The sequence below is a fragment of the Paraburkholderia caribensis genome (assembly GCF_002902945.1).
GTDB classification, from domain to species: Bacteria; Pseudomonadota; Gammaproteobacteria; order Burkholderiales; family Burkholderiaceae; genus Paraburkholderia; species Paraburkholderia caribensis.
Genome location: NZ_CP026101.1, coordinates 1035362 through 1150704, shown reverse-complemented (window position 1 = coordinate 1150704; position 115343 = coordinate 1035362). Strand labels below are relative to the sequence as shown.

Here is a 115343-nt window from a genome sequence, read left to right as displayed (position 1 = left end):
CGACGAACGCCTGCGCCTCGCACAAAAACGCATCCTCGAAACGGTCGAAGAACGTCGGCGTGCACTCGTTGCGAATCCCGCTCGCATCCGCGATTTCGACACGGTTCGCGCGCGGATTGCGCCCGATATACAGCGCCCCCGCCGTCCCGATCACCTCGCTGCCCGTATCGTTGCCGTGCGCCAGCGTGCGCGACGCGTAAAACATCGCCATGCGCCCGCCTTCGAACTCGCAGATCGCCACGCCATTGTCGACGTCGCCGAACTCGCGCAAGCCCTCGTGCAACGCGACCACGCCGCTCGCATACACGCGCGTCGCCTTCGGCATGCCGAGCAGCCAGCGCGCGACATCGATGTCGTGCACCGTGCAGTCGAGAAAGATCCCGCCCGACGTCGGCGCAAAGCGCACGAAAAATCCTTCGGGATCGTTCTGGTCACACGTCTGCGAGCGCACCATGAACGGCCGGCCAATCGCGCCCGCCTCGATTTTCTCGAACGCGCTGCGATAGCTCGGATCGAAACGCCGCATGAAGCCGATCGTCGCCTGCAATTGCGGATGGCGCTGCGCCTCCGCGATCACGCGCTCGCACTCGGCCAGATCGAGCGACAGCGGCTTCTCGCAAAACACATGCTTGCCCGCACGCAACGCATCGATGATCTGCTGCGCGTGCAGCGCCGACGGCGTGACGAGCCACACGGCATCCACCTCGCGGTCTTCGAGCAGCGCGCGATAGTCGTCGTAAAGACGCGGCGCCGGCAGCGCGGCGCGCGCCCACGCACGCTCCTCCTCGACGGGGCTACACGCGGCCACCAGCGCCGCGCCCGGCACGCGATACGCGAGATTCTCCGCATGCCGCTTGCCGAGCCTCCCCAGCCCCACCACACCGATACGCAGCGGGCCGCCCATCACACTGCCTCGTGCAGCTTGACCGCGCGCCCTTCGCGCCACGAACGCGTCGCGGCTTCGGCGAGTTCAAGCGCCTTCAGGCCGTCGGCGACCGTCGTGCGCACCGGCTTGCCTTGCGTGACGGCATCGAAGAAATGCGCGATTTCGAGCGCATACGCAGCACGATAGCGTTCGAGGAAGAAATGCTCGGGCACGTCGCTGGAAACGGCTGTCTTCGAATACGCGGTGACTTCCGTCGGACGCACGTTGCCCGCCTGCAGCATGCCCTCGCTGCCGAGCAGTTCGAAACGCTGGTCGTAACCGTACGCAGCGCGCCGCGACGTGTTGATCTGGCACAAACGCCCGCGCTTCGTGCGGATCGTCACGGCCGCGCAATCGATATCGCCCGCATCGGCGATCGCCGGATCGGTCAGACAACTGCCTGTCGCATGCAGCGTGTCCGCTTCGTCGTCGAGGATCCAGCGGAAAATGTCGAAGTCGTGGATCAGCATGTCCTTGAAGATCCCGCCCGAGTGCTTGATGTACTCGACAGGCGGCGCGCCCGGATCGCGGCTCGTCACGACGAGCATTTCCGGCGTGCCGATCTCGCCCGCATCGATGCGCGCCTTCAGCGCAGCAAAAGTCGGATCGAAGCGCCGCTGAAAGCCGATCATGCACACGACGCCCGCTTTCGCGACGGCATCGGCGCACGCACGCGCGCGTTCCAGCGTCAGATCGACAGGCTTCTCGCAGAACACATGCTTCTTCTGCGCCGCCGATTGCAGGATCAGGTCGGCGTGCGTGTCGGTGCTCGAACAGATCACGGTCGCGCCCACCGACGCATCGCCCATCGCGCCGTCGATATCCGCAACCTGCGCGCCGTATTGCGCCGCGAGCGCCGCCGCTGCATCGCGGTTCACATCGACCACGTACTTGAGCCGCACACCCGGCTGCCGCGCAAGGTTGGACGCATGAATCTTGCCGATGCGCCCTGCGCCGAACACCGCTACGTCGATTGTCTTGCCTGCCACATCAGTCATCGTATCCTCCAGTGTCTGTCGACTCTTCTACGTTCAATTCCAGCTTGTACGCGAGCGCGATGAACAGCGCCTGGCACAGGCAGATCGTGCTGGTCAGCGAGCGGAATGCAAACGCGCTGCCCTCTTTCACATACAGCTGCGTGCTCGCATAACGCGCGAGCGGCGACAGCTGGCTATCCGTAATGACGAGCGTCTTTGCCTGATGATGATGCGCGACGCGCAGGCAATGCTGCGTCTCCTTACCGTACGGCGCGAAGCTGATCGCAATCACGACGTCGCCCTTCTTCACGCTGCGAATCTGCTCGCGATACATCCCGCCGAAACCCGACACGAGATGCACGCGCTTGGGCGTGTGCTGCAACGCGTAGACGATGTAGCTCGCAACCGGAAACGAGCGCCGCACACCGATCACATAAATGTTGTCGGCGTGCTGCAGCATCTTCACGGCGGCGTCGAACTGCGCGTCGTCGAGCGAGCCTTCCAGTTCGTCGAGTCCATCGCGGCATGCCGCCACGAATTCGCGCGCGACGCTGCCTCCCGACAGCCGCCCCGGCTTTTCGTCGATCAGCTTGCGGATGCGCTGCTGATAGCTCTGCGACGACGCGCCCTGCGTCGTGTAAGCCTGACGAAACACGGCCTGGAGATCGGAGAAACCCGAGAAGCCAAAACGCTGCGCGAAGCGCACCACGGCCGACGGATGCACGCCGCAACTCGCCGCGATGTCGCTGGTGCGATCCACCATCACGCTCGATCGATGCTGCTCCAGATAGGTCGCCACGCTCTTCAACTGACGTGGCAACGATTCGTAGTTTTCCGCGATGCGCTGCATCAATTCTTCGACGCTCGGCAACTCTTCTGTGCTGTCTTCCGCCATGGTCTTTACCTCTGTGCTTCCGTGTGCTTTTTTGCAGCGCAAAATCCCGTCCCGCAAGGCTGACAGGGGACGGCAATGCACTGTCCCGACGTTGCGGAGTATAGGCACAACCGAAAGCAAATGGAATGGATTTTCCATTTTTCTTTGACATGAAATTTTCATTGCAAGTCTCGAAAAGTTGGCCTAATCTTGGTCCTGAGCGATGACGCAACTGCGGACGTAACACCGAACCGGCATCACCTCGCAAAGCGTCAGACGCTCCCCTCAAATACGAACAGACAAAGGTGGAGACAATGAGACTTTGCAATGGCAAGGCTTCGTTCAAGGTTCTGGCAGCAGCGCTGACCCTGGCCGCAGGCATCGGCGCCATGACGGCGGCGTCGACGGCGCAGGCCGCTGACGCGAAGTTCGTGCTCATCAGCCACGCGCCGGACTCGGATTCGTGGTGGAACACGATCAAGAATGCGATCAAGCAGGCCGACGAGGATTTCAACGTCGAGACCGACTACCGCAATCCGCCTAACGGCGACCTCGCCGACATGTCGCGCCTGATCGAACAGGCCGCGGCGCGCAACTACGATGGCGTGATCGTCACCATCGCCGACTTCGACGTGCTGAAGAGTTCGCTCGGCAAGGTCACGGGCAAGAAGATCCCGCTCGTCACGATCAATTCCGGCACGGAAGAACAGAGCGCGCAGCTCGGCGCGATCATGCATATCGGCCAGCCCGAATACGTGGCAGGCAAGGCGGCGGGCGAAAAGGCCAAGGCCGCGGGCGTGAAGTCGTTCCTGTGCGTGAACCACTTCGCGACCAACGTGGTGTCGTTCGAACGCTGCCGCGGCTTTGCCGATGCGCTCGGCGTGAACTACAAGACCTCCACCATCGACTCCGGCCAGGACCCGACGGAGATCCAGTCGAAGGTGAGCGCCTATCTGCGCAACCATCCGAACACGGGTGCCGTTCTGACGCTCGGCCCGACGCCCGCCTCGGCGACCATCAAGGCCGTGCAGCAGATGGGCCTCGCGGGCAAGATCTACTTCGCCACGTTCGACTTCTCGGACGACATCGCGAAGGGCATCCAGGACGGCACGATCCAGTTCGCCATCGACCAGCAGCCGTATCTGCAAGGCTATATCGCCGTCGCCGTGCTGGCGATCGTGAAGAAGGAACACACGACCGATCCGACGAAGATCCGGCAGATCCTGCAGGCCAATCCGAAGTTCAAGGAACGTCTGCAAACTTACGGCCTCGAGCCGTCGTATGGGCCGAAGAACATCCGCTCCGGTCCGGGTTTCATCACGAAGGCGAATATCGACAAGGTCATCAAGTACGCGGGCCAGTACCGCTAACGGCCTTTCCTCTAGCCAGCCATACGCGGTACCGGGCGCGCCAGCACAGCGCGACCCCGGCGGCTCTTTGCACGCTTTCCGGTGCAGATGCAGCCGCCATCGTCGGGCGACCCGACCGCGTCGTTTAACGGCTTTCTGCGCCTCTCGCCACTCGCCACTCGCACGAGTGAAACGCGCAGCAAAGCCGACATAGGAGACATCATGGGCGTAGCCGGCAAACACTATCCATCGCATGGTCACGACGCGACGGGCAATGAAGCGCAACCTCCCCAGCCGGCAGCGGCAAGCGACGAGCGCATCAGAAAGGAATCGTTCTTCGGGCATCTGCTGAACCGCCCCGAGTTTGCCGCGATCTCCGGCACGGTGCTCGTATTCCTCGTGTTCGCCCTCACGGCCGGCAGCTCGGGCATGTTCAACCTCGACGGCGTGATGAACTGGTCACAGGTCTCCGCCTATCTCGGCATCCTCGCCGTCGGCGCGTGCCTGCTGATGATCGCGGGCGAGTTCGATCTGTCGATCGGTTCGATGATCGGCTTCGCGGGCATGATGGTCGCAATTCCGTCCGTCTACTTCCACTGGCCGATCTGGGCGTCGATCATTTTCGCGTTCGCCGGATCAATGGCGCTTGGCGCGCTGAACGGCTATCTGGTGATGCGCACGCGCCTGCCGTCGTTCATCGTGACGCTCGCGTTCCTGTTCATCCTGCGCGGCCTGACGCTCGCGCTGTCGATCATGGTCGCGGACCGCACGATCATCTCCGGCGTCGGCGATCTCGCCCAGTCCGATGCCGTGACCAACTTCCTGTTCCATGGCGTGGCGCTGCGTGGACTGTTCACGAGTCTCGCGCACATGGGCATAGGCTCGCTGCTCGAAAACGGCCAGCCGCTCGTGCCGGGCATTCCGAAAGTCGTGCTGTGGTGGTTCGCGCTTGCGGCAATCGGTGCGTTCGTACTGGCGAAGACGCGCTACGGCAACTGGGTCCTCGCTGTCGGCGGCGATGCCAACGCTGCGAAGAACGTCGGCGTGCCCGTGCGCCGCGTGAAGATCTCGCTGTTCGTGCTGACCGCGTTCTGCTCGTGCCTGTTCGCCGTGCTGCAAGTGTGCGACATCGGTTCCGCCGCTGCCGACCGTGGCCTGCAAAAGGAATTCGAGGCGATCATCGCCGCGGTGATTGGCGGCACGCTGTTGACGGGCGGGTATGGATCGGTGGTGGGCGCGTGCTTCGGCGCGCTGATCTTCGGCGTGGTGCAGATCGGCATCACCTATACGAATGTCAGTTCGGACTGGTTCCGCGTGTTCCTCGGCGTGATGCTGCTGATCGCGGTGCTGTTCAACCACTATGTGCGCCGTCGCGTCGCGCAATCGTAATCGGGAGACGACCATGTCCGACACTCTCAGCCAAGACGACGTCATCCTGTCGCTCGAAAACGTCAGCAAGTATTTCGGCAAGGTAATCGCGCTCTCGGGCGTCACGCTGCGCCTGCGGCGCGGCGAAGTGCACTGCCTGCTGGGCGACAACGGCGCGGGCAAATCGACGCTCATCAAGACGCTCGCGGGCGTGCATCAGCCCTCTGCCGGCGACTATCTCGTGGACGGCAAGAAAGTGCTGTTCGAATCGCCGAGCGATGCGCTCGATATGGGCATCGCGACCGTGTACCAGGATCTCGCGCTGGTGCCGCTGCTGTCCGTGGCGCGCAACTTCTTCATGGGACGCGAGCCGCAGAAGAAGCTGTTTGGTCTCGTCAACGTGATGGACCTCGACACGAGCGCGCGCATCGCACGCGACAAGCTCGCCGAAATGGGCATCAACGTGCGCGACCCGCATCAGCCGATCGGCACGATGTCGGGCGGCGAACGGCAGTGTCTCGCGATTGCACGCGCCATTCACTTCGGTGCCCGCGTGCTGATTCTCGACGAACCGACGGCCGCGCTCGGCGTGAAGCAGAGCTTCAACGTGCTGAAGCTGATTCACAAGGCGCGCGCGAAGGGCATCTCCGTGATCTTCATCACGCACAACGTGCATCACGCGTATCCGATCGGCGATTCGTTCACGCTGCTCAACCGGGGCAAGTCGATGGGCACGTACACGAAAGAAACCATTACGAAGGACGAAGTGCTCGACATGATGGCGGGCGGCGCCGAAATGCAGAAGATGATCGGCGAACTCGAAGGCGCGACGATTTGATCATCTGTCGACCAGAGTCGGCGCTTTAGCGCCCTACTCTGGTCCCATGCACAGCCCGGATCTCGCACGCATCTGTGCCAGCACACTCAGGACACACTCATGGCTCTTACCAATCAACCCACGCCCCAGAACGCGAGCCGCTTCGCAGCGGGCCGCAGCCGCGACATCGTCTGTCTGGGCCGGCTCGCCGTCGATCTGTACGCGCAGCAAGTCGGCTCGCGCCTCGAAGACGTCGCGAGCTTCGCGAAGTATCTGGGCGGCTCGTCGGCGAACATCGCGTTCGGCTGCGCGCGGCTCGGCCTGAATGCATCGATGCTCGCGCGTGTCGGCAACGACCACATGGGCCGCTTCCTCACCGAGACGCTGACGAAGGAAGGCTGCGACGTCAGCCATGTGCGCACCGACCACGAACGGCTGACCGCGCTCGTGCTGCTCGGCCTGAAAGACCGCGACACGTTCCCGCTGATTTTCTATCGCGAGAACTGCGCGGACATGGCCGTCGACGAATCAGATTTCGACGAGGCCTACATTGCGTCGTCGAAAGCGCTGCTGATCACGGGCACGCACTTCTCGACAGAACAGGTGAACCGCGCGAGCCGCCGCGCGCTGGACTATGCGCGCAGCAACGACGTGCGCACCGTGCTCGACATCGACTATCGCCCGGTGCTGTGGGGACTCACCGGTAAAGCCGACGGCGAAACGCGCTTCGTCGCGAACGACAGCGTGAGCGCCCACCTTCAAGGCATCCTGCCCCTCTTCGATCTCGTGATCGGCACTGAAGAAGAGTTTCGGATCGCGGGCGGCAAGGACTCGCTGATCGAGTGCCTCAGGGAAGTCCGCAAGGTGACGCCCGCGACGCTCGTCGTGAAGCGCGGGCCGCTCGGCTGCCAGATCTTCGACGGCGACGTGCCCGCTTCCATCGACGATGCGCCGGTTCAAGGCGGCGTCGAAGTCGAAGTGCTGAACGTGCTCGGCGCGGGCGATGCATTCGCTTCCGGCTTCCTGTCGGGCTGGCTGCGCGATGAGCCGCTCGAAGCCTGCGCGCGCGCGGCGAACGCGAGCGGCGCGCTGGTCGTGTCGCGTCACGGCTGCGCACCCGCGATGCCGACGCCCGCCGAACTCGATTACTTCCTGCGCGAAGCGAAAGCGGACCCGGCGCGCATGCGCCGCCCCGATCGCGACGCGACGCTCGCACGCCTGCATCGCGTGACGCCTGCACGCAAGACCTACGACGAAGTGCTCGGTTTCGCCTTCGATCACCGCAACCAGTTCTTCGAACTCGCGCAGCAGACAGGCGCGGACCTGTCGCGCATTTCGAAGCTGAAGAGCCTGTTCGTCGAAGCCGTCGCGCAAACGGAAGCAGCGCTCGGCTTGCAAGGCAAGACCGCGGTGCTGATCGACGACCGTTACGGCCAGGACGCGCTCAACGCGGCGACGGGCCGTGGCTGGTGGATCGGCAGGCCGGTCGAATTGCCGGGCTCCGTGCCGCTCGTCTTCGATCATGGGCGCTCGATCGGCACGACGCTCGCGAGCTGGCCGCGCGAGCACGTGGTGAAGTGCCTCGTCCAGTTTCATCCCGATGAGCCGATCGAACAGCGCATCGAACAGGAAGCGCAACTGCGCGCGCTCTACGATGCCGTGCAGGAATCCGGCCACGAACTGCTGCTCGAAGTGATTCCGCCGAAGAGCTTGCCCGCAGGCCCGGATATCGTCTATCGCGCGTTGAAGCGGCTCTACAACATCGGTATCTATCCGGAATGGTGGAAGCTCGAACCGATGGAAGCATCGCAGTGGCAAGCCGTCGATGCGTTGATCCAGGAACGCGATCCGTACTGCCGCGGCGTCGTGCTGCTCGGCTTGTCGGCCCCGGTCGAGCAGATGATCGAAGGCTTCCGTGCCGCTGCGCAATCGAAGGCCTGCAAGGGCTTCACCGTCGGCCGCACGATCCATTACGAGGCGAGCCAGGCATGGCTCGCGGGCCAGATCGACGACGACGAAGTGATCGCGCGGGTGCGCCGCACGTTCGAAACGCTGATCCGCTCGTGGCGCGAAAGCCGTGGTACAGCGCATGCGGCGGGCTCGCATACCATCCGTCAGGAGCAGGCAGCATGAACCAACGTGCGTTGCATCACGATGTGACGACCTCGTCTGAAACGGCGGCGCAGGTATCGGCGGACGGCACGATCCGTCTGACGGCCGCGCAGGCCGTGGTCCGCTATCTCGCCGCGCAACGCGTCGAAACGGAAGACGGCACGGGCACCGAGCCGCTGTTCGGCGGCGTGTTCGCGATTTTCGGGCACGGCAATGTCGCGGGCCTCGGCGAGGCGCTCTATCAGTATCGAAACGAACTGCCGACTTATCGCGCGCACAACGAACAGGCGATGGCGCACAGCGCGATCGCGTTCGCGAAAGCGCACTTCCGGCGGCGGATGATGGCGGTGACGACCTCGATCGGTCCCGGCGCGACGAACCTCGTCACGGCGGCGGCGCTTGCGCATGTGAACCGCTTGCCCGTGTTGCTGCTGCCCGGCGACGTTTTTGTATCCCGCGCGCCGGACCCGGTGTTGCAGCAGGTCGAAGACTTCCACGACGGCGGCATTTCCGCCAACGACGCGTTCAAGCCCGTGTCGCGCTACTTCGACCGCATCGTGCATCCGGCGCAACTGCTCAACGCCTTGCCGCGCGCGATTCGCGTGCTGACGGATGCCGCGCTGTGCGGTCCCGTCACGCTGGCGATGCCGCAAGACGTGCAGGCCGCCGCGTACGACTACCCGGCCGGTTTCTTCGCGCCGCGCGTGGTGAAGCTGCATGCGCCCGCGCCCGTCGAGCATGAACTCGACGAAGCGCTGGCGATGCTGCGCAACGCGAAGCAGCCGATGATCGTCGCCGGCGGCGGCGTGCTCTATGGCCGTGCGACGGATGCATTGAAAGCGTTCGCGACGCGATACGGCATTCCCGTTGCGGAGACGCAGGCGGGCAAGAGCGCGCTCGCGTGGGACGATCCGTTGAATCTCGGCTCGCTCGGCGTGACGGGATCGCCCGGCGCAAATGACATCGCCCACGACGCCGATTGCGTGCTCGCCGTCGGCACGCGTCTGCAGGACTTCACGACGGGCTCGAATACGCTCTTCACGCAGGCGCAGGTGATCGGCATCAACGCGAATGCGTTCGACGCCATCAAGCATCGCGGCTGCATCGTGCAGGCCGATGCGCGGCTCGCGCTCGATGCGTTGTCGTCGCGCCTGGAAGGCTGGCGGGCGGATGCGGCGTGGACCTCGCGTGCGCAGCAGCGCGCAGGCGAATGGCGCGACATCGTGCAGAAGCTCACGCACGCACCGCAAGACGTGGCAGGCAAGCGCGTCCTTCCCTACGACGCCGACGTGATCGGCGCGGTGCAGCGATCGAGCACGCGCTCCACGACGGACGACATCGTGGTCTGCGCGGCGGGCACGCTGCCCGCCGAACTGCACAAGCTATGGCGCGCCGGACGTCCGGGTGCCTATCACGTCGAGTACGGCTATTCGTGCATGGGCTACGAGATCGCGGGCGGACTCGGCGCCAAGCTTGCGCGGCCCGAGCGCGAAGTGATCGTGATGGTCGGCGACGGCAGCTATCTGATGATGAACAGCGAGATCGCCACCTCCGTGATGCTGGGCGCGAAGCTGATCGTCGTCGTGCTCGACAATCGCGGCTATGGCTGCATCAACCGCTTGCAGCAGGCCTGCGGCGGCGCGCCGTTCAACAACATGTTCGACGACTGCGTGCAAGGCGCGCCTGGTGCGCCGCATATCGACTTCGCGGCGCACGCGCGCGCGATGGGTGCGCAGGCCGAGCACGTTGCGAACGTGCAGGAACTCGAAGCGGCGATGCAGCGCGCTCGCGCTGCGGACCGCACGTACCTGGTCTGCATCGACACCGACGCCGCCCGCACCACGGACGAAGGAGGCTGGTGGTGGGAAGTCGCCGTGCCGGAGGTGTCGCAGCGCGAAGGCGTGCGCAAGGCGCGCGCCGATTACGAAGCGCATATCAGCGCGCGTGGCAAAGACAACGAGTGAGGAAGCGCACATGAGTCAGTTCGAAGTACGCATCGGCATCAATCCGCTGTCGTGGATGAACGACGATCTGCCGTCGCTCGGCGGCGAGACGCCGCTCGACGTCGCGCTCACGGAAGGACGCGAGATCGGTTATCAGGGGTTCGAGCTTGGGAACAAGTTTCCGCGCGAGCCCGAGGCGTTGAAGGCGCTGTTCAAACAGTATGATTTGTCGCTCGTGTCCGGGTGGTATTCGGGGCGGCTCGCGGATTTCAGCCGCAGCATCGAGGACGAGTGCAAGGCCGCCGATTCGCATCTGGAACTGCTCGCGAAGAACGGCGCGACGGTGATGGTCTACGGCGAAGTGCACAACACGATTCAGGGCTCGCCGTTGCCGCTTTATCAAAGGCCGCGCTTTTTCACCGATGTGCAATGGAGCACGTACGCAAGACGCCTGAATGAGTTTGCGCGCTATACGTTGAGCAAGGGCGTGCGCGTCGCGTATCACCATCACATGGGTGCGTATGTCGAAACGCCCGCCGACGTCGACCGTCTGATGGCGTTGACTAGCGACGACGTCGGCCTGCTGTTCGACGCAGGACACATTACGTTTGCGGGCGGCGACGCGCTGGCGGTGCTCAACCGGCATGTCGGCCGTGTGTGTCACGTGCATTGCAAGGACGTGCGCCCTGCCGTGATGAAGCTCGCGCGCAATCGCAACTGGAGCTTTCTCGACGCGGTGATTGCGGGCGCGTTCACGGTGCCCGGCGACGGCGCCGTCGATTTTTCCGCGATCATCGATACGTTGAAGCGTCACGGTTATCGCGGCTGGCTGGTGGTCGAGGCGGAGCAGGACCCGGCCGTCGCGCCGTCGTATGCTTATGCGCAGAAGGGTTATCGCACGCTACGCACGCTCGTCGATGCACCGCTCGATGTCGCACAGGAGGCAGCATGAGTTTGCTCGTGAAGGCGCAGCGCGAAGGCCAGACGATCGCGCGCGTGACGCCCGAATCAGCGGGCTGGAAATATGTTGGCTTCGCCGCTTACCGGATGGAAGCGAACGAGGTCGTGCACGTGCTGGAAGCGTCGCGCGAAGTGTGTATTGTCGTGATGGCGGGTGCCGTCGATATCGAAACGGATGCGCAGACGTGGACGGCGCTTGGCTCGCGTGACAGCGTATTCGAGGACAGCGCGCCTGTGGCGGTTTATTTGCCGCCTGGTGTGCGGGCGACTGTTCGTGCCAATCGGCGCGCGGAGGTGGGTGTGGCCAGTGCGCCTGCCAGGGGCGAGTATCCTGCGCGGCTGATCGAGTCTTCTCAGATGAAGCGGTCCGTGCGCGGTAAGGGCGCGAATACGCGGTATGTTTGCGATATTCTTCCGCAGACTGAGCCTGCTGAGTCGCTGCTGGTTGTCGAGGTGCGCACACCGGGTGGGCATTCGTCCAGCTATCCGCCGCATAAGCACGATACCAACAATATTCCTGCGGAAAGCTTTCTTGAAGAGACTTATTATCATCGGCTTAGTCCGCCGCAAGGGTTTGCGTTTCAACGCGTGTATACCGATGAGCGGGATATCGATGAGTCTCTCGCGGTTGAGGATCACGATGTCGTGATGGTGCCGCGTGGGTATCATCCTGTCGTCGTGCCTTATGGGTATGACTCTTATTATCTTAATGTCATGGCCGGGCCTACACGTACGTGGCATTTCAAGAATGATCCCCGGCATGAGTGGATTGTTGAGCGGGATTCGAAGGGGTGATTTTTTGTCTTTGACTTTTGTCTTTGACTTTTGTCTTTGACTTTTGTCTTTGACTTTTGTCTTTGACCTTTGTCTTTGACCTTTGTCTTTGACCTTTGTCTTTGACTTTTGTCTTTGACACTTGGGCGTGGATTGCTTTGCTTTTGCTGTGCGCTGGCTTCCGCGCTATGCCTTCGTGCTTCATGCGTCAAGGTTTGGTGTTTTAGCCTTTGCGCTGGCATCCGCGATTCGTTAGCTTGCTTCACGCGTCGCCCCTGTGCGGGGCGGCACCTACTTTTCTTTGCCGCCGCAAAGAAAAGTAGGCAAAAGAAAGCGGCTCACACCGCCAGTGCTAGTTCTTGCCTGAGGGCCCCCAAAGGTTCTTACGCTTCACACGGCAATCACGTCATTCGTGTTCATTGCAAGCGCTCTTGCCGTGCGCCTCACCCACTTCACGCACCCGCAGCACAGCATGCCGCGCCAGACAATCCACGGCCGCCCAGGTGGCAAACTGTGTGTAGGCCCTCAGTGCTTCACACGCTTCACTTCGGACCGATAGCACGCGCATACCTCCATGTAGGAGCGCCAGGTTATACGGCGCGACGACCTACACACAGTTTGCCACCTGGGCGGCCCATATCATTCGCTGCCGCTGGCCTTTGTACGGGTGCATGAAGAGGGTGAGGCGATTGTTCGAAGCGCTGGCAACGGGCACCAACCAGGGCCACTGGTGTGTGAAGTGTGGGGACGTTGGGGGCCCGTGGGCAAACGTCAAGAATTGGCGGTGTGAGCCGCTTTCTTTTGCCTACTTTTCTTTGCGGCGGCAAAGAAAAGTAGGTGCCGCCCCGCACAGGGGCGACGCGTGAAGCACGCTAACAATTCGCGGATGCCAGCGCAAAACCCAAAACCGCGGATGCCAGCGCAAACGCAAACCCCAAAGAGCATGAATCACGAAGCCAAACCGCGAATGCCAACACTCACCCCTAGCCACTCATCCACCACATCCGGCCGCGCACGGAACACCTCCATCGCCCCGTCAAACACAACCTCCCCATGCCCCATCACAGCAACACGGCTCGCAACCCGATCAGCGATCACGAGCCGCTGCTCGATCAACAGCATCGCAACACCACGCTCCCGCAACACCATCAAAGCCGCTGCAAGCTGTCCAACGACCTGCCCCGCGAGCCCTTCCGTCGGCTCGTCGATCACGACGAGATCCGGATCGCCCAGCAACGCACGCGCCACCGAAAGCATCTGCTGCTCGCCGCCCGACAACGCACCTGCCTTCGTGCGCGCGCGTTCGCGCAGCACGGGAAAAAGCGTATGCGCGTCGTCCAGCGTGAAGCGCGCGGCGCGTCCGCCGTTACGCGGCTTGAGGCCCAGTTGCAGGTTCTCATGCACCGTCAGTGTCGGAAATACATCGCGCTGTTCAGCCACATAGCCGATTCCGAGCCGCGCGATCTCGAACGCACGCCGCCCCTCCAGCGACTGTCCAGCGAAACGGATCACGCCCTGCGTGCGCACGAACCCCATGATCGCCTTCGCCAGCGTCGAGCGGCCCGAGCCGTTGCGCCCCGCGAGCGCGACGGCTTCGCCCGCTTCGATACGCAGATCCACGCCGTGCAGCACCTGGCTCGCGCCGTACCACGCGCGCAGATCGCGAATTTCCAGCAACGGACTCATCGCCCCCCTCCCCGCTCGGCGTCGCCGATATCGCCCAGGTACGCCGCGCGCACGGCGGGATTGGCGCGAATCGCGTCCGGCGTGCCCGTCGCAATCACCTCGCCTCGCACGAGCACACTGATCCGATCCGCGAGACCGAACACCACGTCCATGTCGTGCTCGACCATCAGCAGCGTGCGGCCCGCCGTCGCCGCGCGGATCAGTTCGACCGCGCGCGCCGCCTCGGCGCGGTTCATGCCCGCCGTCGGTTCGTCGAGCAACAGCGTATGCGCGCCGCTCGCCAGCGCCAGTCCAAGATCGAGCGCGCGTTGGTCCGCATAACTCAGCGTGCCCGCGATCACGTCGCGCCGTTCGCCCAGGCCGACGGCGTCCAGCACCTGCTCGGCGTGCTCGTCACCCTCGCGCGTCGCGGTGTAGCGCTGCCACCAATGCATGCGGTCGCGATTCGCGATCTGCGCGGCACAGCGCAAGTTGTCCAACACGCTGAGCTTCGCGAAGAAACTCGTCGTCTGAAAACTGCGTGCGAGTCCGCGACGGCAGATCGCGGCAGGCGCAAGACGCGTAATGTCCGCGCCATACAGTTCGATGCGGCCCGCGCTCGGCCGCGCCGCGCCCGCGATCAGATTGAAGAGCGTCGATTTGCCCGCACCGTTCGGACCGATCAGCGCGTGACGTTCGTGCGGCTCCACCATCAGATCGACGCCGCGCAGGATGCGCGTTGCGCCAAAGCGCTTGTCGAGACGTCGCACGGCGATGGCAGGAATCATTCGCCCACCTCCGCGCGCGCCCGGGCGTCGTGCTTTCCGTCCATGCGCGCAGCCACGCGCATCGTCAGCCAGCCGATCGCGGCGAGGCACAGCATGGATGCCGCGAGCCATAGGGGAGCGATCGTCGTGAAGAAGCTCGCACGTTCTTCGGTGCCGAAGCGTTGCCCGTACGCCCATTGCACGGCCAGCACGACGGCAAGCGACCACGCGCCTGCGCCCGTCATCCGGCAAGCCAACCACGGCAGAAACGCGCGCCAGCCATCGCGTGACATGCGTGCGGTTTGACGCCGCATCCATCCCGCGATGCCATCGGGTGCGCACACCACCACGACCACGAAGAACAGCCCGAGATACAGCAGCCACGCGCGCGTCGCGCCCGCCACGACGACACTGAAAAACGTCAGCACGACGGCGCCCGCCACCGGCCCGAAAAACGCCCCGCTTCCGCCGATCACCGTCGCGATCAGCACCGAACCCGAGCGCAGCATGCCGACGCTTTCCGTCGATACCAGTTCGACATTGATCAGCCCGAGCGTCCCCGCAATGCCCGCAAAAAACGACGACCACACGACGACCTCATAACGCACGCGGCGCGCAAAACAGCCGATGGCCGCCGCCCGGACCGGGTTGTCGCGTACGGCATTCGCGAGCCGCATGAAAGGCGTGCGCGACAGCAGGCGCATCGCCATCACGGCGAGCGCGCACCACAACGCAATCAGCGCGTAGGCCTCGCGCGCAGGTCCGAACGTCAGGCCCGGCACCGCGACGCCCGTCGTGCGGTCGATCGCGACGCCCGCTTCGCCGCCGAACCAGTCGGGCAAGGTCCACGCAGCAGCCGCGACGAGTTCGCCGATGCCGAGTGTGATCATCGCGAATGCGGTGCCCGCGCGACGCGTCGCAACGAGGCCATACGACGCGCCGAACAGCGCGCCGCCGATGCCGCCCGCCAACGGCAGCAGCGGTAACGGCACGCCGACGCGATTGAACAGATGCGCGGCGATCAATGCGCCGATCCCCGATGAAGCCGCATGCCCGAACGACAGCAGACCCGCGCCGCCGAGCAGCAGGTTGTACGACAGCGCGAACACGATCATCGCGGCCGTCTGCGCGAGCCAGGCGACGAGCCAGCTTTGCGTCGACAGGCACGGCGGGACGACGAGCAGCGCCGCGAGCGCGGCCCACGGCAACGCGGCGCGCCATATCGGCCGGGGCGGCGAGGCGGGTGGCGCATCGTGCGCCTGATTCACGTCACGCATCGTCGTCGCGTTGTCCGAAGAAGCCGCGCGAGCGCACGGCAAGCATCGCGACGAGCAGCAGGTACGGCACGAGCGGTGCAAGCTGCGCGAGCGTCAGCGCGCTCCACGCGGCGGGCAGCGCGTTGCCGAAGTCGCCGAACAGGTCGCCGAACAGGTCGCCGAGCGGAATATTGGTAGCGACCACGAAGGTCTGCACGCAGCCGATCACCAGCGACGCGACGAGCGCACCGCCGAGCGACCCCAGCCCGCCGATCACGACCACGACGAACACGATGGACCCCACCGATTCGGCCATCGCCGGTTCGAGCACGAACAGCGGCGCGCCGATCACGCCCGCCAGCGCGGCGAGCGCCGTGCCCGCCGCGAACACGCCGGTGAAGACGCGCGGCACGTCGTGGCCGAGCGCTTCGACGGCTTGCGGATGCGTGAGCGCCGCGCGCACGATCAGCCCCGCTTTCGACACGCGCAGCACCGCGTACAACACAGCCAGCATCGCCATCGCGACGGCCATCATGAACGCGCGATAGCGCGGCAACGCGACGCCGTACACATCCAGCAGCGGACCATCGAGCGCTGTCGGCACGACGGCGCTCAACGCCTGCAAGCCCCACACGAGCTTGACGCCCTCGCCAATCAGATAGGCCGCGCCGAACGTCAGCAGCAATTCCGCCAGATGCCCATGCGGCCGCACACGCCGCAGCAGCCACCGTTCGAGCGCCGCGCCCATCAGACCGACGACGAGCGGCGCGATGACGAGCGCCCACCAGAAACCCGCGCGTGCCGCCACGGAAAAGCCGACGTACGCGCCGAGCATGTAGAAGCTCGCGTGCGCGAAGTTCAGCACGCCGAGCATGCTGAAAATCAGCGTCAATCCCGCCGACAGCATGAACAGCAGCAAGCCGTAGCTCACGCCGTTCAGCGCATCGATGACGAAGGCCTGCACGCGTCAGCCTGCCGGCGCGTCTTGTGTGACGAGCAGCGGCTCGAGCGCCCCGCGCAGGCTGTCGGGCAATGCGACGGGACGGCGCGTTTCGCGATCCACGTACACGTGCACGAAATGCCCTTGCGCAGCGGGCTCGGCGTCGCCTTCCCTGAAAAGCCCCACTTCGTAGCGCACGCTCGACGTGCCGAGCCGCACGACGCGCACGCCCGCATCGATGCGATCCGGAAAAACGATCGGCGCAAAGTAGTTGCACTGCGTCTCGACAACGAGGCCGATCGTCGTGCCGTGCTCGATATCGAGCACGCCGCTGCGGATCAGATACTCGTTCACGACGGTGTCGAAGTAGCTGTAATAGACGACGTTGTTCACGTGGCCATAGACGTCGTTGTCCATCCAGCGCGTGGCGATGGACAGAAAATGCGGATAGGCCGTACGCGGCGCGGGAGCGGGTCTGTTCATGTCGTGTGCGGTTGGATGAAGGTACGGCGCTTACATCGACTCGATCAGCATCCGCCGATAATCGTCGGCCGTCGCTTCGCGCGGATTCGTCTTGTGGCAATGATCGGCGAGCGCGCCCTTGATGACCTTGTCGAACGCACTGTCGTCGACGCCCATTTGCTTCAGACCCGTCGGCAGTCCGAGGCGCGCGGTCATGTCGTGCAGCGCGGCGGCGAGATCGGCGTGCTCCGGCAGATTCATCACGCGGCGCATGCGCGCATAGCGGCGATTCTCGACCACCGACGGCGCGCTTTCGTTGAAGCGCAGCACGGCAGGCAGCACGACGGCATTCAGCGTGCCGTGATGCAGCGACGTGCGCCCGTTCACCGACACGCCGCCAAGCGGATGCGACAGCGAATGCACGCAGCCCAGTCCCTTCTGGAACGCCATCGCACCCTGCATCGAGGCGCTCATCATATGCAGGCGCGCGTCGCGGTTCTGGCCGTCGCGCGTCGCGAGTTCGATGTTCGCCCAGGCGCGCTCCAGACCGTCGAGCGCGATGCCGTCGGCGGGCGGGTTGAACGACGGCGCGAGAAACGTTTCGATGCAGTGCGCGATCGCGTCCATGCCGGTGGCGGCCGTCAGCGACGGCGGCAGGCCGAGCGTGAGGCCCGGGTCGCAAATAGCCGCCTTCGGCAGCAGATGCCACGAGTGGAAGCCGAGCTTGCGGCCGTCGTTCAGGATCACGATCGCGCCGCGCGCCACTTCGCTGCCCGTGCCTGCCGTGGTCGGAATCGCGATCAGCGGCGCGGCCTTGTCGGTGATCTTCGCGCTGCCGCCTTCGATCGTCGCGTAATCCGTCATCGTGCCCGCATGCGTCGCCATGATCGCCACGCCCTTGGCCAGATCGATCGACGAGCCGCCCCCTATCGCCACCAGCCCGTCGCAGTTTTCCTCACGATAGCGCTGCGCAGCCGCCATCACCATCGCTTCCGTCGGGTTCGAAGGCGTGTCGTCGAAAACGGGCACGCCGGGCAGCTTCAAGGCGTCAATTGCCTGCTGCGCGACGCCCGCCGCCATTACGCCCTTGTCCGTCACCACGAGCGGCCGCCTGATGCCCGAGCGCTCGCACTCCGCCGGCAACTGCGCGAGCGCGTCGTAGCCGAGATGAATGTGCGTCAGATAGTAGATGTAGGCCATGGCGATGCGTCTCCGTTGTTATCGAGGATTCCGTGCTCGCGCCGCCGGAACGGCGAGAGCGCCTGACTGCGACCATCACGGCAAGCGCTACGCGTTGCCGTCTTGCTGCTCCGTCATTGACCCGGCCGCCCGATGAACTCGAATGGCAAGCCGCGTCGGCGCGTCCAGACGCCGGGCGCACGCCGCACGCAACTCAGGCGGCGCACAGTTCGCGGACCTCGGCGACGAAGCGCTCGACCGTTTCGGGCTGCGTGTCCCATGCGCACATCAGGCGGCAGCCGCCCGCGCCGATGAACTCGTAGAACTTCCAGCCGCGCGTGCGCATCGCCTTCGCGACTTGCGGCGGCAATTGCGCGAACACCGCGTTCGATTCCGTCGGGAACATGATGCTCACACCCGGAATGTCCGCGAGGCGCGATTCCATCAGTTGCGCCATCGCGTTGGCGTGGCGCGCGTTGCGCAGCCAGACGTCGTTGTCGAGCAGGCCGAGCCACGGCGCGGAGATGAAGCGCATCTTCGACGCAAGCTGCCCCGCCTGCTTCAGCCGGTAAGCGAAATCATCAGCGAGCGCGCGATCGAAGAACACGACCGCCTCGCCGACGGGCAAGCCGTTCTTCGTGCCGCCGAAGCACAGCACGTCGACGCCCGCGCGCCACGTGATCTCCGACGGATGCACGTCGAGCGCGGCGACGGCGTTCGCAAAGCGCGCGCCGTCCATGTGCACCTTCAGATGACGGCGTTTCGCGATCGCGGCAATCGCGCGGATTTCCTCGACGCTGTACACGGTGCCCACTTCCGTCGATTGCGTGAGCGTCACGACCTTGGGCTTCGGATAGTGGATGTCGGCGCGACGCGTGACGACGGCTTCGATCGCATCGGGCGTGAGCTTGCCGCCGACGCCCGGCGCCGTCAGCAGCTTCGAGCCGTTCGAGAAGAATTCGGGACCGCCGCATTCGTCTGTCTCGATGTGCGCGAGTTCGTGGCAGATCACCGAATGGTAGGACTGGCACAGCGACGCCAACGCCAGCGAGTTCGCCGCCGTGCCGTTGAAGACGAAGAACACCTCGCAGTCTGTCTGGAACAGGTTGCGCAGGCGATCGCAGACTTGCTGCGTCCACGAGTCGTCGCCGTAGGCCGGTTCGTGGCCGCTGTGGTTGGCGGCGATCAGCGCTTCGAGCGCCTCGGGGCAAATGCCGGCGTAGTTGTCCGACGCAAAATGTTGCATGGCAGGCGGCGCACCCGGCGATGAGCGCGCAATGATGACTGGAAAGCGGACATTTTAGTGCGGCGGGTGCTGAATTGGTTTCTGGCGGGTTTGATCCGGCGCGAACGGCCGGCGTGGTGAGGATGGGAGGCCGTGCGGGAGAGTCGGTTGCACGGCCAGTGGAGCGAGTGCGCTGGTGGTTGTCCCGTCGTCGTGGCGCTCGGGGGCGTTGTTCGTCAGCGCCTGTCCAGGCTCGCGGGGCTTTTGCTCAGGCGCGCAATGACGGGCGCAGCGCCGTCACCACGACGAGACCCACGGCTCCCGCGAGCAGCGTGAGCGCGGCCAGCCACAACGCCAGCGTGAACGAACCGGTATGCGCGGCGATGGGCGCGGCGACCAGCGGACCCACGATCTGCCCAAGACCGTAGGCCGCTGTCGCATAGCCCATCAATCCCGCGGCGTTGTCGCCGTGCAGCCGGCGCGCCTCGCGCATCGCGAACAGGGTGATTGCCGTGAACGGCAAGCCAATCAGTGCGCTGCCGAGCGCGAAGCCGGCCGCCGTCGGCGACACGATGCCCGCGAGGATGCCGAGCGCCTGCAACACGTAGCAGCCGGCCAGCAGCGTGCGGTTGTCCCAGTGCGCCGGTAAGCGCGCGCCCACTAGCGCTCCCACGACCAGCGCGCCGCCGAACATCGGCCAGAACAGGTCGGGCCACGGCGAACCCACCGGCAACGCGGCGCGGGCGATCACGGGCAAAAACGTCGCGGTAATGATGTAGCCGAAGCCGGGCACGCCGTAGAGGACGATCAGCCAGAACGCATCCGCGCGGTGCAGATGCACGCGCTGCCGATGCGCATCCGTCTGCACCGCGGCGTTTTTCCGCGTCGATGCCGCTGCGCTTCCCTTTGCCGTCGTTGCCGGCTCGAACGTGCGCCACACGAGCACGGTCAGCACCGCTGACACGAGCCCAAAGCCGATCCAGCCCGCCGATGCGCCATATCCGCCCGCAGCGCTGACCAGCAGGCCCGTCGCCGCGATGCCGAGGCCCGGACCGGTGTAGATCACGCCGCCCCACTCGTTCGCGCCCAGCTCGGCGAGCCGGCGCAAGCCCCATTGCGAGGCGAACACGAAGGTCCACGCGCTGATCGCGCCCGCGATGAAACGTACCACGGCCCAAATCCAGAACTGATGCGTGAGGCCCATCGCGAGCACGAGCAGCACCGTCGACGCGAGGCCCGCCTTCACCACCCGCGCCGCCTCCACGCGCACCGCGACGCAGGCGATCGCGCCGAGGAAGTAGCCCGCGTAATTGAGCGACGCGAGCCAGCCGCCGTGCCGGATATCCAGCTCGCCGCCGTGGAGCATCAGCGGCAACAGCGGCGTAAAGGCAAAGCGGCCGATACCGAGCGCGACGGCAAGCGCCGCCATGCAGGCGAGCGCCGCGCGGCGCGCGGCATCGGGGGAAGCGAGGTTTGGCTGGAGGGTGCGCGTGGTGAGATCGTTCATCGGGGATTGGGGCGGTGGTCGGCTTCTTCCACACCATCGTAGCTTGACCCTTCAATCTCATAAAATGAATAATACGGATAGATTTAATCTCACGGAGAGATTGATGGACCTTGCCGCCCTGACGATCTTTCGCGCCGTCGTGCGCGAAAACGGCGTGACGCGCGCCGCGGCGAAGCTCAATCGCGTGCAATCGAACGTGACCACGCGTATCAAGCAGCTCGAAGAGCAACTTGGCACCGAACTATTCGTTCGCGACGGACGCCGGCTCGTGCTGACGCCCGCGGGCGAGACCCTGCTGCCCTATGCGGAACGGCTGCTCGCGCTCGCCGACGAAGCGCGCCACGCGGTCAAGGACGCCCATCCGAGCGGACGCCTGCGGCTGGGCACGATGGAAAGCGTCGCCGCGACCCGCCTGCCGGGACTGCTCGCGCAGTATCACCAGACGTGGCCCGATGTCGCGCTCGAACTGGAGACAGGGACGACGGGCAAGCTGATCGATCGCGTGCGCGAGTTCGAGGTGGACGCGGCGATCGTCGCGAGGCCGCTCGATCCCGGCTGGATCGGCGAGCTGTTCGAGGTCGTGCCCGTGTTTCGCGAAGAACTGGTGATGGTGTCGCCGCGCGGTCACCCGCCCATCCATCGTGCCAGCGATATTTCGCTTACGACGCTGATCGCGTTCGAGTTGGGCTGCGCGTATCGCGTGCATGTCGAAAAGTGGTACATGGAGCACGGCATCCGGCCCGCGCGGGTGCTGGAACTCGGGTCGTATCACGCCATTGTCGCGTGCGTGGCGGCGGGCGCGGGCGTGGCTTTCGCGCCGCGCTCGGTGCTGGCGCTGCTGCCGGAATCGGACGATATCGCCGTGCATCCGCTCGCGGAGCTCGGGAGCATCGAGACGCTGCTGGTCTGGCGACGCGGCCATTTCTCGTCGGCGTTGAATGCGCTGCGCGGAATGCTGGTCGCGAGCGGAAACCTGCAGGAGGAACGGGGGAACGAGGTGGCTGCCTGAGTGCTTCAGCAGCGAGCGCCTGTTGCGCTTCGACACAATGTCCTTCGTTAATCCGAACGCACAAAATCAAAAAGCCGCGAGTCTCGTCGACTCGCGGCTTTTTTGCTGATGCGAATGCTACGTGGCGCGCAGACTCAAAGCTGCGCTTCGACCCAGCCCTTCACGCCAGCCAGCGCGGCCGGCAGATTGGCCGGCTCGGTGCCACCCGCCTGCGCCATGTCCGGACGGCCGCCGCCCTTGCCGCCGACCTGCTGCGCGACGAAGTTGACCAGTTCGCCTGCCTTGACCTTCTTGCTCGCCTCGGCCGTGACGCCCGCGATCAGGCTAACCTTGCCGCCTTCGACGGACGCCAGCACGATGGCCGCGCTCTTGAGCTTGTCCTTGAGCTTGTCGACGGTTTCACGCAGCGTCTTGACGTCCGCGCCTTCCAGCGTCGCCGCCAGCACCTGCACACCGGCAACTTCGATGGCCTTGCCGGCCAGTTCGTCGCCCTGGCTCGACGCGAGCTTCGACTTCAGCGCGCCGAGTTCCTTTTCCAGCGACTTCACCTGGTCCTGAACCATCGAGATGCGCTGCGTCAGTTCCGACGGCTGCGCCTTCAGCGCCGCGGCGGCCGCGTTGATGCGCGCATCCAGTTCCTGCACATAACGCACTGCGTTGTCGCCCGTGATCGCTTCGACGCGACGAATGCCCGCCGCGACGCCGCCTTCCATCACGATCTTGAAGAAGCCGATGTCACCCGTGCGATGCACGTGCGTGCCGCCGCACAGTTCGCGCGAGAAGCCCAGATCGAGCACGCGCACTTCGTCGCCGTACTTCTCGCCGAACAGCGCCATGGCGCCACCCTTCACCGCTTCGTCGTACGGCATGACCTGCACGATGCCCGGCGCGTTCGCCAGCACTTCGGCATTGACGATGGCCTCGACGCGGCGGATTTCCTCATCCGTCATCGGCGCGTTGTGCGCGAAGTCGAAGCGGGTCTTGTCGGCGTCGACGAGCGAGCCCTTCTGTTGCACGTGGCCGCCGAGCACTTCACGCAGCGCCTTGTGCATCAGGTGGGTAGCCGAGTGGTTGCGGGCCGTGCGCGCACGGCGGATCGCGTCGATTTCCGCCTTCACGACGTCGCCGACCTTCAGCGTGCCCTGCTCCAGCATGCCGTGATGGCCCACGACGTCCGCCTGCACCTTCAGCGTATCAGCGACCGCAAAGCGCACGCTCGCGTTAGCCAGCACGCCCTGGTCGCCGACCTGGCCGCCCGATTCCGCGTAGAACGGCGTATGGTCCAGCACGACGACAGCCTGCTGGCCCTTCGTCACTTCCTTGACGGACGCGCCGTCGACATACAGCGCCGTAACCTTCGCGTCGTCGAAAACGATCTCTTCGTAGCCGTGGAACGTGGTCTTCGCGCCTGTGTATTCGAGGCCCTGGGCCATCTTGAACTTGCCGGCCGCGCGCGCCTGTTCGCGCTGACGGGCCATTGCCTCGTCGAATGCGGGCTCGTCGACCGTCACTCCACGCTCGCGGCATACGTCCGCCGTGAGGTCGAGCGGAAAGCCGTAGGTGTCATGCAGCTTGAACGCCACTTCGCCGTCGAGCGTCTTGCCGCCCTTCGCTTCCAGATCGGCCAGCGCGTTTTCGAGGATCGACATGCCGTGCTCGATGGTCTCGAAGAAGCGCTCTTCTTCCTGACGCAGCACGTCCGTGACGCGCTGTTCCGCGTCTTTCAGTTCGGGATATGCGTCGCCCATCTGCGCGACGAGGTCCGCGACCAGCTTGTGGAAGAACGAACCCTTGCGGCCCAGCTTGTAGCCGTGACGGATCGCGCGGCGCACGATACGGCGCAGCACGTAGCCGCGGCCCTCGTTGCCGGGAATCACGCCGTCGACGATCAGGAACGAGCAGGCGCGGATGTGATCGGCGATCACCTTCAGCGAGTTGTTCGACAGGTCTTCGATACCCGTTTCGCGGCCAGCGGCCTTGATCAGCGCCTGGAACAGATCGATTTCGTAGTTGCTGTGCACGTGCTGCAGCACGGCTGCGATACGCTCGAGGCCCATGCCCGTGTCCACGCACTGCTTGGGCAGCGGGGTCATGTTGCCCTGCGCGTCGCGGCTGAACTGCATGAACACGAGATTCCAGATCTCGATGTAGCGGTCGCCGTCTTCCTCAGGCGATCCCGGCGGGCCACCCCACACTTCGGGACCGTGGTCGTAGAAGATCTCCGAGCACGGGCCGCATGGGCCGACATCGGCCATCTGCCAGAAGTTGTCCGATGCGTACCGCGCGCCCTTGTTGTCGCCGATGCGAATGATCCGCTCGGTCGGCACGCCGACTTCCTTCGCCCAGATGTCGAAGGCTTCGTCGTCTTCCTGGTAGACGGTGACCCAGAGCTTTTCCTTCGGCAGCTGGTAGACGCCCGTCAGCAGTTCCCACGCGTAGTGGATCGCGTCGCGCTTGAAATAGTCGCCAAACGAAAAGTTGCCGAGCATTTCGAAGAACGTGTGGTGACGCGCCGTGTAGCCGACGTTTTCCAGGTCGTTGTGCTTGCCGCCCGCGCGCACGCTGCGCTGCGCCGTCGTGGCCCGCGCGTACGGACGCGATTCGGCGCCGAGAAACACGTCTTTGAACTGCACCATGCCCGAATTGGTGAAGAGCAGCGTCGGGTCGTTGCCCGGCACGAGGCTCGACGAACGGACGATCGTATGGCCCTTCGATTCGAAGAACTTGAGGAATTTCTCGCGGATTTCGGCGGCTTTCATAGCGTGCTTTGGGGACGGTCCTGGCTTGAGCCGACGGCTGCGGAAGACTGACCGGCCGTCGCAATAGATTGTTTCCTGAACGGTCGATTATACGGGATCGGCGCTGTCGCGCGACGCCATGGAGCAGGCTGCACGCGGCTTTGGCCATCCGGCCAGTTTCCCCTCTCGAAAACGCCGGAAACGCGGCCTGTCATTTGTCCTATGCCGTCAGGCTGAGTAGGTCGGGCGCGGCCGATCGCTTAAGATGCACCAGATCGATTCAATCGGGCAGCGCCCGTGTGCCGGGCGCCTCATCACATTGCACATTGGAGACGTAGACAGAACATGGGTGCACTGAGCCATATCCGCGTGCTGGACCTTACCCGCGTGCTTGCCGGTCCGTGGTGCGCGCAGACGCTAGCCGACTTCGGCGCCGACGTGATCAAGGTCGAGCGGCCGGGCGCCGGCGACGACACGCGCCACTGGGGGCCGCCGTACCTGAAAACGCCGGACGGCGCGGACACGCGCGAAGCCGCCTATTACCTCGCGGCGAACCGCAACAAGCGTTCGGTCACCGTCGATATCGCCACGCCCGAAGGGCAGCAGATCGTCCGCGAACTGGCCGCGCAAAGCGATGTCGTGCTGGAGAACTACAAGGTCGGCCAGTTGAAGAAGTACGGGCTCGACTACGAGTCGCTGAAGGCCGTGAAGGCCGACATCGTCTATTGCTCGGTGACGGGCTTCGGGCAGACGGGACCGTATGCGCAGCGCGCGGGTTATGACTTCATCGTGCAGGGCATCGGCGGCTTCATGAGCATCACGGGCGAGCGCGACGGCCAGCCGGGCGGCGGCCCGCAGAAGGCGGGCGTGGCGATCGCGGACCTGATGACGGGCATGTATTCGAGCGTCGCCGTGCTGACGGCGCTCGCGCACCGCGACCGCACGGGCGAAGGCCAGTACATCGACATGGCGCTGCTCGACGTACAGGTCGCGATGCTCGCCAACATGAACTCGAACTTCCTCGCCAGCGGCAAGCCGCCCGCACGCTGGGGGAACGCCCATCCGAACATCGTTCCTTATCAGACGTTCCAGACGAGCGACAGCTGGATCATCGTCGCGGTGGGCAACGACGGGCAGTTCCGCAAGTTCGTCGAAGCGGGCAAGCGCGCGGACCTCGCCGACGACGAGCGCTTTGCCACCAATCCCGAGCGCGTGCGAAATCGCGAGACGCTCGTCCCGATCCTCGCGGAGATGGTCCGTACGCGCAGCAAGCACGAGTGGATCGACGCGCTCGAAGCGGCGGGCGTGCCCTGCGGGCCGATCAACGATCTGGAAGAGGTGTTCGAGAACGAGCAGGTGGTCGCGCGTGGAATGGAGGTTCAATTGCCGCATCCATCGGGCGGCACGGTGAAGCTGGTGCGCAATCCCATCCGCATGAGCGCGACGCCGCCCGTGGCGCAGGCGCATCCGCCGACGCTCGGCGAGCATACGGAAGCGGTCCTGCGCGACGTGCTCGGATACGACGATGCGCGTATCGACGCGCTGCGGGGCCGGTCTGTGATCTGACGTGAGGCCGGAAAGCGGCGTGCTGAGGGTGGCGAGCTTCGATTAAAGGCGCCCGGTTAGCGCGCGCGCCGGTGCGCGACGGCTCCCGCGTGCGGCAACCGGAGCGGGTCGGCGTCCTGCGGCGCGCCGATCCTCCGGCACATCGCCTCCCCGGCGCCTGAATTGCGCCGCGCTCGCGCCGCGCCGCCCGCACCGCCCGGACCGCCCGAGATTCACGCCATCGAAGCCATCGAAGCCAGCCAGCGCTGCCCTTCTTCCCAATCACCGAGGCCGCTGTCGGCGTTGATATGGCCGCGCGGGCCGATGTTCTCCCATCGGCTGCCCCATGCCGTCGCGCAGGCCTGCGAAAACGGCACGCCGCCGTACGGATCGTCGGTGCTCGCGACGACGATCGACGGGAAAGGCAGCGGGTCGATCGGCACGGCGTCGAAGCCGGCCGCGTCGGCGGGAAATCCGGGGCCGGCCGGATCGGGCACTGCGACGAGCAGCGCGCCCGCGACCTTCGCGAGCGCATCGTGTGAAGCATGGCGCGCCGCCCAGAACGCAACCGTCAGGCAGCCCAGGCTGTGCGCGACGAGCAGAACAGGCGCTTTCGCAGCGGCGACGGCAGCGTCGAGCGTATCGCACCACTCACCGCAAACGGGATGATCCCAATCCCGCATCGGCACGCGCGAAAAGTGCGGAAAACGCGCTTCCCAGCGGGTCTGCCAATGCCCAACGCCTGAGTTCATATAACCCGGCAACACGATCACGCTCTGCTGCTCCAACGCCATGCCCGTTCCCCGTTCGTCGTGAGTTGTCGAAGTGCGGCATCGCGCCGCCAGCGCTATTGAATCACACGTCCCACGCCGACGCCGCGCGGATCGGCAGCCGGCTGCGGCGACGTGCCGTCGATACGGATCATCTGCACGTCGCCGTTGAACGTCTGGCCCTGCAGCGTGTAGCCGCGCGTCTTCAACTGCTCGGCCAGCTCGCCGTCGATGGGATGATACGGCTCGAAGTAGATCGTCTTCTGCGGCAGCAACTGATGATGAAAGCGCATCGCAGCGAGCGCATCGGCGGGCGGCATGTTGAAGTCGTACAGGTTCGTCATGACCTGGAAGATCGACGTGAAGATGCGCGAGCCGCCCGGCGTGCCGATCACGAGCGATACCTTGCCGTCCCTGGTCAGAATGGTCGGCGCCATCGACGACAATGGCCGGCGCCCCGGCGCGATCGTGTTGACGTCGCCGCTCGTCACGCCGAACTGGTTGGCCACGCCCGCTTTCAACTCGAAGTCGTCCATCTCGTCGTTCAGCACGAAGCCGGCGCCGTCCACGACCACGCCCGAGCCGAACGGCCCGTTCAGCGTGTACGTGTTCGATACCGCGTTGCCCCACTTGTCGACCACCGAGAAGTGCGTCGTCTGAGCCTTTTCCGGCATCGCGTCGCCGAGACCCGGCTTGACGGGCGCAGCGCCCGGCACTTCGTCGGGCGTGATGTCCTCGACGCGCTTCGCGAGGTAAGCGTCGTCGATCAGTTTGTCGACGGGCACGCGGTACGAATCAGGATCGCCCATGTACTGCTGGCGGTCAGCGAATACGCGGTCCTCGATCTGCGCGACCAGATGAATGTACGGCTCGGAATTGAGCGCCACGCCGTCGAACTGCGGCTTCAGGTCCGCCTTCATCTTCAGCAGTTGGATCAGTCCAATGCCGCCCGAGCTGGGCGGCGGCGCGGTGACGATCTGATAGCCGTTCCAGCTGGCCGTCACCGGCTGTCGCCACACGGCCTTGTACTGCAGCAGGTCCGCCTTCGTCAGGAGACCGTGCCCGTACATCTGCCGGGCGATCAGGTCGGCCGTCTGACCTTCGTAGAATTCACGGCCGCCGTCGGATGCGATCCGCGTCAGCGTCTGCGCGAGCTCGGGCTGGCGGAACACGACGCCCGTCTTCAGGTTCGAAAAATAGGCGTCGAAATTGGTCTTGCCGGCGAACCCCTGCGACGCGAGTTCGCGACGCTTCTGCAACCACGGCTCGACGGGGAAGCCGTCCGTCGCGTACTTGATGGCGGGCGCGAGCACCTGCTTCCATTTGAGCTTGCCAAAGCGCTTCTGCGCTTCCCACATGCCGTCGACCGTTCCCGGCACGGCCACCGCGCGATGTCCGACGAGGCTCATGCCCTTGATCACGTTGCCCTTGTCGTCGAGATACATGTCGCGCGTCGCGCTCTGCGGCGCTTTCTCGCGGTAGTCGAGAAAGTACGGCTTGCCGTCCATGTACAAGGTCATGAACCCGCCGCCGCCGATGTTGCCCGCATCCGGGTACGTGACGGCGAGCGTGAAGGCGATCGCGACGGCTGCATCGACGGCATTGCCGCCTGCCGCGAGCATCTGCTGCGCGGCGTCGGCGGCGTAGCGGTCGGGCGTCGCCACGGCCGCCGCGTCGAGCACGGGCTTCGGCTGGGCCGTCTTCGCGTCGACGGCGGGCGACGCAACCAGGCTCGCGAGCAGCGCGCCCGTCAGGGCGAGCGTCGTGGCGAAGCGGGCAAACGTCCCACGCGGCATGACGCGGCTGGCGCGAGGACAGGAATCGGCGTGGGCGCCCGCATGGGATTCGGCATGCTTATCGGTGTGCAAAACGGCACGCAAGGCGGCGCCGGAAAGCGCGCGAGGCGCGCGCAACATCGCAAGGGACATCCGAGGAACTCCGGGATAGATGGACCTGCCCGCGCGTGCTCAGCGGCATGGGGCGGCCGGCTCGCGGCAAGGACAGGTCGCGTGAAGCGGCGGGACGGGCATCGGCTGCCCGAGCCCACCACAGAATAACGGAAACGCAGCGCCTGCCGAAAAACAGCGCGACGGGCGCAGCCAGCAGCAAAAGCGCCGCTCGTGGCGTGGGGCGAGGCGCAGGCTCGCCGTAAGCGCGACGGCGCGGGCCGGCGTGGGGCGAGGCACAGGCTGGCCGTAAGCGCGACGGCGCAGGCCGGCGTGGGGCATGGCGCGCGACGCATGCTAAGCGTGCGCACCAAACGGCGCCAACGCAATTTACCTCCTGTTACAGCGCCGATTGCACCCCGGAAATGCATCAGTCTGCGCCGTTGCCGGCCGCGCGCCGCACCCGCCAGGCGTAAAGACTGTCGCCGAATGTGTCGTCAGGTAGAATTGACAGACTAACGGACGCATATAGTGTCCAGGACCGACTTTCTCCTTCTCGCATGAACAACGATCGCAAAGACGCCGAGCGCAACGAAGCGCCCGTTTCCAATTTCATCCGCAACATCATCGACGACGACAACCGCTCGGGAAAGTGGGGCCAGCGAGTGGAAACGCGCTTCCCGCCCGAACCGAACGGCTATCTGCACATCGGTCACGCGAAGAGCATCTGCCTGAACTTCGGCATCGCGCAGAGCTACGGCGGCGTCTGTCATCTGCGCTTCGACGACACGAATCCCGAAAAGGAAAGCTTCGAATACGTCGACTCGATCGTCGACGCGGTGAAGTGGCTCGGCTTCGACTGGAACGTCGACGGCAAGGAGCACCTCTATTTCGCGAGCGACTACTACGACAAGCTCTATGAGTTCGCCGAGCTGCTGATCACGCGCGGCAAGGCGTATGTCGATAGTCAAACGGCGGAGGAAATGCGCGCGAACCGCGGCTCGGCGACGGAAGTCGGCACGCCGTCGCCGTTCCGCGAGCGCAGCGTCGAGGAGAACCTCGACCTGTTCCGCCGCATGAAGGCAGGCGAGTTCAAGGAAGGCGAGCACGTGCTGCGCGCGAAGATCGACATGTCGTCGCCGAACTTCAACATGCGCGATCCGGTGATCTACCGCATCCGCTTCGCCCACCATTACCGGACGGGCGACAAGTGGTGCGTGTATCCGATGTACGACTACACGCACTGCATTTCGGACGCGCTCGAAAACATCACGCATTCGCTGTGCACGCTCGAGTTCGAAGACCACCGGCCGCTGTACGACTGGATCCTCGACGAACTCGCCGAGGCCGGCATCTTCACGCGTCCGCTGCCGCAACAGATCGAATTCTCGCGCCTGAACCTGACGTACGCGATCACCAGCAAGCGCAAGCTGCTGCAACTGGTCAACGAAGGCCATGTGGACGGCTGGGACGACCCGCGCATGCCGACCATCGTCGGCGTGCGCCGCCGCGGCTTTACGCCCGACAGCATCAAACTGTTCTGCGAGCGCATCGGCATCACCAAGGTCGATTCCTGGATCGACATGAGCGTGTTCGAAGGCGCACTGCGCGACGATCTCGACGACAAGGCGCCGCGCGCGACCTGTGTGCTCGATCCGCTGAAGCTCATCATCGACAACTATCCCGAAGATCAAACGGAAGCGTGCAGCGCGCCCGTCCATCCGCATCATCCCGATCGCGGCGTGCGCACTTTCCCGTTTTCGCGTGAACTGTGGATCGAGCGCGAAGACTTCGTGGAAAACGCGCCGAAGGGCTATTTCCGCCTGTTCCCGGGCAACAAGGTGCGTCTGAAGTACGGCTATGTCGTGGAATGCACGGGTGCCGACAAGGACGAAAACGGCAATGTGACCGCCGTGCACTGCAATTACTACCCGGACAGCCGCTCCGGCACGGAAGGCGCGAACAACTACAAGGTGAAGGGCACCATTCACTGGATCAGCGCGACCCAGGCCGTGCCTGCCGAGGTGCGCGTCTACGACCGCCTCTTCAAGGAAGCACAGCCCGACGCGGGCGGCCGCGATTTCCTCGAGGCGCTCAATCCGCATTCGAAGCGCATCATGCACGCCTACGTCGAGCCGGGATTGGGCGACGTCGAGCCGGAAGCGCGGTATCAGTTCGAGCGTCACGGCTACTTCGTCGCCGACCGGTATGACACGACGCCGGGCAAACCCGTATTCAACCGGATCGTCAGTCTGCGCGACAGTTGGGGAAAGCCGGCGTAAGCTGATTGTCTGGTTGAGTCACCGCGGCATGCGGCGCATTCGGCGCGCATGCCGCTGTGTCGCGACACGGACATCGCCAGGCGACAGCGCGACGATGCAGCCGGAGTGATTGCTACCGGCTCAGGGGGAACGATGAAGGTTGCAATCAAATATAAGCTGGGGGCGATCGCGGCCGCGGCGCTGGCGTCGCTTACGTCGCTGACGGCGCCCGCGCACGCCGAGGAACTGACGGGCACGCTCAAGAAGGTACACGACGACGGCGTGATCACGCTCGGCGTGCGCGAAGCGTCGATCCCCTTCTCCTATTCCAACGGCGAGCGCACGGTCGGCTATTCGCAATCCATCGCGCTCGCCATCGTCGACGAGATCAGGAAGACGCTCGCGATGCCGAACCTCAAGGTGCGTGAAGTCACGATCACATCGGCGAACCGTTTTCTGATGCTGGTCAACAACCAGATCGATCTGGAATGCGGCTCGACCACGCATACGCGCGAGCGCGAGAATGTCGCCGCGTTTTCGAACAGTTTCTTCCAGTACGCTGTGCGGATGATCGCGCGCAAGAACGCCGGCATCAACGACTTCGCCGACCTCGCCGGCAAGCCCGTGGTCACGACGGCGGGCACGTCGGACGAACGGCTCGTGCGGCAGTTGAACAGCGAGAAGCAGTTGAATATGCGCATTGCGAGCGCAAAGGACCATTCCGACGCCTTTGCAGCCGTGAAGGCGGACCGCGCGGTCGCGTTCGTGATGGACGAACCGATTCTGTACGGTTTTCGCGCCACCGACCCGCGCCCCGACGACTTCGTCGTGACGGGTACGCCGCTCGGCTACGAGACCTATGCGTGCATGTTCCGCAAGGGGGACGCGCCGTTTCGCGAGCTGGTCAACCGTGTCATCGCGAAGATGCAGACCTCGGGCGAGGCGGAGCGCCTCTACAACGTCTGGTTTACACAGCCGATTCCCCCGCATGGGATCAACCTGAACTATCCGCTGTCGGCGGAAATGCGGACCATGTTCGCGCATCCGAACGACAAGGCGCTCGATTGAAAAGCGTGCGTTACGCCGTATCCAGCGTACGGTGCAATTCGGCGAGCGATAGCGTCGTCTGAAAGAGCCGCGTGAGGCTGCGGCTCGCGTAATGCTCGACTTCGTCGGGCGCGGCCCAGCGGAATGCGTCCATCTCGGGAATCATCGTGCCGTCGGAGCGGCGCGGAAACATCGACGTGCACGTGCAGCGCGTGAGATCGAGTTCGTCGGCACGGGCGCGCGCGGCGAACAGATGCAGATCCTTGTCCCGCCGATACACGAACAGGCCGAGATCTGTCAGCCGCGACGCGTCGACGGCGATACCCGTTTCCTCTTCCATCTCGCGCAGCGCCGTCACGTGCGGCGCTTCGCCTTCCTCGCCCTGCCCTTTGGGGATGTCCCAGTGGGTCGTCTCGGTGGCATGCGCGAGCAGCACCCGCCCATCCGGGTCGAGCAGCACGACACCGCAAGAGATCGTGCGCGCGCTCAATGCTTCTTCTGCATCACCCAGTTGCCCGCGCCCTCGCGGCAGAACTGCGGGTTCAGATTCATCGACTGGCCTTTGGCGCTCAACACGACGTGCATCTGTCGGCACGTGCGGTCGCCCGACTTCGACGTCGCATCGGGCGTCAGTTGTGCCTCGATCCGCGTGCTATTGCGCAAACCTTCGTTGTTCCAGGTCGAGGATTCGCCGTCCTGCTTCTTGTCGAGCGCTTCGAACGCGGCCTTTCTGAGCGAGTCGTTGTCGGCCTGCTTCATGTACGCGATCGGCGTGTCGTTCAGGAAGTTCAGATTGGCGGCATGCGCGCCGACTGCGCCGGCGAGCAGCAGCCCGCCCACAGAGAGTTGAAACGCGGCTCGGGTTCGCATCGACATGAAGTTCTCCGCAGAAGTCGGTTCGGGCAAGCGTGGCGCGGCCATGGAGCGGCCCGCGATCTGGACCTCAAAAGCATAGCACGCCGCCTGGGTCCACAGCTTGCGAGACACCCACTTTTGAGATAGCTCTGTCGCGCCACAGGCCCGTCATAAGCCCACTCAGAGGAATTTTAGGACACGTCCCATAGGCGCTAAAGCAGTCGGTCCATAACATGAGTCGAGTCAAATTCACCCGCACTTCAAACGCGTCGCGCGTTGCGACTCTTGCTCATGGACCTCTCGTTCGCTCTCCAGTTTTTCGCCGCCATCCTGATGCTGATCTGCGTAGTTCTTGGCACGATCGTCATGCGTGTCGATCCCGCGCCGATGCCGACCATCGTGCGTATCCACGGCCTGCGCCGCAACCGGTGGCCGTGCGCACTGACGCGAGTGGGCCTCGTGTGCCTGCTCGCGTCGTTCCTGGTGTTGATCGCCGGCTGTTATCTGCTGCTGACGATGTGAGCGCCGGCAGGTGGCCGGGGCGCTTCCGGCTGATATCCGTCCGTCAGCGTCTTAAGGAACGCAACCACATCCTTGATCTCTGATTCATCCAGCGCAGGCTTGTCGCCCGGCTTGCGATCGAACGGCGGATCGCTATTCAGATTCGCCCAATACTTCCTCGGCAAATCGTCGAACTTCTGCACTTTCCCCTTTACGACCGGGTAAAACTTCTCCGGATTCGTATCGCGTTCCGCATAGAAACGGACGACCTCTTCGAGCGAGTGATAAATCCCGTTGTGAAAGAACGTCTTGCGCAGCGCGACGTTGCGCAGCGAAGGCGTACGGAAGATTCCGCAATACTCGTCCCTGCCCTTCAGATCCGTCCTTTCCGGGCCGCACGCGCCCAGATCATAAAAATGCGGATCATGGTTCACGGCCAGCGCGCGATTGCGCGGCACGCCGAGCGCGATCAGACCGAAGTCAGAGAACGCGGGCGCCGAGCCGTCGAGCGCGCGCTGGCTGATGTGGCAGCTCGCGCAGTTGCCCTTGGTCTCGTCGTTGAAGAGCTGCAGGCCGTGCAGTTCGGCCTTCGTCAGTTGCGCCTTGCCCGCGAGGAACGCGTCGTACTTGCTCGTGTACGGGTAGAACAGTTCCGGCGTCTCCTCGAACACTTCGAGCGCCTGCAGCACGGCCTTGAATGTCGCGTCGTCGCTATCGAACACGTGCTCGCCGAACGCGTCGCGGAACTGGTTCGCGTACGGCGCGGCCTTCACGGCCGCCGCCACTTTCTGCGGCGTGCTGCCCATTTCGAACGACGATGTCAGCGGCATGCGCGCCTGATCGCGCGCGCTGTTCACCCTGCCGTCCCACATCAGGCCGCCCGTCGGACCCGCGTCGACGCTCTCGTCGCCCTCGTCGTCCGAGTCGTGATAGTGCTCGGTGAAGGACGGCACCTTCTGAAGATATTTGATGTCGGGCGCGGCGCGCATGCCCTGCTGCCGCATGTCCTGGCCGCCCAGCTGGACGGAGAGCGCGTTCGGCGGCCCGAAGCCGTGCTGCGGACTGTGGCACGACGCGCAAGCGAGCTTGCCCGAGCCCGATAGCGACGGATCGAAGAAGAGCTGCTTGCCGACAGCCGTCATCTTCTTCACGGACTCGTACACCTGGGCACGCGTCTGACCGCCCGCGGGCATCGCTGCCGCGGCATCGGCGGACACCCTTTGCATCCGCGCGCCGCCCGGTGACGGTTGCACCCGTTGTACCGCTTGCACGGCCGCTGCCGCGTGAGCGCCGTCGGCCTGCGCGCTGCCGGCATCGCAGGCCGTCAGCATCATCGCAACCGAAACTCCTAGCGCGCCGAGGCATCCCGCGCGCCACGCCTGTCTTGTCCGAAGCCCCGCCACATCGCGCCACATATCTTTCTTATGCTCGTGTTGATCGACTGCGCGAGGTTATTTCACCGACATGTCGCCTAAATGACATATACCCGACTGCATCTTAAAAACCACAAGCAAACAGGAACCTCGATGTAAGAAATTAATCGTTCTGTCAAAAAGCCTTGCGACACTCTCGCCGCCGGTCCCCAACGCGAGAGAGATAAATGATGAACAAGAAACTGATCTGCGCGACGCCTATCGCGATCGCCGCAGCAATCGGGCTGTATGCATGCGGTGGCAATTCGACTTCGAAGCCGACGTTGTCTTCCGTGAAGAACGTCGTGGTCATCTACGCGGAAAACCGCAGCTTCGACAATCTTTACGGCAACTTCCCGGGCGCCAACGGCCTGCAAAACGTGACGGCGGCGAGCGCGCGCCAGCTCGACCGCGACGGCTCCGTGCTCGCGACGCTGCCGCCCGTCTGGAAGGGCCTTACGGCAGCGGGCGTGACGCCCGTCATCACCCAGGCAATGACGGTCAACCTGCCGAACTCGCCGTTCGCCATCGACGATCCGGCCGGCTTCAACACGCCGCTCAGCGCGACGACGCGCGACCTGTATCACCGCTTCTACGAGAACCAGATGCAGATCCACGGCGGCAAGAACGACATGTTCGCCGCGTGGGCCGATTCGGGCGGTCTCGTGATGGGCCACTACACGGCGAACGCCGACAAGCTGCCGCTCTACAAGCTCGCGCAGCAATTCACGCTGGCCGACAACTTCTTCATGGGCGCGTTCGGCGGATCGTTCCTGAACCACCAGTGGCTGGTCTGCGCGTGTACGCCGTTCTATGCGAACGCCGATACGAGCGTCGCGAAGACGTCGATCTCCGCGGTCCAGCCGGACGGTGTGTCGCTGACTCTCAAGTCGACGTCGGCGGCGTCGGCGCTGACCGACGTGCCGACCTTCGTCAACTCGGGCAACCTCACGCCTGATTTCTACGCCGTCAACACGATGCAGCCGCCCTATCAGCCGAGCGGCAACAAGCCTGCTGCGGGCGGCGACGCGAATCTCGCCGATCCGACGGCCGCAACGACGCTGCCGGCGCAGACGAACCAGCACATCGGCGACCTGCTCAACAACGCGGGCGTGACGTGGGCGTGGTACAGCGGCGCCTGGAGCAACGCGATCTCGGCGGTGCAGAACAACACGGCGAACGTGATCTACGGCGCCAACCTCAGCTCGCCGAACTTCCAGCCGCATCACCAGCCGTTCAACTACTTCGCCGACCTGGCGCCGGGCACCGACAACCGCGCAAAGCACCTGCTCGACGGCGGCCTGAACGGCTCGGAGTTCATCAAGGCGATCGACGCCGGCACGCTCCCGCAAGTCGCGTTCTACAAGCCGCAAGGCAACCTGAACGAGCACCCGGGTTATACGGATGTGGCGCAGGGCGACCAGCACATTGCGGATGTGATCTCGCATCTGCAAAAGAGCCCGCAGTGGAACAACATGGTGGTCGTCATCACGTACGACGAGAACGGCGGCTTCTGGGATCACGTGGCGCCGCCGAAGGGCGACCGCTGGGGCCCGGGCACGCGGATTCCCGCGATCATCGTGTCGCCGTACGCGAAGAAAGGCTTCGTCGATCATACGCAGTACGACACGACGTCGATCCTGCGCTTCATCACGCACCGCTTCAATCTGCCGAACCTGCCGGGCCTGACGGCGCGCGACAGCGCACTCGTCGCGAACGGCGGCCAGCCGATGGGCGACCTGACGAACGCGCTCGATATCAACAGGTAATCACGCAGCTACGCAAGCAGGCGGGCCTGTCGCCCGTCATCGACTCAGCACGGTCAAGCAACAGTCGCGCATTCATCCACGTTCGATGCGCAACGCTTCAGGGCAGCTTCGGCTGCCCTTTTTTATGGGTGTGCGGGCGGTATCGGGGGAAAAGGACGAGGGCCGTGCACAGGCGCCGTTGCTGGCGGACAGGCAGCCTGACTGGATGGCCCCCCCACGAGGAATCGAACCTCGATTTCAGGTTTAGAAGACCCGTGTTCTATCCGTTGAACTATGGGGAGGCGAAACCGGAATTTTAACCTGGCTGGACCTGACCGAAACTGGCCTCAGGCGTCCGGTTAAACACGCCACGCATGCCGTGGCGCTCAAAACAGAAAGGCCCGGCAGCAACGCCGGGCCCGCGATTATAACCGATCGAACCGCGCGATCAGGCCGGCTGCGGATGCGTCATGAACCAGCCCAGAAACACCACGCCCGCGATCACGCAGTACACGCCGAACGACGCAAGACGGCCGCGTCCTTCGAAATAGCGCATCAGGAAACGCACGCTCAGGTACGCGGCGATCGCCGTCAGCACGCCGCCCAGCAGCGCGTCGGCGAGTTGGCCCGGCGCGTGGAAGAGCTTCGGCAGTTCGAGGATGCCCGCCGCGAAGATGGTCGGCGTGCCGAGCAGGAACGAGAACTCGGCGGCCTTTTCAGCTGTCAGGCCCGCGCCGTTGCCCGCGATCATCGTCAGGCCGCTGCGCGAGAAGCCGGGAATCAGCGCGCCGACCTGCGCGAGGCCGACCAGAAACGCCTGCCTGAACGTCAGCTTCTCCGGCGCGCGATGCGCGCGCGCCCGCTGCAGCCGGTCGCCGAGCCACAGCAGGATGCCGTTGACAATCAGCGCGACCGCGACGATGCGCAGATCGTGGAATACGCGTTCCAGGCGCTTCTCGAGCACGAGACCCACCAGACCGGCCGGAATCGTCCCGATGATGAGCGCCCACATCATGTGTCCATCGTCATTGCGGCGGCCCGACAGCGACGCGAAAAAGCCCCCTATGAGGGCAATCCAGCGGGTACGGAAGTACCACAGCAGCGCGAACGCTGTGCCCAGATGCAGCGCGACGAGGAACGGCAGCAGTTGCGGCGCATGCTTGTCGATATGCATGCCGAAGAGAGCGGGAACGAGCAGCGTGTGACCAAGACTGCTCACTGGAAACAGTTCCGTGACGCCCTGCAGCACGCTCAAAAAGATCAAAAACGACAGGCTCACGCGTCGGTCCTTTTGAAAAGTGGGGAGGATGGACAGCTTGCCGGAATATGGAGCCCGGCATCTGAAGGCGGGTCGATTATGCCTGGGCGACCCGGGTGCGCCAAGGACAAAAATTCGCTTTTAACAGAATCTTGCCGCGTCGCAACAAGATCGAAAGGGTGATTACGGGGATGAAAGCAAAAAGGCCCGCCTGGAAGGCGGGCCTGCGTGCGGAGGCTGCGTGGACCGTCGGTACGTGCCGACGATTCAGCGTGGATTCTCGGCGCCCCGTGTCAGCGTGTAAATTTATAAAAGAAATAAATCGTACTGCCCGTGAACATGCCGAACAGTGCCACGCTCATTGCCATTGCGAGATCCATCGCCCCTCCTGAAAACCGAGTGATCGGACCCGGCCGGAGCCGGTCTTCGTACACATTATTGATTGCGCCGACTGTGCGCCAACACCCGCAATTTCCCCAGAAGGGTTTCCCCGTAGCACAAAGCGGCGCAAAATCGGCGTCGCTGCGCTTTTCGCGCCAAAGTCGTGCACGCCCATCCCTTCCTAACCGCTTTCTATCGTCATTGCCATGCCTCAATTCCAGCAACAGGACATCATCGAGATCGCACGCGACGGCGCCTTGCTGCGCGTCGCGCCGCAGGCGGGCGGCCGCCTGCTGTCATGGGACATCGACGGGCAGTCGGTGATCTTCTGGCCCGAGCAGGCGGACTGGAGCCAACCCGCGCGCGTGCGCGGCGGCAATCCGCTGCTGTTTCCGTTTCTCGGCCGCCATTTCGTCGACGGCCAGATCGGCCGGTGGAAGGATGCGCAAGGTACCGTGCGCGATCTGCCCATGCACGGTTTCGCCCGCGACCTGCCGTTCGAGGCCACGGTCGACGAAGCCGCGCGCTCGATCAGCATGACGCTGACCGACAGCGACGCGACGCGCGCCGGCTATCCATTCAGCTTCCGCTTCGAGGCGAAATACACGCTGGTCGACGCGAACACGCTCGACGTCGACTTCATCACGACCAACACGGGCGCGGCGGGCAGCGCACCGCTGCCCTACTACGCGGGCCATCATTTCTACTTCACGCTGCCGCACGCGCAACGCGGCGAGACGGTGCTCGAACTGCCGCGCACGGTGCGCCGCCACCAGTTGCCGGACGGCGCGATCAGCGCAGGCGAAGCGGGCGAGCCGGACTATCGTCTGGACGATCCGGGCATCCTGGACCGCTTCCATTGCCTCGACGGCGCGCCGGATCACCTCGTACGGATGGTCGCGCTCGGCCTGAACCGCAGCATCACCATCGATCTGCAGCGTCCCAACTCGGTACCGTGGTACGCCGTTACGACGTGGACGGAAAAGCCCGAATCGGACTTCTTCTGCGTCGAGCCCTGGCTGGGCCTGCCCGACGCGATCCATAACGGCCTAGGCCTGCGCTGGCTCGAAGCGGGCGACACCGAAACGGCGTCGCTGCGCATCACCATCGGCACGTTGCCCTGAGCGCCGCGCATCGCGTGCGACACGATCGCCGCGCGTCGCATCGCCCGAAAAACGGGTGCTGCATTGCAAAACCGTTAGAATCTGGCGTTTTGCAACTGCCACGTGATCGGGATCGGCGCGCGGCGGCGTCTTGCGAGGTCCAATGTTGACAACAAAAATCAGACGGCTTGTCTGCGCGGCCATGGTCGCGGCACTGGCCGCATGCGGCTCGGCACCCGTGGGGCCGGGATACTATCGCGTCGAACGGGGCGACACGCTGTACAAGATCGCGCGCAGCAATCGCACGTCGGTGCAAAGTCTGTCGCGCTGGAACAATCTGTCGAACCCCGATTCGCTCGAGGTCGGTCAGGTGCTGCGCGTCGCGCCGCCGCCCGGCACGGCGACGGCCAGCACGGGTTCGTCGCGCGGAAGCGCGTCGGGCAGCGCTTCGGCGGGCGGATCGGCAAGCGCTTCGGCGAGCGCTTCGGCTGCGTCGCGCAGCGCGGCCGCGGATACGCCTGCAACGCCCGCGCCGGCGATCTCGCTGATCTGGCCCGCGACGGGCAACGTGGTGCGCGGCTTCGACGGCAACAATTCGAAGGGCATCGATATCGCCAACGCTGCGGGCACGCCCGTGTTCGCGGCGGCGGGCGGCACGGTTGTCTATGCGAGCAACGGCCTGCGCGGCTACGGCAATCTGCTGATCATCAAGCACAACGCCGATTACCTGACCGCGTACGCGCACAATCGGTCGCTGCTCGTGAAGGAAGGCGAGACGGTGCAGCAAGGTCAGAAGATCGCCGAGATGGGCGACTCCGACAACGACCGCGTGATGCTGCACTTCGAGTTGCGTTACGCCGGCCGTTCGATCGATCCGGCGCGCTCGCTGCCGCCGCGCTGACGCGCTGTCGCGCCTCGCGTCACGACGCGACGCGACCCGCGGGAACCCGATGGACCGTGCACGGTTCCATGACAGAGACAGGCGGGCACGCTCCGTGCCACGTCTGTCGACACCGCGTTTATCCGCGCAACGAACACAGAGGACACTCCGATGAAAAACGCCTTTGCGGCAGTCCGTGCGACGGCGGCGAGCCTCGCGATCGCCTCGCTGGCGAGCCTTGCAGGCTGCGCCAGTTCCGGTTCGACGACGCTCACCTATCTGCCCAACGGCGAGACGGGCTTCGCGATCAACTGCAGCGGCAGCGATGCGAGCCAGAACTGGGGCGAATGCTACAAGCGCGCGGGCGAGGCATGTGGCGCCTACGGCTACGACGTGGTCTCGAAGGATGTCGACACGGGCGGCACGGCAGGCGGCACGCTTGGCGGCGTGCTCGGCGCCAACGTGAAGAACCGTTCGATGGTGATTCGCTGCAAGCAGTAGCCAGCAGTCGCGCAACGTCTGATTTTTATCGCGTCCGGACAAAAAAAAGTGCCCGGCACGAGGCCGGGCAAACGGGGGTTCGGCGCATATCGGCAAAGGACCGGTTCACCATGCGCCGAGACGAAATCTAGCAACGCGCTTATACCCACGCAATCGATTAATTGTGCAAATAGTGTGAGTCGGCGCACGGTTTCAAGGCGAACTGAATGGCGCACCCGTCCATTTGCAAACGGAATCAACGCGGCATTTCACATTCAATACCCGTTCGCAGCAATAGCGCGCAGCCGCGAAACCCACGGCTGACGGGCCTTTCGGAAGATCACGAAAGTATTGGGCGTGAATTGATCTGCACTGCGATATTCGTCGGCTTCAGGCATTTTGCTTCGCTTCCAGCAATAGCGGGACTTGGTGCGCCAACGCACCCTTCCGCTGCGATTCCTGCCGTGAATTCTTCAGATTTAACGAATTCGCGGACTTCCGTTTAACGTATTCATATGCACGCGGACACGGCGGATTAAGACGCGTGACGTGAAGGCATTTATCGGCGTATTCGCACCGCTCGCCATTGGCGAGCGAAGTCGCGAGGTGTCGTCTATGGTTTGGTTTATAGTTACGCCCGCCCGTGCCGGCGCACGCCGCCGACACGCCCCACGCACGAACGCCCTGCTGCCCGCTGACACCATGACTTCCCCCGATACCCCACAAAGCCCGCTCTACGAGAAACTGCTCGGCGAGACCGCGAAGATCAACTGGACGGAGCTCGAACGCTTCTTTGCGCGCGGCATGCTGCTGCGCGTCGCGCGCGATCTCGATCTGGTGAGCGTCGCCGAAGCGATCGCCAACGACGATACGACGCAAGTCACGCAATGGCTGTCGGCGGGACTGGTCGAGCGCGTGCAGGCCGAGACGGCTGCCGACTTCGCCGCGCGCGATCCCGAACTGTGGGCCGTCGTCGTATCCCCGTGGGTCTGCGTGCAGGAGCGCGGTTGAACGACTGCGCCGACGATAGCGTCGACCAAAACGCCGCATCAGGCCCGCCGCACACGCACGCGTCCGCCGTGCCCACGCGCTGGCACCGGCGCGTGCTGACGCTCGCGTTCCCCATCGTCCTCGCCAACCTGACGCAGCCGATACTCGGCGCCGTCGACACAGCTGTCGCGGGGCATCTGGACAGCGCGTCGTATCTCGGCGGTGTGGCGCTCGGCGGTCTGTTCTTCAATTTCGTGTTCTGGGGCTTCGGCTTTCTGCGCATGGGCACGACGGGTCTGGTCGCGCAATCGTTCGGCGCGAACGATCAGGCCGGGCTGCGCATGAACATCGTGCGCGCGCTGTTGCTCGCGTTTGCGATCGGCGCCGTCATCCTGGCGATGCAGGTTCCGCTGATCGACTTTGCGCTGCGCGCGATCGGCGGCAGCGAAGACGTGCAGCGGCACGCGCGCGCCTACTGCCACGCGCGTATCTGGGCCGCCCCGCTCGCGCTCGGCAACTATGTCGTACTGGGCTGGCTGCTCGGTACGCAACGCGTACGCGTCGCGCTTGCCACGCAGGTCTTCATCAACACGGCGAACATCGTCGCCGTGTTGCTGTACGTGTATGCATTCGACTGGGGCGTGGCAGGCATCGGCGCCGCCACGGCGACGGCGGATGCGCTTGGCTTCGTGTTCGGCGCCGTGCTGCTCTGGCAGATGCGTCCACGCGGGCTGCCCGCGCTCGAGCGCGCCGCGCTGCTCGATCCCGTCGCTCTCAGGCGCATGGTGACCATCAATCGCGACATCTTCGTGCGGACCATGTGCCTGTTGGGCGCGTTCGGCTGGTTCGCGCATCTGGGCGCGAAGCAAGGCGACGCGACGCTGGCCGCAAACGCGCTGCTCCTCAACTTCCAGACCTTCATGGGCTATGGGCTCGACGGCTTCGCGCATGCGGCTGAAGCGCTCGTCGGCGCGGCCATCGGCGCGCGTAATCGCGACGCGTTCCGCCAGGCCGTCAAGGTGACGCTGCTGTGGTCGGCGCTGGGCGCGCTGGCGTTCTCGCTCGTCTACTGGGCGGCAGGCGCGTGGATCATCGAGCGGCTCACGGATCAGACGGTGGTGCGGGCAGCGGCGCAAGCCTTCCTGCCGTGGACCGTGCTGTCGCCCGTCGTATCCGTGTGGGGCTTTCTACTCGATGGCGTGTTCATCGGCGCGACGCGCACGCGCGATCTGATGACGTCGATGGTCGTGTCGCTCAGCGTGTTTCTCGCGGCTTCGTGGGCGCTCGCCGGCACGCACGGCAATCACGGCCTGTGGGCGGCGCTGATGATCTTCATGGCCGCGCGCGGCCTCACGCTGCTTCGCCTGTTGCCGCGCCTCGCGCGTGATGTCGGGTCTGATCTGTCGGCGAGCCGAGCGTAAGTGCGCGTCGAAGCGTGCGCTTATTTCGGCGCGACGGGCGCGTCGATCATCGAAGGCGGACGGTCGTCGGTTGGCACGCCGTGGTAGTCCGCCGGGTCTTTCGGCGGCGTGTGATGGTGAACGGTCTGATCGTCGGCACACGCCGACAGGGCGAACAGCGAAAATAGCGATGCAGCCAGCAGGAAGCGCTTCATAAACTTTTCGGACGAGGAGTGAGCATCGACGGATGAGGTCGCGGGCCACGAGTCTAACCGCAAAGCGCAATGTGCGCCGCCGAACCTGGATATCCACCGCATTGCGCGATCTTGCAGCGCCTGTTCTACTATGTACGCAGGGTCTTTTCGTCGAAGGAGGCCGCCATGGATGCCGAATCGATCGCAGGTCTGGTTGGACTCGCCATAGGGCTGCTGGTGCTTGTCGTGCTGTCGGTGTTCGAGTCGCGCACCTATCGGCGCGAGCATCATGGCGAAGGCATGATGCATCACTGGCTTGCCGAGCATCACGTCCTGGACAGAATGCGCCGCAGACACTGAAGCCGGATGCGCCGCGGCCGCGGCGCCATCGCTTGCGCAGCCTGAATGTTCGTCCCGCGCGCGCGTCGATAGGCTTTCGACGCGCGAAGCCTTCTTTTGCGTATCCGGATTCCTGGGCACGCCCTCTTTCCCGCACCGTTTCCTTCTGTGCTCCTGTTCCAGGCCCGCCATATATCGGGCACGTGGCTTGCTGATGTGTGAGGCATAGAGCGCGCATTCCGCGCACTCGACACTCCGGCCGCCGGCGCGCTCACGGTCGCTGCCTGTATGCGCCTACGCGGTCGCCAATTGTGGCCCGGCCATATAAGGAGAGATAACATGACCCTCGGAACCATTCTGCTGATCGTGCTGATCCTGCTTTTGATCGGCGCGCTTCCAAGCTGGCCGTACAGCCGCGAATGGGGCTATCGCCCGACCGGGCTGGTCGGCATTGTGCTGGTCGTGGTGATCGTGTTGCTGCTGATGGGCCAGATATAACTTTCGCAATGCGAGGATTTGACTTGCGGACCTCAATGCAGATACAATCGCGGGCTCGCGTCGGAGCGTAGCGCAGCCTGGTAGCGCATCTGATTTGGGATCAGAGGGTCGTAGGTTCGAATCCTATCGCTCCGACCACCAACATGCCGTACAAAAACCCGCGTCACGCCTTCTGGTGTCGCGGGTTTTTGCTTTTGCGCCGCCGATTTCACACGAATATCCGGCGCGCGCCGCCTACACTCCCGAAACACGCGCGCATTCCTCAAAGACGAAAAGCAGCAGAACTCGCCGCGCGCTGTCCACACTTGTCCTGGCAGAACCCACCTGCCGACAGCACAACGGAGACACCGCCATGAACCTGATCCTCTGGCGTCACGCCGAGGCCGAAGACACCGCTTCGACCGATCTTGCCCGTCAGTTGACGTCGCGCGGCCGCAAGCAGGCGCAGGCGTCCGCCAAATGGCTGCGCGCGCGTCTTCCCGACGACGCCGTGATCCTCGCCAGCCCCGCCGCGCGCACCGTGCAGACGGCCGAATCGCTGACGGATCAATACCGCGTCGTACGCGAGCTTGCGCCGGACGCGAGCGTCGAGGCCGTTCTGACGGCCGCTGGCTGGCCCGACGGCATTGCGCCGACGGTCGTGATCGTCGGGCACCAGCCGACCCTCGGCCATGTCGTCGCGCGTCTGCTCGCCGATAGCGGCGCGAGCTGGTCGATCAAGAAATCGGCGATATGGTGGATCGAGAGCCGCTCGCGCGGCAACGGCGATCAGGCCATGTTGCGCGCAGCGATCAGCCCGGATCTCATCTGATCCTCCCCGCATAGCGGGGCCATGTGAAGCAAGGATTGCAGGCGCAGCGAAAGCGTCTGGCTTACGACACGTCATCGAATCGTCACGACGTTGCCACGTGAGCGTCACCCGCCGTTACTACATTGGCGTCGAAGCGAATTTCACATTTTCGACCAGGACGCCACATGCGAGAACTGCCGACGCCCACCCTGCCCTTCGCATCGATCCTCGAGCCGCGTCGTCGCCTGCCGCGCGCGGAAGAAACGGTAACCGCCCAGCATCGTCTGCAAGTGTCGTGGGCGCGCACCGACGAGGAGCTTCGTGAAGCACAGCGTCTGCGTTACCGCGTCTTCGCCGAGGAAATGGGCGCGCGCCTGTCCGGCCCGGCCGGCCTCGACGTGGATGCATTCGATGCTTATTGCGATCACCTGATTGTTCGCGATCTCGACACGCTCAAGGTGGTCGGCACGTATCGCGTGCTGCCGCCGCATCAGGCGGCGCGCATTGGCCGGCTGTATGCCGAGAGTGAGTTCGACGTGTCGCGGCTCACGCACCTGCGCTCCAAGATGGTCGAGGTGGGCCGCTCGTGTGTGCATGCTGACTATCGCAGCGGGTCGGTGATCATGTCGTTGTGGGCCGGGCTTGGGTCTTACATGCAGCAAAATGGGTACGAGACGATGCTCGGGTGTGCGAGCGTCGCGATGGCCGATGGTGGCCACTACGCGGCCAACCTGTATGCGTCGCTGCAGGACGATGCGCTGACCACGCCGGAGTATCGCGCGTTTCCGCATACGCCCCTGCCCGTCGATGAGCTGAAGACTGGCGCGAAGGTCGCGCCGCCGCCGCTTATTAAGGGTTATCTGCGCCTCGGCGCGAAGATTTGTGGTGCGCCGGCGTGGGATCCGGATTTCAATACCGCTGACTATTTGACGTTGTTCCGGCTCTCGGAAATTAATGCGCGGTATGCGCGGCATTTTCTTGGGGATGCGGTGGGGAGGTAGGTGTTTTTGAGTTTGGCGGCGGGGGCGTGCGCCGATTTTGCCTTTTGCGCTGGCATCCGCGTTTTGTTTTCGCGCTTCACGCGTCGTCGTTTTCTGGGTTTTGGCCTTTGCGCTGGCATCCGCGTTTTGTTATCGCGCTTCACGCGTCGCCGTTTTCTGGGTTTTGGCCTTTGCGCTGGCATCCGCGAATCGTTAGCTCGCTTCACGCGTCGCCCCTGTGCGGGGCGGCACCTACTTTTCTTTGCCGCCGCAAAGAAAAGTAGGCAAAAGAAAGCGGCTCACACCGCCAGCCCTTGTTCTTGCCTGAGGGCCCCCAAAGGGTCTTACGCTTCACACGACAACCACGTGACCCACGTTCGTTGCCAACGCTCTTGCGATGCGCCTCACCCGCTTCACTCACCTGCGTTTCAGCACGACCCACCAGACAGTCCACCGCCGCCCAGGTGGCAAACTGTGTGTCGGCCCTCGGTGCTCCACGTGCTTCACTCCAGACCAACAGCGCACGCGTCCCACCCGGTAAGAGCGCTACCCTATACGACGCGACAACCTGCACACAGTTTGCCACCTGGGCGGCATATACCCTTCGCTGCCGCTGGCCCGGGTACGGGTAATTGAAGCGGGTGAGGCGTTGATACGAAGCGTTGGCAACGGGCAGCAACCAGAGCACCGGCGTGTGAAGCGTGGGGACGTTGGGGGCCCGTGGGCAAAGGTCAAGCGCTGGCGGTGTGAGCCGCTTTCTTTTGCCTACTTTTCTTTGCGGCGGCAAAGAAAAGTAGGTGCCGCCCCGCACAGGGGCGACGCCTGAAGCGAGCTAACAATTCGCGGATGCCAGCGAAAGCAAAAGCAAAAGCAAACCGCGGATGCCAGCGAAAAAGGCAAATGCCCAGTGCAAAAAGCAAAAACCAAAAACCAAAAAGCAAAAAAACCTCAATCCTCCGTGTACACCACACGATACGGCATCCGAATCTTCTCCCACTCAGCCGCCTCCTGAATGAGGCTATAGTCCGTCAGCGGATTATTCGCAACCCACGACTGCGGCAACCGCACCTCATACCCGCCATTCGCCTCAGCGACAGTAATCCCGGGCAGCCCGGCATCCGCCCGACGCCGGCAAAACAGCGCCGCGAGCCGCAGACAGAACAACAAATCCCACTCGACATCCCGCGTCTGCGCAAGCTTGCCGAGCTTACCGGCATGACCCACGACGAGCGCCGCAAGCCGCGCCTGATCAGTGCGCGAAAACCCCGGCATGTCCGCATTGCTCGTGATATAAGCCGAATGCTTGTGATACGCACTGTGCGAAATCGACAGCCCGATCTCATGCAGCGCAGCCGCCCACCCAAGGAACATGCGGTTCTCTTCACGCACCTCGGCATCCGGCTCTTCGAGCTGATCATAGAAGCGCACCGCGAGTTCGCCGATACGCGCCGCCTGCTCGCGATCCACGCCATAGCGCCGCATAAAGCCTTCGACCGTAACCGTACGCATGTCCTGATGCTGCGAACGCCCCAGCAGGTCGTACAACACGCCAAGCCGCAACGCGCCGTCCGTCGTATCGACGTATTCGACGCCAAGCTCGTCGAACACCGCAATCATGATCGACAGGCCGCCCGCCAGCACGGGCACACGGTCCGGCTTCAGCGCCACCAGCTTGAGCCGGTTGACGTTCTCCGCCTTGATCAGCGCACGCTTCAAACGCTCGAGGCCGCCGCGCGAAATACCGTGCGTGATGCCCTGATCATTGAAACCGTTAGCCTCCACCAGTTCGGCAAGCGCGCGCGCCGTGCCCGACGAACCGATCCCCTGGTCCCAGCCCTCGGCCCGGTAGTCGGCCGAAATGATCTGGATCTCGCGCGACGCCGCGAGCTCGGCCTGGCGCATCGTGTACTCGTCGACATTGCCCGCCGGGAAGAACTGCCGGCTGTGACTCACGCAGCCGATGTACAGGCTTTCCATTCGAATCGGCGTGTAGTGCGAGCCGATGATGAATTCCGTCGACCCCCCGCCGATATCGACGACTAGCCGCTTGCCCGCGCTCGCCGGAACCGAATGCGCAGCGCCCGCATAGATCAGTCGCGCTTCTTCGCGGCCCGCGATCACTTCGATCGGGAAGCCGAGCGCCGCTTCCGCTTCGCCGAGAAATTCCTGCGCATTCTTCGCGACGCGCAGCGTGTTGGTGGCGACCGCGCGCACATGATCGGGATGGAAATCGCGCAGACGTTCGCCGAAGCGTTTCAGCGCGTCCCAGCCGCGCTCCTGCGAAGCACGGTCGAGCATTTTTTCGCGCGACAGGCCCGCGCCGAGCCGCACGGGTTCGCGCAGCGCGTCGACCTGATAGATCTGGCTGCCCGCTTCGGTTTCCTCGACACGGCCCACGATCAGGCGGAAGCTGTTCGAGCCGAGATCGACGGCGGCAAGGAGTGGCGGAGTATTGACCATCGGGTGTGAGGACCTCGTGCGCGAGGGGAAAGCACCCATGCGGGGAGCCTTTGCTGGCGCGCTGTTCGAAAGCGCCATTTTAAGCGTACTCGTCATTACGCTGTCACCTCCACCATTGTCGAGCGATATCGTCACACATGGGTGCGTCATATTTACGACACGACGCGGCAAAAGCGTAAAATCATCACAAAAGCCATTTCATGCAACTGTCATCATACTGTGAGAATTTCCGAGCGTCCTTTCGAGTCAACTCCCGACATTTCATTCTCACCGCCGATGTCCAACCGCTACCCTCTTCTGAACCGCGAGCTGGGCATTCTGGGGTTCAACGAACGCGTGCTCGCGCAGGCCGCTGACCCTGCTGTACCGCTCCTCGAACGCTTGCGTTTCATCTGCATCACCAGCAGCAATCTCGATGAATTCTTCGAAGTCCGCATGGCCGGTCTTCAGGAACAGATGCGCGACAACCCGGGCGCGCTGTCGCCCGACGGCATGTCGTTGCAGCATTGCTACGACCTCGTTGTCGAGCGCGCGCAGAAGCTCGTGCATCGACAGTACACGATGCTGCAGGACACCGTGCTGCCCGCACTGGAAGACGAAGGCATCTATTTTCACGGCACGGAAGCCTGGAACGAAGCGCAGACGCAATGGGCGCGCGAGTACTTCCTCGATGAGCTGCTGCCCGTTCTGACGCCGATCGGCCTCGACCCCGCGCATCCGTTTCCGCGTGTGCTGAACAAGAGCCTGAACTTCGTCGTCGAACTGGAAGGCAAAGATGCATTCGGCCGTCAGGCCGTGATGGGCATCGTGCAGGCGCCGCGCGCGCTGCCGCGCCTCGTGCGCATGCCGCAAGAACTGTCCGGCTATCCGCATGGCTTCGTGCTGCTCAGTTCGCTGCTGCAACGGTTTGTCGGCGAGCTGTTCCCCAATCTCGCCGTACGCAGCTGCAACCAGTTCCGCATCACGCGCAACAGCGAGCTGTTCGTCGACGAAGACGAAATCACCAACCTGCGCGTCGCGCTGCAGGGCGAACTGCCCGCGCGGCATCTCGGCAATGCGGTGCGGCTCGAGATGTCGGCGGGAACGCCCCCGCATCTGATGCAGCGCCTGCTCGACGAAAGCGGCTTGTCGCAGAAGGACTGCTACTTCGTCGATGGCCCGGTGAACCTCGTGCGGCTGATGCAGTTGCCCGAGATGGTCGACCGGCCCGATCTGAAGTTCGTCCCGCATATTCCCACGACGCCGCCGCAGATCGCCAACAGCGCGAGCCTGTTCGACGTGATCGATCAGGGCGACGTGCTGCTGCATCATCCGTACGAGAGTTTCCAGCCGGTGCTCGAACTCTTGCTGCAGGCCGCGAAGGACCCGAATGTCGTTGCGATCAAGCAGACCATTTATCGCACGGGCACCGATTCGCCGCTGATGGACGCGCTGATGCAGGCCGCCCGCAATGGCAAGGAAGTGACGGTCGTCGTGGAGTTGCTTGCGCGCTTCGACGAAGAGACGAACATCAACTGGGCGTCGCAACTGGAAGCCGTCGGCGCGCATGTCGTGTACGGCGTGGTCGGCCACAAGTGCCACGCGAAGATGATGCTGATCGTGCGCCGCGTGTCGGAAGGCGGCAAGTCGATCCTGAAGCGCTACGCGCACTTAGGCACGGGCAACTATCATCCGCGCACTGCGCGCCTTTATACCGACTTCGGCCTGATGACGGCCGATCAGAAGATCTGCGAAGACGTGCACCACGTGTTCCAGCAATTGACGGGCATCGGCGGCGAGTTGCCGTTGCACGAGTTGTGGCAGTCGCCGTTCTCGCTGCATCCGCGGCTCGTCGAGTCGATTCGCGCTGAAGCCGAGCATGCGCGCGCGGGCAAGCGCGCGCGGATCGTCGCGAAGATGAACGCGCTGCTGGAGCCGACCGTTATTGCGGAACTGTACGAGGCATCGCAGGCGGGCGTGAAGATCGATCTGATCGTACGCGGTGTGTGCGCATTGCAGCCCGGCGTCGAAGGGCTGTCGGAGAACATTACCGTGCGCTCGATCGTCGGGCGGTTCCTCGAGCATCACCGTATCTTCTATTTCCATGACGACGGCCGCGAGCAGGTTTATCTGTCGAGCGCCGACTGGATGGATCGGAATTTCTTCCGCCGCGTCGAAGTCGCGTTTCCGATCAATAACCGGCGGTTGAAGCGCCGCGTGATTGCGGAAGGGCTGTCGGCGTTTCTCGGCGACAACCAGGCCGCCTGGTTGATGCAGAGCGATGGGCACTATCGGCGACGCAGGCCGGGGAAATCGTCGCGCAACGCGCAGATGAGCTTGCTGACGAAGTTCTGCTCCTAAGTTCCCCTCTTCCGAATACAGACACCCCAGATGTCGGTGACGACGCTGGGGTGTTTTCTTTGGACCTTCTGCTGCGTTCTGTCAATAAATCAGACAAATACAGAATCTCCCGAGTAGATTAAGAGTTGTCTCATTAATCTCCGGGCTCATCTCAAATAAATTTAGAGACATCGAAACGAGCTCGTCGCTGGTTCACGGAATGCCCCGAAAACCCACGAGCACTCGACATCGACGGCTATCGAGATAGCAGCAGATCCATGCACGCATGTGCGGCATCGCTTTGTTCGCAAATCTCGAAACGATAGATCGTTATCCTAAATTTATTTGCTGACGAGTTTTCCATGAATAAGACCTACCGAAATGTGTGGTGCGCAAAGACGGCTACGTTCATCGCCGCGGCCGAAACCGCCCGAGCCAAGGGCAAATCGGCCCGCAGCGGCGCGCGTGCGCTGAGCTGCGCGGTGCTGCTGACGCTCGGCGGCGTGGCGGGTGCAGCGCACGCAGGCGCGCTGGACGGTGGCTCGACGGCCAGCGGACTCGCGACTGACATCGCGTACGGCAACGGCGCCAAAACGACGAATGCAGCAGGTGGTAAGGCGGCTGTGGCGATTGGCCAGAACGCTTCGGCAAACAACCTCTCCGGCGCGACGCCGAACGCTGACGGCACGGTCGCCGTCGGTGACTCGGCCAATGCAACGGATGGCGGCGTGGCCGTGGGCGGCGCGAGCTACGCAGGCTCGATGGCGACGGCGGTAGGCGCTGGCGCGACGGCCGCGACGGCCAATTCGGTCGCGCTGGGTTCGAACTCGGTGGCGAACTCGACCACGCTCGGCACGGCTGGCTTTGCGCCCGTCGACGGCACGGCGATCTCGGCAGCAACGGCAGCGGGCGAAGTGTCCATTGGCAAGGCGGGTGCAGAGCGTCGCATCACGAACGTGGCGGCGGGTCTGAATCCGACCGACGCGGTGAACGTAAGCCAGTTGATGTCGGAAGACGCGAAGGTCAACAATATCAGCAGCAACCTGTCGAACGTCATTAACGGTGGCGGCATCAAATACTTCCATGTGAACTCGACGCAGGCGGACTCATCAGCAACTGGCTTCAACTCGGTCGCGATCGGCCCGAACGCTTATGCATCGGGAAGCAACACAATTGCGATGGGCTCGGGTTCAACGGCAACGGGAGGCAACGGTATCGCACTGGGCCTGAATTCCGTCGTCGTATCAAACAACGCGCTTGCGCTAGGCACAACCTCGACGGCCACAGGAACCTCCAGTGTCGCTGTGGGCTCGTCTACGAACGCAGCATCCCAGGGTGCTGTTGCAATCGGCAACTCTGCATCGGTCAGCAATGCGCTGAACGCGGTTGTAATTGGGAACGGTGCGTCGGCAATCGGCCCAGGCGGCAGCAATGCAAACGAGTCACTCGCAATGGGTTCCCTCGCGTCCGTGACGGGCAACTCGCGTGCCATGGCGCTTGGCAGCCAGGCAACGACGAGCGGCGCTGGAAGCGTGGCAATTGGCGGTATGGCGAATGCTTCGGCCAATAATTCTGTAGCATTGGGCAACACTTCGACCACGACCGCGAATCTGGGCGCGGCCGGATACAACCCCGGCTCGGGCACGCTGTCAGGCACGGCGTCGGCGGCCAACGGCGAAGTGTCGGTCGGTTCGGCGGGCAAGGAACGGCGCGTCACAAACGTGGCGGCCGGTTCCGCAGCGACGGACGCGGTGAACGTGAGCCAGTTGCAGTCTGAAGCTGCGAAGGTCAACGCACAGGGCGCGGCGACAGCAGCAGCGCTGGGCGGCGGCTCGACCTACAACTCGACAACCGGTGCGATCACGAATCCGACGTATGTGGTAGGTGGAAGCACCATCAACAACGTGGCTGGCGCGATCAGCAACATCGACGCACGCACCACGCAGAACGCGAGCAGTATCACCAATATCGACGCGCGCACTACGCAAAATTCGAGTGATATCACCAACCTGACCACGGCGATCAGCAACGGCGAACTCGGCCTCGTCCAACAGGACGATACGACCCGCAACATCACGGTCGCGAAGGCCACAGACGGCACGATCGTCGATTTCTCCGGCACCACCGGCGCGCGCAAGCTGACGGGCGTGCTCGCTGGCAACGTGAACGCGTCGAGCGTCGATGCCGTCAACGGCTCGCAGCTGTACAACGTCGCGAAGTCGACGGCGAGCGCGATCGGCGGCGGCTCGACGGTCAACAGCGACGGCTCGATCTCCGCACCCAGCTACGTGATCGGCGGCACGACGATGAACAGCATCGCCGGCGCGATCACGAACATTGATACGCGCACCACGCAGAACTCGAACGACATCACCACCATTGATGCGCGCACCACGCAAATCGCAGGCGACGTCACCAATCTCGACGCCCGCACGGCGCAAATGTCGAGCGATATCACGAACCTGACCACGGCGATCAACAGCGGCGAACTCGGCCTCGTCCAACAGGACGACACGACGCGCAACATCACGGTCGCGAAGGCCACCGACGGCACGATCGTCGATTTCTCCGGCACCGCCGGCGCGCGCAAGCTGACGGGCGTGCTCGCTGGCAACGTGAACGCGTCGAGCGTCGATGTTGTCAACGGCTCGCAGCTGTACAACGTCGCGAATTCAACGGCCAGCGCGATCGGCGGCGGCTCGACGGTCAACAGCGACGGCTCGATCTCGGCACCGAGCTACGTGATCGGCGGCAAAACGGTCAACAGCATTGGCGGCGCAGTCACCAACATCGACGCACGCACCACGCAACTGGCGAACGATGTCACCAACCTGACGACGTCGATCAACAACGGCGGACTTGGACTCGTCGAACAGGACGCGTCCACCCGCAACATCACCGTCGCCAAAGCAACCGACGGCACGACGGTCGACTTCACCGGCACGGCGGGCGCGCGCAAGCTGACGGGCGTACTTGCTGGCGACGTGAGCGCATCGAGCGCCGATGCCGTCAACGGCTCGCAGCTTTACAGCCTGGCGAACTCGACGGCGAGCGCGATCGGCGGCGGCTCGACCGTCAATAGCGATGGCTCGATCTCAGCACCGAGCTACGTGATCGGCGGCACGACGATGAACAGCATCGCTGGCGCGATCACCAATATCGACGCCCGCACGACGCAGAACGCGTCGGACATCAGCAGCATCAACACCGCTTTGAGCGACATCACCGGCGGCGGCTTGGGGATCAAGTACTTCCACACGAACTCGATGCTGGCGGACTCGCAGGCGACGGGTAGCGAATCGGTGGCGATCGGCGGCGCTGCCGTGGCAACGGCCGCCAACTCGGTCGCGCTCGGCTCGAACTCGGTTGCGAACCGCGCGAGCTCGGTTTCGGTGGGCTCCGCAGGCGCCGAACGGCAGATCACGAACGTGGCGGCGGGTACGGCCGACACGGATGCCGTCAACGTCGCACAACTGAAGGCAACGGGTCTCGTCGGCACGAACGGCACGTCGAAAGCGGCCGTCACCTACGACAACAACGCAGACGGCTCCGTCAGCTACAGCAGCGTGACGATGGGCAACGGCGTGGCGGGCGGCACGACGATCCACAACGTGGCAGCGGGTACGGTCGACACAGACGCCGTGAACGTTGCGCAGATGAACTCGGCACTCGCCAACGTGACGAACATCGCGATGAACGCAGCCTCGGGCAGCCCGGCGTTCGCCACGAATGGCGACGGCAGCGCGCAAGCGGCCAAGGCAACGGGTCATCATGCGACGGCGATGGGTTCGAACGCGCAAGCGTCGGCGGATAACTCGGTCGCGCTGGGTGCGGACTCGGTCGCGGATCGGGAGAATACGGTGTCGATCGGATCGAAAGGCAAGGAGCGTCAGATCACCAATGTCGCCGCCGGCACGCAGGGCACGGATGCCGTCAATGTCGACCAGTTGAACGAGACGGTCGCGGGCGCGGTGGGTAATCTGCCGGCTGGCGTGAGCGCGAAGGACTACACCGACCAGCGTTTCAACTCGATGCAGAACACCGTCAACCAGGTCGCGAAAAACTCGTACGCCGGTGTGGCCGCCGCAATGGCCATGCCGAACATGACGCCTTCGCAGCCGGGCAACACGGTTGTCGCTGCAGGTGCCGGCTCGTACAAGAGCGGAGCGGCGCTGGGTGTCGGCGCGACCTACCGCTCGCGGAACAGCAAGTGGCTGGTCAATGGTGCAGTGTCGGTGACGTCGACGGGCGATGCGGGTGTTCGCGCTCAGGTTGGGTATGAGTTCTGATCCGAATGCGTCGGATGAGCGCTGGGGGTTCCAGGCGCTGATGTTCCGGTAGTACGAAGCCCGGTTTGCTGGTGACAGTGAGCCGGGCTTTTTTGTTGTTGGGCACGGTTTTTTGTCTGCGACGCTGTTCGGTTTTTTTTGGATTTTCGCTGGCATCCGCGTTATGCCTTCGTGCTTCAGGCGTCGCCCCTGTGCGGGGCGGCACCTACTTTTCTTTGCCGCCGCAAAGAAAAGTAGGCAAAAGAAAGCGGCTCACACCGCCAACATTTCTTCTTGCCTGAGGGCCCCCACAGGTTCTTACGCTTCACACGACAACCACGTGACCCACGTTCGCTGCCAACGCTCTTGCGGTGCGCCTCACCCGCTTCATGCCCCCGCGTCGGAGTTCACCGTGCCAGACAGTCCACCGCCGCCCAGGTGGCAAACTGTGTGTAGGTTGTCGCGTCGTATAGGGCGGCGCTCTTACCGGGTGGGGCGCGCGCTATCGGTTCGGAGTGGTGCGCGTGTGGCGCGAAAGCCGACACACAGTTTGCCACCTGGGCGGCGCATGTCATTCGCTGCCGCTGGCTCATGCATGGGTGCTTGAAGTGGGTGAGGCCTTGATTCAGCGCGCTGGCAACGCACACGTGCAGGGCGTTGCCGTGTGAAGTGTCGGGACGTTGGGGGCCCGTGGACAAACGTCAAGCGCTGGCGGTGTGAGCCGCTTTCTTTTGCCTACTTTTCTTTGCGGCGGCAAAGAAAAGTAGGTGCCGCCCCGCACAGGGGCGACGCGTGAAGCACGAAGGCAAAACGCGGATGCCAGCGAAAATCCAAAAAAACCAAACAGCGTCGCAGACAACACAAAAAAACCAAACCCTTACGCCGCATTCGACTGCAACCGCGCGGTCCGCGCAACAGGAAACCGCACAGTAAAGACACTCCCCCGCCCTTCCTCACTCTTAACCTCAAGCTGCGCATCATGCCGCTGCAGCACATGCTTGACGATAGCCAGCCCAAGCCCGGTGCCACCCGTATCCCGGGATCTACTCCGATCAACCCGATAAAACCGCTCAGTCAATCGCGGAATATCCGCAGCAGGAATCCCGAGCCCGCTATCGGTAACGGAGAAAACCGCCTGCCCGCCTTGCGCATGCCAACTCACCCCAATCGACCCGCCGTCAGGCGTATAACGAATCGCATTCGTCACGAGATTGCCAAACGCGCTGAGGATTTCAGACTCGACGCCCGTCACAGTCAGCGCCTCATCAGCATCGAACGAAATGCGATGACGTTCGCCAGAAAGACTCTGCGCATCGTCCTGCAAATGTCGCAACACCGCGCGCATATCGACCATCTGATTGCTAGGCGGCTTGTTGTCGCCTTCGAGCGTCGCGAGCACGAGCAGATCACTGACGATATGCTGCATCCGCTGCGCCTGCTGCATCATCAGATCGAGATAACGCACGCGCTCGCTCTCGTCGAGCGGCAACTCGCGCATCGTTTCGAGAAAGCCGGACAAAACCGTCAACGGCGTCTTCAGCTCGTGCGATACATTCGCGACAAAGTCGCGGCGCATCGCGTCCGTGCGTTCAAGCTCGGTAATGTCTTGCGACAGCACCAGCTTGCGGTTCTCGCCATAAGGAAACACCTGCACGGAAATCACGTTCTGCCGCTTGTCGCCCATCCCGCGCATGATCAGCATCTCTTCGTAATGATGCGAATTCAGGTAGCGGACGAAGTCGGGATGACGCACGAGATGCGTGATGTGCTGGCGCAGATCGCGTTTCGCATCGAGGCCGAAGTGCTCTTCGGAGATCGCGTTGCACCACTCGATCTGATCATGATCGTCGAGCATAGCAACACCGTTCGGCGACGCCTGGATCGCCTGAATGAAACGCGAGTGCTGCTGCTCGACCTGGCGCACCTGCGCGTGCCAGCGCTTCGCGAGCTTGTGCAGCCGGTAGTAGATTTCGCCCCAGATGCCCGGCGCGCTCGGCACCTCGCCATACACCGGCGCGTCGAGCAGACGCCACAGCCGCTGCTTGTGAAACGTGCTGAAAATGCCTTGCGCGAGCAACGCGAGCACGGCAAGCGTCAACGCCGCCTTGGTGCTGACGAACACACCGACTGCCGCGCATAGCACAGCGAGGAGCACAAGCGATACCAGGGACCGCGCCCAGATGATGTTCATGTGTTCCTGCAACCTTGAAGACAAATCTGAAGACTACAGAGACAACAAAGCGCGCTGCGTTGAGATGCCGCAGCGCGCTTCGCGTTTTTCGATCAGTTTACCTTATGCGCTTTTGGCCAGCCGATAGCCGCTGCCGCGCACCGTCTCGATCATCGCATCGCAGCCGGCGGGTTTAAGCGCGGCGCGCAGACGCTTGATGTGCACGTCGACCGTGCGCTCTTCGACGAACACATGGTCGCCCCACACCTGATCGAGCAGTTGCGTGCGGCTGTGGACACGCTCCGGGTGCGTCATGAAGAAGTGCAGCAGGCGGAACTCCGTCGGACCCAGATCGAGCTTGATCTCGTTGCCTTCCGCGTGAGCCGCGACGCGATGCGTGGCCGGGTCGAGCTTCAGCCCGTTGATCGCGACGACGTCTTCCGTCAGCTGCGGCGCGCGGCGGCGCAGCACCGCCTTGATGCGCGCCATCAGTTCTTTCGGCGAAAACGGCTTCGTCACGTAGTCGTCGGCGCCGATTTCGAGGCCGAGCACCTTGTCCTGCTCGTCGCCGCGCGCCGTCAGCATGATGATGGGAATGTGCTTGGTGCGCTCGTTGTTGCGCAGGTCGCGTGCGAACGCGATGCCCGATTTGCCCGGCAGCATCCAGTCGAGCAGCACGAGATCGGGAAGCACATCGCTGATCAGGTTCTGCGCCTGTTCGGCGTTGTACGCACGAATCGGACAATGGCCCGCGTGTTGCAAGTTGACCGAGATCAGCTCGGAAATAGCGGGTTCATCTTCGATAACGAGAATACTGCTGGGCATCGGCGCCTCTTGATAAACGATATGCGGTGTAAAAGTCTGGCCTGTGCGTCAGACGGATCAGCTGAGCGCCTCGCGTTCGAGCGCGTCGCGGCCCATGTGGCGCACGTCCGTGCCCTTCACCACGTAGATGATGAACTCGGCGATGTTCTTCGAGTGGTCGCCGATCCGCTCGATCGCCTTCGCGATGAACAGGAAGTCGAGCCCCACGGAGATCAGGCGCGGATCTTCCGTCATGTACGAAATCAGCTTGCGCACGAAGGCACGGAATTCCTCGTCGATCGCCTTGTCGTCGCGCACGATCTGCGCGGCAGCCACGGTGTCGAGGCGCGCGAACGCATCGAGCGCGCGGCGCAGGATGCTCACGGCCATATCGCCCGACAGCTTGATCTCGGCGATGTTGATCGTGCGCGATGCGCCGTCTTCCGACAGACGCTTGGTGCGCTTGGCGATCTTCTCGGCTTCGTCGCCGGCGCGTTCGAGGTTCGTGATGGTCTTCGAGATCGCCATCACGAGACGCAGGTCGCGCGCCGTCGGCTGACGCCGCGCGATGATGTTGCTGCACTCTTCGTCGATCTCGACTTCCATCTGGTTCAGACGGTCTTCGGCGGCGATCACCTGGTCGGCGATACCGATGTCGAATTCGTTCAGCGCGTTCATCGCGGCGACGATCTGCGCCTCGACGAGGCCGCCCATTTCGAGCACCTTCGAAGACACGGCGTTCAGATCGGCGTCGAACTGGCTGGACAGGTGTTTGTCGGACATGTCGTACTCCCTAAGCTCGTGCGCTCAGCGCTTAGCCGAAGCGGCCCGTGATGTAGTCTTCCGTTTCCTTGCGGACCGGCTTGATGAAGATCTTTTCGGTGTCGCCGAATTCGATCAGTTCGCCCAGGTACATATAGGCAGTGTAGTCCGAACAACGCGCCGCCTGCTGCATGTTGTGCGTGACGATCACCACCGTATAGTCGCTCTTGAGCTCCGCGATCAGTTCTTCGATGCGACCCGTCGAAATCGGGTCGAGCGCCGAGCACGGTTCGTCGAGCAGCAGCACTTCCGGACGGATCGCAATGCCGCGCGCGATGCACAGACGCTGCTGCTGGCCGCCCGACAGACCGTAGCCGCTCTGGCCCAGCTTGTCCTTCACTTCGTTCCACAGCGCCGCCTTGGTCAGCGCCCATTCGACGCGATCGTCCATCTCCGAGCGCGACAGCGTTTCGAACATCTTCACGCCGAACGCGATGTTGTCGTAGATCGACATCGGGAACGGCGTCGGCTTCTGGAACACCATGCCGATACGCGCGCGCAGCAGCGAGATGTCGCGCTTCGTGGTGAGCAGGTTTTCGCCGTCCATCAGGATTTCGCCTTCGGCGCGCTGCTCCGGATAGAGCGCGTACATCTTGTTGAACGTGCGCAGCAGCGTCGACTTGCCGCAACCCGACGGACCGATGAATGCGGTCACCTTGCCTTCGGGAATCTGCAGGTTGATGTTCTTCAGCGCGTGATACTTGTTGTAGAAGAAGTTCAGGTTGTTGACTTCGATCTTCGGACGCGAGGGCGCTGCCGCTTGACCGCTCTGCGCCGGGTCGAAACCGGCGGGTGCCGCCGGGCGTTCGACGGGATTCAGGTGACTTTCTGCCATGTTCATCGGATCGCTCCGCCCTTACTTTTTCGAGAAGATCGTACGCGCGAGAATGTTGAGTCCCAACACTCCGAGCGTGATCAGGAAGACGCCGGCCCACGCGAGCGATTGCCACTGCGCAAACGGGCTCATCGCGAACTTGAAGATCGTGACCGGCAGGTTCGCAACCGGTTGATTCATGTCCAGCGTGAAGAATTGATTGGACAGCGCCGTGAACAGCAGCGGCGCCGTTTCGCCGGCGATACGCGCGATGGCCAGCAACACGCCCGTCACGATGCCCGCCACCGAGGCCTTCAGCGTGATCGACAGCACCATCTTCCACTTCGGCGTGCCGAGCGCGAAGGCTGCTTCACGCAGTGCGTTCGGCACGAGCTTCAGCATGTTCTCCGTCGTGCGGATCACAATGGGAATCTGCAGCAGCGCGAGCGAGACCACACCCGCCCAGCCGCTGAAATGGCCCATCTTCGCGACGACCAGCGCATACACGAACAGACCCACGACGATCGACGGCGCCGACAGCAGAATGTCGTTGATGAAGCGCGTGATGCTCGCGAGCCAGCCCTTCTGGCCGTACTCGGCGAGATACACGCCCGCCATGATGCCGATGGGGGTGCCGACGAACGTGGCGATCACGACCAGCATCAGGCTGCCGACGATCGCGTTCGCGAGACCGCCGCCGTCCGTGTTGGGCGGCGGCGTCGATTGCGTGAACAGTTCGACCGACAGACCGCCGACGCCGAGGCGCAGCGTCGTGTAGAGAATCCACACCAGCCAGAGAAGGCCGAACGCCATCGCCGCGAGCGACATGGTCAGCGCAATCGCATTGGTGACCTTGCGGCGCTTTTGCAGCCGGGTGCGCATCGCTTCGAGCGCGGCGCTGTCGGTGCTGCCCGGCATGTTCAACGAGGACTGGCTCATTTCGCGCCCTCCCCTTTCTCGAGGCGTAACAGCATGATCTTCGAAATCGCCAGCACGACGAAGGTGATCACGAAGAGGATCAGACCGAGTTCCATCAGCGCGGCCGTATGCAGGCCGGGCGCGGCTTCCGCGAACTCGTTCGCGAGCGCCGACGTAATGCTGTTACCCGGCGAGAACAGCGACACATTGTCGAGCAGGTTCGTGTTGCCGATCACGAACGTGACGGCCATCGTCTCGCCGAGTGCGCGGCCAAGACCGAGCATCACGCCGCCGATCACACCCGTCTTCGTGAACGGAAGAACGATCCTCCACATCACTTCCCAGGTCGTGCAGCCGATGCCGTACGCCGATTCTTTCAGCAGCACGGGCGTGACTTCGAACACGTCGCGCATCACGGAGGCGATGTACGGAATGATCATGATCGCGAGAATGACACCCGCGCACAAAATGCCGATGCCGATGGGCGGACCCTTGAACAGCGCGCCGATGATCGGCATGCCGCCGAGCAGCTTGCCGAGCGGCTTTTCGAAATACTCGGCGAAGATCGGCGCGAACACGAGCAGGCCCCACATGCCGTAGACGATCGACGGAATCGCGGCGAGCAGCTCGATCGCGATGCCGAGCGGCCGGCGCAGCCAGGCGGGCGAGAGTTCGGTCAGAAAAAGCGCGATGCCGAAACTCACGGGCACCGCGATGATGAGTGCAATGATCGACGTCGCAATCGTGCCGTAGATAGGCACCAGCGCGCCGAACTGCTCGGAAGGTGGATCCCAGTCGGCCGTCCACAGGAAAGCGAGGCCGAATTTCTGGATCGTCGGCAGCGAAGCGACGATCAACGACACGATGATGCCGCCAAGCAGCAGTAGCGTGACGATGGCGGAAAGCCGCGCAATGCCGCCGAAAATGACGTCGCCCGCGCGGCTGGGCGCTTTCTGCGTCGTGCTTCCGGGCGGAGTCGACCGGGCCGCGTCAGAAGTGAGAGGGAGGTCGGACATGGGAGCTGATAAACCTGTTTCCGGTTGCCGCATGGCGTATGCCAGACGGCCAGAACGATGGCCGCCGGGCTTCACCGAAGCCGGGCGGCCGGCCCGCGCGCATCATCCAGATGTCATGCGCGCGGTGCTTGCTGCTTTTACCCGCTGTTGCTGCAAGTCGAGGATTACTCGGCAAGCGCCTTGCCCGATGCGTCCTTGACCTTAGCCTTCCACTGCGTCTTGATTTCCGACACGACCGATTCCGGCAGCGTGATGTAGTCCAGATCGTTCGCGGCCTGGCCGCCGTTCTTGAACGCCCAGTCGAAGAACTTCAGCGTTTCCGCGCCTTGCGGACCCTTTTCCTGCGTCGTGTGCAGCAGCACGAACGTCGCGCCGACGATCGGCCATGCGTTCTTGCCCGGCTCGTTCGTGAGGATCTGGTAGAACGACTTCGACCAGTCTGCGCCGGCTGCCGCTGCCTTGAACGTTTCCGTCTTCGGCTCGACCACCGTGCCAGCCGAGTTCTTCAGGTCGACGTAGGTCATGTGGTTTTGCTTCGCGTACGCCCACTCCACATAGCCGATCGCGCCCGGCAGACGCTGCACGAATGCCGCCACGCCGTCGTTGCCCTTGCCGCCCGTGCCCGTCGGCCAGTTGACCGTCGAACCTTCACCGATCTTCGACTTCCACTCGGGGTTGACCTTCGAAAGATAGTTCGTCCAGATGAAGCTCGTGCCCGAGCCGTCTGCGCGGCGGACCACGGCGATGTCCGTATCCGGCAGCTTGACCTTCGGGTTCAGCGCGGCGATAGCCGGGTCGTTCCACTTCTTGACCTTGCCCAGGTAGATGTCGCCGAGCACTTCGCCCGACAGCGTGATTTCGCCAGCCTTCACGCCCGGCACGTTGATCACGGGCACCACGCCGCCGACCACCGTCGGGAACTGGAACAGGCCTTCCTTGGCGAGTTCGTCGTCCTTCAACGGAGCGTCCGAGCCCGCGAAGTCAACGGTCTTCGCGACGATCTGCTTGACGCCGCCCGACGAGCCGATGCCCTGATAGTTGACCTTGCCGCCGCCCGTCTTCTGGTAAGCATCTGCCCACTTCGTGTAGATCGGTGCTGCAAAGGTGCTGCCCGCGCCGGTGATATCGGCGGCTTGCGCTGCGATCGCGAAGAGAGCGCCAGCCATGCCAGCGAACGCGGTTTGCATCAGTTTCATGTTTTCTCCGTGGTTGTGAGCGTGTGCAACGACACCGCGAAGAATAGTGGCCCATTGTGACAGTCATGTGACTTATCGTGAACTTCCCGTGACAGTCTTATTACGGCCGTGAAAGGCACTATCTAAGGGTTTCTACTACAGAAGCAGATGCGCTTTGAATGGATGGTTTTCGCTTGAAATCGGCCTGTCGCGAACGTTTGCGGGCTCTGGCGCGCAATGGAACGGCTGCGTAAAAAAGGGCGGCATAGCGCCGCCCTTCTCGTCGTTGAAACGCTGTTGTCGCGATCAGGTCGTCGCCTGCTTGACGACGTCGGCGATCCTTTCGGCGTGGCGCACGGCGTCCTTTTCCTGCGCAGCCTCGACCATCACGCGCAGGACAGGCTCGGTGCCCGACGCGCGAATCAGCACGCGACCGCTGCCGTCGAGCGCGCCCTCCGCCTCGCTGATCGCGCGACGAATCGCGTCGCTGCTCTTCCAGTCCGCGCCCGGCTGCATCCGCACGTTGATCAGCTTCTGCGGGAACAGATTGACGCCTTCGAGCAGCTGCTCGAGCGAACGGCCGCTGCGTTGCATTGCTGCCAGCACCAGCAGCGCGGAAACGATGCCGTCGCCCGTCGAATGGCGATCCAGCGACAGGATGTGGCCCGAGCCTTCCGCGCCCAGCTCCCAGCCATGCTCGCGCAGTTGTTCCAGCACGTAGCGGTCGCCGACGGCGGCGCGCACGAACTGCACGCCCGCCTTCTTCAGCGCCACTTCGACAGCCATATTGGTCATCAGCGTACCGACTGCGCCTTCGACCTTGCCCTGCGTCGCGATCCGGTCCTGCACCAGCACGTACAGCAGCTCGTCGCCGTTGTAGAGCCGCCCGTTCGCGTCGACGACCTGCAGGCGGTCGGCGTCGCCGTCGAGCGCAATGCCCAAATCGGCCTTGTTCGCGCGCACCGCACGCACGAGCGCGTCGGGTGCCGTCGCGCCGACGCCGTCGTTGATGTTGAAGCCGTTCGGCGACACGCCGATCGTGATCACGTCCGCGCCGAGCTCATGGAACACTTGCGGCGCGACGTCGTACGCAGCGCCGTGCGCGCAATCGACGACCAGCTTCATGCCGCGCAGATCGAACGCTTGCGGGAAGGTGCTCTTGCAGAACTCGATGTAACGGCCTGCCGCGTCGTCCAGACGTCGCGCCTTGCCAAGGCGCTCGGACGGCGCGCAATCAAGCGGCTTGTCCAGTTGCTCCTCGATTTGCAGTTCGACTTCGTCCGGCAGCTTGTTGCCGTCGGCGGAGAAGAACTTGATGCCGTTGTCGTAGTACGGATTGTGCGATGCGCTGATCACGACGCCCGCCGCAAGACGCAGCGCGCGCGTCAGATACGCGACACCCGGCGTCGGCATCGGCCCCGCCAGCATCACGTCGACGCCCGCCGCCGAGAAGCCCGATTCCAGCGCCGCTTCGAGCATGTAGCCCGAGACACGCGTGTCCTTGCCGATCAGCACCGTAGGCCGCTTGCCCGTATTCGCCCAGGTGTCGGCGCCCGCGAGCACCTTGCCGGCTGCATAGCCGAGCCGCAGCACAAAGTCAGGCGTGATCGGCGCTTCGCCGACCTTGCCCCGAATCCCATCCGTTCCGAAATATCGACGTGCCATATTGGAATTGTCCTCCCACCCGTGGAAATCAGCCGCGAAGCGCTGCGTCGCGCATCGCTGCCCATACCTGTAGTCCTTGCACTGTCTGCTCGACGTCATGCACGCGGATAATCGCCGCTCCGCGTTCAGCCGCGCACACGGCCGCCGCGACACTCGCCACCACGCGTTGCTGCGGCGGCCGCTGCACGACGGCGCCCAGCATCGACTTGCGCGACATGCCCGCGAGAATCGGCAGCGGCGTGCCGACTATAGGTGCGGTCTCAGGCAAGTGAGCGAGCAGCGCGTAATTATGCTCGACCGTCTTGCCAAATCCGAATCCTGGATCGACGCAGATACGATTTTTTGCAACACCTGCGCCCATGAGCGTATTGACACGTTCGTCGAGGAAGGCGCGAATCTCCGCGACCACGTCCGCGTAGGCGGGCTCGCCGGCCTGCATCGTCTGCGGTTCGCCGAGCATATGCATCACGCACAGACCACACTGGCTGTCCTTCACCGCTTCGATCGCGCCGGGCATCCTGAAGCCCCAGATATCATTGATCAGATCAGCGCCGGCTGCCAGCGCATGGCGCATAACTTCAGGTTTGTAAGTGTCGACGGACACGGGAATGCCTGCGTCGCTCAGCTCCTTGACGAGCGGGATCACGCGATCCAGTTCGTCTTCGAGCGGTACGGGCGGCGCGCCGGGCCGCGTCGACTCGCCGCCGATGTCGATGATGTCGGCGCCTTCGGCCAGCATCAGTTCCGCCTGCCGCCGCGCCTTGCTGGGCTCCGCATACAGACCGCCGTCGGAAAACGAATCGGGCGTCACATTCAGAATGCCCATCACGAGCGGGCGTTCGAACGTAAAGGTGAAACGGCCGCATTGCATCGGCTCGGGAATGGGATAAAGCGGGGAATGGGCGTTTGACACGAGACTGGACCGTACGACAAAGGCGAAGGATTAGGGACGATCGCGAAACGTCTGCATCGCGATTAGACAGCATTAGAAATGAAAACGGGCCGGTGTGAAAACACACCGGCCCGTAAAACACCTTTAACCGATCATCAGGTAGCCGGTGCGGTCGCGCTGCCCGGCTTCACTTCCGCGCCGGGGCTGCTGCCACCCGATGATGCATCGCCAGGCGACGGCGAGCTCTTCGGCGAGCGCGGCGGACGGCCAGCCATGATGTCGTTGATCTGATCGGCGTCGATCGTTTCCCACTCCATCAGCGCGGCGGTCATCGCCTCGACCTTGTCGCGGTTCTCGTCGAGCAGACGCCTTGCGAGGTTGTACTGGTCGTCCAGCACGCGACGGATTTCCGCGTCGACCTTCTGCTGCGTCGCTTCCGAAATGGTGCGCGTAAAGCCCCGGCCGAACGGCGACGCATCGTTCTCGTCGTCGACGTAGACCATCGGTCCCAACGCGTCCGTCATGCCGAAGCGAGCCACCATGGCGCGCGCCGTGGCCGTCGCCTTGTTGAAGTCGTCGGATGCGCCCGTGCTGATCAGGTTCAGGAACAGCTCTTCCGCCACGCGTCCGCCGAACAGGATGGCCAGACGGTCGAGCAGGTAATCCTTCGAATACGTTTCGTTGTCGTGCTCCGGCAACTGCCACGTCACGCCCAACGCACGGCCGCGCGGGATGATCGTGACCTTGTGCACCGGGTCCGCCTTCGGCAACAGCTTGGCGATCACCGCATGGCCCGACTCGTGGTAAGCCGTCGCGCGCTTCGCGTCTTCGCGGATCACGGCCGACTTGCGCTCCGGACCCATGAAGATCTTGTCCTTCGCGTCCTCGAAGTCCTGCATTTCGACGATGCGCTTGCCGCGACGCGCGGCGAACAGCGCCGCTTCGTTCACGAGGTTCGCCAGATCGGCGCCCGAGAAGCCCGGCGTGCCACGCGCGATCACTGCCGCGTCGACGTCGTTCGCGATCGGCACCTTGCGCAGGTGCACCTTCATGATGTGCTCGCGACCACGGATATCGGGCAGACCGACGTACACCTGACGGTCGAAACGGCCCGGACGGAGCAGCGCCTTGTCCAGCACGTCCGAACGGTTCGTCGCAGCGATCACGATCACGCCCGAGTTCGCCTCGAAGCCGTCCATCTCGACCAGCATCTGGTTCAACGTCTGCTCGCGCTCGTCATTGCCGCCGCCCATACCGGCGCCACGATGACGGCCAACCGCGTCGATTTCGTCGATGAACACGATGCAAGGCGCATGCTTCTTCGCCTGCTCGAACATGTCGCGCACGCGAGCCGCACCTACACCGACGAACATTTCGACGAAGTCCGAACCGGAAATGCTGAAGAACGGCACCTTCGCCTCGCCCGCGATAGCGCGCGCGAGCAGCGTCTTACCGGTTCCCGGCGGACCGACCAGCAGCACGCCGCGTGGAATGCGACCGCCCAGCTTCTGGAACTTCTGCGGATCGCGCAGGAAGTCGACCAGTTCGGACACTTCTTCCTTGGCCTCGTCGCAGCCGGCGACATCCGAGAAGTTGATTGCGTTGTTGTTCTCATCGATCAGACGCGCACGGGATTTACCGAACGAGAAGGCACCGCCTTTCCCGCCTCCCTGCATCTGTCTCATCATGTAGAACCAGAACCCGATGATCAGAATGGTTGGCCCGAGGTAATACAGCGCGGACACCAGCGCGTTCGGCTCGTCATCCGCCTTGCCGCTGACCTGCACGCCATACTTCATCAGGTCGCCGACCATCCAGATGTCGCCCGGCGACACGATCTGATACTTCTGACCGTCGGCAGGCGTCACCGTGAGGTTGCGCCCTTGAACGATCACGCTCTTGACCTTGCCGCTTTTCGCGTCGTCCATGAACTGCGAATACGAAACGCCTTCCTGGACACGGGGCTTGTCGAACTGCTTGAACACCGTAAACAGCACCAGTGCGATAACCAGCCACACTGCTGCTTTCGAAAACATGTTGTTGTTCAAAGCACCACTCCTTCACTCATAGACAAGCGCCTACATTTGCCTTGCGGCACCACTCAGGCATTCTAATCCAGTCCGAAGACCCCTGCCATAAGCATTCGCTACCGCATAAATAGCGTACCGCGCAACCTCAGCGCTCTTATTTTCCGGCGTGCCGGAAATGCGGGCTTACATATCATTGCACCCGGTTTAACGGGGTCGCTTCAGATGCCTTCCCAGAATGAACGTCTCGGACGATTTGTCTCGGGACGCCTTCGGTTTGCGAGCGGCCACCGTCTTAAACTGATGCTTGAACTTTTCGACAATCTGGCTGTAACCGCTCCCGTGAAAGCATTTGACTAAAAGGGCACCATCGGGTTTGAGGTGGTTTTGCGAAAATTCCAGCGCGAGATCGCACACATGCTCAATCCGCGCGGCATCCGCCACCGCCACTCCCGACAGGTTGGGCGCCATATCCGAAATTACAAGGTCGACATCGCGTTCTCCAACCACTTCTTCCAGTTGTTCGAGAACGCTGTCCTCGCGGAAGTCGCCCTGAATGAAATGGACGTCGGCGATCGGCTCCATCGGCAGCAGGTCGAGCGCAATGATCGTGCCGTCGATGCCGCCGTCCCGCTGGGCGTCGCGATGCTTGCCCTGCGCGAGCTTGTTGCGGACGTACTGGCTCCAGCTGCCGGGCGCGGCGCCCAGATCGACGATCACCTGACCCGGGCGGATCAGCTTGTCCTGCTCGTCGATTTCCTTCAGCTTGTAGGCTGCGCGGGCGCGATAGCCCTCCCGCTGCGCCATTTTCACGTACGGATCGTTGATGTGGTCGTGCAGCCACGACGTGTTGAACTTGTTTTTTGCCATTAAACGTTGAACTCTTGCTACGTAATGCCGCGCTTTTAGCGGATAATACGCGTTTAATTCGCGTGGCTGCAGCCAAAGGCTGTCTCCGCGCTCGTGATTCTGCTTGCAGTCCGCGCTGCCGCCGCTAACGCAGCAACCTGGCGCCGGCCTTGATGCCGGATTCATCGCCCGCAGTCGCCTAACCGCAGTTTCCTGTTTTTTCGCGCACCGCCTGCTGTTCCGCCGGTTTGCCGGACCACCGGTCCCTGCTCGCGGGCGTCGCCATTTTAGTCGAGTCCTCTACTTCTCATGCCAGCCCTCAAAGTTTCTTCCGAACAACGCGCCGAATTGCGCTCCCAGGCTCACGCGCTCAAGCCGGTCGTGATCGTCGGCGCCGAAGGGCTGACCGATGCCGTACTGACCGAAATCAAGGTCCACCTGAAAGCGCACCAGCTGATCAAGATCCGCGTGTTCGGCGACGAGCGCGAAGAGCGCATCGCCATCTACGAAGACATCTGCGATCGCCTGAACGCGGCGCCGATCCAGCATATCGGCAAGTTGCTGGTCATCTGGAAGCCGGAAAAGGTGGCTGCCGAGCGAGCGCCTGCTGCACGTGCACCGGCTGCGAAGACGAAGCGCGGCGCGCTGCCGAGCGCACGGGAAGTAGCCGGCGAATCACCGTCGAATAAGGGCCGCGCGCCGCGCGTCGTGAAGGTCGTCAAGCCGTCCGAAAATCCGATGCGCAAACCCAAGGCGCAGAAGTTGGTGGTGCGCGGCAACGAACGCGTCACCGCGGGTGGCAACATCAAGAAGGCGAAGAAGCGCCAAACCAGCGCGAAGCGCCTGCATCAGACGTCGAAGTAATGACGGGCTTGGCGCGGCGAACCGGTTTGATATCTCTGCCGGACCGCGCCAGCCGAAGCGGGATTGACGGACACCGACGTCATGCGGCGATCCGCCGCGATTCTTAAGCGCTGTCGGGGCCGGCTACTCGCTTGCCCGGACGCGTCATTGCCGCCGACGCGCGTTATCCCGCCGTCCGGCCAGCCACACGCCCCGCGCCCCGCTCCACGGCAACGCCCGATTCTGCCGGAAGCTTCCACACGAGCACGATGCCCAACAGGCTTTCGATCAGATAGAACACACTCGACACGCCGTGCAGCATGCCAAAGCGGCTCGCATAAACAGAGTGGCCGACATCCGTGCCCGCTTCCTGCGCGGCGATGCGCAGCGCATTCATGAACGGCTGCAACGCAAAGTAGCCGACCAGCACGCACACCAGCATGCCGGCAATCAGCCAGCGTAGACGTCGATAGGCATCGCCGCCGCGCCGGACCAGCAGATTACACAGCGCAAGCAGCAGCACGCCGCACACCACGCCGATCACACCTTCGATGCGAAACAGCTGCGCCGCGACCGCGCCCGCCGTCACGCGGTCGAGCGACGTGAACAGCACAGGCGCCACGGCATAGCCAATGGTCAGCAAACTGCCGACCCAAACGACCGTCAACAGGCGGAACAGACGATGCGGCATCGAAGACACGGCAACCGCCTCAGATGTAACGGACCGCGATGATCTCGTATTCGCGCACGCCGCCCGGCGCCTGCACCGACGCGACATCGCCTTCCGTCTTGCCGATCAGCGCACGCGCGATCGGCGAGCTGACGGAAATCAGGCCGTGCTCGAGATCGGCTTCGTCGTCGCCGACGATTTGATAGGTAACCGAATCACCCGAATCCAGATCTTCCAGATCGACCGTCGCGGCGAACACGACGCGGCCTTCCGCGTCGAGCGCGGACGGGTCGATGATTTGCGCGGCCGCCAGCTTCGACTCGATCTCAGCGATACGGCCTTCGATAAACCCTTGCTTCTCTTTCGCAGCGTCGTACTCGGCGTTTTCCGACAGATCGCCTTGGGCACGCGCTTCCGCGATCGAATTGATGACGGACGGACGCTCGACCGATTTCAGGCGCTGCAACTCGTCGCGCAGTTGGTCTGCGCCGCGCTTCGTCAATGGAATAGTGCTCATAAACAACTCTTTGGCAAAAGACAGCCACAAAAAAAATCACCGCGGTTAAGTGCATCCCGGTACGGTGCGCAAACGTGGCACAAAGCCCGATCTGACACCTTAGGGACGCCGCTTAACCGCGGCACTTACGTCTTCGACAGAAATCTGAAGCCTTAGTTTAGGCGAGCGTGGAGTCCTTGTAAATCATAGACTTCCAGATCCTTCAGATAACGCAAGCCTTCAACAGCGGCACGCGCGCCCGACATCGTCGTGTAGTACGTGACCTTGTTCGCTTGCGCGCTCATGCGGATCGAACGCGAATCGGCGATGGCTGCGCGCGTTTCGTCGACAGTCGTGAAGACGAGTGCGATCTCGCCGTTCTTGATCATGTCGACGATGTGCGGACGGCCGTCCTTCACCTTGTTGACGACCTTCACGGGGACGCCGGCCGCTTCGATGGCGGCCGCCGTGCCCTTCGTCGCGACGAGCGGATAGCCCAACTCATGCAGCATACGCGCGACTTCGACGGCCTTCGGCTTGTCGGCGTCCATCACGGTCAACAGCACCGTGCCCGTCTCCGGCAGACGCGAACCCGCTGCGAGTTGCGACTTGAACAGCGCCTCGCCGAAGGTTTGGCCCACGCCCATCACTTCGCCCGTCGAACGCATTTCGGGTCCGAGCACCGGGTCGACCGCCGGGAACTTGACGAACGGGAACACGGCTTCCTTCACGCTGAAGTACGGCGGAATCACTTCCTTCGTCACGCCCTGCTGCGCGAGCTTCTGACCGACCATCGCGCGCGCTGCGATCTTCGCGAGCGGCAGGCTGGTGGCCTTCGACACGTACGGCACCGTGCGCGAGGCGCGCGGGTTCACTTCGAGCACGTAGATGACGTCCAGCTTCGAGCCGTCCGCCTGCGGCACCTGCTGGATCGCGAACTGCACGTTCATCAGGCCGACCACGTTCAGCGCCTTCGCCATCGCGCCCGTCTGACGCTTGAGCTCAGCAACGGTTTCCTTCGACAGCGAGTACGGCGGCAGCGAGCAAGCCGAGTCGCCCGAGTGCACGCCTGCCTGTTCGATGTGCTCCATCACGCCGCCGATGAACACCGTGTCGCCGTCCGAGATGCAGTCCACATCGCATTCGATCGCATCGTTCAGGAAGCGGTCGAGCAGCACGGGCGAATCGTTCGACACCTTCACGGCCTCGCGCATGTAGCGCTCGAGGTCGCGCGGCTCGTGGACGATTTCCATCGCGCGGCCGCCCAGCACGTACGACGGACGCACGACGAGCGGATAGCCGATTTCGTCGGCGAGCTTCAGCGCTTCGTCTTCGGCGCGCGCGGTGCGGTTGGGCGGCTGACGCAGACCGAGGTCCTGCAGCAGCTTCTGGAAACGCTCGCGGTCTTCCGCGGCGTCGATCATGTCCGGCGACGTGCCGACGATAGGCACGCCGTTCGCCTCCAGATCCAATGCGAGCTTCAGCGGCGTCTGACCGCCGTACTGAACGATCACGCCGAGCGGCTTTTCCTTGTCGACGATTTCGAGCACGTCTTCGAGCGTCAGCGGCTCGAAGTACAGACGGTCAGACGTGTCGTAGTCGGTCGAAACGGTTTCAGGGTTGCAGTTGACCATGATCGTTTCGTAGCCGTCCTCGCGCATGGCGAGCGCGGCGTGCACGCAGCAGTAGTCGAACTCGATGCCCTGGCCGATCCGGTTCGGGCCGCCGCCCAGCACCATGATCTTCTTGTTGTTCGTCGGGTTCGCCTCGCACTCTTCTTCGTACGTCGAGTACATGTACGCCGTCTTCGTCGCGAACTCGGCCGCGCAGGTATCGACGCGCTTGTACACGGGCCGCACGTTCAGTTCGATACGGCGCTTGCGGACGTCCGGACCCGTCACGCCGAGCAGCTTGCCAAGACGGCGATCCGAGAAGCCGCTCTGCTTCAGATACTTCAGCTCTTCCTTCGTGAGGCTTGCGAGCGTGCGGCCTTCGAGCGCCTTTTCCTTGCGGATGATCTCTTCGATCTGCGCGAGGAACCACGGGTCGATCGCCGTTTCCTCGAAGATTTCCTGTTGCGTCAGGCCGAGGCGGAACGCGTCGCCGACATACCAGATGCGGTCCGGACCGGCTTCGCCGATCTCGCGGATCACTTCGTCGCGGCTGGTGGTCTTTTCGTCCAGACCGTCGACGCCCACTTCCAGACCGCGCAGCGCCTTCTGGAACGATTCCTGGAACGTGCGGCCGATCGCCATCACTTCGCCGACCGACTTCATCTGCGTGGTCAGACGCGGATCGGCTTCGCGGAATTTTTCGAACGCGAAACGCGGAATCTTGGTGACGACGTAATCGATGGTCGGTTCGAACGACGCCGGCGTCTGACCGCCCGTGATTTCGTTCTTCAGCTCGTCCAGCGTATAGCCGACGGCGAGTTTCGCCGCGACCTTCGCGATCGGGAAGCCCGTCGCCTTCGAAGCCAAAGCCGATGAACGCGACACGCGCGGGTTCATTTCGATGACGATCATCCGGCCATCGACGGGATTGATCGAGAACTGCACGTTCGAGCCGCCCGTATCGACGCCGATCTCGCGCAGCACCGCGAGCGATGCGTTACGCAGGATCTGATATTCCTTGTCGGTGAGCGTCTGCGCCGGCGCGACGGTGATCGAGTCGCCCGTGTGAATGCCCATCGGGTCGAGGTTTTCGATCGAGCAAACGATGATGCAGTTGTCCTTTTTATCGCGGACCACTTCCATCTCGTACTCTTTCCAGCCGAGCAGCGATTCTTCGATCAGCAGTTCGCGCGTCGGCGACAGATCGAGGCCGCGCTTGCAGATCTCTTCGAATTCCTCGCGGTTGTACGCGATGCCGCCGCCCGAGCCGCCGAGCGTGAACGACGGACGAATCACGATCGGGTAGCCGCTGCCGCCCGTGAAGGCGGCGATTTCGGCGTGCACGGCCATCGCTTCTTCCATCGAATGCGCGATGCCCGACTTCGCCGAGCCCAGGCCGATCTTCGTCATCGCGTCCTTGAACTTCTGACGGTCTTCGGCCTTGTCGATCGCTTCCGGCGACGCGCCGATCAGTTCGACCTTGTACTTTTCCAGCACGCCGTGATGATGCAGATCGAGCGCGCAGTTCAGCGCGGTCTGGCCACCCATCGTCGGCAGGATCGCGTCCGGGCGCTCTTTGGCGATGATGCGCTCCACCACCTCCCACGTGATCGGCTCGATATACGTGACGTCGGCCGTGTTCGGGTCGGTCATGATCGTCGCCGGATTGCTGTTGACGAGAATGACCTTGTAGCCTTCCTCACGCAGTGCCTTGCACGCCTGCGCGCCCGAGTAGTCGAACTCGCACGCCTGGCCGATGATGATCGGACCCGCGCCGATAATGAGGATGCTCTTGATGTCTGTCCGCTTGGGCATAACGCTCTCGCTAATGTATTCCTGAGTTCTTACTGTTGGCGCACCGGCGTTGTGCCGCCCGGACCGGCCCGTGGGGGCTCGGCCGAACGGCGTCGCGGGGCGCGCCTTTTTTCCCGTCGCTGTGCGCGACGTTTTGCAGGCGTTCCTGCTTTACGCCGCTGCCGAGTTATTGCCCTTCGCCTCGTCCATCAACGCAGTGAAGCGGTCGAACAGATAGGCGACGTCGTTCGGACCCGGCGATGCTTCCGGGTGACCCTGGAAGCAGAATGCCGGCTTGTCCGTCAGCGCGAAGCCTTGCAGCGTGCCGTCGAACAGCGACACGTGCGTCACCTTCGCGTTGGCGGGCAGCGTGTCGGCGTCGACCGCGAAACCGTGGTTCTGGGACGTGATCACGACGCGACCGTCGCCAAGGTCCTTCACGGGATGATTCGCGCCGTGGTGGCCCGTCTTCATCTTCATCGTCTTCGCGCCGACGGCGAGACCCATGATCTGATGGCCGAGGCAGATGCCGAACGTCGGAATGCCGCGCTCGATGAATTCGCGCGTGGCAGCGATCGCGTAATCGCACGGCTCGGGATCGCCGGGGCCGTTCGACAGGAAGATGCCGTCCGGATTCAGCGCGAGCGCGTCAGCAGCCGTGGCTTGCGCGGGCAGCACCGTGACCTGGCAGCCGCGTTCCGCGAGCATGCGCAGGATGTTGTACTTCACGCCGAAGTCGAACGCGACGACGCGGTAGCGCGGCGTGTTCTGCATGCCATAACCGCTGCCGAGACGCCATTCCGTCTGTTTCCATTCGTATGGCTTTTGCGTCGACACGACTTTCGCGAGGTCCATGCCCGCAAGGCCGGGGAACGAGCGCGCGAGTTCGATTGCCTTTGCTTCGTCATCCGAGCCTGCGAGAATCGCGCCGTTTTGCGCGCCCTTGTCGCGCAGCACGCGCGTGAGCTTGCGGGTGTCGATACCGGCGATCGCGACGACGCCTTCCGCCTTCAGGTAATCCGGGAGCGTGCGCTCCATGCGGAAGTTGGACGCGAGAACAGGCAGATCACGGATGATCAGGCCGGCGGCATGGACTTTCGTGGCTTCGACGTCTTCGGCATTCACACCAACATTGCCGATGTGCGGATACGTCAGCGTGACGATCTGGCGCGCGTAGCTGGGGTCGGTCAGGATTTCCTGATAGCCGGTGATGGCCGTATTGAAGACGACTTCACCGATCGTATGACCGGGCGCGCCGATCGAGTAACCACGAAAGACCGTGCCGTCGGCGAGCGCGAGCAGAGCGGGAGAAAATGACGGCAACACGGGAGACTCCTTGGGGAGCACCCTGTTGCCGACCTGTCTATCCGACCGTGCGGGCCGCGGCGAGGCGCATCATTCGATGCGCGCGCAGGCTCGCTCGCGTTGTCGCTGTTCGTGGAGGGTCGCACAGGCGCCGCGGAGCTCGCAGTCGGCCCATTGTGTAGGCGAACTGGCTGTTGCGGGCCGCTGGCGACGGTAGCCGGGAGTATTCACTCATGAAAAACAACCGGGACTACAACGAAACGCGGCGGATGAACGGTATGGGAGAGGTAGGCGCTAGGGTGCGGGTTGATAAGCTCAAACCTTGAAATTATAGCCTGAAACGACCCTTCTCTTCAAATCCGAGATAGGTGACGGCGCGGCGAAGCGGCTGCTACCGGACGCTTCGGGAATCATCAGCGCGCAGCGCAGCCGCTGGCCGGGCCCTTCACCACGTATCAGGATATGCCCGGCAGCTTACGGCTGATGTTCGGCGTGCACGTGCGCCGGACTTTTGGCCAGCACGCGGCTCGGCAGCACGTACCAGATGGCGCTCGCCAGTTGCAGCGCAACCAGAATGCCCCACGCGGTCAGATGCGCGGCGGGCGGATAGTGTCCGTCGACGGGCGTCCAGCGCGACAGCACTGCGCCCACGCCAATCTGGAAGCCGAAGATCAGCAGGAAAATAATCAGCGTGAGCGTGGTATTCGCGCGCCCGATCAGATGCGGCGGGAAATGGCGCGCGAGCACCGCATAACTCAGAATGCCGACGCCGCCGAAAATCCCGTAAGCCGCCCACAGCAATCCTGCCGGCAGCGGCGCCCGCAGCATGATCAGCAGTTGAGTGATAACGAAAAGCACCATGCCGACTCCGCAAAACGCATACAGCGACAGCCCCCGCCGCTCCATGCTGCGCGCCGCCGCGCCAAAGCCGACACAGCCGGCCATCATCGCGAAGCCGAGCACCGAGACGAACGCGGCCGCTTCATGCGACTGCAAGCCCGCTACGTCGCGCAACCACGCCCCCACCCACAGCGACTGCATGGCGTAGAACACGCCTTGCGTGACGACCGAGAATGACGCGATCTTCCAGAACGCCGCGCTGCGCAGGATATGCCACGTGCCCTTGAACTGGCTGACGAGGCTGGCCTGATGGTGCGTCTCCCTCGTTTCGGGCGCGAACGCCCAGAGCACCGCCGCCACGACGATCGTGAGAATGACGAGCCCGACGCAGACGGTGCGCCAGCTCGCCAGCGTCAGCAGCCACGTCAACGGCGAACCGACCACGACGCCGCCCAGACCGCCGACGGCCATCACGAGCCCATTGATCAGCGGCAGGCGTGCCGCCGGGAAATGTTGCGCCAGCGCCTTGAACGCGCCACCGAGGCACACCGACACGCCGACGCCAATCAGCAGCCGACCGACCATCATCGTCCCGACGCCGTGCGCGGCGCCGAATACGCCAATGCCTGCGGCGGCGAACAGCAGCATCCCTGCCGTCACGCGACGCGCGCCGTAGTGATCGAGCAGCACGCCCGCAGGCAGTTGCGCGCCCGCGAAGCCGAGGAAATACAGGCTGGTCAGCAGACCGAGATCGGCGGCTGTCAAGCCGAGCTCGTGCGTGATCAGCGGCGCGAAACCGAGATTCACGCCACGAAACACATACGAGACGAAGTAGCCGGCGGAGAACAGGAGAAAAACACGAAGCGGCGTCGAGAGCATGAGGCGTCAGCGAGTTGGCCCAGCGGGCCCGAGGGTGAACGATAGCCTAATCATGTCCATCGTGTCGCAAGACCGCGCATCGCGTACGGGCTCCTTTATGGGTTCCCGCAGGCACAGGTCGGTGGAAATGAAAACGCCGTCACCTCAGGTGACGGCGTCAAGGAAAACGAGGAGAGATCGGAGCGCACTTCATACGCTGCCCCCGCAGCGCATGTTCGGTCATCCTCGAGAAGGCCGCTGTTGTTTACTTGCCCTTCTTCGCGCTGGCCGAGACCTTGTGGCGGCTACCAGTATCGGCCTTCGACGCCTTGCCAGCCGCTTCCGTCGAAACCTTCGTCACCTTGCCTTTTGCGGCAGCAGGCTTGCTAACCGGTTCCGACACCTTCACCACGCCAGTGTGGCCGCGGCCTCGTTTCTTATCGTAGCGCGATTCCGATTTCGTGTCTGCGACCTGGGCGCTGGCCTTCTCGACACCGCCGCCGACGGGCACCGTCGCCAGCTTCTGCGGACCCGGCTCGCTCGGCATCGCCTTGCCGACGGGGACATGCAGCACGACGACCTGGCCCGGCATGACGAGGTCGCGCTTCGTCCGGTTCCACGCCTTCAACTGACCAACCGATACGTCGTAACGATCCGCGATCATCGCCATTGACTGCTTGCGCCGCACGCGGATCAGCATCTTGCGTGTGTCGGGCACGTCCGGCTCGATCGCGAGCACGGCGCTTTCGGCGACGTCTGCACTGATGTCTTCGTCGTCGTCATCGGCGCGCGGCACGACAATCGTCGACCCCGGCTTCAGGCGCATGCCGGCCGGAATCTTGTTGACGGCCATCAGCGTGTCGGGATCGACGCCGATCTTTTCGGCAATCGCAGCCGGACGCGAGCGCTCGGTGACCGTATAGGTCGTCCACGACGATAGCGAACCCGTGTACGACTTCAGATTGCGCTCGAACGCGCTGGCGTTGTCGAACGGCAGCAGGATCTGCGGCTGCGTCGCGCCCAGAATGACCGGCTTCTTGAACGACGGATTCAGCGAACGGAATTCGTCCGGCGTCATGTTCGCGAGCTTCGCCGCGGTGTCGACGTCGATATCGTGCGAAGTCGTCACTGTCACGAAGTACGGGTGATTCGGGATGGACGGCAGCGTGAGCCCGTAGACCTGCGGGTTCATCACGATGTTCTTGACCGCCTGCAGTTTCGGCACGTAGTTGCGCGTTTCCATCGGCATGCGCAGGCTCTGATAGTCCGTCGGCAGACCGGCCGCCTCGTTGCGCGCGATCGCGCGCTGCACGTTGCCCTCGCCCCAGTTATACGCGGCAAGCGCCAGATACCAGTCGCCGAACATATCGTGCAGACGCGACAGATAGTCGAGCGCGGCACTGGTGGAAGCGAGCACATCGCGTCGCTCGTCCTGCCACATGTTCTGCTTGAGGTTGTACGTGCGGCCCGTGCCCGGCACGAACTGCCACATGCCCGCCGCCTTCGCGACCGACAGCGCCTGCGGGTTATACGCGGACTCGATGAACGGCAGGAGCGCCAGCTCGGTCGGCATATGGCGCGCTTCCAGCTCTTCGACGATGTGATACAGATACTTTTGCGACCGTTCGGTCATGCGCTGGACGTAGTCCGGGCGCTGCGCATACCAGTTGACCTGCATGTCGACGAGGTCCGTCTGCAGGTCGGGCATCTGAAAACCACGGCGGATACGGCCCCAGAGATCGCTGTCCGCGCTCGTCAACTGGTCGACGGAACCCTGGTCGACGTTAATCGTTTCTTTGGCAGTGGCAGTCTTGCGAAGGGCGTCGGCTACGGCTTGCTGGCTGGCGGGATCGGAAGCAGTGGGAAGGCTGTTCGTTGCTGGCCCTTGGCTCGCGCAGGCGGCGAGCGTCAGGACCAACAACGCGCTAAAGATAAATCTCATGAACGTCTCGGCTTCCAAAAGGGCTGGAATTTGCAGCCGATAGTACGAAAGACCGCCCTTTCCGTCAATCAGAATAATGTGAAAAACGTAGCCAAATCTGAGGCTTGGCGTTTGTTTCTACGATTCGGATGAGCATATCCCCATGATTTACCAGGTCAGCGGAACCTGTTCTTCCATTCCCGCATCAACGTGAAGGCGGCCAACCGATCCGGCACCGATTCATGCAACTGCTCGGCGAGGGTCGCCTGAACTGTCGGCTCGCCCGCCCGCAGGAACGGATTGACGGCGCGTTCGTGAGCGATCGTCGTGGGCAGCGTCGGCACGTGGCGCGCGCGCAGATCCGTCGCTTCGTCGCGCCAGGCTTGCAGCTTCGCGTTGTCCGGCTCGCACGCGAGCGCGAAGCGGATGTTCGACAGCGTGTATTCGTGTGCGCAGTGCACTTCCGTCTCGCCGGGCAAACCGGCGAGCGCGTCGAGCGAGTTCAGCATCTGTGCGGGCGTGCCCTCGAACAGCCGGCCGCAACCGCACGCGAACAGCGTGTCGCCGCAGAACACGTGCGGCGTGCCGCGCGGATCGCCCGCCTGGAAATACGCGATATGGCCGCGGGTGTGACCGGGCACATCGAGAATCGTGAAACTGAGTGCCGGCGCGGCGATGTGCACTTCGTCGCCCTGCTTGAGGCGCCCCGTCAGGTACGGAATCGCTTCTCCGGCGGGGCCGTAGACGGGCACAACCTGGCCATCCAGCAGATCGGCCACTCCGCCGACGTGGTCGGCATGATGGTGCGTGAGTAAAATAGCGCTCAGCCGCCATCCCCGTTTTGCCAGATAAGCCTTCACCGGGGCGGCGTCGCCCGGATCGACGACGACGGCGTGATGGCCGTCCGACACGACCCAGATGTAATTGTCATCAAACGCCGGGACTGGTACGTACTCGAGCGAATTCATAGGCGACGCATTCTTCAACATGTCTGACCGTTCGATTATAGACTGGCCTGCCTGGACCACCTCCCCGCCCGGACGCTATGTGCTGGAGTGGGAGCAGGCGCAGCTCGACCGCGTCGTGTCCGACGTATTCGGCTATCACGCGCTGCAGCTGGGCCTGCCGCAACTCGACGCGCTCCGCGAGAACCGCATGCCCTGCCGAGGCCTCGTGCTCGACGCAGAGAGCGGCGCGAGCGCACCTTACACGTTTCCGCGCGGCGTCGCGGGCGGGCTGCCCGGGCGCCACGCGCCGTCCGGACGCAGCGCCGTCTGGTGCGATCTGCTCGATCTGCCGTTCGAGGCGCAGAGCGTCGATCTGATCGTGATGCCGCACACGCTGGAGTTCACGCGCGATCCACACCGCCTGCTGCGCGAAGCCGAACGCGTGCTGATGCCAGAAGGTCAGTTGATCATTCTCGGCTTCAATTCATTGTCGCTGTGGGGCGCGCGGCAATCGGTCGGCAAGGTCACGGGGCGGCCCTTCGTGCCCGCGGCGCATGACCTGATCGCGTTCACGCGTCTGAAGGACTGGATCAAGCTGCTCGGTTTCGACCTTGAACGCGGACGCTTCGGCTGCTATCGTCCGCCCCTCGTCGGCGAAAAATGGCTGTCGCGCTATGAGTTCATGGAAGCCGCCGGCGACCGCTGGTGGCCGATTTTCGGCGCCGTCTACATGGTCACGGCGATCAAGCGCGTGCGCGGCATGCGCCTCGTCGGTCCGCTGAAAGTCAAGAAGCCCGTGCTGGCGGCCGGCCTCGCGCCCGCCGCCACGCCCAACACCCGCAACAAGGCAAAATGAGTTCTGATCTGATCGAAATCTTCACCGACGGCGCCTGCAAGGGCAATCCCGGTCCCGGCGGCTGGGGTGCGCTGTTGCGCTACGGCGCGCAGGAAAAAGAACTGTTCGGCGGCGAAGCGAACACGACCAACAACCGCATGGAACTGATGGCTGTGATCGCCGCGCTCGAAGCATTGAAGCGCCCATGCAAGGCGATCGTCCACACGGACTCGCAGTACGTGCAGAAAGGCATCAGCGAATGGATTCACGGGTGGAAAAAGAAAGGCTGGGTGACGGCTGCCAAGGCGCCCGTGAAAAACGCGGATCTCTGGAAGCGGCTCGACGCGCTCACGCAGCAACATGAACTCGAATGGCGCTGGGTCAAGGGGCATGCGGGGCATCCCGAGAACGAGCGGGCGGACCAACTCGCCAATCGAGGCGTGGCCTCGCTGGCACAGCTTTGATCGTCAGCAGCGCATACAGGCACGCTCCATTCTTTTCACGCATCAACACAAACAGGCAACACCGACATGCGTCAAATCATCCTCGATACGGAAACGACAGGACTGAATGCGAAGAGCGGCGACCGGATTATCGAAATTGGCTGCGTCGAGCTGGTGAACCGCCGGCTGACGGGCAACAACCTGCACTTCTACGTCAATCCCGAGCGCGACAGTGATCCGGGCGCGCTGGCCGTACACGGACTGACCACTGAATTCCTGCGCGACAAGCCCAAATTCGCGGAGATCGCCGACGCGCTGCGCGACTTCGTGGCGGGCGCGGAACTCATCATCCACAACGCGCCCTTCGATATCGGCTTTCTCAACGCCGAGTTTTCGCTGCTGGGCTTGCCGCCGTTCACCGAGCATTGCGGCGAGGTGATCGACACGCTCGTGCGCGCAAAGTCGATGTTCCCGGGCAAGCGCAATTCGCTCGACGCCCTGTGCGATCGCTTCGGCATCAGCAATGCACATCGCACGCTGCACGGCGCGCTGCTCGACTCGGAACTGCTCGCCGAGGTGTACCTCGCGATGACGCGCGGCCAGGAAAGCCTCGTGATCGACATGATCGGCGAAGCGGCAGCGGGCCATGCAGACGGCGCCAAGCGAGTGCAGCTCGATACGCTCGAACTCATCGTGCTGACGGCGACGGAAGACGAACTGGCCGAACACGAAGCATTGCTCGATGGTCTCGACAAATCGGTGAAGGGCACGAGCGTGTGGCGCACCCAACCCGCTGCGGAAGATGTCGCCGCGACAGCGGATACGCAAATCGCTTAAAAAGTACTTGTCGAAGTCTAAAAGAGCTGACATAATGCACAGCTCTTCGGGTGGTTAGCTCAGCGGTAGAGCACTGCCTTCACACGGCAGGGGTCACTGGTTCGATCCCAGTACTACCCACCAGAATTTCTGGTGTTGGTAAAGACGAACACCGAAGAATCGAGGGCTTAGGTTTAACGACCTAAGCCCTTTTTCATTTTCTCCGCTCCGTTTTGTTGCCTGCCGCAACAACTACGCGCCAATCCCGCGCGCCATGCCCGACGCGGCGAACACCATCACGACGAGCAGAATGGACTGCCAGTGCCCCGTTCGGGCAAAGCGGCGGGCGCGGGAGAGATCCGGACTCTCGCCGTTTCTGACGGCGAGACGCCAGCGAATCAAGGTCATCATCGGCGCGATCTCAAAAGCGAAGATCAGCACGAGCGCCGCCATCTTCACGTGAAAGAGCGGCTCATGCAGGTAGTAGTCCGCGCCCTTCTCAAAGCCGCCGAACACGCGCATCAAGCCCGTGACGATCAGAACGACGGCCGTGACGCCCCACACGTTGTCCGCGACGAAGACGCGCTGCAGACCGGCCGGGTCGGATAGCTGACGCAGCCCGCGCGTGCGCCCGATGATCGCGGCGAGCGCAAATGCATAACCCAGCAGATGAACGGCGGCCAGCAACCAGCGGATCAACATGGACACCTCCATGAACGATGCAAAGCGGTTGGCGCTTCAGGCCCATGTCGGGCCGAGGGTGCCGGGGCGCGAGCGCCCGGAGTGAATATCAGGCCTGCCGCAGGCTCGCGTCGAGCGCCCGCGCCGCAACGCGATCGCCTTCCGTTGCGAGCGGCGTCCTGAACACCGTCTGCCGGTTGTGTCCGGCGGCAGCGGGCGAATCCCACATCAACTCGACTTTCGGGCCGCGCAGCAAGCCGCCGACACCCGCGCGCTCGAGCGTCGCGTGGCCGTTCGAAATGGGTGGCACGGTCGCCGGCTGGGCACCTGACAGATCGACGGCCTGCGCCACGCGCGACACAGGCGCCGCACGCCCGGTTCCGTCATGCCAGCGCAGCGACAGCTCGCGCGCGTCGTACTGGCCGAGCTTGCGGCTTTCGGCCCAGACGATGGCCGTGCGCGTGACGGCATCGATCGAAATCGCAAAGCGGCCGATCGCAAAGCGGCGTGCGGCGATATTCGTGCGCCACAGCGCGCGCGGCCGACAGATCCACACGACCACGGCGTACAGCGTCGGCGCGGCGAGCAGCCAGCCGTTGGTGGCGGCGACCGCGTTGAACGCACGCCGCCAGCCGGCCGCCCAGACGAACGCGCCCACCGACCAGACCGCGAACAGCAAACCGAGAAACGCAAACAGGCGCAGCGCCTGACGCAACCATTGCGGCAACGGATGGAACGGCCGCTCGGCGCGCGCCTTCGCGCCCGGCAGGAAGATCAGCAGAAACAGGAAAACGAGGTTGATGCAGGCCCACGGCGACGAAGCCATCGCCCGCAGTGCCGTCAGCGGGTCCATCTCGCCCATCGAGAAGAGCCAGCGCGCCAGTATCACGAGACCGATGGCGCGAAGCGCGAACATCGTGCCGGCGCCGGGCGCCGCGCTCGCACGCGTCTGTTTCGTTCTCGCCAAAGCAATCTCCTCATATCGACCGGCTGCGCCGGATTTGCGGCACGGCCATTATAGGGATATTACCGATTCGTCTCACGGTTGCAGGACCACGGACACACACTTTCGATACATTCCCCGCGCGTTTCGCCCCGGCGTGCGGCGCAAATGCAACAACGCCCCGCATGTTCGACACATGCGGGGCGTTGTCGTCCCATCCAACGGACCGCGCAGGCGTTAAGCAACCCGGTCGCGGTCAGCTTCGACGAAGATCAGTTTGCGTTGACTTCGCGCAGCACCGTGCGGCGCTTCGCGTGCAGCAGGTCTTCGTAGGTCTTCAGGTAGTTCTGCGCCATCACCTTCGACGAGAAGCGCGATTCGAACGCCTTGCGCACCTGCGCGCGCGGCAGCTGGTCGAGACGCTTGAGGGCAGCGACGGCGCTGATTTCGTCTTCGACGACGAAGCCCGACACGCCGTTCTCGATCACTTCGGGCACCGAGCCGCGCTTGAACGCGATCACGGGCGTGCCGCATGCCATGGCTTCGATCATCACCAGACCGAACGGCTCCGGCCAGTCGATCGGGAACACCAGTGCATGCGCGTTGCCGAGGAACTCACGCTTTTCGGCTTCGCCGATTTCGCCGATGTACTCGACGTGCGGCAGCGCCATCAGCGGCTTGATGACTTCTTCGTAATACGCGCGGTCGGCCTTGTCGATCTTGGCGGCGACCTTGAGCTTCATGCCTGCCTGGCCGGCGATGCGGATCGCACGGTCGAGGCCCTTCTCCGGCGAAACGCGGCCGAGGAATGCGAGGTAGCCCGGCTCGACGTTGGGGATCGGCGTGAGCACGTTTTCCGGCAGGCCGTGGTACACGGTCGACAACCAGTGCGCCTGTTGCAGCGGCTGGCGCTGGTTGTCCGAGATCGACACCACGGGCACGTCGCTGAACGTGTTGAAGACGGGCTGCAGTTCGGGCAGATCGAGACGGCCGTGCATGGTCGTCAGGAACGGCACCGGCTGGCGCGCGAACAGCGAGAACGGATAGTAGTCGATGTGGAAATGCAGCACGTCGAACTCTTCCGCGCGGCGGCGGACTTCTTCGAGCAGCAACATGTGCGGCGCCATCACGTCGCGGATCGTCGGGTCCAGACGCAACGCCTGCGGCCAGAAGGCTTCGAGCTTCGCGGAGGTTTGCGAATCGCCACTGGCAAAAAGCGTCACGTCATGTCCGAGCTCGACGAGCGCTTCCGTCAGATACGACACGACGCGTTCCGTGCCGCCATAAAGCTTGGGAGGCACCGCCTCGTGCAACGGAGCGATTTGAGCGATTCGCATAGGGAGAACTCCTCGTAAAAAATCAGGCAAAAAGACTGCAGTTTGGAAAAAGCGACTTCGCTTGCTCGCCAGGGCGCCCGGTTCGCATGCAGCCTGAAGCTGCACCGGACACGAGCCTGATTCTTTCGAGAAATTCCTGCGATGGATCGCTTGGTAAGACGCCAGCTTGGCCAATGTCAAAGTCTGTGCTCAAAGCCGTAAACGCGGCTCATGATTCGACGTTGACAAACTGTCAGATATTTCCTGACTCGACCGAGCATGCATTATCGATGCCTGCCTGGCGGACCGGCCCCAACATTTCAAAGTCTTTACGTTGTTACAAACGCGAAACACTTCGCAAACCCTTGTTTTCTCAAGGTGTTTTACAGTGGGAGCGCTGCATCGGCACTGGCGCCGCAAAGCCGTTCGACTGCAGTCATCCAGGACCCGTCTGCGGCGGCTGGAACTCGATGAGATTCCCCTCGCCGGCTCGTATGCAATCTGTAATTATATCTCGAAAATTCACGCCCCTGTCGTGAACCCCTTGCCCGCTAGCGGGTCAAGGCTGGGAAACCTTACCGGTACGTGTCGCGAAAATAATCGCGCCCCCATTGGCTGTCCCGCCATGCGAAATGGCTTTTGCATGTTTACAATGCGAGGCCTACGCTGGTGTTACGGGCCGTTCCCAGGCACGACCGTTGCACGACCTGAACCCGTTTTCAGACGTCTCAAACCGACACTGACAGACCAAACGAACAATTGGAACATCTCACCATTGCCCAGCGAAACGCCCATAACGCAAAGCTCGCGAGCTATGCGCACCGGCCGCTTGCATTCCTCTTCCGCTTTATCCGCCGCCATCCGGTCGCTCATCTGATCGTGCTGGGCAGCGTGTTCGCGGCCGTGGGCTGTGCGCTCGCTTCGCAATACGCGATCAAACATCTGATCGACGTGCTCGGCGCGGGACGCCATCATCCGGGGCCGCTGTGGGGCGCGTTCGCGATCCTGGTCGGCCTGATCGCCGCCGACAACCTGTTGTGGCGCGTAGGCGGCTGGGTCGCGGCGCATACGTTCGTGGCCGTCACGGGCGATCTGCGCAAGGACCTCTTCCAGTATCTGACGGGCCACTCGCCGACCTATTACGCGGAGAAACAGCCGGGCACGCTGGCGAGCCGCATTACGGCGACCTCGAACGCCGTCTACACGGCCGAAAACACAACCGCGTGGAACGTCCTGCCGCCGTGCATCGCGGTGGTGGGCGCGATCGTGATGATCACCGCCGTCAATCCGCTGATGGCGCTCGGCCTGCTGACCTGCTCGGCGATTTTGTCGGTCGTGTTGTTCAAGCTGGCGGGCCGTGGCTCGGCCCGTCATCACACCTTCGCGAGCAAGGCGGCCGCTGTCGACGGCGAACTCGTCGACGTGATCGGCAACATGGGCCTCGTGCGCGCGTTCGGCATGACGTTCCGCGAGCAGAAGCGCTTCAGCGCGACCGTAAAGTCGGAAATGATCGCGCGCCAGCAAAGCCTGCTGTATCTGGAGAAACTGCGACTGCTGCACGCGGTCATCACGGCGCTGCTGTCGGCGGGCCTGCTCGGCTGGGCGCTGTGGCTGTGGGATCAGGGCAAGGCGACCTCGGGCGACATCGTGCTGGTCAGCTCGCTCGGCTTCACGATCCTCCACGGCACACGCGATCTGGCCGTCGCACTCGTCGACGTGACGCAGCACATCGCGCGTCTCGCGGAGGCCGTCAAGACGCTGCTCGAACCGCACGGCATGCCTGATCACAACGACGCCGTCGAACTCGTCCCGCAAGGCGGCCGCGTAACCTTCGACAAGGTGACGTTTGCGTATCCGAAGCGCCGCCCGATTCTCGATCACTTCGATCTCGACATTCCGGCCGGCCAGCGCGTCGGCCTGATCGGCAAGTCGGGCGCGGGCAAGTCGACCGTGCTCGCGCTGCTGCAACGCTTTTATGAAACGCAGGCCGGGCGCATCCTGATCGACGGCCAGGATATCTCGTCGATCTCGCAGGACAGCCTGCGTCACTCGATCGCGCTGGTGCCGCAGGACATTTCGCTGTTCCACCGCACCGTGTACGAAAACATCGCGTACGGCCGGCCCGAGGCGACGCGCGAAGAAGTGCTCGCCGCCGCGCGCGAAGCCCGCTGCACGGACTTTATCGAGGCGATGCCGGAAGGCTTCGATACGATCGTGGGCGACCGCGGCGTGAAGCTGTCGGGTGGTCAGCGCCAACGTATCGCGATTGCGCGCGCGATCCTGAAGAACGCGCCGATCCTGCTGCTCGACGAAGCCACCTCCGCGCTCGACAGCGCGTCAGAAGAAGCGATCCAGAAAGCCCTCGACCGGCTGATGGTCGGCCGCACGGTGATCGCCATCGCACACCGTCTGTCGACGCTGCACAACTTCGACCGCATCATCGTCATGAGCGCGGGCAAGGTGATCGACGACGGCAGCCCCGAAGAGTTGCGCAACCGTCCGGGCCTGTATCGCGATCTGCTGTCGAAGCAGTTCGGCAAGCATTCGACACTGCATGTGGGCGGCAAGAAGTTCGACGAGCAGCACGTCGCGTGAGGCGCTTCTGAACTCGCTTCTGAACTGACACGCCATGAAAAAAGCCGCTTCGATGAAGCGGCTTTTTCTATTGGAACGACAGCGAAAAAGAGATCAACCCTCGGCGGCTTCCCGCACCACCCGCTGCGCATCCGGCATCTGCTGCAGGTCGCGCATGAAGTTGTCGCGCCATACGGACACGTTGTTCTCGCGCAGTTGCACCATCATGTCGTCATAGCGCGCCTTGCGTTCGGCAAGTGGCATCGACAGCGCGGCGCCGAGCGCATCGGCCATGCCGTCGACATCGACGGGATTGACGATCAGCGCGCCCGTCAACTCCTGCGCGGCGCCCGCGAAACGCGACAGCACCAGCACGCCGGGATCTTCCGGATCTTGCGCCGACACATACTCTTTCGCGACGAGATTCATCCCATCGCGCAGCGGCGTCACGTAGCCGACATGCGCGGTGCGAAACAGCGCCGCGAGCACGGGCCGCTCATACTGGCGATGGATATAGCGGATAGGCGTCCAGTCGAGCTCCGCAAAGCGGCCGTTGATGCGCCCCGACTCGCCTTCGAGCTGCAAGCGGATTTCCTGGTACGCGTGCAGATCGGAACGCGTCGGCGGCGCGATCTGCAGGAACGACACCTTGTCGCGGTACGAAGGCGAATGTTCGAGCAGCCGCTCGAACGCGCGGAATCGCTCGACCAGTCCCTTCGAATAATCGAGCCGGTCGACGCTCATGATCAGCTTGCGCGCATGCAGTGTCGCTTCGATCGTGCGCACCGGCTTGTCGCCCTCGCCTGCTTTCGCCAATTCGGCGATCTCGTCGGGATACACGCCGATCGGATAGGCCGCCGCGCGCAGCGTGCGGCCAAAACCGTGCACGACTGTCGGCCCTTGCGCCGAGGCTTCGATCGAACCGTCTGCCTCGTTGGCGATGTAATCGCAGAACGCGCGCAAATCGGGCTTCGTCTGGAAACCGAGCAGATCGAACGAACACAGCGCCTCGACAAGCGCGCGATGCGGCGGAACGGCGAGCAATACCTGCGACGCCGGAAACGGAATGTGCAGGAAGAAGCCGATGCGGTTCTTCACGCCCGCCGCACGCAGTGCCTGTGCAAACGGAATCAGATGGTAGTCGTGGACCCAGATGACGTCGTCGTCGCGCAGCAGCGGCACCAGTTTTTGCGCGAGCCACGTGTTCACGCGGCAGTAGCCTTCGAAATCGTGCCGGTCGTACTGCAGCAAATCGGGCCGGTAATGAAACGCGGGCCACAGCGTCGCGTTCGAAAAGCCGCGGTAATACTGGTCGTAGTCGCGGCGCACGAGGCCGATGGTCGCGAACGTCACCGGGCCGCGCTCTTCGAGCTTGATCTGCGGCTGGCCGCTGCCGGGCACGTCGCCGCTCCACCCGAACCACATGCCGCCCGTTTCCTTCAGTGCGTCGTAGACGCCGACGGCGAGGCCGCCCGCCGCGGGGCCGCCTTCCGAAATCGGCGCGACGCGGTTCGATACGATAATCAGTCGGCTCATGACGCGAGGGTTCCGTGCTGTACAGGAGCGAGGCGCGGATGAACGGGTGCCATCATGCGTTGCGCGCCGCCGCGACGATTTCCGACAGCCACGCGAGCAGCGCGCTCACCGAGCCGATGCGCGAGCGCGCGATCGTATCGCCACCGCCGACCTTGATCGACAGACCGCCCTTTTCGTTGACGACCACGAAGCCCTTCTCGTCGGTCAGATCGTCGCCTGCGAACACGGGCGTGCGACCCGTGAACGGCGGCTCGTCCAGAAAGGCGCGCAGCGCGCGGCCCTTGTCGACGTCCTTCGGCTTGATTTCATAGACCATCTTGCCTGGCTGCAGCACGTAAGCGGCTGGATATTCGGCGACCAGCCGGCTCGTCGCTTCGCGCGCCACCGGCTCGCGGTCGGGTGCGTTGCGATAGTGCAGCGCGAGCGCCGCGCCCTTGATTTCGAGCAGCATGCCGGGATTGGCGTTGACGACTTCGGCGAGCACCTGCTCCATGCGCAGTAGCCGGTCGTCGTTGAAGCCGATGCGCTGCGTGTCGCCGTTCGCATCGCGCCGCTCGGCGCCGTGCAGGCCGGCGATGGGCAGATCGGGCATGCCGAGAAACTGGTCGATGCTGTCGATCCCGCGTCCCGACACGATCGCCACTGCGCCGTTCGTCAGCCGCCGGAGTTCGGTGAGCAAGGCGATCGCCTCGGGTTGGACCAGCACGCCGTCGGGCGTCGGTGCCAGATCGACGAGCGTACCGTCGAAATCGAAGAAAAATGCCGTCTCCGTGGGAGACAGAAAAGCGGGAAGTACTTGCATCGGTGTACGTTGCCTCTCAGCCGCTTGCAGCCGGAAAAGTGTGCGCATCTTACCGCGCATCGGTCGTTTTTTCGAGAAAGTAAGTTTTCGCGCCGCGCGGGCGGGCATTCCGGGCTGCCGGCCGAAAGGACGGGATGCAAAACCCGTACGATCCGGATACGGCCGCCTTTCAATGCGCTGCGGCATATTGACTCGCTTTTTCCCTCACAGGGCCACGGTACAACGACGCGTCTGAAATTGCGATAGAGTCGCAACGGCGCGCGCCGTGGACATGGAATAGCATGAGCCGCGATCGGGTCATGCCAGTCGCAGCGCGCTGCTTGCATCCTGATGTGCGCCCCTGTTCTGAATCGAGTCGTCGAAACAGCCTTTGTTCCCGAAAGCACCTGTGTCTCTCTTGCGCTTCCTCGCCCGGCACGCTCCTGCGCCAATGCGCATCGCTACGCTGGGTGTCGTGCTGTGCGCGGCGCTCGGCAGCGCGGGATGCTCGCATCACGGCGAACCGTGGCAACTGACGGACGTGAGCGGCCATCTGCCCGACCTCGATTTCACGCTGACGGGCGACGACGGCCGGTCCGTCGCGGCGGATACGCTCAAGGGACGCGTGTCGCTCGTGTACTTCGGCTATACGCATTGCCCCGACGTCTGCCCGGAAACGATGGCGCGTCTGATGCAGGTCATCGGCAAGCTCGGGCCCGACGCGCAGAATGTGCGCATCCTGTTCGTCAGCGTCGATCCCGCGCGCGACACGCCCAGCGCGTTGCACGACTACGTCGGCGCATTCGATTCGCAGCATGCGTTCGGTCTGACGGGCACGGATGCACAGATCGAGCAGATGGCAAGGCATTACCGCGTCGCGTATCAGATGGAAAAGCGCGAGCCGAACGGCAATTACGAGGTGACGCACAGCTCGGCCGTCTACATCTTCGACGCACGTAATCGCGCGCGTCTGCTCGCCACGGACCGCGACTCGCCCGACGTCATCGCGCGAGACGTGCGCCGTATCATTGAAGACCAATCCTGATTTCTCACAGGTTCGACATGACACAACAAATCAAAACGCTTTCGAGGATTCACACGCTGGTTTGCGCGGCCGCTTTCGCATGCGTCGCCACGGCCAGCATCGCCGCGCACGCGGCTGACAGCAAGCCGGCCATCGCCGTGCAGAACGCATGGGTCCGCTGGCTGCCGAACAATCTGCCCGCCGCCGCGTACGTCACGCTGACCAACTCGAGCGACAAGCCGATCGATCTCGTCGACGTGTCGAGCGCCGATTACGGCAGCGCGATGCTGCATCAGACGGTGTCGAACGGTTCGACGCAAAAGATGGTGATGGTCGACAAGCTGACGGTGCCCGCGCACGGCCAGGCATCGATCGCGCCGGGCGGCTATCACGTGATGCTCGAAGAGGCGAAGCACAAGATTGCGCCGGGCGATACGGTGCATCTGAAGCTGCAGTTTTCCGACGGCGAAACGCTCGATGCGCCGTTCGCGGTCAAGTCGCCTTCGCAGACCAAGTAGCGGCGCGTGAAGAACCCGCGATGACTTTGCTCTACTGGCTCGAACCCTGGGAGCCGTCGCCGACCGTGGTGATCGTGATGCTGCTCGCCGCGCTGCTGTTCGCGCGTGGCGTGCGCAAGGCGAAGGTGTCGCTGGCGCGGCAGTTGTCGTTCTGGTTCGGGCTGGCAGCGCTCTATGTCGCGCTGCATACGCGGCTCGACTATTTCTTCGAGCATGAGTTTTTCATGCATCGCGCGCAGCATCTGGTGCTGCATCATCTCGGGCCGTTCTTCATCGCGCTGTCCTATCCCGGCGCGGCGCTACGCGCGGGAATCCCATTCGCGTGGCGGCAACGCGTCGTGCGGCCCGTGCTGCAAACGCGCTACGTGCGCGCGACGCTCGATGTTCTGTTTCATCCCGTCGTCGCCGTCGTTCTGTTCGTTGGACTGATCTATTTCTGGCTGTTCTCGCCGATTCACTTCGTCGCGATGCTCGACTGGCGGCTGTATCGCGTGATGAACTGGAGCATGGTGATCGACGGCTTGATGTTCTGGTGGCTCGTGCTCGATGCACGGCCTGCGCCGCCCGCGCGGCTGTCGCCCGGTCGCCGCGTGCTGCTGGTCGTCGCCGCGATTCCGCCGCAGATCGTGCTCGGCGCGTTCATCTTCTTTTCGCCGCGCGAGCTTTATCCCGTCTATTCGATCTGCGGGCGCGCGTTCACATGGCTCAGTCCGATGCGCGATCAGCAGATCGGCGGGCTGTTGCTATGGATTCCAGGTTCGATGATGAGCGTGATCGGCGCCGTGCTCGCGCTGCGTCACTGGATGAGGCTGTCGGCGCGGGAGCGTCTGCGCGATGAGCGAAATGCGCAGGCGCCCGCGCCTGCCCGCGCGCAGTTCGTCGCGCACGCCAACCGTTGATCCGCATTCAGGCGCAGCAAGAGCAAGCGTCAGGCGGAACGCATCCAGATATGCGGGATGCCGTCCTCTTCGTGCACGTCTGAAATCGGCGCGAAGCCGAATGCGCCATAGAACGGCTGCAGATGGGCCTGCGCATGCAGACGTATGGGCGTGCCGGGCCACTGCGCACGAATATGGCCGAGCACCGTTTCGAGCATCGCGCTGCCGAGGCCTTGTCCACGGAAACCGGCTGTCGTCAGCACGCGGCCGATGCGGATATCGGCGTCTTCGTCATCAGGCAACAGCACGCGCAGATAGCCCGCCAGTTTCGCGCGCGTGCCGGCCGGATACCCGCCGTATGCGAACAGATGCCACGCGTCGATATCGAGTCCATCGACATCGCCATACAGACAGTTCTGCTCGATCACGAAGACGGCTGCGCGAGCGGCCAGCATGTCGTAGACCTCGACGTTCGTCAGATCGTCGAAAGCCTTCCAGCGCCATTCGAAAGGAGAAGTCTCTTTGCTCTGCATAGGTTGCTGCCCGGTCATGACGTTGCCCTCATGCGAAACTCCACGCTGAAAAAAGAAAAGCCCCGAAATCTCGGGGCTTTTCTTTGCTTCTGGAGGCGCGAACCGGAGTCGAACCGGTCTAAACGGCTTTGCAGGCCGCTGCATAACCGCTTTGCTATCGCGCCGAAAGCGGACTGCCGAACCGTACTTTGTTGCAGTTGCAACGGCTCGCAGATTTTGTGCGATGGCCTGAAAGACACGACATCAGGGCCATCTGCGCTCGATGCTTCTACCGAAGCATCAAACAAAAAGGGAAGCTTGGCTTCCCCCTATGTGTGGAGCGGGAGACGAGTCTCGAACTCGCGACCTCAACCTTGGCAAGGTTGCGCTCTACCAACTGAGCTACTCCCGCATGAACCTGCGCTTTACTGCTTCACAACGCCCTGCTGACTGCTTGCCGCAAAACGCAGCTTCAAAATCTGGAGCGGGAGACGAGTCTCGAACTCGCGACCTCAACCTTGGCAAGGTTGCGCTCTACCAACTGAGCTACTCCCGCGTTTTGCTTCTACTGCTTCCTAGTGTTTCGCGCTGTTTAGCAGCGCGTGCACCGGAGAAACGAGATTATGTAGAAGCCGCCGAACCGTGTCAACTCTTTTTGTACGAGAGATTGAAAATTCTACTGACGCATCGCGCGGACACTGCGCATCAACCTCTGCGTCACGCCATCCCACCGCGCTCGCGGATCTGCGGCCACGCAAGCTTCATGTAGTACAGCATCGACCAGATCGTGAGGAATGCGGCGAGATAGATGAGCCACAAACCCCACACGCGCGTGTCGATCGACAACACGCCGAACGATAGCGGACCATAGAACAGCAGCATCGGAATCGCTGTCATCTGGCAGGCCGTCTTGAACTTGCCGAGCGAATTCACCGCGACGCTCTTCGATGCGCCGATCTGCGCCATCCATTCACGCAGCGCCGAAATCGCGATCTCGCGGCCGACGATCACAAGCGCGATCGCCGAATCCAGGCGCGACAACTGGACCAGCACGAGCAAGGCGGCTGTCACCATCAGCTTGTCGGCGACGGGATCGAGGAACGCGCCGAACGCCGACGTCTGGTTCCACTTACGCGCGAGAAAGCCGTCGAACCAGTCGGTCAGCGCGGCGAGGATGAATATCGTCGCTGCGGCCAGATTGCGGTGCGCGGGACTTAGCATCATGTCCGGCAAATAGAACACGCCCACGACGAGCGGAATCAACACTATCCGCAGCCACGTCAGGAAGATCGGGAAATTAAACGGCATGGGCAGGCGCTACGTTCTGAGATAAGAGATGCAATTGTGCCGCTTCACCGGGCGAGCCACAAGCAAGGCTCGGGCGCACGGCGCGGCGGCGTACGCAGACACGGACGCGTTCAATGCAACTGTCGATAAATCTGCTCGGCGAGCGCGCGCGAAATGCCCTCGACGCTCGCGAGATCGTCGATACTCGCCGCCACCACGCCGCGCAAGCCGCCGAAGCGCGCCAGCAGCCGCTGACGCCGCTTCGCGCCGACGCCTTCCAGTTCTTCGAGCCGCGACGTCTGGCGCGTCTTGCCGCGCTTCGCGCGCATGCCCGTGATCGCGAAACGGTGCGCTTCGTCGCGGATCTGCGCGACCAGCATCAGCGCCGCGCTTTCCTTGCCGAGTTCGAGCGACGAGCGACCGTCCGCGAAGACGAGCGTCTCGAGACCAACCTTGCGCCCTTCGCCCTTCGCGACGCCGACCAGCATGCCGAGGTCCAGCCCGAGTTCGTTGAATACCTGGCGTGCGATCTCGACCTGCCCTTTGCCGCCGTCGATCAGCACGATGTTCGGCAGCTGCCCGCCCGCGGCAACGGGTTCCGCGCCTTCCGGCGCGATGGCCGGATCGGCGGCGGCTTCGGGTTGCAGCTCAGCTGCTTCGTCGTTCGCGTTTGCCGCGGCCTGCGCGACCATCTTCTCGTAGCGGCGCGTGAGCACCTGACGCATCGCCGCGTAGTCGTCGCCCGGCGTGATGCCCGTGATGTTGTAACGCCGGTACTCGGACGACTGCATCTTGTGATGGTGATAGACGACGCACGACGCCTGCGTCGCTTCGCCCATCGTATGGCTGATGTCGAAGCATTCGATGCGCAGATGCGCCAGGTCTTCGCATTCGAGCGACAACGTGTCGGCGAGCGCGCGCGTACGCGATTGCTGCGAGCCTTGCTCCGACAATAGCCGCGCGAGCGCGATCTTCGCGTTCTGCTCGGCCATCGCGAGCCAGGCGCGCTTCTGGCCTTGCGGCTGGCGCAACAGCGTGACCTTGTGCCCGGCCTGCTCGATCAGCAGATCGACGAGTTCGCGGCTCGCGGGGGCGTGGCTGACCACGAGCACGGGCGGCACGCGATTGCCCAGATAGTGCTGGGCAATGAACGCCTCGAGCACTTCCGATTCGATGCCGGGCGTGCGGCGCGGCTTCTTGCCGACGGCGGTGTCGGTATCTGCATCTGCGCCGCTAGCGACTTCTAGCTCTTCGCTGCCTTCCTCCGGCGAGTTTTCGTCCGGGTCTTCGTCCGAGTCTTCACCGATACTCACGACTTCATCGGACTCCTCGCCCATCTCCGCCTCGACGCCGATCACTGTCGCGGGCTCGGCCCGGACGATTTCATCGCCATCGTCGAGACCGCCCTCTTCGGCTGTCAACGCGCTTTCGACGTGCGTCGGGAAGTACGCCTTGTCGCCGAGATGCCGGCCGCCGCGCACCATCGCGAGGTTCACGCACACGCGCCCGCCAAGCGCGACGACGGCCAGAATATCGACGTCACTCTCGCCGCCCACTTCGATGGCCTGCTGATGCAGCACTGTCGACAGCGAACTCATCTGATTGCGCACGGCCGCTGCCTGCTCGAACTTCAGTTCGCTGGCAAACGCGTGCATCTTCTGCTCGAGTTCCTTCATCACCTCCGACTGCCGTCCGAGCAGGAAGCGCGACGCGTTCGACACATCGCGTGCATAGTCCTCTTCGCTGATCGCGGCGACGCACGGCGCCGTGCATCGTCCGATCTGATGCAGCAAACACGGCCGCGTGCGATTGTTGAACACGGAGTCCTCGCACGTGCGCAACTGGAACACGCGCTGCAGGATCTGAATGCTCTCACGCACTGCCCACGCACTCGGGAAAGGTCCGAAATACTGATTCTTCTTGTCGACCGAACCGCGGTAGTACGCCATGCGCGGGAACTGATGACCCGTCAGCTTCAGATACGGATATGACTTGTCGTCGCGAAACAGGATGTTGTAGCGCGGCGCCAAAGCCTTGATCAGATTGTTCTCGAGCAACAGCGCTTCGGCTTCGGACCGCGTGACCGTCGTTTCGATCTTTGCGATCCGCGTGACCATCATCGCGATGCGCGGTGACAGCAGCGTCTTGGTGAAGTAGCTCGACACGCGCTTCTTCAGGTCGCGCGCCTTGCCCACGTACAGCACCGCGCCCTGCGCATCGTAGTAGCGATAGACGCCCGGCATGTGCGGCAACTGGCGCAGCACCTTCTTCGGGTCGAAGTCTTCGGCGACGGCTTCGGCCGCGCCGGGTTTCACGGCGGCACCGGCTGCGGGAGAGGAATCGGATCGGGTCATGCAGAATCGGATTGGACGCCGCATACGGACGGCGTGTCATGTGGGTGATGTGCTTTAGAATCGCCAGTTTAGAACATTCCGTCCACGCCCGAACCCAGGCGGCGCCATCATGTCTTCCGCTCCCACTCAAGCGTTGCAGCCGTCGACGATCGCGTGCGACATTTTCTGCGCAGTGATCGACAACTTCGGCGACATCGGCGTCTGCTGGCGGCTCGCGCGGCAACTCGCGAGCGAACATGGCTGGCAGGTGCGTCTGTTCGTCGACGATCTGCACGCGTTTCACAAGCTCAACGCATCCGTCGATGTGCAAAGCGCGCGGCAGACGGTGGACGGCATCGTCGTCGAGCACTGGCACGAGCCGGCGCACGCGGGCGATACGCTGCAGGTCGCCGACGTCGTGATCGAGGCGTTCGCGTGCGAGCTGCCGCACGTGTACGTGGAAGCGATGGCGCGGCGCGAGCCCGTGCCCGTCTGGTTCAATCTCGAGTATCTGAGCGGCGAGGACTGGGTCGCGGACTTTCATTTGCGGCCGTCGCCGCATCCCCGTCACGCGTTGAACAAGACGTTTTTCTTCCCGGGGCTCGGCGAGGGCACGGGCGGCGTGCTGAAGGAACGCGATCTCGACGCGCGCCGCGCGGCGTTCGAATCGTCAGCCGACGCGCGCGCCGCCTGGTGGCAAACGAAGACAGGCAGCGCGCCGCCGTCCAGCGAGGCCACCGTCGTCTCGCTGTTCGCGTATGAGAACCCTGCCGTCGACAGCCTGCTCGAGCAGTGGCGCGACGCCGAACGCGAAATCGTGCTGCTCGTGCCCGAAGGCCGTATTTCGGGGGCAGTCGCGCGGTTCTTCAGCCTGCCGGCGTTCGCGGCGGGCGCGCATCGAGCGCGCGGCAGCCTGCGTGCGCACGCGCTCGCATTCACCGACCAGCCCGGCTATGACGAACTGCTGTGGGCGAGCGATATCAATTTCGTGCGCGGCGAGGATTCATTCGTACGCGCGCAATGGGCCGCGCGGCCGTTCGTCTGGCACATCTACCCGCAGGCCGATGACGCCCATCTGCCGAAGCTCGACGCCGCCCTCGCGCACTACGCGCACGGCCTTCCCGCCACCGCCCGCGCCGCGCTCGGCCGTTTCTGGCATGCCTGGAACGGCAACGGCACGCCCGACTGGGCCGATCTGCAACGCCACCGTCGGCTACTCGACGCGCGCGCAGCCGACTGGGCCCGCGAACTCGCGTCGATCGGCGATCTCGCCGGAAATCTCGCCGGATTCGCAAAAAGTCAGTTAAAATAAGCGGTTATCCAACGGCCGACGACGCAAGCGCGGCACGGCGGCCAGACCGGCGGCGGACCGAGAGTCTGTCTTCACGGCTGTGTCGGTCAGTGTCACACGCGTACGCGCCCGCTTCGGGTAAAAGAAGCAGACGGACGAAGCACGGAACAAGGCGTCAGGGAATATCGGCGCCGTTCCGGCAAGCACCGGCCCCGCTCACCGCGCACTCCTGCTCGATCCGCCTTCAGGCCGCTCAAAAGGGTGGTCAACCGGGTGGTCAACCGGGGGTTGTCAAGCGCGCGTAGGCGCCGAACCCGCTTACGCCGTATGCCGTTGAGCAAAAAGTTGAAGCACCTTATTTCGTACAGGACAGTTTTATGAAGATCGCTCAAGAACTCCGCACCGGCAACGTGGTGATGATCGGCACCGACGCGATGGTCGTGCAGAAGGCCGAATACAACAAGTCGGGCCGCAATGCCGCCGTCGTCAAGATGAAGTTCAAGAACCTGCTGACGGGCGCGGGCATGGAAACCGTGTACAAGGCGGACGACAAGTTCGACGTCGTCGTGCTGGACCGCAAGGAAGTCACGTACTCGTACTTCGCCGACCCGATGTACGTGTTCATGGACGCCGACTACAACCAGTACGAAGTCGAAGCCGAAATGATGGGCGACGCGCTCAACTACCTCGAAGACGGCATGGCTTGCGAAGTCGTGTTCTACAACGAGAAGGCAATCTCGGTCGAACTGCCCACTACGCTGGTCCGTGAAATCATCTACACGGAACCTGCTGTCAAGGGCGACACGTCGTCGGGCAAGGTGCTCAAGACGGCCAAGCTGAACACCGGCTTCGAACTGCAAGTGCCGCTCTTCTGCAACATCGGCGACAAGATCGAAATCGACACGCGTACCAACGAATACCGCAGCCGCGCATAAATTTGAATAGCGCCGCATTGCATTCGTCTTAAGCCCTGAGTCGACTCAGGGTTTTTGAATTTTGAAAGCGCCCTCCGGGGCGCTTTTTCTTTTTTTCGCGACCGTGTATGGTGGTGGAAAACTTTACCGGCCAGTCATGCAATTTTGCCAGGCCGGCTCGCATGGCCACTGTTTCTAGCCCACGCTGGCTCGCTTTTGCAGGCTTAGCCGGTTTGGCACGCATTCTGCTTATCGAATAGTTCAGGCCTTTTAAGGCTTTCGCGCATCGGAAAATACGGGAGGTGTGTCATGAACAACGATATCGCTGAAGGCAAGTGGAAACAGATGATCGGCAAGGCGAAAACCGCGTGGGGCGAACTTACGGACGACGAACTGACCAAGGCAGAAGGCCGCGCCGACAAGCTGGCGGGTCTGATCCAGGAGCGCTATGGCAAGACCCGCGACGAAGCCGAGCTCGAAGTGCGACGTTTTTTCGACAGCAACCGGCCCTTCTGATCGGGGTCGCGTCCAGCCCGCCACGCCTACCGGGAGCATTGGCCGCTCAAGCTCACTCATAAAGCAGCGCCCGTGCGTGCGGCACCGCCTACGGCGAGCCGCGTGCGTCGGGCATCCGTCCATCTGAAAAGTTGCGCTCGTTATGCCACATGCCCTGATTGTCGAAGACGATCCTAATAGCCTGTCAGGCCTGTCCGCGATTCTCGCCGCCGACGGTTTTTCCGTCGACACCGCGATCACGCTCTCCGAAGCACGCGCAGCCCTGACACGCTTCATCCCCGACGTCGTGCTGGTCGACCTGAATCTACCCGACGGCGGCGGCCTCGATTTGCTCCAGCATCTGCCCGCGCAGCCGCCCGGCGGCGCGTTGCCCGTGATCGTGATGACAGGCAATGCGACGGTCGAAAGCGCGATCGAAGGCTTGCGCCACGGCATCTGGGACTACCTGCTCAAGCCCGTCAACATTCCGCGCCTGCGCAGCCTGCTGGCGCGCATCCCGCGTCCCTACGAACTCACAGAGGAAGTGCAGGCGCTACGCGCCCGGCTGCGCCGCATGGGCCGGTTTGGACCGATGATCGGTCGCAGCGGCGCGATCCAGCATATCTACGATTCGATCGAACACGTTGCGCCGACGGAAGCGGCCGTGCTGATTTCGGGCGAAGCGGGCACCGGCAAGGAAGTCGCCGCGCGCACGCTGCACGAGATGAGCAGGCGCCGCAAAGGCCCGTTCGTCGTGCTCGACTGCCGCTCGGCACAAGCGGTCGCGGGCGGCCGGCCGCTCGACAGTCTGCTGTTCGGCCATGAACGCGGCGCGTTCGGCGGCGCGGAGCAACGCGAGCCCGGACTTTTCGAACAGGCGAGCGGCGGCACGCTCTTTATCGACGAAATCACGATGCTGCCGCGCGCGCAGCAGGAAGCGCTGCTGAGCGCACTCGATTCGCAAACCTTCATGCGCGTCGGCGGCACGAATCAGGTGGCGACCGACTTCCGCCTGATCGCATCGACGCGCAAGGTGCCGCGCTCGGCCGTTGCCGAGGGCACGCTGCACCAGGATCTCGGCCTGCGTCTCGAAGCGGCCGCGCTGTCGCTGCCGCCGCTGCGCGAGCGCGGCGACGATCCAGCGCTGTTCGCGCAGGCGCTCGTCGACGAGTTGAACGACGAGGCCAACGCGCGCGGCGTAGCGGATGCGACGAAGCTGGTCGGGCCGAGTTTCGTGCGCGAATGTCTTGCGTATGAATGGCCGGGTAACGTGCGCGAGTTGCAGGACCGCGTGCGGCGCGCGTATCACGCCTCCGGCGACGTGCTGGAGACGCTGCGCGCCGACGAAGGCAACGGCGCGGGCGGGCGCGATCTGAACGGCGGCCGGGTGCAGGTCACTGTCGGCACGCCGCTCGCCGATGTCGAGGAAATGCTGATTCGCGCGACACTCGATGCCGTCGGCGGGACGCGGCATCGCGCGGCGTCACTGCTCGGCATCAGTCCGAAGACGCTGTACAACAAGCTGCAGCGCATGCGCCTGAACTGAGGTCGCGCGTCACGAAAGCAAAAGGACGGGTTCCGACTGGCCCGTCCTTTTTCATTTCGACCGCACGAGGCGAATCAGCGCGCGAACGCCTCGCGCAACAACGCCTGTGCCTGCCGATACTGCGGCTCGTCCAGCAGCGCCGTCCACGACAGCGCGTCGCCGCGCGGCCGCATCCGTTCCAGACGCTGCCTCGATTCCTCCGACGGCATGAAGCTCAGCGCGTCGAGCACCTTGCCCGCCTCGTCGGGCTGATTGCAGATCAGCACCATATCGACGCCTGCTTCGAGCGCGGCGGTCGCGGCTTGCGTCAGCGTGCCGCCCTGGCGTGCGGCTTCCATCGACAGATCGTCGCTGAAAATCGCGCCCTCGAACCCGAGCCGGGTGCGCAGGATGTCCTGAATCCACACGCGCGAAAAACCCGCCGGTTTGCTGTCGACCTTCGGATAGATCACATGCCCCGGCAGCACCGACGCGAGTGACAGGCCGAGCCAGTCATATGGCGTGACGTCTTCACCGAGAATCTCGTCGAGCGTCCGTTCGTCGACGGGCACGGTGACGTGCGAATCCGCCGAAGCAAACCCGTGCCCCGGAAAATGCTTGCCGCAGTTCGCCATGCCCGCCAGCGCGAGGCCGTGATTGAGGCTCTTCGCGAGCATCGTCACGACGCGCGGATCGCGATGGAACGCGCGGTCGCCGATCACCTGCGAGTGGCCGTAGTTCAGATCGAGCACGGGCGTGAAGCTCATGTCGATACCGCACGCGCGCAGCTCGGACGCCAGCACATAGCCGACGGCCGTCGTCACCTTGGTCGCGCGCAGCACGTCGTCGTCCCACAGCGCGCCGAGCTTCCCCATGGCGGGCAGCACCGTGAAGCCGTCGGTGCGAAAACGCTGCACGCGGCCGCCTTCGTGATCGACGGCGATCAGCAGATCGTCGCGTATGTTGCGGATCGCGTCTGTCAGCGCGACGAGTTGCGCACGGCTTTCGAAGTGGCGCGCGAACAGGATCACGCCGCCCGTCATCGGATGCGCGAGGCGGCGCTCGTCGTCGGCATTCAAGGTCTTGCCGACGACGTCGAGCATCACCGGGCCAGGAGTCAGTTTCATCGGGTTCGTGAAGGAAAAGGAAGAACGCGGTGCAGTGTTCGCGCCGCGTCGAAAGAAATCAGACGGAAGGATCAGCCGTCTCGGCAATCACGAACGACACCGCGTAATCGCGCTCGTCGGACAACGTCACCTGGGACGTGATCCCGCGCTCGGCGAGCCAGTCGGCGAGTTCACCCGATGCGACGCACATCGGACGACCGCTCGGTTCGTTCAGCGTCTGCAACGCGCGCCATGTCATCGGCCAGCGCATGCCGAGTCCGATCGCTTTCGAGAACGCTTCCTTGACGGAGAAGCGCGTCGCGAGAAACGCGAGGCCGCGCACTTGCGAGCGTGCATTGCGGGCGTGATAGATGCGCAGTTCCTCAGGACCGAGCACTTTCTCGGCGAAGCGGCCGTTGGTGCGCTCCATTACCGCCGCAACGCGGCTTACCTGAACGACGTCGGTGCCAATGCCGTAGATCGCCATACGTGTACCGTCGCTATCCGTTATGTATGTTGCTTGACCTGCTGAGTCAGGCACGAGCCGCGAGACGCGCGGCGACCATGATCGCCTTCATCTCGCGCACGGCATTGTCCCAGCCCGCGAAGATCGCATGCGCGACGATTGCGTGGCCGATGTTCAGTTCGACGATGCTTTCGATCGCCGCGATCTGCTGGACGTTCGTGTAATGCAGGCCATGACCCGCGTTGACCTTCAGCCCCAGCGACGCGCCGAACTCGACGCCGCGCACGATGCGCTCGTACTCGCGCTGCTGTTCGCTCGCGTCGTGCACTTCCGCGTAAGCGCCCGTGTGCAGTTCGATCACGGGCGCGCCCGCTTCGTGCGCGGCGCGAATCTGCGCTTCGTCGGCATCGATGAAGAGCGATACGCGCGAGCCCGCGTCAGCCAACTGCCTGCATGCGGCACGCACCGACTCGAAATGGCCGACCACGTCGAGGCCGCCTTCCGTCGTCAGTTCCTGACGCTTTTCCGGCACGAGACACACGTCGTGCGGCTGCACCTCGCATGCGATGTCGAGCATCTCTTGCGTCACGGCGCATTCGAGGTTCATGCGCGTCTTCAGTTGCGAGCGTAGCGCGCGCACGTCGGCATCGACGATATGACGGCGGTCTTCGCGCAGATGCAGCGTGATCGCATCGGCCCCCGCTTCTTCAGCCTGCAACGCGGCGCGGATCGGGTCGGGATAGGACGTGCCGCGCACGTTGCGCAGCGTGGCGACGTGATCGATGTTCACGCCGAGGTCGATCACAGTCGGAGAAGTCAGAAAGAAACTCATAGATTCTGCAGGTCGATCAGGATCTGGCGGGTCGCGAGCGGCGCGCCGCCGAGATAGGTGTTGAGCAAAAAGCGCATCAGCGTCTTGCTTTGCGCGACGGTCTGCGCTCGATGGTAATCGTCCTGCTCCATGTCGAGCAAGGTCTGCCCGCTGATCACGGGCCAGTTCGAAGGATACTCGGTGGATGCTTCGCGTACGCCGCGCTCGGGATCGAACACATAGCGGCCTTCAGGCACCACGGCCTTGCGCGCCACCGTGCGGTTGAGCGACATCGCGTAGCCGGTTTCGCGCAGCAGCACGCGCTCGAACGAACGCAGCACCTGCACGGGCGGCTCATCGTGCGCGAGACGCGTCAGCGTGACGACGTAATGATGAAAGAGTTGCGGATGCGGATCTTCGCGCGCGAGAAACTTGACGAGCAATTCGTTCACGTAGAAGCCGCACAACAGCGCGTCGCCGGCGAGCGGCAACATGCCGCCGATCCACTCAGCGCCCGTCAACGTGCGCATTTCCGACTTGCCGGACCATGCGAGCGACAACGGCTGGAAGGTCTGCAACACGCCGCGCAACGCGGAATGAGGACGCTTCGCGCCCTTCGCGACGAGCGCGACACGGCCGTGATCGCGCGACAACACGTCGACAATCAGGCTCGTCTCGCGATACGGATAGCTATGCAGCACGAACGCGGGCTGCTCGGAGATACGGAAGTCGGAAGCGGGCGCACGCGGCACACGCGACGAACGACGCGCGGAGGTCTTGCGCAGCGCGGCTTCGGCGTGATCGCCGCCTTCACCGAAGTCATCGCCGTCCTGGCGCGGCGCGCTGCGCTTCGTCGAACGTGCGGGGCGCGCCGGCTTTGCGCGTGGCGGCGGCGCGAACGAGGCCGGCTGCTCGTCGTGAGCGGAGGCGTCTTCGGGATCGGCGTCGGGGTGAGTGTCGTTCGGCGGCGTCATCCACGCGTCAGATTGGGTGTCCAGTGCGCCGTCATTCGTAACCATAGGCGCGGAGTCCGGCTTCATTGTCCGCCCAGCCACTCTTCACCTTGATGAACGTCTCGAGATACACGGGGCCGTCGAACAGCTTCTCCATGTCGAGGCGCGCCTCCGTGCTGATCTGCTTCAGCTTCGCACCCTTCTGGCCAATGATCATCGCCTTGTGCATATCGCGCTCGACCAGGATCGTCGCGAAAATGCGGCGCAGACGCCCTTCCGTCTCGAACTTGTCGATCAGCACCGTGCTCGTGTACGGCAGTTCGTCGCCCGTCCAGCGGAACACTTTCTCGCGCAGGATTTCCGCCGCGAGGAAGCGTTCGCTGCGATCGGTCAGATCGTCTTCGCCGTAGATGGGCTGGCCTTCGGGCAGATAGGGCTTGACCGTCGCCAGCAGGCGCTTGATGTCGTCGGGGTTCTTGGCTGACAGCGGCACGATTTCCCTGAACTCGCGCAGCGCGCTCATTTGCTGCATGAACGGGAACAGCGAATCCTTGTCGCTCACGCGGTCGAGCTTGTTCGCGATGAGCAGCGTCGGCGCGGATTTCGGGATCAGGTCCAGCACTTTCTGGTCGTCGGGACCGAAGCGGCCTGCTTCGATCACGAACAACACGGCGTCGACGGACGACAGCGTCGACGTCACCGCGCGATTCAGCGAGCGGTTCAGCGCGCTGCTGTGACGCGTCTGGAAGCCGGGCGTGTCGACGAACACGTACTGCGCGTCGTCGATCGTGTTGATGCCCGTGATGCGATGGCGGGTCGTCTGCGCCTTGCGCGACGTAATGCTGACCTTCTGGCCGACCAGCGCATTCATCAGCGTCGACTTGCCGACGTTCGGGCGGCCGACGATTGCGACCATGCCGCAGCGAAAACCAGTGGGAGTGGGAGCGTTCATATTCGTACTACGGCAGGTTCGTGTGGACGCGCGTCAGATCGAGTGCGTCCACGTCGTATAGCGTTCAATGACCGGTATCGGCCACGCGGGTGTGCACCGCGCCGGCGACACCGGGTTCGAGATCGCCCGCGCTCGCGCCGGGCGCGGCCTCGCGGGCGCGCGATGCGGCTTTGTCCGCGCCGCGCGTGTTGGTGTCGGGCTTGTCGGCAGGCTTTTCCGCGGGCTTGTAGGCGGGTTTGTCCGACGCCTTGTCAGCCGATTTTTCGACAGGCTTCTCAGGTGGTTTTTCCGCGGCACGCGCCGGTGGATCGAACTTGTCCTGGCTTTGGCGCTCTGCTGGACGCTCGGCGAGTTTCAGCACCGCTTCGGGCTTGTCTGCCGAACGCGCGGCGCGCTCACCCTTTTCGCCACGCTCGGATTCCTGGCTGTACTCGACATGCGCCGCGCGTATGACCGCGAGCGGCGCCGCAGCCGCCGCCTGTCCGGCCGACGGTACTTCGGGCGTCACCGGCTTCGCCTCGGCCCGCGATGCCCGATCGGACCTGCGCGTATCGGGCGCACGCAGATCGAGCGCCGCCTGAACGCCCGTCACGCCCGGCACGATTTCCGTCTCGGCGTGCTTGGCCGCACGCGAACTCTTCGAGCGCTTCGGCTTGGCCACCATGGCGGGCGCCGCCGCCATCACCTCGTCGAGCGCTTTTTTCGCCGCGGCCTGCTCGGCAGCACGGCGGCTCGCGCCTGAACCGGAGACCTTCACGTCCAGCTTGGGCACCGTACACTCGACTTCGAACTGCTGATTGTGCGCCGCACCATGGGTAGCGACGACGGTGTAAGTTGGCAGCGGAATCTTGTGACCTTGCAAATACTCTTGCAGCAAGGTCTTGGCATCCTTGCCGAGCGTGCGCGGGTCGATGTGATCGAGAATCGGCACGTACAGGCGCTTGATGACCGTCTGCGCCGCCTCGAACCCGCTATCGAGAAAGATCGCGCCCAGAATGGCTTCCAGGGTGTCCGCGAGAATGGATGGGCGGCGGAAACCGCCGCTGCGCAATTCGCCTTCGCCGAGCCGCAGGCTTTCGGAAATATTCAGGGCCTGAGCAATCTCGTACAACGACTGTTGCTTGACCAGATTGGCGCGAACGCGGGACAGATCACCCTCGTCCAGTTTCCCGAAACGTTGGAACAAAAGCGCAGCCACCGCGCAGTTCAGAACGGAGTCGCCGAGAAATTCCAGCCGCTCGTTATGCGTGGCACTGTGACTGCGGTGAGTTAAAGCCTGACGCAACAATTCCGCATTGCGAAATTCGTAGCGCAAACGGCTTTCCAACGGAGATAGGGGCATGTGCAGAGTATAACGCGGGCGCATCACGGGGCGGAGAGTGTCAGCCTCGCAGCCCCGGCGCCGAAAAAGCGTGTTGTAGCGACGTTACCGCGCGTTGTTAAAGTAGCGTGATAACACGTCGCGCGCGATGCGCGACATGTTGCGCGGGTTCAGTGCGCATCGTCGTGCGATGCGCGAGTGGCGATCAATGGAAGCCGCCGATGCGCTTCAAATTGCTGAAGTTCATCCAGATGAAGAACGCCCGACCGACGATGTTCTTGTCCGGCGCGAAGCCCCAGTAACGGCTGTCGGCGCTGTTGTCGCGGTTGTCGCCCATCATGAAGTAGTTGCCCGGCGGCACCTTGCACGTGACACCGCGCGCGTCGTACTTGCAGTTATCGCGATAAGGGAAGTCTTCCGCGCCGACGATGAATGGCGGCACGGCCGGGTTATTGAGAATGCGGTTCTTGCGCCCATCCAGGTCTTCTTCGAATTGCTTCGCATAGCCGATGCGCTCTTCATCGAAGTAATCGGGCAGCGGCGTTTCGGGCACAGGCTTGCCGTTGATCGTGAGTTGCTTGTCTTCGTACGAGACGACGTCGCCAGGCAGGCCGATCACGCGCTTGATGTAGTCGACCGATTCGTCCTTCGGGTAGCGGAACACCACGACATCGCCACGTTGCAGCGGACGGCCTTCCGTGACTTTCGTATTCGTGATGGGCAGGCGGATGCCGTAGTCGAACTTGTTGACGAGGATGAAGTCGCCCACGAGCAGCGTCGGCACCATCGAACCCGACGGAATCTTGAACGGCTCGACGACGAACGAACGCACGACGAATACGACGAGAATCACCGGGAAAAAACTCGCCGTGTATTCGAGCCACCACGGCTGGCGCAGCTTTTCGTCACGCAGACGCGCGCGCGTGGCGGGCGCGTTCTCATCGGCGAAGCGTTCGCCTATGCGCGCCTGCTGATTGTCGAACTCGGCGACGGCCGCTTCCGCCGCCCGGCGCCGTTTTGGCAGAAAAACCAGTTTGTCCGCGACCCATGCCACGCCCGTAATGATCACGAGCACAAAAAGAATCAGCGCAAAATTCATAGGGTTCCAGTTCTTAGTCTTATTTGTCTTCGACGCGCAGAATTGCGAGGAAAGCTTCTTGCGGAATTTCGACGGAGCCCACCTGCTTCATCCGCTTCTTACCTTCCTTCTGCTTTTCCAACAGCTTCTTCTTACGCGTAATATCGCCGCCGTAGCACTTTGCCAGAACGTTCTTACGAAGTGCTTTGATGTTCTCGCGCGCAATGATGTGCGCACCGATGGTCGCCTGAATGGCGACGTCATACATCTGACGCGGAATGATTTCACGCATCTTCGCAGCGACTTCGCGGCCGCGATACTGGCTCTGCGAACGGTGAACGATCACCGACAACGCGTCGACCTTGTCGCCGTTGATCAGCATGTCGACCTTCACGACGTCCGACGCGCGATACTCCTTGAACTCGTAGTCCATCGACGCGTAGCCGCGCGACACCGACTTCAGCCGGTCGAAGAAGTCGAGCACGATTTCGCCCATCGGGATTTCGTACGTCAGCTGCACCTGGCGGCCGTGGTACTGCATGTTGATCTGCGAACCGCGCTTTTGCGTGCACAGCGTGATCACCGAGCCGACATAGTCTTGCGGCATGTACAGGTTCACGGTGACGATCGGCTCGCGCACTTCTTCGATCTTCGACGGGTCCGGCATCTTCGCGGGATTCTCGACCGTCAGGATCGTACCGTCGCGCTGCACGACTTCATAGACGACGGTCGGCGCGGTTGTGATCAGGTCCATGTCGAACTCGCGCTCGAGCCGTTCCTGGACGATCTCCATGTGCAACAGACCGAGGAAGCCGCAACGGAAACCGAAGCCGAGCGCCTGAGACACTTCCGGCTCGTACATCAGCGATGCGTCGTTGAGCTTGAGCTTTTCCAGCGATTCGCGCAGTGCGTCGTACTGGTTGGCTTCAACGGGGTAGAGACCGGCGAACACCTGCGGCTTCACTTCCTTGAAGCCGGGCAGCGGTTCGGCCGCCGGACGCTTGACGATGGTGACGGTATCGCCCACCTTCGCCGCCGTCAGTTCCTTGATGCCGGCGATGATGAAACCCACCTGCCCCGCCGACAGCTCTTCCAGATTTTTCGACTTAGGCGTGAACACGCCGACGTGCTCGACGGGATATTCTGCGCCCGTCGCCATCATGCGGATCTTGTCTTTCGGACGCAGCGTGCCGTTGACGATGCGCACCAGCATCACGACGCCGACGTAGTTGTCGAACCACGAGTCGATGATCAGCGCCTGCAGCGGCGCGTCCGCGCTGCCCTTCGGCGGCGGCACTTTCGCGATCAGCGCTTCGAGGACATCCTGGACGCCCAAGCCCGTCTTCGCGCTGCAATGCGTGGCGTCGGTGGCGTCGATGCCGATCACGTCTTCGATCTCGGTGATCGCGTTTTCGGGGTTGGCGGCCGGCAGGTCGATCTTGTTGAGCACGGGCACGACTTCCACGCCCAGTTCGATGGCCGTGTAGCAGTTCGCGACCGTTTGAGCCTCGACGCCCTGACTCGCGTCGACGACCAGCAGCGCGCCTTCACACGCGGACAGCGAGCGGCTGACCTCGTACGAGAAGTCGACGTGCCCGGGGGTGTCGATCATGTTCAGGTTGTACAGCTTGCCGTCGCGCGCGCGGTACGACAGCGCGGCGGTTTGTGCCTTGATGGTGATGCCACGCTCGCGTTCGAGGTCCATCGAGTCGAGGACCTGCGCTTCCATCTCACGGTCCGACAGACCGCCGCAAAGCTGGATGATGCGATCGGCGAGCGTCGACTTGCCATGGTCGATGTGCGCAATGATCGAGAAGTTACGAATATGATCCATTCAGTGCCGATCAAGCGAAAAAGGCGCGCTCTGACGATAGCGGAGCACGCCTTGTAAGTAAGTGAAAAACCTTTCTATTTTAGCCGAAAAGGGGGTCGGCGGGCGGGACTTACCGGCAGCGGGCGTTATTCGTGCTATCTGGGTGCCCGCTTTCGCCCTGCGGGTTCGAAAGCGCACGGCTGCGTTCAACGCGGCGGCGTGGCGTCATGCCCCGCCAGCGCCGCACGAACCCGCGCTTCGTCGAGATGGTAATGACACAGCTCGACGCCCTCGTGAACCAGCACGGGAACCCAATCGTTGTAACGCGCTTCAAGCGAAGGATCGGCATCGATGTCGATCACTTCGAGCCGCGCGCCGAACTCGGCCAGCAAAGGCGCGAGCGCGGTGCGCATGTCGTCACAGAGGTGGCACCATGCGCGTCCGTAGAGCGTGAGCGATGCCACCGCGCCGGCCACGTCGCCTACTTCTGCGCGCGCGGACGAACGGGCACGAATTGCGTGTTCTCGCCACGACGGACCAGCAACGCGACCATCTTCGACGGGTCGAGATGCGACGTCATTTCGTCGAACTGCTTCGCGCTCGTGATATCCGTGTCGCCGACACGCAGAATGATGTCGCCGCGCTGCAGGCCGACACGCGCGGCCGGACCGTCGACGGCGTCGACCTGCACGCCGTTGCGCAACTTGAGCGTCTTCATCTGGTCGGCCGGAATGTCGCTGACGGCCACGCCCAGCGCGTTCGATGCGCGCGGCTTCGGCGTCGGCGCCTTCTTCGGGTCGACCTTCGCCGTCTTGTCAGGCTGCATTTCGGCCACGGTCACAGGCAGTTCGCGCGTCTGGCCCTTGCGCCACAGCGTAATCGTCGCCTTCGTGCCCGGCTTCGTGTCGCCGACCATGCGCGGCAGGTCCGTCGCCGTATCCACATTGTGGCCATTGAACTTCAGGATGATGTCGCCCGGCTGCACGCCAGCCTTGTCGGCGGGACCGCCCGGCTCGACGCTGCTGACGAGCGCACCCTGCGCTTTCGGCAGGCCGAGCGAATCGGCCACGTCCTTGGTTACTTCGCCGATCGCAACGGCAATCCGGCCGCGTGTAACCTTGCCCGCCGTTTTCAGCTGGTCGGCCACGCGCATCGCTTCGTCGATAGGAATCGCGAACGAGATGCCCATGAAGCCGCCCGTGCGGCTATAGATCTGCGAGTTGATGCCGATTACCTCGCCCTGCATGTTGATCAGCGGGCCGCCCGAGTTGCCGGGATTCACGGCGACGTCGGTCTGGATGAACGGCAGATAGTCGCCTGTATCGCGCCCCTTCGCGCTGACGATACCCGCCGTCACCGTGTTCTCGAGACCGAACGGCGAACCGATCGCGACGACCCATTCGCCGACGCGCACCTTGTTCGAGTCGCCGATCGGCACCGTGGGCAGATTCGTTGCGTTGATCTTCACGACGGCCACATCGGTGCGGTCGTCCACGCCAATGAGTTTGGCCTTGAACTCGCGCTTGTCGGTGAGCGTGACGTAAATCGTGTCCGCGTCGTCGATCACGTGCGCGTTGGTCATCACGTAGCCATCCGCCGAGAGGATGAAGCCCGAGCCGACGCCGCTGTTCTGTTCGGAATCGCTGCCGCCGCTATCCGGCGACTGGTCCTGGTCGTTGTTGCCCCCGCGTGGCGAATTCGGTGAATTCGGCGTTCCCGGCGATTGCGGGGAGTTAGGCATCGGAATGCCGAAGAAACGCCGGAAAAACTCCGACATATCGCCGTCGTCCATGCCGGGCGGCAAACCGCGCGTGCTATTGGAGACGCGCGCCGTGGTGCGGATGTTGACGACGGCCGGCCCGACCTTGTCGACCAGATCGGTGAAATCAGGCAGATTGGCAGCTGGCGCCGCCGACGCCGCATGCGGCACGAAGGGCAGGCAAGCCATCAGCGCTGCGGCCGCGAAGAATTTGCGCACCGAAAGAATCGTCATGTCGTAGGGGACCGAAGGATTACCTGGAAGGCTTGTATTCTATGGCAGCCGCAAATTGCTGCAACGTGGTCTGAGGCACTTCCCCGAGCAAGGTGATCCAGAAATCGCCGCGCCGCTTGACCAGCACGTGCGTTGCGCCGCTGCTTCCCGCGCCTTCCTTGCGGGTGCTCTTCTCGACGGGCTCGACGAAAATCGAGATCGCGGCGAGACCGTCGGAGAACACCATCTGGTCGACGGGAATGGGCGGATTGGCCGGATCGTGCGCCGCCATCGGCCGGCGCAGCTCGCGAATCTTGCGGAAACCCGCGACAGGCGACGCGATCTGCCAGCCCTGCGCTTCCATATCGACGGGCTCGACGGGCGGGCGCACCACCGTCCATCCCGATGTGTTCTTGATCCCGCTGGCTATCGACGCCTTGTCCACGGGCACGCCGATGCGAATCTGCGAAAACGACATCTGCTCGAGCACCTCACCGCTCGGGTCGAGCGTCTGCGCGCGTAACAGCAGCCCCGTTTTGGTATCGGCCCACAGCTTGTACGCGAAGCGGTTCGCGTCCTTCGGATCGAGTTCGATGACCTGGCTTTCGATGCCCGCCACGCGGTCCGTGCCCAGCATCTTCGGCTCGTAGACGTTCAGGACCTGCTCGCCGTTCGCCGACATCAGCGCCGGGAACGAGTCCTTGTTCTGCCGTTTTTCGACGACGCACAGATGCCGCTCGGGCACGAACGTATATAGCTCGTCGTTATGGCGCAATATCTTGCGAGGCTTGCCGTCGAGGCTTTCGAGCGATTCGAACTCGCCGTCGTTACGCGTCGCATAGTGGGCAATGCGCGACGACTGCACGAAGTTGCCGCGCTGATAGAGGAACGTGCCTTCGTAGTTCTGCTGCTGCGCAGCCTGATGAACACGGTTCAACAGTTCCGCCGCGCTGTGCCGGGTGGCAGAGTCGTCGGTTTGCGCGTAGGTGCGCGACGTGGCGGACAACATCACGGCTGCACAGAACAGAAATGCCGGCAGCCGTCCCCAAATAGTCGTTTTTTTCAACCGCAGACTCTGCATCAGACTAGTGGCCCTGCGTGGTCAGAGAAGCCGCGCGGAGCAACGGCATCGAACCCGATACGACGGGCTGAAGGCCGAACTGTTGATGCGCTTCCAGATATTGGTCGAGGCTCGCATCACGGATGATGTTGCCGTCCGATACATTGGCTTCAGCCGTGGTCGCGGCAGGCATCGAAGCCATCGCCACGCGCTGCACCGAGTCTGCGTGCGGCGCGACCGATGCGACCTGCGTTACGCCCGTGCCGACGCCCGAGAGCTGCGGCATCACGATCCACGTCAGCGTCGCCGCGGCAGCAGCCACTGCGAACGCCGGAACGACCCGGCGCCGCAGCGCCAGCAGACGGCGCGTGGCCGGCACCGAAACCGGCGCCAGCACATGCGCCTCGCTTTCGAAGCGGGCCGCAAAACCGTTCAAAAACGCGCTGCTCGTTGCCGGACTGACGGCCAGGTCGTCGGAACGCAATGCGTCGCCGATCAGGTGATAGCACGACCATGTCGCACGATCTTCACGACCCAGCGCGGCCAGAATTGTGTTTGGATGCTCGCCGTCGAGCAGTTCGCCGTCGACAAAAGCAGACAGACGCTCGCCTTGCGAGTTCGCTTGCGCATTCGATTGCATTGGCATCGAAACCGACCCCATGATGCTCCCCATCTTTACAGACACCCGTAGTGACACCACTTAACCCAGAGACTGCGCCGCCGTCCGCGAGGCCCGCCTGGCTGCTGTATGAACAGCGGCTACCAGCGCTTGCCTTCGGGCGTGTCAAGCAGCGGACGCAATTTTGCCGCAATGGCCTCGCGAGCGCGGAAAATTCTTGATCTGACGGTGCCGATCGGGCAACCCATCATTTCAGCGATTTCCTCGTAGCTCAGACCTTCAATTTCACGAAGAGTTATGGCGGTGCGCAGCTCTTCCGGTAAAACCGCCATCGCAGCATTGACCGTCTCAGCGATCTGCTTGCTCATCAACATCGACTCGGGCGTGTTGATATCCCTTAGTTGGTCGGCATCCGAGAAAGTTTCAGCTTCTTCTGCATCTGCTTCCGTCGAAGTGGGCGCTCGCCGGCCCTGGGTCGCAAGGTAATTCTTGGCCGTGTTGACGGCAATCCGGTACAACCACGTATAGAACGCGGACTCGCCGCGGAATTGGGGCAGCGCCCGGTATGCCTTGATGAAGGCATCCTGGGCCACATCCTCGACCTCGGCGGGATCCCGCACGAGGCGCGAGATCAGGCGGATGATCTTGCGATGATACTTGGCGACCAGCAGCTCGAACGCGGCCTTGTCGCCATTCTGGACGCGCTCAACCAGCACCTGATCTATTTCTTTTTCGCTCACCTGATAAATCCGTTAACTTTTGCGCGTGTAGCGGGGCACCATTGTAGCGTCCCCCTCACTGTGGCACGTTACGGCCGTAACAGCCGTTACAGTCTTTACGTCAAGGCGTCTGGCCGCGCCGCGAGGCCGCTCAGACGCGCGCGCTATGCCGGGCCAGCACGGCGAGTTCGCGAAAAGCGCCGCGTTCGGCCGTGTCGGCCGGGATCAGAAGCCGATGCAACTTGCCGCCGTCGTCTTCCAGGCACAGCATCAGCAAGCTGTCGCTCCACTGGCTGCATCCGATGATACGGCCCTGAGCGCGTAATATTCCCGCCCGGTTCCAGACAGACAGTCCTTCCGGCCCGATTTTAATGGCAGCCGGCTGATTGCGTGCGTGACGGGCCGCTGCCGCCGCCAGAATCGCGAGCACGGCCGATGCAGCCAGTACCGAACTGCCGACGCCGATACGGGGGGCGACCGTCATGCAAACAGCGGATACGGCAACGGCGATAAAAAGCGTGGTCGCCAGATACAACGCGGCGGACCGCCGCAACGCTATGCGCCGCGAGGGTCCGCCGTTCACTGCGGGATCGGAAGCATGCGCCGACGTGGCCGGCCGCGACGCTATGGCCGTCAAATGCTTAGAAGCGCTTGAAAACCAGCGTGCCGTTCGTGCCGCCGAACCCGAACGAGTTCTTCAGCGCGACGTCGATCTTCATCTCCCGCGCGGTGTTCGCGCAGTAGTCGAGATCGCATTCCGGGTCCTGGTTGAAGATGTTGATGGTCGGCGGCGACACCTGGTGATGCACGGCCAGCACCGTAAACACAGACTCCAGACCGCCCGCGCCGCCCAGCAGGTGACCCGTCATCGACTTTGTCGAGTTGACGACGATCTTCTTCGAGTGATCGCCGAATGCGCGCTTGATGCCCGTGGTTTCAGCCAGGTCGCCAAGCGGCGTCGACGTGCCGTGCGCGTTCAGGTAGTGCACCGAGTCAGGGTTAACGCCCGCGTTCTTCATCGCCGCGAGCATGCAGCGGCGTGCGCCGTCGCCGTCTTCCAGCGGAGCCGTCATGTGATACGCGTCGCCGCTCATGCCGTAGCCGCTGACTTCCGCGTAGATCTTCGCGCCGCGCGCCTTGGCGTGTTCGTACTCCTCGAGCACCATCACGCCCGCGCCCTCGCCGAGCACGAAACCGTCGCGGTCCTTGTCCCACGGACGGCTCGCCGTCGCCGGATCATCGTTGCGTTGCGAAAGCGCGCGCGCCGCCGCAAAGCCGCCGATGCCCAGCGGCGAAACGGTCGATTCCGCGCCGCCCGCGATCATCACGTCCGCGTCGCCGTACTCGATCAGGCGCGAGGCCTCGCCGATGCAATGCAGGCCGGTCGTGCACGCCGTCACCATCGACAGGTTCGGGCCCTTGAGGCCGAATTTGATCGACAGATGGCCGGAGATCATGTTGATGATCGACGCAGGCACGAAGAACGGCGAAATGCGGCGCGGGCCGCGGTTCAGCAGTTCCGTTTGCGTGACTTCGATCATCGGCAGGCCGCCGATGCCCGAGCCGACCACCACGCCGACCCGCTCCGCGTTCGCTTCGGTGATTTCGAGGCCGCTGTCCTGCATTGCCTGGAAACCCGCAGCCACGCCGTAATGGATGAACGTATCCATGTGGCGGGCTTCCTTGGCGGGGATGTAGTCTTCGATATTGAAGCCCTTCACCTCGCCGGCAAAACGCGTGGAGAAGTTCGACGCGTCGAACTTCGTGACGTTGGCGATGCCGGACTTGCCGGCGACCAGATTGGCCCAGCCGTCGGCAACATTATTGCCAACAGGCGAAATAAGCCCCAGGCCTGTAACAACAACACGACGACGGCTCACGGTAACCCCTTTTCCATAGATGACAAAACAAAAGCCACAGCAGCGCACAGGAAAGTGCCCTGTGAGCCCTGTGGCTGTTTAACCTGACGATCGCGCTGACCAGGGCGCTGACGAATACGCTGACCGGTGCACTGGCGTTGACGCCAGAACATGCACCAGTAAGCGCAATGGCGAAAGAGCCGACCCTTGCTGCATCGACAAGTGCGCCTTGAACGACGACGTCAGGCTCGCGCGCATGCG

General features: G+C 63.5%; 97 protein-coding genes and 6 tRNA genes (1 of these 103 cut by a window edge). 38 read left to right on the top strand and 65 right to left on the bottom strand.

What is annotated here, in order from left to right; genetic code table 11:
- The 3 genes in view from C2L66_RS05155 to C2L66_RS05145 are tightly spaced (each overlapping or abutting the next) and all read right to left on the bottom strand, a layout consistent with a single transcriptional unit that may run on beyond the window.
- A protein-coding gene (locus C2L66_RS05155; protein WP_060601581.1) for a Gfo/Idh/MocA family oxidoreductase crosses the window boundary here: on the bottom strand, positions 1–904 show its 5' portion. 116 nt of this gene lie to the left of the window's left edge; only the first 904 of its 1020 coding nucleotides appear in the window; its start codon is at positions 902–904; the stop codon falls past the left edge of the window.
- Positions 904–1923 (bottom strand): inositol 2-dehydrogenase, encoded by a 1020-nt coding sequence (gene iolG / locus C2L66_RS05150; RefSeq protein WP_054934262.1) that lies wholly within the window; start codon positions 1921–1923, stop codon positions 904–906. Before iolG ends, C2L66_RS05155 begins: the two co-directional genes overlap by 1 nt.
- Entirely contained in the window at positions 1916–2797 is an 882-nt protein-coding gene (locus C2L66_RS05145; protein WP_035990317.1) for a MurR/RpiR family transcriptional regulator, read from the bottom strand. Before C2L66_RS05145 ends, iolG begins: the two co-directional genes overlap by 8 nt.
- Positions 2798–3090: 293 nt before the next feature.
- Here C2L66_RS05145 and C2L66_RS05140 point away from each other — a divergent pair, with 293 nt between their 5' ends.
- The 7 genes from C2L66_RS05140 (at position 3091) to iolB (ending at position 12120) form a co-directional block, all read left to right on the top strand.
- The gene (locus C2L66_RS05140; protein ID WP_054934261.1) at positions 3091–4146 is read left to right on the top strand and encodes a sugar ABC transporter substrate-binding protein; all 1056 of its coding nucleotides are present in this window, start codon (positions 3091–3093) and stop codon (positions 4144–4146) included.
- A gap of 201 nt (positions 4147–4347) precedes the next feature.
- Entirely contained in the window at positions 4348–5514 is a 1167-nt protein-coding gene (locus C2L66_RS05135) for an ABC transporter permease (RefSeq protein WP_054934265.1), read from the top strand.
- 13 nt (positions 5515–5527) lie between these two features.
- Entirely contained in the window at positions 5528–6331 is an 804-nt protein-coding gene (locus C2L66_RS05130) for an ATP-binding cassette domain-containing protein (RefSeq protein WP_054934264.1), read from the top strand.
- 99 nt (positions 6332–6430) lie between these two features.
- Positions 6431–8443 (top strand): bifunctional 5-dehydro-2-deoxygluconokinase/5-dehydro-2-deoxyphosphogluconate aldolase, encoded by a 2013-nt coding sequence (locus C2L66_RS05125; RefSeq protein ID WP_060601584.1) that lies wholly within the window; start codon positions 6431–6433, stop codon positions 8441–8443.
- On the top strand, positions 8440–10386 hold the full coding sequence (gene iolD, locus C2L66_RS05120) for a 3D-(3,5/4)-trihydroxycyclohexane-1,2-dione acylhydrolase (decyclizing) (RefSeq protein ID WP_060601587.1): 1947 nt from the start codon (positions 8440–8442) through the stop codon (positions 10384–10386). Before C2L66_RS05125 ends, iolD begins: the two co-directional genes overlap by 4 nt.
- 10 nt (positions 10387–10396) lie before the next feature.
- Positions 10397–11317 carry a myo-inosose-2 dehydratase gene (gene iolE / locus C2L66_RS05115; protein WP_060601589.1) on the top strand — a complete coding sequence of 307 codons (921 nt, stop codon included), beginning with the start codon at positions 10397–10399 and terminating at the stop codon, positions 11315–11317.
- Positions 11314–12120 carry a 5-deoxy-glucuronate isomerase gene (iolB, locus tag C2L66_RS05110; protein WP_060601592.1) on the top strand — a complete coding sequence of 269 codons (807 nt, stop codon included), beginning with the start codon at positions 11314–11316 and terminating at the stop codon, positions 12118–12120. The genes iolE and iolB overlap by 4 nt, the downstream gene beginning before the upstream one ends.
- Before the next feature lie 927 nt (positions 12121–13047).
- On the opposite strand, the gene C2L66_RS05105 is transcribed toward iolB, so the two are convergent.
- The 8 genes from C2L66_RS05105 to C2L66_RS05070 all read right to left on the bottom strand — a co-directional run bounded on the left by C2L66_RS05105 (position 13048) and on the right by C2L66_RS05070 (position 21100).
- On the bottom strand, positions 13048–13785 hold the full coding sequence (locus tag C2L66_RS05105) for an ABC transporter ATP-binding protein (RefSeq protein ID WP_060601594.1): 738 nt from the start codon (positions 13783–13785) through the stop codon (positions 13048–13050).
- Positions 13782–14552: an ABC transporter ATP-binding protein gene (locus tag C2L66_RS05100; RefSeq protein ID WP_054934244.1), complete on the bottom strand. Its 771-nt coding sequence runs from the start codon at positions 14550–14552 to the stop codon at positions 13782–13784. Before C2L66_RS05100 ends, C2L66_RS05105 begins: the two co-directional genes overlap by 4 nt.
- A complete protein-coding gene (locus tag C2L66_RS05095; protein WP_103323682.1) occupies positions 14549–15808 on the bottom strand; it encodes a branched-chain amino acid ABC transporter permease in 1260 nt (419 codons plus the stop codon). Before C2L66_RS05095 ends, C2L66_RS05100 begins: the two co-directional genes overlap by 4 nt.
- Entirely contained in the window at positions 15801–16751 is a 951-nt protein-coding gene (locus tag C2L66_RS05090) for a branched-chain amino acid ABC transporter permease (protein WP_060601597.1), read from the bottom strand. Before C2L66_RS05090 ends, C2L66_RS05095 begins: the two co-directional genes overlap by 8 nt.
- A 3-nt stretch (positions 16752–16754) precedes the next feature.
- Complete coding sequence (locus C2L66_RS05085; RefSeq protein ID WP_060601600.1) at positions 16755–17210, bottom strand: acyl-CoA thioesterase; 456 nt, start codon at positions 17208–17210, stop codon at positions 16755–16757.
- Between the two features lie 30 nt (positions 17211–17240).
- Positions 17241–18389, bottom strand: a complete 1149-nt coding sequence (locus C2L66_RS05080) for an iron-containing alcohol dehydrogenase (RefSeq protein WP_054934240.1) — start codon at positions 18387–18389, stop codon at positions 17241–17243.
- A gap of 193 nt (positions 18390–18582) precedes the next feature.
- Positions 18583–19614: a threonine aldolase family protein gene (locus C2L66_RS05075; protein WP_060601604.1), complete on the bottom strand. Its 1032-nt coding sequence runs from the start codon at positions 19612–19614 to the stop codon at positions 18583–18585.
- Positions 19615–19861: 247 nt separating this feature from the next.
- Positions 19862–21100 (bottom strand): YbfB/YjiJ family MFS transporter, encoded by a 1239-nt coding sequence (locus C2L66_RS05070; protein ID WP_060601607.1) that lies wholly within the window; start codon positions 21098–21100, stop codon positions 19862–19864.
- 103 nt (positions 21101–21203) lie between these two features.
- On the opposite strand from C2L66_RS05070, the gene C2L66_RS05065 reads away from it, so the two are divergent.
- Positions 21204–22109, top strand: coding sequence for a LysR family transcriptional regulator (locus tag C2L66_RS05065; RefSeq protein ID WP_060601609.1), 906 nt, complete (start codon positions 21204–21206; stop codon positions 22107–22109).
- Between the two features lie 134 nt (positions 22110–22243).
- Here the strand turns inward: C2L66_RS05065 and alaS are convergent, their stop codons facing one another.
- Entirely contained in the window at positions 22244–24868 is a 2625-nt protein-coding gene (gene alaS / locus C2L66_RS05060; protein ID WP_060601612.1) for an alanine--tRNA ligase, read from the bottom strand.
- 324 nt (positions 24869–25192) lie between these two features.
- Here alaS and C2L66_RS05055 point away from each other — a divergent pair, with 324 nt between their 5' ends.
- A complete protein-coding gene (locus C2L66_RS05055; RefSeq protein WP_060601613.1) occupies positions 25193–26413 on the top strand; it encodes a CaiB/BaiF CoA transferase family protein in 1221 nt (406 codons plus the stop codon).
- Between the two features lie 212 nt (positions 26414–26625).
- On the opposite strand, the gene C2L66_RS05050 is transcribed toward C2L66_RS05055, so the two are convergent.
- Both C2L66_RS05050 and ggt read right to left on the bottom strand, forming a co-directional pair.
- Positions 26626–27186, bottom strand: a complete 561-nt coding sequence (locus C2L66_RS05050) for an RBBP9/YdeN family alpha/beta hydrolase (protein ID WP_060601617.1) — start codon at positions 27184–27186, stop codon at positions 26626–26628.
- Between the two features lie 53 nt (positions 27187–27239).
- The gene (gene ggt, locus C2L66_RS05045) at positions 27240–28958 is read right to left on the bottom strand and encodes a gamma-glutamyltransferase (protein WP_409372575.1); all 1719 of its coding nucleotides are present in this window, start codon (positions 28956–28958) and stop codon (positions 27240–27242) included.
- Positions 28959–29608: 650 nt separating this feature from the next.
- On the opposite strand from ggt, the gene C2L66_RS05040 reads away from it, so the two are divergent.
- Positions 29609–31330 carry a glutamine--tRNA ligase/YqeY domain fusion protein gene (locus C2L66_RS05040; protein WP_054934232.1) on the top strand — a complete coding sequence of 574 codons (1722 nt, stop codon included), beginning with the start codon at positions 29609–29611 and terminating at the stop codon, positions 31328–31330.
- A 132-nt stretch (positions 31331–31462) separates the two neighbouring features.
- The gene (locus tag C2L66_RS05035; RefSeq protein ID WP_082670353.1) at positions 31463–32377 is read left to right on the top strand and encodes a transporter substrate-binding domain-containing protein; all 915 of its coding nucleotides are present in this window, start codon (positions 31463–31465) and stop codon (positions 32375–32377) included.
- 10 nt (positions 32378–32387) lie between these two features.
- Here C2L66_RS05035 and C2L66_RS05030 read toward each other — a convergent pair whose 3' ends face one another.
- Positions 32388–32846 carry an NUDIX hydrolase gene (locus tag C2L66_RS05030; protein ID WP_060601622.1) on the bottom strand — a complete coding sequence of 153 codons (459 nt, stop codon included), beginning with the start codon at positions 32844–32846 and terminating at the stop codon, positions 32388–32390.
- Complete coding sequence (locus tag C2L66_RS05025) at positions 32843–33232, bottom strand: hypothetical protein (protein ID WP_054934231.1); 390 nt, start codon at positions 33230–33232, stop codon at positions 32843–32845. Before C2L66_RS05025 ends, C2L66_RS05030 begins: the two co-directional genes overlap by 4 nt.
- 270 nt (positions 33233–33502) lie before the next feature.
- Here C2L66_RS05025 and C2L66_RS05020 point away from each other — a divergent pair, with 270 nt between their 5' ends.
- A complete protein-coding gene (locus C2L66_RS05020; protein ID WP_060601625.1) occupies positions 33503–33733 on the top strand; it encodes a hypothetical protein in 231 nt (76 codons plus the stop codon).
- On the opposite strand, the gene C2L66_RS05015 is transcribed toward C2L66_RS05020, so the two are convergent.
- The gene (locus tag C2L66_RS05015) at positions 33712–35127 is read right to left on the bottom strand and encodes a cytochrome-c peroxidase (RefSeq protein ID WP_060601628.1); all 1416 of its coding nucleotides are present in this window, start codon (positions 35125–35127) and stop codon (positions 33712–33714) included. The two genes, C2L66_RS05020 and C2L66_RS05015, sit on opposite strands and share 22 nt — an antisense overlap.
- Positions 35128–35315: 188 nt before the next feature.
- On the opposite strand from C2L66_RS05015, the gene C2L66_RS05010 reads away from it, so the two are divergent.
- The gene (locus C2L66_RS05010) at positions 35316–36893 is read left to right on the top strand and encodes an acid phosphatase (RefSeq protein WP_060602742.1); all 1578 of its coding nucleotides are present in this window, start codon (positions 35316–35318) and stop codon (positions 36891–36893) included.
- A 206-nt stretch (positions 36894–37099) separates the two neighbouring features.
- Here the strand turns inward: C2L66_RS05010 and C2L66_RS05005 are convergent.
- Together C2L66_RS05005 and C2L66_RS05000 are read right to left on the bottom strand one after the other, a co-directional pair.
- A tRNA-Arg gene (locus C2L66_RS05005) sits at positions 37100–37174 on the bottom strand.
- A 146-nt stretch (positions 37175–37320) separates the two neighbouring features.
- On the bottom strand, positions 37321–38151 hold the full coding sequence (locus C2L66_RS05000) for an undecaprenyl-diphosphate phosphatase (protein ID WP_060601631.1): 831 nt from the start codon (positions 38149–38151) through the stop codon (positions 37321–37323).
- Positions 38152–38717: 566 nt separating this feature from the next.
- On the opposite strand from C2L66_RS05000, the gene C2L66_RS04995 reads away from it, so the two are divergent.
- From C2L66_RS04995 to C2L66_RS04975, 5 genes are all read left to right on the top strand, one after another.
- Complete coding sequence (locus C2L66_RS04995) at positions 38718–39635, top strand: aldose epimerase family protein (RefSeq protein ID WP_060601633.1); 918 nt, start codon at positions 38718–38720, stop codon at positions 39633–39635.
- A gap of 142 nt (positions 39636–39777) precedes the next feature.
- Positions 39778–40515: a peptidoglycan DD-metalloendopeptidase family protein gene (locus C2L66_RS04990; RefSeq protein ID WP_176053919.1), complete on the top strand. Its 738-nt coding sequence runs from the start codon at positions 39778–39780 to the stop codon at positions 40513–40515.
- A gap of 150 nt (positions 40516–40665) precedes the next feature.
- Positions 40666–40995 (top strand): hypothetical protein, encoded by a 330-nt coding sequence (locus tag C2L66_RS04985; RefSeq protein WP_054934222.1) that lies wholly within the window; start codon positions 40666–40668, stop codon positions 40993–40995.
- Between the two features lie 681 nt (positions 40996–41676).
- Complete coding sequence (locus C2L66_RS04980; protein WP_035991287.1) at positions 41677–41985, top strand: DUF2288 domain-containing protein; 309 nt, start codon at positions 41677–41679, stop codon at positions 41983–41985.
- Complete coding sequence (locus tag C2L66_RS04975) at positions 41982–43385, top strand: MATE family efflux transporter (protein ID WP_060601639.1); 1404 nt, start codon at positions 41982–41984, stop codon at positions 43383–43385. The genes C2L66_RS04980 and C2L66_RS04975 overlap by 4 nt, the downstream gene beginning before the upstream one ends.
- 20 nt (positions 43386–43405) lie before the next feature.
- Here C2L66_RS04975 and C2L66_RS41175 read toward each other — a convergent pair whose 3' ends face one another.
- Complete coding sequence (locus C2L66_RS41175) at positions 43406–43579, bottom strand: YajG family lipoprotein (protein WP_167352350.1); 174 nt, start codon at positions 43577–43579, stop codon at positions 43406–43408.
- A gap of 165 nt (positions 43580–43744) precedes the next feature.
- Here C2L66_RS41175 and C2L66_RS41170 point away from each other — a divergent pair, with 165 nt between their 5' ends.
- From C2L66_RS41170 to C2L66_RS04950, 5 genes are all read left to right on the top strand, one after another.
- Complete coding sequence (locus tag C2L66_RS41170; RefSeq protein ID WP_007744012.1) at positions 43745–43918, top strand: hypothetical protein; 174 nt, start codon at positions 43745–43747, stop codon at positions 43916–43918.
- 318 nt (positions 43919–44236) lie between these two features.
- Positions 44237–44395: a DUF3309 family protein gene (locus C2L66_RS04965; protein ID WP_082434023.1), complete on the top strand. Its 159-nt coding sequence runs from the start codon at positions 44237–44239 to the stop codon at positions 44393–44395.
- 61 nt (positions 44396–44456) lie between these two features.
- A tRNA-Pro gene (locus tag C2L66_RS04960) sits at positions 44457–44533 on the top strand.
- A 214-nt stretch (positions 44534–44747) separates the two neighbouring features.
- Entirely contained in the window at positions 44748–45206 is a 459-nt protein-coding gene (locus tag C2L66_RS04955; protein WP_054934198.1) for a SixA phosphatase family protein, read from the top strand.
- Positions 45207–45370: 164 nt separating this feature from the next.
- On the top strand, positions 45371–46186 hold the full coding sequence (locus tag C2L66_RS04950; protein ID WP_060601642.1) for a GNAT family N-acetyltransferase: 816 nt from the start codon (positions 45371–45373) through the stop codon (positions 46184–46186).
- A gap of 927 nt (positions 46187–47113) precedes the next feature.
- On the opposite strand, the gene ppx is transcribed toward C2L66_RS04950, so the two are convergent.
- Positions 47114–48664 carry an exopolyphosphatase gene (gene ppx / locus C2L66_RS04945; protein WP_233444929.1) on the bottom strand — a complete coding sequence of 517 codons (1551 nt, stop codon included), beginning with the start codon at positions 48662–48664 and terminating at the stop codon, positions 47114–47116.
- A 237-nt stretch (positions 48665–48901) separates the two neighbouring features.
- Here ppx and ppk1 point away from each other — a divergent pair, with 237 nt between their 5' ends.
- Both ppk1 and C2L66_RS04935 read left to right on the top strand, forming a co-directional pair.
- A complete protein-coding gene (ppk1, locus tag C2L66_RS04940; RefSeq protein WP_060601648.1) occupies positions 48902–50965 on the top strand; it encodes a polyphosphate kinase 1 in 2064 nt (687 codons plus the stop codon).
- 341 nt (positions 50966–51306) lie between these two features.
- A complete protein-coding gene (locus tag C2L66_RS04935; protein WP_063803358.1) occupies positions 51307–55233 on the top strand; it encodes a YadA-like family protein in 3927 nt (1308 codons plus the stop codon).
- 856 nt (positions 55234–56089) lie between these two features.
- Here C2L66_RS04935 and phoR read toward each other — a convergent pair.
- The 11 genes from phoR to C2L66_RS04875 all read right to left on the bottom strand — a co-directional run bounded on the left by phoR (position 56090) and on the right by C2L66_RS04875 (position 68385).
- Complete coding sequence (gene phoR / locus C2L66_RS04930; RefSeq protein WP_054934194.1) at positions 56090–57403, bottom strand: phosphate regulon sensor histidine kinase PhoR; 1314 nt, start codon at positions 57401–57403, stop codon at positions 56090–56092.
- A 102-nt stretch (positions 57404–57505) separates the two neighbouring features.
- Positions 57506–58207: a phosphate regulon transcriptional regulator PhoB gene (phoB, locus tag C2L66_RS04925; protein WP_007748110.1), complete on the bottom strand. Its 702-nt coding sequence runs from the start codon at positions 58205–58207 to the stop codon at positions 57506–57508.
- Positions 58208–58264: 57 nt separating this feature from the next.
- Positions 58265–58969, bottom strand: coding sequence for a phosphate signaling complex protein PhoU (gene phoU / locus C2L66_RS04920; protein ID WP_054934193.1), 705 nt, complete (start codon positions 58967–58969; stop codon positions 58265–58267).
- 31 nt (positions 58970–59000) lie between these two features.
- Positions 59001–59849: a phosphate ABC transporter ATP-binding protein PstB gene (pstB, locus tag C2L66_RS04915; protein WP_028367729.1), complete on the bottom strand. Its 849-nt coding sequence runs from the start codon at positions 59847–59849 to the stop codon at positions 59001–59003.
- A gap of 15 nt (positions 59850–59864) precedes the next feature.
- Positions 59865–60761, bottom strand: coding sequence for a phosphate ABC transporter permease PstA (gene pstA, locus C2L66_RS04910; protein WP_060601650.1), 897 nt, complete (start codon positions 60759–60761; stop codon positions 59865–59867).
- Entirely contained in the window at positions 60758–61756 is a 999-nt protein-coding gene (gene pstC / locus C2L66_RS04905) for a phosphate ABC transporter permease PstC (RefSeq protein WP_060601652.1), read from the bottom strand. Before pstC ends, pstA begins: the two co-directional genes overlap by 4 nt.
- A 164-nt stretch (positions 61757–61920) precedes the next feature.
- Positions 61921–62952, bottom strand: a complete 1032-nt coding sequence (gene pstS, locus C2L66_RS04900) for a phosphate ABC transporter substrate-binding protein PstS (protein ID WP_054934178.1) — start codon at positions 62950–62952, stop codon at positions 61921–61923.
- A 285-nt stretch (positions 62953–63237) separates the two neighbouring features.
- Positions 63238–64596 carry a phosphoglucosamine mutase gene (gene glmM / locus C2L66_RS04890; protein ID WP_054934177.1) on the bottom strand — a complete coding sequence of 453 codons (1359 nt, stop codon included), beginning with the start codon at positions 64594–64596 and terminating at the stop codon, positions 63238–63240.
- A 28-nt stretch (positions 64597–64624) separates the two neighbouring features.
- A complete protein-coding gene (folP, locus tag C2L66_RS04885) occupies positions 64625–65467 on the bottom strand; it encodes a dihydropteroate synthase (protein ID WP_060601655.1) in 843 nt (280 codons plus the stop codon).
- 176 nt (positions 65468–65643) lie between these two features.
- Complete coding sequence (gene ftsH / locus C2L66_RS04880) at positions 65644–67536, bottom strand: ATP-dependent zinc metalloprotease FtsH (protein ID WP_054934175.1); 1893 nt, start codon at positions 67534–67536, stop codon at positions 65644–65646.
- A gap of 186 nt (positions 67537–67722) precedes the next feature.
- Positions 67723–68385 carry an RlmE family RNA methyltransferase gene (locus C2L66_RS04875; protein ID WP_035990212.1) on the bottom strand — a complete coding sequence of 221 codons (663 nt, stop codon included), beginning with the start codon at positions 68383–68385 and terminating at the stop codon, positions 67723–67725.
- A gap of 288 nt (positions 68386–68673) precedes the next feature.
- Between C2L66_RS04875 and C2L66_RS04870 the strand changes: the two genes are divergently transcribed.
- Positions 68674–69228, top strand: a complete 555-nt coding sequence (locus C2L66_RS04870) for a YhbY family RNA-binding protein (RefSeq protein ID WP_054934174.1) — start codon at positions 68674–68676, stop codon at positions 69226–69228.
- A 163-nt stretch (positions 69229–69391) separates the two neighbouring features.
- Here the strand turns inward: C2L66_RS04870 and C2L66_RS04865 are convergent, their stop codons facing one another.
- The 7 genes from C2L66_RS04865 to gloB form a co-directional block, all read right to left on the bottom strand.
- Positions 69392–69898, bottom strand: a complete 507-nt coding sequence (locus tag C2L66_RS04865) for a DUF4149 domain-containing protein (RefSeq protein ID WP_054934191.1) — start codon at positions 69896–69898, stop codon at positions 69392–69394.
- A 19-nt stretch (positions 69899–69917) separates the two neighbouring features.
- A complete protein-coding gene (gene greA, locus C2L66_RS04860; protein ID WP_035990207.1) occupies positions 69918–70394 on the bottom strand; it encodes a transcription elongation factor GreA in 477 nt (158 codons plus the stop codon).
- A 152-nt stretch (positions 70395–70546) separates the two neighbouring features.
- On the bottom strand, positions 70547–73801 hold the full coding sequence (gene carB, locus C2L66_RS04855) for a carbamoyl-phosphate synthase large subunit (RefSeq protein WP_054934173.1): 3255 nt from the start codon (positions 73799–73801) through the stop codon (positions 70547–70549).
- 150 nt (positions 73802–73951) lie between these two features.
- Positions 73952–75106 carry a glutamine-hydrolyzing carbamoyl-phosphate synthase small subunit gene (gene carA / locus C2L66_RS04850; protein ID WP_060601658.1) on the bottom strand — a complete coding sequence of 385 codons (1155 nt, stop codon included), beginning with the start codon at positions 75104–75106 and terminating at the stop codon, positions 73952–73954.
- 453 nt (positions 75107–75559) lie between these two features.
- The gene (locus tag C2L66_RS04845) at positions 75560–76804 is read right to left on the bottom strand and encodes an MFS transporter (RefSeq protein ID WP_060601661.1); all 1245 of its coding nucleotides are present in this window, start codon (positions 76802–76804) and stop codon (positions 75560–75562) included.
- A 244-nt stretch (positions 76805–77048) separates the two neighbouring features.
- Positions 77049–78725, bottom strand: coding sequence for a transglycosylase SLT domain-containing protein (locus C2L66_RS04840; protein WP_060602744.1), 1677 nt, complete (start codon positions 78723–78725; stop codon positions 77049–77051).
- Positions 78726–78880: 155 nt separating this feature from the next.
- The gene (gloB, locus tag C2L66_RS04835; RefSeq protein WP_060602747.1) at positions 78881–79672 is read right to left on the bottom strand and encodes a hydroxyacylglutathione hydrolase; all 792 of its coding nucleotides are present in this window, start codon (positions 79670–79672) and stop codon (positions 78881–78883) included.
- A 19-nt stretch (positions 79673–79691) separates the two neighbouring features.
- Between gloB and C2L66_RS04830 the strand changes: the two genes are divergently transcribed.
- The 4 genes from C2L66_RS04830 to C2L66_RS04815 all read left to right on the top strand — a co-directional run bounded on the left by C2L66_RS04830 (position 79692) and on the right by C2L66_RS04815 (position 81889).
- Positions 79692–80507, top strand: a complete 816-nt coding sequence (locus C2L66_RS04830; protein WP_060601664.1) for a class I SAM-dependent methyltransferase — start codon at positions 79692–79694, stop codon at positions 80505–80507.
- On the top strand, positions 80504–80950 hold the full coding sequence (rnhA, locus tag C2L66_RS04825; RefSeq protein ID WP_054934169.1) for a ribonuclease HI: 447 nt from the start codon (positions 80504–80506) through the stop codon (positions 80948–80950). The genes C2L66_RS04830 and rnhA overlap by 4 nt, the downstream gene beginning before the upstream one ends.
- A gap of 66 nt (positions 80951–81016) precedes the next feature.
- On the top strand, positions 81017–81766 hold the full coding sequence (gene dnaQ / locus C2L66_RS04820; RefSeq protein ID WP_060601667.1) for a DNA polymerase III subunit epsilon: 750 nt from the start codon (positions 81017–81019) through the stop codon (positions 81764–81766).
- Positions 81767–81814: 48 nt separating this feature from the next.
- A tRNA-Val gene (locus C2L66_RS04815) sits at positions 81815–81889 on the top strand.
- Positions 81890–81997: 108 nt separating this feature from the next.
- On the opposite strand, the gene C2L66_RS04810 is transcribed toward C2L66_RS04815, so the two are convergent.
- From C2L66_RS04810 to C2L66_RS04800, 3 genes are all read right to left on the bottom strand, one after another.
- A complete protein-coding gene (locus C2L66_RS04810; RefSeq protein WP_060602750.1) occupies positions 81998–82447 on the bottom strand; it encodes a DUF2214 family protein in 450 nt (149 codons plus the stop codon).
- Between the two features lie 88 nt (positions 82448–82535).
- Positions 82536–83393, bottom strand: coding sequence for a hypothetical protein (locus C2L66_RS04805; RefSeq protein ID WP_060601669.1), 858 nt, complete (start codon positions 83391–83393; stop codon positions 82536–82538).
- 248 nt (positions 83394–83641) lie between these two features.
- Positions 83642–84706 (bottom strand): glycosyltransferase family 4 protein, encoded by a 1065-nt coding sequence (locus tag C2L66_RS04800; RefSeq protein ID WP_054934166.1) that lies wholly within the window; start codon positions 84704–84706, stop codon positions 83642–83644.
- A gap of 738 nt (positions 84707–85444) precedes the next feature.
- On the opposite strand from C2L66_RS04800, the gene C2L66_RS04795 reads away from it, so the two are divergent.
- Positions 85445–87280: an ABC transporter ATP-binding protein gene (locus C2L66_RS04795; RefSeq protein WP_060601671.1), complete on the top strand. Its 1836-nt coding sequence runs from the start codon at positions 85445–85447 to the stop codon at positions 87278–87280.
- Between the two features lie 93 nt (positions 87281–87373).
- On the opposite strand, the gene otsA is transcribed toward C2L66_RS04795, so the two are convergent.
- On the bottom strand, positions 87374–88795 hold the full coding sequence (gene otsA / locus C2L66_RS04790) for an alpha,alpha-trehalose-phosphate synthase (UDP-forming) (RefSeq protein WP_060601674.1): 1422 nt from the start codon (positions 88793–88795) through the stop codon (positions 87374–87376).
- Between the two features lie 52 nt (positions 88796–88847).
- A complete protein-coding gene (gene otsB, locus C2L66_RS04785) occupies positions 88848–89597 on the bottom strand; it encodes a trehalose-phosphatase (RefSeq protein WP_054934163.1) in 750 nt (249 codons plus the stop codon).
- Between the two features lie 430 nt (positions 89598–90027).
- Between otsB and C2L66_RS04780 the strand changes: the two genes are divergently transcribed.
- The 3 genes from C2L66_RS04780 to C2L66_RS04770 are packed head-to-tail and all read left to right on the top strand — an operon-like array spanning position 90028 to position 92017.
- Complete coding sequence (locus tag C2L66_RS04780) at positions 90028–90621, top strand: SCO family protein (protein ID WP_054934162.1); 594 nt, start codon at positions 90028–90030, stop codon at positions 90619–90621.
- A gap of 17 nt (positions 90622–90638) precedes the next feature.
- Positions 90639–91118 (top strand): copper chaperone PCu(A)C, encoded by a 480-nt coding sequence (locus C2L66_RS04775; RefSeq protein ID WP_054934161.1) that lies wholly within the window; start codon positions 90639–90641, stop codon positions 91116–91118.
- Between the two features lie 20 nt (positions 91119–91138).
- Positions 91139–92017 carry a cytochrome c oxidase assembly protein gene (locus C2L66_RS04770; RefSeq protein WP_060601677.1) on the top strand — a complete coding sequence of 293 codons (879 nt, stop codon included), beginning with the start codon at positions 91139–91141 and terminating at the stop codon, positions 92015–92017.
- A gap of 29 nt (positions 92018–92046) precedes the next feature.
- Here C2L66_RS04770 and C2L66_RS04765 read toward each other — a convergent pair whose 3' ends face one another.
- The 6 genes from C2L66_RS04765 to uvrC form a co-directional block, all read right to left on the bottom strand.
- Positions 92047–92547, bottom strand: a complete 501-nt coding sequence (locus C2L66_RS04765; protein WP_060601684.1) for a GNAT family N-acetyltransferase — start codon at positions 92545–92547, stop codon at positions 92047–92049.
- A 72-nt stretch (positions 92548–92619) separates the two neighbouring features.
- Positions 92620–92693, bottom strand: a tRNA-Cys gene (locus tag C2L66_RS04760).
- A 151-nt stretch (positions 92694–92844) separates the two neighbouring features.
- A tRNA-Gly gene (locus tag C2L66_RS04755) sits at positions 92845–92920 on the bottom strand.
- 68 nt (positions 92921–92988) lie between these two features.
- Positions 92989–93064, bottom strand: a tRNA-Gly gene (locus tag C2L66_RS04750).
- A gap of 161 nt (positions 93065–93225) precedes the next feature.
- Entirely contained in the window at positions 93226–93816 is a 591-nt protein-coding gene (gene pgsA / locus C2L66_RS04745) for a CDP-diacylglycerol--glycerol-3-phosphate 3-phosphatidyltransferase (RefSeq protein ID WP_054934158.1), read from the bottom strand.
- A 110-nt stretch (positions 93817–93926) separates the two neighbouring features.
- Complete coding sequence (uvrC, locus tag C2L66_RS04740; protein WP_060601687.1) at positions 93927–96149, bottom strand: excinuclease ABC subunit UvrC; 2223 nt, start codon at positions 96147–96149, stop codon at positions 93927–93929.
- A gap of 109 nt (positions 96150–96258) precedes the next feature.
- On the opposite strand from uvrC, the gene earP reads away from it, so the two are divergent.
- From earP to C2L66_RS04720, 4 genes are all read left to right on the top strand, one after another.
- Complete coding sequence (gene earP / locus C2L66_RS04735) at positions 96259–97440, top strand: elongation factor P maturation arginine rhamnosyltransferase EarP (RefSeq protein WP_060601690.1); 1182 nt, start codon at positions 96259–96261, stop codon at positions 97438–97440.
- 356 nt (positions 97441–97796) lie between these two features.
- The gene (gene efp / locus C2L66_RS04730; protein WP_035990188.1) at positions 97797–98354 is read left to right on the top strand and encodes an elongation factor P; all 558 of its coding nucleotides are present in this window, start codon (positions 97797–97799) and stop codon (positions 98352–98354) included.
- A gap of 288 nt (positions 98355–98642) precedes the next feature.
- Entirely contained in the window at positions 98643–98849 is a 207-nt protein-coding gene (locus C2L66_RS04725; protein ID WP_007741080.1) for a CsbD family protein, read from the top strand.
- Positions 98850–98991: 142 nt separating this feature from the next.
- On the top strand, positions 98992–100374 hold the full coding sequence (locus C2L66_RS04720) for a sigma-54-dependent transcriptional regulator (protein ID WP_054934156.1): 1383 nt from the start codon (positions 98992–98994) through the stop codon (positions 100372–100374).
- 74 nt (positions 100375–100448) lie between these two features.
- Here C2L66_RS04720 and nagZ read toward each other — a convergent pair whose 3' ends face one another.
- From nagZ to fabF, 15 genes are all read right to left on the bottom strand, one after another.
- On the bottom strand, positions 100449–101480 hold the full coding sequence (nagZ, locus tag C2L66_RS04715) for a beta-N-acetylhexosaminidase (RefSeq protein WP_054934155.1): 1032 nt from the start codon (positions 101478–101480) through the stop codon (positions 100449–100451).
- 58 nt (positions 101481–101538) lie between these two features.
- On the bottom strand, positions 101539–101946 hold the full coding sequence (acpS, locus tag C2L66_RS04710; protein WP_054934154.1) for a holo-ACP synthase: 408 nt from the start codon (positions 101944–101946) through the stop codon (positions 101539–101541).
- Positions 101947–101992: 46 nt separating this feature from the next.
- Positions 101993–102757, bottom strand: coding sequence for a pyridoxine 5'-phosphate synthase (gene pdxJ, locus C2L66_RS04705; RefSeq protein WP_060601693.1), 765 nt, complete (start codon positions 102755–102757; stop codon positions 101993–101995).
- Positions 102754–103755, bottom strand: a complete 1002-nt coding sequence (gene recO / locus C2L66_RS04700; RefSeq protein ID WP_082670376.1) for a DNA repair protein RecO — start codon at positions 103753–103755, stop codon at positions 102754–102756. The genes pdxJ and recO overlap by 4 nt, the downstream gene beginning before the upstream one ends.
- Positions 103742–104641, bottom strand: coding sequence for a GTPase Era (era, locus tag C2L66_RS04695; protein ID WP_054934152.1), 900 nt, complete (start codon positions 104639–104641; stop codon positions 103742–103744). The genes recO and era overlap by 14 nt, the downstream gene beginning before the upstream one ends.
- A 64-nt stretch (positions 104642–104705) precedes the next feature.
- On the bottom strand, positions 104706–105983 hold the full coding sequence (gene rnc, locus C2L66_RS04690) for a ribonuclease III (RefSeq protein WP_060602756.1): 1278 nt from the start codon (positions 105981–105983) through the stop codon (positions 104706–104708).
- Positions 105984–106167: 184 nt separating this feature from the next.
- Complete coding sequence (lepB, locus tag C2L66_RS04685) at positions 106168–107061, bottom strand: signal peptidase I (protein ID WP_060601696.1); 894 nt, start codon at positions 107059–107061, stop codon at positions 106168–106170.
- A 19-nt stretch (positions 107062–107080) separates the two neighbouring features.
- On the bottom strand, positions 107081–108874 hold the full coding sequence (gene lepA, locus C2L66_RS04680) for a translation elongation factor 4 (protein ID WP_060601699.1): 1794 nt from the start codon (positions 108872–108874) through the stop codon (positions 107081–107083).
- A 185-nt stretch (positions 108875–109059) separates the two neighbouring features.
- Entirely contained in the window at positions 109060–109266 is a 207-nt protein-coding gene (locus C2L66_RS04675) for a glutaredoxin family protein (protein ID WP_231950013.1), read from the bottom strand.
- Between the two features lie 68 nt (positions 109267–109334).
- A complete protein-coding gene (locus tag C2L66_RS04670; protein ID WP_060601702.1) occupies positions 109335–110846 on the bottom strand; it encodes a DegQ family serine endoprotease in 1512 nt (503 codons plus the stop codon).
- Between the two features lie 19 nt (positions 110847–110865).
- Positions 110866–111906, bottom strand: a complete 1041-nt coding sequence (locus C2L66_RS04665) for a MucB/RseB C-terminal domain-containing protein (RefSeq protein ID WP_060601705.1) — start codon at positions 111904–111906, stop codon at positions 110866–110868.
- Between the two features lie 4 nt (positions 111907–111910).
- Positions 111911–112546 carry a sigma-E factor negative regulatory protein gene (locus C2L66_RS04660; RefSeq protein ID WP_060601708.1) on the bottom strand — a complete coding sequence of 212 codons (636 nt, stop codon included), beginning with the start codon at positions 112544–112546 and terminating at the stop codon, positions 111911–111913.
- Positions 112547–112644: 98 nt separating this feature from the next.
- On the bottom strand, positions 112645–113244 hold the full coding sequence (gene rpoE / locus C2L66_RS04655) for an RNA polymerase sigma factor RpoE (protein WP_007734577.1): 600 nt from the start codon (positions 113242–113244) through the stop codon (positions 112645–112647).
- A gap of 130 nt (positions 113245–113374) precedes the next feature.
- Positions 113375–113806 (bottom strand): protein YgfX, encoded by a 432-nt coding sequence (locus C2L66_RS04650; RefSeq protein ID WP_319636726.1) that lies wholly within the window; start codon positions 113804–113806, stop codon positions 113375–113377.
- A 58-nt stretch (positions 113807–113864) separates the two neighbouring features.
- Entirely contained in the window at positions 113865–115103 is a 1239-nt protein-coding gene (gene fabF / locus C2L66_RS04645) for a beta-ketoacyl-ACP synthase II (protein ID WP_035990176.1), read from the bottom strand.
- Between the last annotated feature and the right edge of the window lie 240 nt (positions 115104–115343).

Bases quoted from the DNA above. Each gene is read 5' to 3' on its own strand.
- iolD (WP_060601587.1), top strand. From the start codon at position 8,440: ATGAACCAACGTGCGTTGCATCACGATGTGACGACCTCGTCTGAAACG.
- C2L66_RS05015 (WP_060601628.1), bottom strand. From the start codon at position 35,127: ATGTGGCGCGATGTGGCGGGGCTTCGGACAAGACAGGCGTGGCGCGCG.
- otsA (WP_060601674.1), bottom strand. From the start codon at position 88,795: ATGAGCCGACTGATTATCGTATCGAACCGCGTCGCGCCGATTTCGGAA.
- dnaQ (WP_060601667.1), top strand. From the start codon at position 81,017: ATGCGTCAAATCATCCTCGATACGGAAACGACAGGACTGAATGCGAAG.
- C2L66_RS05065 (WP_060601609.1), top strand. From the start codon at position 21,204: ATGGACCTTGCCGCCCTGACGATCTTTCGCGCCGTCGTGCGCGAAAAC.
- pdxJ (WP_060601693.1), bottom strand. From the start codon at position 102,757: ATGAGTTTCTTTCTGACTTCTCCGACTGTGATCGACCTCGGCGTGAAC.
- C2L66_RS04675 (WP_231950013.1), bottom strand. From the start codon at position 109,266: ATGCGCACCGCGCTCGCGCCTTTGCTGGCCGAGTTCGGCGCGCGGCTC.
- C2L66_RS04670 (WP_060601702.1), bottom strand. From the start codon at position 110,846: ATGACGATTCTTTCGGTGCGCAAATTCTTCGCGGCCGCAGCGCTGATG.
- glmM (WP_054934177.1), bottom strand. From the start codon at position 64,596: ATGGCACGTCGATATTTCGGAACGGATGGGATTCGGGGCAAGGTCGGC.
- lepB (WP_060601696.1), bottom strand. From the start codon at position 107,061: ATGAATTTTGCGCTGATTCTTTTTGTGCTCGTGATCATTACGGGCGTG.
- C2L66_RS04800 (WP_054934166.1), bottom strand. From the start codon at position 84,706: ATGCGAATCGCTCAAATCGCTCCGTTGCACGAGGCGGTGCCTCCCAAG.
- iolB (WP_060601592.1), top strand. From the start codon at position 11,314: ATGAGTTTGCTCGTGAAGGCGCAGCGCGAAGGCCAGACGATCGCGCGC.
- ppk1 (WP_060601648.1), top strand. From the start codon at position 48,902: ATGTCCAACCGCTACCCTCTTCTGAACCGCGAGCTGGGCATTCTGGGG.
- pgsA (WP_054934158.1), bottom strand. From the start codon at position 93,816: ATGCCGTTTAATTTCCCGATCTTCCTGACGTGGCTGCGGATAGTGTTG.
- pstS (WP_054934178.1), bottom strand. From the start codon at position 62,952: ATGAAACTGATGCAAACCGCGTTCGCTGGCATGGCTGGCGCTCTCTTC.
- C2L66_RS05080 (WP_054934240.1), bottom strand. From the start codon at position 18,389: ATGGCCTACATCTACTATCTGACGCACATTCATCTCGGCTACGACGCG.
- C2L66_RS04775 (WP_054934161.1), top strand. From the start codon at position 90,639: ATGACACAACAAATCAAAACGCTTTCGAGGATTCACACGCTGGTTTGC.
- C2L66_RS05135 (WP_054934265.1), top strand. From the start codon at position 4,348: ATGGGCGTAGCCGGCAAACACTATCCATCGCATGGTCACGACGCGACG.
- C2L66_RS04810 (WP_060602750.1), bottom strand. From the start codon at position 82,447: ATGTTGATCCGCTGGTTGCTGGCCGCCGTTCATCTGCTGGGTTATGCA.
- C2L66_RS04765 (WP_060601684.1), bottom strand. From the start codon at position 92,547: ATGACCGGGCAGCAACCTATGCAGAGCAAAGAGACTTCTCCTTTCGAA.
- C2L66_RS41175 (WP_167352350.1), bottom strand. From the start codon at position 43,579: ATGAAGCGCTTCCTGCTGGCTGCATCGCTATTTTCGCTGTTCGCCCTG.
- C2L66_RS04950 (WP_060601642.1), top strand. From the start codon at position 45,371: ATGCGAGAACTGCCGACGCCCACCCTGCCCTTCGCATCGATCCTCGAG.
- C2L66_RS04830 (WP_060601664.1), top strand. From the start codon at position 79,692: ATGTCTGACCGTTCGATTATAGACTGGCCTGCCTGGACCACCTCCCCG.
- C2L66_RS04955 (WP_054934198.1), top strand. From the start codon at position 44,748: ATGAACCTGATCCTCTGGCGTCACGCCGAGGCCGAAGACACCGCTTCG.
- C2L66_RS05130 (WP_054934264.1), top strand. From the start codon at position 5,528: ATGTCCGACACTCTCAGCCAAGACGACGTCATCCTGTCGCTCGAAAAC.
- C2L66_RS04875 (WP_035990212.1), bottom strand. From the start codon at position 68,385: ATGGCAAAAAACAAGTTCAACACGTCGTGGCTGCACGACCACATCAAC.
- C2L66_RS05040 (WP_054934232.1), top strand. From the start codon at position 29,609: ATGAACAACGATCGCAAAGACGCCGAGCGCAACGAAGCGCCCGTTTCC.
- C2L66_RS04985 (WP_054934222.1), top strand. From the start codon at position 40,666: ATGAAAAACGCCTTTGCGGCAGTCCGTGCGACGGCGGCGAGCCTCGCG.
- carB (WP_054934173.1), bottom strand. From the start codon at position 73,801: ATGCCCAAGCGGACAGACATCAAGAGCATCCTCATTATCGGCGCGGGT.
- greA (WP_035990207.1), bottom strand. From the start codon at position 70,394: ATGAGCACTATTCCATTGACGAAGCGCGGCGCAGACCAACTGCGCGAC.
- C2L66_RS04665 (WP_060601705.1), bottom strand. From the start codon at position 111,906: ATGCAGAGTCTGCGGTTGAAAAAAACGACTATTTGGGGACGGCTGCCG.
- C2L66_RS05010 (WP_060602742.1), top strand. From the start codon at position 35,316: ATGAACAAGAAACTGATCTGCGCGACGCCTATCGCGATCGCCGCAGCA.
- C2L66_RS04725 (WP_007741080.1), top strand. From the start codon at position 98,643: ATGAACAACGATATCGCTGAAGGCAAGTGGAAACAGATGATCGGCAAG.
- rnhA (WP_054934169.1), top strand. From the start codon at position 80,504: ATGAGTTCTGATCTGATCGAAATCTTCACCGACGGCGCCTGCAAGGGC.
- C2L66_RS05055 (WP_060601613.1), top strand. From the start codon at position 25,193: ATGGGTGCACTGAGCCATATCCGCGTGCTGGACCTTACCCGCGTGCTT.
- acpS (WP_054934154.1), bottom strand. From the start codon at position 101,946: ATGGCGATCTACGGCATTGGCACCGACGTCGTTCAGGTAAGCCGCGTT.
- uvrC (WP_060601687.1), bottom strand. From the start codon at position 96,149: ATGACCCGATCCGATTCCTCTCCCGCAGCCGGTGCCGCCGTGAAACCC.
- iolG (WP_054934262.1), bottom strand. From the start codon at position 1,923: ATGACTGATGTGGCAGGCAAGACAATCGACGTAGCGGTGTTCGGCGCA.
- iolE (WP_060601589.1), top strand. From the start codon at position 10,397: ATGAGTCAGTTCGAAGTACGCATCGGCATCAATCCGCTGTCGTGGATG.
- C2L66_RS04660 (WP_060601708.1), bottom strand. From the start codon at position 112,546: ATGGGGTCGGTTTCGATGCCAATGCAATCGAATGCGCAAGCGAACTCG.
- pstC (WP_060601652.1), bottom strand. From the start codon at position 61,756: ATGTCCGACCTCCCTCTCACTTCTGACGCGGCCCGGTCGACTCCGCCC.
- otsB (WP_054934163.1), bottom strand. From the start codon at position 89,597: ATGCAAGTACTTCCCGCTTTTCTGTCTCCCACGGAGACGGCATTTTTC.
- efp (WP_035990188.1), top strand. From the start codon at position 97,797: ATGAAGATCGCTCAAGAACTCCGCACCGGCAACGTGGTGATGATCGGC.
- C2L66_RS04865 (WP_054934191.1), bottom strand. From the start codon at position 69,898: ATGCCGCATCGTCTGTTCCGCCTGTTGACGGTCGTTTGGGTCGGCAGT.
- C2L66_RS05105 (WP_060601594.1), bottom strand. From the start codon at position 13,785: ATGAGTCCGTTGCTGGAAATTCGCGATCTGCGCGCGTGGTACGGCGCG.
- C2L66_RS04780 (WP_054934162.1), top strand. From the start codon at position 90,028: ATGCGCATCGCTACGCTGGGTGTCGTGCTGTGCGCGGCGCTCGGCAGC.
- phoR (WP_054934194.1), bottom strand. From the start codon at position 57,403: ATGAACATCATCTGGGCGCGGTCCCTGGTATCGCTTGTGCTCCTCGCT.
- C2L66_RS04995 (WP_060601633.1), top strand. From the start codon at position 38,718: ATGCCTCAATTCCAGCAACAGGACATCATCGAGATCGCACGCGACGGC.
- phoU (WP_054934193.1), bottom strand. From the start codon at position 58,969: ATGTCCGACAAACACCTGTCCAGCCAGTTCGACGCCGATCTGAACGCC.
- C2L66_RS05085 (WP_060601600.1), bottom strand. From the start codon at position 17,210: ATGAACAGACCCGCTCCCGCGCCGCGTACGGCCTATCCGCATTTTCTG.
- ppx (WP_233444929.1), bottom strand. From the start codon at position 48,664: ATGGGTGCTTTCCCCTCGCGCACGAGGTCCTCACACCCGATGGTCAAT.
- C2L66_RS04935 (WP_063803358.1), top strand. From the start codon at position 51,307: ATGAATAAGACCTACCGAAATGTGTGGTGCGCAAAGACGGCTACGTTC.
- C2L66_RS04840 (WP_060602744.1), bottom strand. From the start codon at position 78,725: ATGAGATTTATCTTTAGCGCGTTGTTGGTCCTGACGCTCGCCGCCTGC.
- C2L66_RS05050 (WP_060601617.1), bottom strand. From the start codon at position 27,186: ATGGCGTTGGAGCAGCAGAGCGTGATCGTGTTGCCGGGTTATATGAAC.
- C2L66_RS05025 (WP_054934231.1), bottom strand. From the start codon at position 33,232: ATGTCGATGCGAACCCGAGCCGCGTTTCAACTCTCTGTGGGCGGGCTG.
- alaS (WP_060601612.1), bottom strand. From the start codon at position 24,868: ATGAAAGCCGCCGAAATCCGCGAGAAATTCCTCAAGTTCTTCGAATCG.
- folP (WP_060601655.1), bottom strand. From the start codon at position 65,467: ATGCAATGCGGCCGTTTCACCTTTACGTTCGAACGCCCGCTCGTGATG.
- phoB (WP_007748110.1), bottom strand. From the start codon at position 58,207: ATGCCCAGCAGTATTCTCGTTATCGAAGATGAACCCGCTATTTCCGAG.
- lepA (WP_060601699.1), bottom strand. From the start codon at position 108,874: ATGGATCATATTCGTAACTTCTCGATCATTGCGCACATCGACCATGGC.
- C2L66_RS05070 (WP_060601607.1), bottom strand. From the start codon at position 21,100: ATGAACGATCTCACCACGCGCACCCTCCAGCCAAACCTCGCTTCCCCC.
- pstB (WP_028367729.1), bottom strand. From the start codon at position 59,849: ATGAACATGGCAGAAAGTCACCTGAATCCCGTCGAACGCCCGGCGGCA.
- ggt (WP_409372575.1), bottom strand. From the start codon at position 28,958: ATGCCGCGTGGGACGTTTGCCCGCTTCGCCACGACGCTCGCCCTGACG.
- C2L66_RS05125 (WP_060601584.1), top strand. From the start codon at position 6,431: ATGGCTCTTACCAATCAACCCACGCCCCAGAACGCGAGCCGCTTCGCA.
- C2L66_RS04965 (WP_082434023.1), top strand. From the start codon at position 44,237: ATGACCCTCGGAACCATTCTGCTGATCGTGCTGATCCTGCTTTTGATC.
- era (WP_054934152.1), bottom strand. From the start codon at position 104,641: ATGAACGCTCCCACTCCCACTGGTTTTCGCTGCGGCATGGTCGCAATC.
- C2L66_RS41170 (WP_007744012.1), top strand. From the start codon at position 43,745: ATGGATGCCGAATCGATCGCAGGTCTGGTTGGACTCGCCATAGGGCTG.
- C2L66_RS04870 (WP_054934174.1), top strand. From the start codon at position 68,674: ATGCCAGCCCTCAAAGTTTCTTCCGAACAACGCGCCGAATTGCGCTCC.
- nagZ (WP_054934155.1), bottom strand. From the start codon at position 101,480: ATGAAACTGACTCCTGGCCCGGTGATGCTCGACGTCGTCGGCAAGACC.
- C2L66_RS05100 (WP_054934244.1), bottom strand. From the start codon at position 14,552: ATGATTCCTGCCATCGCCGTGCGACGTCTCGACAAGCGCTTTGGCGCA.
- C2L66_RS05145 (WP_035990317.1), bottom strand. From the start codon at position 2,797: ATGGCGGAAGACAGCACAGAAGAGTTGCCGAGCGTCGAAGAATTGATG.
- C2L66_RS05020 (WP_060601625.1), top strand. From the start codon at position 33,503: ATGGACCTCTCGTTCGCTCTCCAGTTTTTCGCCGCCATCCTGATGCTG.
- C2L66_RS05035 (WP_082670353.1), top strand. From the start codon at position 31,463: ATGAAGGTTGCAATCAAATATAAGCTGGGGGCGATCGCGGCCGCGGCG.
- C2L66_RS04990 (WP_176053919.1), top strand. From the start codon at position 39,778: ATGTTGACAACAAAAATCAGACGGCTTGTCTGCGCGGCCATGGTCGCG.
- earP (WP_060601690.1), top strand. From the start codon at position 96,259: ATGTCTTCCGCTCCCACTCAAGCGTTGCAGCCGTCGACGATCGCGTGC.
- C2L66_RS05075 (WP_060601604.1), bottom strand. From the start codon at position 19,614: ATGCAACATTTTGCGTCGGACAACTACGCCGGCATTTGCCCCGAGGCG.
- C2L66_RS04770 (WP_060601677.1), top strand. From the start codon at position 91,139: ATGACTTTGCTCTACTGGCTCGAACCCTGGGAGCCGTCGCCGACCGTG.
- rnc (WP_060602756.1), bottom strand. From the start codon at position 105,983: ATGCCCCTATCTCCGTTGGAAAGCCGTTTGCGCTACGAATTTCGCAAT.
- C2L66_RS05095 (WP_103323682.1), bottom strand. From the start codon at position 15,808: ATGCGTGACGTGAATCAGGCGCACGATGCGCCACCCGCCTCGCCGCCC.
- C2L66_RS04845 (WP_060601661.1), bottom strand. From the start codon at position 76,804: ATGCTCTCGACGCCGCTTCGTGTTTTTCTCCTGTTCTCCGCCGGCTAC.
- gloB (WP_060602747.1), bottom strand. From the start codon at position 79,672: ATGAATTCGCTCGAGTACGTACCAGTCCCGGCGTTTGATGACAATTAC.
- C2L66_RS04980 (WP_035991287.1), top strand. From the start codon at position 41,677: ATGACTTCCCCCGATACCCCACAAAGCCCGCTCTACGAGAAACTGCTC.
- pstA (WP_060601650.1), bottom strand. From the start codon at position 60,761: ATGAGCCAGTCCTCGTTGAACATGCCGGGCAGCACCGACAGCGCCGCG.
- recO (WP_082670376.1), bottom strand. From the start codon at position 103,755: ATGGTTACGAATGACGGCGCACTGGACACCCAATCTGACGCGTGGATG.
- C2L66_RS05140 (WP_054934261.1), top strand. From the start codon at position 3,091: ATGAGACTTTGCAATGGCAAGGCTTCGTTCAAGGTTCTGGCAGCAGCG.
- C2L66_RS04720 (WP_054934156.1), top strand. From the start codon at position 98,992: ATGCCACATGCCCTGATTGTCGAAGACGATCCTAATAGCCTGTCAGGC.